The sequence below is a fragment of the Neorhizobium sp. T25_13 genome (genome assembly GCF_002968675.1).
Lineage (GTDB): Bacteria > Pseudomonadota > Alphaproteobacteria > Rhizobiales > Rhizobiaceae > Neorhizobium > Neorhizobium tomejilense.
Window position 1 is genome coordinate 54,235 of sequence record NZ_PVBI01000004.1, and the last position, 111,814, is coordinate 166,048.

Below are 111,814 nucleotides of genomic sequence, written 5' to 3' on the forward strand. Positions count from 1 at the left end.
GCGAATTGCCCGCTCAGCGAGCGAAAACTTCCTGCATGCGCTTCAGTGCCGAGATCTGCGCCATCGTCTCCGTATAGCCGCGGTCGATCGCTTCGCCGGCGCGGTGGAACTCCGACAGTCCGATATCGGCAAGACGCGGATGCAGCGCCAGATCCGGCGGATCGCCCGCAAGCCGCGCCCGCGAGATGCGTTCCTGGATGATGTTGAAAGCCTGCACCATGGTGCCGGTCAGACCGACGCGGACATCCTCGGGTTTCTTGCGGCCGTCATCGATCGGCTGGACGCTGGCATTGTGCTTGACGACAGCCGACCGGCCAAAAATCTCGTAGTTCAGGTTGACGGCGACCACGAGTGGCTGCTCATAGGCGCGGCATACGGAGGTCGGCACCGGATTGACGAGCGCGCCATCGACGAGCGTGCGGTTGTTGCATTTCACCGGTTCAAAAATGCCCGGCAGGGCGTAGGAAGCGCGAAGCCCGGTGATCAGCGAGCCGCTGGAGATCCACACTTCATGGCCGGTGTGAAGTTCGGTCGCAACCGAAACGAAGGGGCGGTCGAGTTCCTCGATCGACAGGCCTTCGAGATGTTCCTGCATCCGTTTGGTCAACCGCATGCCGCCGAGAAGGCCGCCGCCGCCGATCGTCAGATCGAGCAGGCCGGCGATGCGGCGCATGGTGAGCGAGCGGGCGAAAGTTTCGAGTTCGTCGAGTTTGCCGGCAAGATAACATCCGCCAACCAGAGCGCCGATCGAAGTACCGGCAATCATGCCGACCTCGATCCCGGCTTCGTCAAGCGCCCTGAGCACGCCGATATGCGCCCAGCCGCGCGCGGCACCGCCGCCGAGGGCGAGGGCAAGCTTTGCTTTTTTGGGGGATTCGATGATGGGAGGAGGGGTAGGTTCGAGGATGTTCGTTTCGCCGCCGTCGGCAGGTGCCGCTTGCGGATCGTGACGGTTCCAACTCCAGTTCAGCATCGACAAACGCCCTCCACAGCTGAACAACCCCGATCTGCCGATTAGCGCACCAACAGATTTCGAAATCGTTTATTCAGTCGAGACATGCCGAAAAACGAGGCAGATCCCTAAATGGTTCCTTGATCCGAATAGACCACACCCGGGTCAAAATGACGCTGATCGTCGGTGATTTCAAGAACCGCCCGGCCATCACTTTGGGTAACAGTCCGATAGAAACAGGAGCGGCGTCCCGTGTGGCATGTGGCGTCGTGCCCAGCGACCGAGACCTTGAGCCAGACAGCGTCCTGGTCGCAATCGGTGCGCAGTTCATGGACGGTCTGGAGATTGCCGGAGGATTCGCCCTTCTTCCAGATCTTGGCACGAGAGCGGCTGTAATAGTGGGCAATGCCGGTCTCAACCGTCAGCGCCAGCGCTTCGGCATCCATATGCGCGACCATCAGCAGTTCGCCGTCACGGATATCGGTGACGACGGCAGTGACGAGACCGTTCTGATCGAAGCGGGGCGTGAAGGCGCCAGCGCCTTCGAGTTCCGTCTTGTCGGCGGAAGGCTGGTCGAAAGAAAGCGGCATGGGGAAACTCCGCCCGGGCAACCGCGTCTCAGCGGTTGCGGGCCAGCGTGAAGAAACGGGCCTGTTCGGCGGCGTTCGCCTTGAACTCGCCGGTAAACGTCGTCGTCATCGTATGCGAGCCCTGCTTCTGCACGCCGCGCATTTCCATGCACAGGTGCTCGGCCTCGATCATTATGGCGACGCCGCGCGGCTTTAAAGTTTCCTGGATCGCATTGGCGATCTGCGCCGTCAGGTTTTCCTGGGTCTGCAGGCGGCGGCCGAAGATCTCCACGACGCGGGCGATCTTCGAGAGCCCGAGGACGCGGCCGTTCGGCAGGTAGGCGACATGCGCCTTGCCGATGATCGGCAGCATGTGGTGTTCGCAATGAGAGAAGAACGGGATGTCGCGCACCAGCACGATATCGTCATAACCCGAGACTTCCTCGAAAGTGCGGCCAAGCACGTCCTCCGGCGACTGTTCGTAACCGGCAAACAGTTCGCGGTAGGAGGCGGCGACGCGCTTCGGGGTCTCGAGCAGGCCTTCGCGAGCCGGATCGTCACCTGCCCAGCGCAGCAGAACGCGCACCGCTTCTTCGGCTTCCTGCTGCGAGGGCCGGACCTGCTTCTCTTTCGAAGCCGGGAAATTCTTTACAATGGCATCCATCTATCGTCTCCTGATGCGGTTCAAGGCCGCATCCGACTGGCGTTACTCACGGACTGATCAGCCGCTGGGCACCTGCGGCTGATTTTTGGGCAATCTGGGGTTATCTGACCTTCGGCGAACATTTTTACAAGATATCCTATTCCGTTTTCGGTAGGATTTCGTGAAAACATCCTTTCTTGATGATCTCGCCCGGACATCACATATAATGGCAGGAAGCCTTTTATGGTAGCCCGCCGGACGTGACGCAGTGTTCAACGAGCGACGGCGGTTTCAAAAGCGAGCCTTGATGGACGACATCTATAACAGCAAGATCCTCGAATTCGCCGGCAATATCACCCATGCGGGCGTGTTGCCCGATGCGGATGCGAGTTCCGAAAAACATTCGAAACTGTGCGGCTCGAAGGTGCGCGTGCATCTGAAGATGGACGGCGACCGGGTTACGGATTTCGCCCATGAGGTCCGCGCCTGCGCACTCGGCCAGGCCTCGTCCTCGATCATGGCGCGGCATGTGATCGGCGCAACGACGGCCGAGATTCGCAAGGCGCGCCACGACATGCTCGCCATGCTGAAGGAAGACGGCGAGGGGCCGGACGGCCGGTTCGAGGAGATGCGTTACCTGAAGCCGGTCAAGGACTACCGAGCCCGCCATCCCTCCACCATGCTGACATTCGAGGCGGTCGTCGATGCGATCGACCAGATCGAGGCGAGGGAACGGTCCGAAGCGGCCACCGTCTGATCCGATGTGCAATGCCCCCGACTGCCAGCATTCCAGATCCGAACCGAAGGCAGGCCGCTCACGCAACTGGACCGGCCCGTTTGCCAAGACGCCCGGCCGGCTATTCGGCATGGGGCTGATCCGCCTCTACCAGCTGACCCTGTCAGGCTTCATCGGCAATTCCTGCCGGCATATTCCGACCTGTTCGGAATATGGATATGAGGCGGTCGCACGGCATGGGCTGTGGCCGGGAGGATGGATGACGTTGTTTCGGGTGGGGCGCTGCGGGCCGGGCGGTACAAGCGGCCTCGACCCGGTGCCGGAAGCACTCGAAGGGCGGCAGCATTGGTGGACGCCATGGAGATACTGGCGCCGTCATGTCAAACCGGCATCGCCTCCATGAGGAACCGATGATCACCTATGTCGCGCTGCTTCACAGCATCGTTCTCGGCAGCGGCAAGCGGGTCGTGATGGCCGACCTGCGCGCCATGGCGGAGGATCTCGGCTATCGGAATTGCCGGACCCTGGTTTCGACGGGCAATCTCGTCTTCGAAACCGGCAGGTCATCGATCGGCGATCTCGAGCAGAGACTGGAGACCGCCTTCGAGAAGCAGTTCGGCAAACACGTCGATATCATCGCAAGGACCGGTGCCGATTGGCTGAGGCTCGCGGCCGGCAATCCCTTTCCGTCGGGAGAAGGTTCCGAGGTCGGCGTGCGGGTGATGCGACAACCGCTCGACGAAAGTGTCCTCAACCTGCTCGAGCGCCACCGCGGCGAGGAGAAGATTTCCATCGTCAACGGCGATCTCTGGGTGGATTTCGGCGGCAAGGCGAGCGAGACGCGGCTGCTGTCGGCGATGACCACCAAGAAGCTCGGCATCGGCACGATCCGCAATGCCAACACCGTCGCCGGGCTTGCCGAAATGATCGGCTGAGCGGCTGCTCGCCTTTACTAAAACGCCAAAAGCATCTATCAGCCACGCCGGCTGCGCCCCAAGGGCGAACCGCCATTTATTCCAACACCACCCGCATTCGTTGGCGGGACTGGACAGGAGAAAGACATGTCCCAATCCGTTTCCCTTACATTTCCCGATGGCTCCGTCCGCGTTTTCGACGCCGGCACGACCGGCCGTGACGTTGCCGAGAGCATTTCCAAGTCGCTCGTCAAGAAGGCTGTCGCCGTCACCATCAATGGCACCGTGCAGGACCTTGCCGAGCCGGTGACCGACGGAAAGATCGAGATCGTCACCCGCACCGACGCCCGCGCGCTGGAACTTATCCGCCACGACGCCGCCCACGTGATGGCGGAGGCCGTGCAGGAGCTTTGGCCCGGCACGCAAGTCACCATCGGCCCGGTGATCGAAAACGGATTCTATTACGATTTCGCCCGCAATGCGCCTTTCACGCCGGACGATCTGCCGAAGATCGAGGCGAAGATGAAGGAAATCATCGGTCGCAACAAACCGTTCACCAAGCAGGTCTGGTCTCGCGAGAAGGCCCGCGAAGTCTTCGCAGCCAAGGGTGAAGGCTACAAGGTCGAGCTGATCGATGCGATCCCGGAAGACCAGGACCTCAAGATCTATTATCAAGGCGACTGGTTCGACCTCTGCCGCGGTCCGCATATGGCCTCGACCGGCCAGATCGGGACGGCCTTCAAGCTGATGAAGGTTGCCGGCGCCTATTGGCGCGGCGACTCCAACAACGCCATGCTGACCCGCATCTACGGCACCGCCTGGGCGACGCAGGAAGAACTCGACCAGTACCTGCATGTGCTGGCCGAGGCAGAAAAGCGCGACCACCGCAAACTCGGCCGGGAAATGGACCTCTTCCATTTCCAGGAAGAAGGTCCGGGCGTGGTGTTCTGGCACGGCAAGGGCTGGCGCATGTTCCAGACGCTGACCGCCTATATGCGTCGCCGGCTTGCCGGCACCTATGAGGAAGTCAACGCGCCGCAGGTTCTCGATGCCTCGCTCTGGGAGACCTCGGGCCACTGGGGCTGGTACCAGGAGAACATGTTCGCGGTGAAGTCTGCCTATGCCTTCACGCATCCGGAAGACAAGGAAGCGGACAACCGCGTCTTTGCGCTGAAGCCGATGAACTGCCCGGGCCACGTGCAGATCTTCAAGCACGGCTTGAAGTCTTATCGCGAACTCCCTATCCGGCTTGCCGAATTCGGCCTTGTGCATCGCTATGAAGCTTCCGGCGCACTGCACGGGCTGATGCGCGTGCGCGGGTTCACCCAGGACGACGCGCATGTCTTCTGCACAGACGAGCAGATGGCCGCCGAATGCCTGCGGATCAACGATCTGATCCTGTCGGTCTACGAGGATTTCGGCTTCGAGGAAGTCGTGGTCAAGCTGTCGACGCGGCCGGACAAGCGTGTCGGCACCGACGCGCTTTGGGACCGTGCCGAATCCGTCATGCTTGATGTCCTGAAGACGATCGAGGCGCAGTCGGAAGGCCGCATCAAGACCGGCATCCTGCCGGGCGAGGGCGCGTTCTATGGTCCGAAGTTCGAATATACGCTGAAGGACGCGATCGGCCGCGAATGGCAGTGCGGGACGACGCAGGTGGACTTCAACCTGCCGGAACGGTTCGGCGCGTTCTACATCGACCAGAACTCGGAAAAGACCCAGCCGGTGATGATCCATCGCGCCATCTGCGGCTCGATGGAACGTTTCCTCGGCATCCTGATCGAGAATTTTGCGGGCCACATGCCGCTGTGGTTCGCGCCGATGCAGGTGGTGGTGGCGACGATCACCTCGGATGCCGACGATTACGGCCGCGAGGTGGCGGAAGCGCTTCGCGATGCGGGCATGGTCGTCGAGACCGATTTCCGCAACGAGAAGATCAACTACAAGATCCGCGAGCACTCGGTCACCAAGGTGCCGGTCATCATCGTCTGCGGCAAAAAGGAAGCCGAGGAGCGTTCGGTCAACATCCGCCGCCTCGGCTCGCAGGCCCAGACCTCGATGACGCTGGACGAGGCGATCGCCTCGCTCAGCCTCGAGGCAACTCCGCCGGACGTGCTGCGCCGCCTCGAAGCCAGGAAGGCGGCAAAGGCAGCGGCCTGACCCAACTCATGGCGGCGCCTGTGAATGCAGGCGCCGTCAAATGCGATAGGGCAACGATAAGATGAGATGGCTTCGTCAGGCTGGCTGAGGTTCGGCGACTTCTGCGGAAACGGGGCTAGTTCCTGTCGTTGGCGACAGCGCCCGCGATCTGGGGCGTTTCGCGCATCAGTACTTCGACCTCGGTATTGCGGCCGGCTTTGACGGTGAACGAGCGCTGATAGATTTTGGTCTTGTTGCGGGCGACAGCAAGATATTCGCCCTCCGACAGAACCATGGTCGAGAAAGCGCTGACGCTTTCGTTGACGATGTCCCCGGCGGCGGTCAGGACGGACCATGCCGTATCGGCAATCGCTTCGCCGCCTGGCTGGGAGACCAGCTTGAGAGTGATCTGCGCCGCACGATGCTGCAGCACGGCCTGGGTGAGCTTGCCGGCCTCCACCTGGATATCGGCCCGCACCACCGCGTTGACGTCGCCATATTCCGAGACGACATGATAGGTGCCGGCGTTCAGCCGCACGACCGTATTCGGCTTCACGTCCGACATCACCAGCGCCCGGTCGCCGTTGTCGCGCACATCGGCCGAATAGACCGAAAAGCTCAATTCCTTGGGCGGAATGCGCTGGTCGGTACCGGCAACCGCATTCAGGACGAAACCGCCGGCATCGAGCACCAGCGTCTGTTTCGGCACGTTTCCGCTTTCGGGGACTTTCAGTTTCTTGGTGACGCCGGCGCGGCCGAAGGCGCAATTGACGAAATAGTCGCCGGGGGGGAGCTGGAACGCCGCGGAGCCGCCTTCGGAACTGGCCACCAGCGGCAGTTTTCCGTCTTCGCCGGCGATCGGGCTGAAGACGCGCCAAGAGAGACCTTCCTGCATGGGCTGGCCGTCGGATGTCAGCTTGGCGTCGAACTGTACGTCTCTTGAGACGGCGCCGGGCGGACCGCCGGGCAGAGCCGAGAAGGCGTTGAGCTTGGGCATCTTCGCCGTGCTGTCCAGCGCGCGAAAATTCTTGAAGGCCTCTTCCTGGGCGAATGCGCTGAAAGCTGAGCCGAGAGCCATCGCTCCGGCGAGAAACCAGCGTGCCGCAAGGGAAGTGCCTGCCATCTGTTGTACCGGTTGACTCTTGTTTTCCGAGACGTCACTTGAAGACCAATGACAAGGCAATTTCAAGACCTTCCCGACCGCCAGCTCCAAATGAAAGCTTTGACCATGCAAAATGACGTTAAACTCATCGATTTTCTGCGCGACAGGCATTCCACGCCGGTAGCCCAGATGAAGGAGCCGGCCCCGTCGCAGGAAGAACTAGAGGCGATTCTCACCTTCGCAACCCGCATTCCGGATCACGGCAAGCTGGCCCCCTGGCGCGTCATCGTCTATCGCGGCGACGTGCGCAGGACGCTCGGCGAACAGTTTCTGGCCCTGTCGCTCCAAAAGACGCCCGACATGACTGATGCCGCCCGGCAGGCGGAACTGGCGCGCTTCACTCGTGCGCCGCTCGTCGTCGCGGTCGTCAGCACCGCGGCACCGCATCCGAAAATTCCCGAATGGGAACAGGTGCTTTCGGCCGGCGCCGTCTGCTTCAACATGCTGATGGCGGCAAGCGCGCATGGCTATGTCGCCAATTGGCGTACGGAATGGGTCGCCTATGACGACGAGGCGCTGGCGCTCCTCGGTGTGAAGCCTAGCGAAAAGGTCGCCGGTTTCATCCATATCGGTTCCAGCGATTTTGCGACGCCGGACCGCCCGCGGCCGGAATTGTCGCAGATCGTCACCTACGCCGGCGAATAGGGTTTTCGATGTTCTACACGACCGACACCAACCAGCATGGACTGAAGCACGATCCCTTCAAGGCGATCGTCGCGCCCCGTCCGATCGGCTGGATCGGCACGAAGGGCAGGGACGGGTCCATGAACCTGTCGCCCTATTCGTTCTTCAACGCCATTTCCGACAACCCGAAATTGGTGATGTTCTCTTCCAGCGGCCGAAAGCACAGCCTGAAGAACGCCGAGGAAACCGGCGTCTTCACCGCAAGTCTCGCAAGTCGTCACCTGGCCGAGCAGATGAACGCCTCGTCGGAGCCGGTGCCTTACGGCGTCAGCGAGTTCGAGGTGGCGGGGCTGACCGCCAAGATGGCGGGACTCATCGATGCGCCTTACGTCGCGGAAGCCTATACGGTGCTGGAATGCCGCGTCACGCAGGTGATCCAGCCGGTCGGGTTGGATGGCGAGCCGGCGGAGGCCTACATGGTTGTCGGCCAGGTAGTCGGCATCCATATCAGCGAAGAGATCCTGCGGGGCGGGCGGATCGACATGGGGCTTGCCCGGCCGATCGCGCGCATGGGTTATCGCGACTATGCCGACGGCGGCGCGGACGTGTTCGAAATGACCCGGCCGACCGGCGCCGAGCCTAAACGCTGAAAATCCGATTGACGATCACAACCTGATCGAGGCCGCGGCAGAGCTTGCCGGAGAAGCCGTTCGCTCTTGCTCTTTCGCAGTCAGCCAGGAAGGCAGCCGCGTCCATCTCGGGCGAGACGGCGTCGATGGCCGCTATGCCTGCTGCGGCGGCGGCGAGCGCGATGGTTCCAGTCGCAACACGCGCGGTATCGGAGGAGGGGCCATAGCCGCCTTCCCAGCCGAGGGCCGCCAGCCGATTGCTGCAGCGTTCGAAGCTGGAAGCGGCGAGGATGCCGGAGGCATTGGCAAGCGCGACGATCCGCGTCTTGCCCGGCGCCAGCCCCGCGCGAATTTCCGCGACGCGCAAAGCCATGTCGAGCCTCTGGACTTCGGCCCCGTTGCGGACGTCCGAAAGCACGACCGACGCGGCGCCATACCGGATGGCGAGATCGATGGCGGCCTCCGTCCGTGCCGACGAGAAAGCCGGGAGGAGGAACGAGAGGTTCGCGGCCGGCGCCAAGTCGGCCCATGCCCGGCAGAAATCCCCAACCGCATTCCGCGACTCAAGGGGGCCTGTGAAATCAAGCACGGTCACATCCGCGTCCGCCGAATGGACCGTTGCGGCCTCCGCAGAGGGGTTGACGATAAACCAGGACCGTATTTTCAAGGACTTCGCCATGGTTAAGGAACGTGGTGAACCAATCTTAAACTTTTTGGCATTAGCGTGACGGATCAAGCCAGCCGGATCCGACCTGGCATGTGTAGTCGAGGCCGAGTGTGATCGTACAGGCATTTCTTCGTTGGGCAGAAACGGCAAGAACGGCTGAGAGGGCGAAGGCGGCCAATGCTCTCGCCCGGGCCTATCTCCACTCGCCCATGGGCGGTGAGCAGCATCGCGCCGCGGCCCTTGCCATGACCTATCTCCTCGACGATCCATCGCCGCATGTGCGCCTCGCGCTCGCGGAGGCTCTGGCGGGCTCTCCCGATGCGCCGCGGGCCGTCATCGTGTGCCTTGCCGAGGACCAGCCGGAGATCGCCTGCACGGTCATCGCCTGTTCGCCCGTACTGACCGAAAACGACCTCGTCGATCTTGCCGGGCGCAGCGACAGCCTGACCCGTGGAATGATCGCCGCAAGGCCGAACCTTTCGCGCGGCGTCGCAGCCGCGATCGCCGAGATCGGCGACGAATGCGAAGTCACCCTTCTGCTGGAAAACGAGACCGCCGCGATCACCCGGGTTTCGCTCAGGCGGATCGCAGAGCGGTTCGGGCATTGCTGCGAAATCCGCAACCTGCTGCTGGAGCGCGATGCGCTGCCGGCGGATGCCCGCCACATGCTCGTCAACCACATTACCGCAGCCCTTGCGGGCTCGGGACTGGTGCGGTCCAGCATGGCGCCGGCGCGGATCGAGCACATGACCCGCGAGGCAGGCGAGGCTGCGGCCGTCGCGATTGCCGGCACCGTGCTGCAGGAGGAAATCCCTGGCCTGGTCGAACATTTGCGCATTGCCGGACGGCTGACGCCCGCCTTTCTCATCCATGCGCTCTGCAGCGGCAAGGTCGATTTCTTCGCAGGCGCGATGGTGTCGCTTTCCGGGCTCGACGACCGCCGCGTGCGGGCAATCCTTGCGACGGGCCGTATGCATGCGGTGCGGGCGCTCTTTGAAGCCTCGGGGCTCGGACGGGATATCGCTGCCGTCTTCGTCGAAGCGGTCTTCCTCTGGCGCAAGGCGGCGGCAACCGGCGCGCTCGACAATATCGCCGGCCTGCTGCTCGAAAAGTTCCAGCGGTCGGACATGCAGCTTTCGCCGGTCTCCGACCTCCTCGATATGATCGAGAAACTGCATCGGCTGGAAGTCCGGCTCAGCGCACGGTCCTACGCAAACGGAGTGTCGCTGGCGGCGTAACCGCCGGCTTAGCGCTCGAATCTCTTGGCGACCCAGGAATAGCCGTTCTCGACCAGCCGCACCGGACTGGTCATCAGCGTTTTCACCCCTTCGGTGGTCGGAAGCACCGTCTTGACCCGCTGGATGGCGCGGCCCGCAAGCGTTTCCTTCTCCTGCTGCGTCACCGGTTCCTGAGCAAGCGTCGCGGCCGGCTGTCCGGCTGGTGCGGGCGGCGGCGTCTCGGGTCGAGCCCGCGGCACCGGCGCATTGGCGATCTCGGCGGCTTCCGGCTTCTGGCAAACGGCGATAAGCATCGGATAGGGCTGGTTGGCATAACCGGACAGCTGCTGCTCCGACACGGAATTGCACAATTCGATGCTCGGCCAGCGATTTTCAGCAGTGGCAATATAGTGGCAGTCCGTTCCGGCGTCGTTGCAGCCGAGAATGGTCATGACAATCAGTGCGGAATTCATGTCGTCCCCTGGAATGTGGTGGATGACTTAGATCAAGCAATCTTGACCCGAACAAGGCAGGTTTCGCAGGCCGGCCGCATCCGCTAAGCCATGCTTTTAGCAAAGCTCCAGGAGACAGAAATGATCGTCACGATCGCGATTGAGCCGCCGCGCCAGGCGGGCGTGCTGAAGCTTCTTCAACTCTCCGACGCCTATGCGGCCTCGCTCTATCCCACCGAGAGCAATCACATGGTGGATGTCGCGACGCTCGAAGGTCCAGGCGTCTCCTTCTTCGTGGCGCGCGATGGAGACACGATCTTGGGCTGCGGCGCGCTGGTCGAGGCTGGTGACGGCACCGGGGAGATCAAACGGATGTTCGTCGATGAGGCCGCGCGAGGGCTGAAACTCGGCAGGCGGCTGATGGATGCGATCCTGGAACGCGGCCGCGAGCTTCGTCTCTCGGCGATCCGGCTGGAAACGGGCATCCATCAACCGCAGGCGATCGGGCTTTATCGCGCCTGCGGTTTTTCGGAGATCGGACCGTTCTCGAACTACCGGCCCGATCCGCTCAGCATCTTCATGGAGAAGAGACTTTCCTGACCACGGGAAGATCGGGCGGAAGGTCGGGGGACGTCGCTGGCCCTTTGGCCAGATCTGCCGATTCGACCTCGGTCACATCGGCCATTTTCACTTCCCGGATCCATTCGCGCCAGATCGAGACCAGCAGCGCCATCAGGACCGGGCCGATGAACAGGCCGAGGAAACCCATGGTGCTGACACCGCCGACGAGCCCGAAGAATGTCGGCAGGAAGGGAAGCTTGATCGGACCGCCGACCAGGCGCGGCCGCAGCGTCTTGTCGACGATGAAGAGTTCGACCGTGCCCCAGAGGAAAAGCGCACCGCCGGCGACATAGGCGCCGTTGGCAACCAGATAAAACGAGATCAGCGTGAAAGACAGCGGCGCGCCACCGGGGATCAGCGCCATCAGGCCGGTCAATACGCCAAGGGTGACGGGCGAGGGGACGCCGGCGATCCAGTAGGCAATGCCGAGCACTATGCCTTCGCCGATCGCAATCAGCGTCTGACCAGTCACCGTGGAGCTGATCGTCCTTGGAACGACGCGCGAGATGCGCTCCCACCGGGTCGGCAGGATGCGCTCGCCGAGAAGGTCGATCTGCTCGCTGAAGGAGCCGCCGTCGCGATAGACGAAGAACAGAGCGATCAGCATGAAGAGCAGCGTCAGCACCAGATGGAAGGCGCCGTCGCCTGCCGCCACGATGGCGCGGTAGATATTGCCGATATTGGCGCCCGAGACGATCTGGATCAGTTCGCCGACCGCACCGGGCGAGCCGACATGCTGGACCCACTGGATGCCCAGCCATTCGCCGACCCAGGGAAGGCCGGTGATCCAGGCGGGTGGCGGCGCGCCGAAACGGTTCACTTCGGCCGCCCAGATGATCCACTGGCGCACTTCGCCGATCGTATAGGAGATCGCGATGCCGATCGGCACGATCAGGAAGGTCAGGATGAAGATGATCGCAAGCGAGGCGCCGATGGTGGTGTTGCCGCCGGTCCGGCGCAGCAGCTCGCGATAAAGTGGCCAGCTGGCAAAGCCGATCACCAGGGCGGCGAGAACCGGAACCAGGAATCCGTGGAAGAAATAGATGCCGGCAGCGGCGACGAGCACGAGAAGCCAGCGAGCAGCGGAGATCGGCGGGATAAGCGCGACCCTGCTCGGTGCGACCGGCCCAAGCCAGCGCGGCTCTTTCGGGCCTCTGCGATCGTTATTTCCGCTCACCGAATTTCCTTTTTTCGTTTTCACCATCATATGGCTTATGAGGTCCGCCGGTACAAGACTAATGCGTCATCCATTAAAAGGAAGCTTACTCCTTGCCCTAGACGGCAGATGCGATAGAAATATGAAATCACCTTCCGGCGGAGCCGGAAATACGATGCAAACCTTCTTGATGACGTTTTCCTAACCTTAAGGATGCCGAAGCGTCTGCTGTCCCCATTGTATTGGCCGGACTGTCTTCAGGGACTTGTAACATGCCTCACAGGGATGCGGTCGACCTTAGCAATTGCGACCGAGAGCCGATCCATATCCCCGGCAGCATTCAACCTCATGGATGCCTTATCGCTTGCGACGCTGCCGGCGCGGAGATCGTGCAACACTCCGCCAATGTGGCGGACATGCTTTCGATCACGGGAGACATCAACGGCCGGCGGCTGGAGGAGATTGTCGGCGGGGAGGCGGCTCACACATTGCGCAATGCGCTCGCCACCTCCGACAACCCGGCGAGGCCCGCGCTTCGGCATGGCCTCAGGTTTGCCTCAGGGGCCGCGTTCGACGTCGCGATCCATCGTTTTGAATCGAAGGTGATCCTGGAGTTCGAGCCGGCCTCGACCGATTCCGACCAGCCGCTCGAAGTGGCGCGCATGCTGATCAGCCGCATCCGCAACGTCGCGAGCCTCGACCGGTTGATCGAAAGCTCGGTGCGGCTGATCTATGCCATGCTCGGCTACGACCGGGTGATGATCTATCGCTTCGAGGAGGACGGCGCCGGAAAAGTCGTCAGCGAATACAAGAGGCGCGACCTCGAAAGCTTCAAGGGCCAGTATTTCCCGGCAGGCGACATCCCGAAACAGGCCCGCGCGCTTTACGTCAAGAACACGGTGCGGGTGATTTCCGACGCCAGCAACCCGCGCATCCCGATCGTGCCGGAAACCGACGAGACAGGCGAGGCGCTCGATCTGTCCTTCGCGCACCTGCGCAGCGTTTCGCCCGTCCATTGCGAATATCTGCGCAACATGGGCGTCGCCGCTTCGATGTCGATTTCGGTCGTAGTGGAAGACGAGCTCTGGGGCCTGATCGCCTGCCACCATTATTCTCCGAAAGTGCTCTCGATGCCGCAGCGGGTGGCGGCGGAAACCTTCGGTGAGTTCTTCTCGCTGCATCTGAGCGCATTGAGACAGCAGCAGCTCATGGAGACCGCGGGTCAGGCGCGACGGTCGCTCGACCGCTTCCTGCAGGCCGCCTCCCACCACGCGGACATCACCGGCCTGCTGCGCAGTTCGCTTGGAGAATTCAGCCGGATGCTGACCTGCGACGGCGTCGGCCTGTTGCTCGACGGCGTTTGGACCGGCGATGGGGCCGTGCCGCCGCAGAACCTGATAGCAGAGCTCGCCGAACTTGTCGGCGGTGCCTCGGGCGGCAGGATCTGGTCCAGCTTCCAGCTCTCGTTGGATCTGCCGGGGCTGCCCATTTCTCCGGACACGATCTGCGGCCTGCTGGCCATCCCGCTTTCGCAGAGGCCGCGCGACTACTTGTTCTTCTTCCGCCGCGAAAAGGTGCAGACGCTCGACTGGGCGGGCAATCCTGAAAAATCCTACGAAACCGGGCCACTCGGCGACCGACTGACGCCCCGCAAGAGTTTCGCCATCTGGAAGGAGATGGTGCATCAGCAGGCCCAGCCCTGGACTGACGCCGACCGTGAGATCGCCGACGCGATCCGTGCCGTGCTTGTCGAGGTGGTCCTCCGTCACAACGAGTTGCTGGCCGACGAACGCGGCAAGGCGGACGTTCGCCAGCGGATGCTGAACGAGGAGCTCAACCACCGGGTCAAGAATATCCTTGCGGTGATCAAGGCGCTGGTCGGGCACTCGGTCGACGCCGACGTCAGCCTCAAGGATTATGTCGGCTCGCTCAAGGGGCGCATCCAGGCGCTTGCCTTCGCCCATGACCAGGTGGTGCGCGGCGGCGACGGCGGCGTGCTGTCCGATCTTCTGGAAGCGGAGCTGAAGCCTTACAGGGAGGGAACGCGCAACGTCACGCTCAGGGGTCCGCGCATATGGCTCGACAGCCGCGCCTTTTCGGTGATGGCGCTGGTCTTGCACGAGATGTCGACCAATGCGGCAAAATATGGCTCGCTCTCCGTCAATGGCGGACGGCTGGATGTCGAGTGGCGACGGCTTGCCAACCACGACTGCGAACTCGTGTGGACCGAGAACGACGGGCCACCGGTAAACCTCCCGTCACGCGTCGGTTTTGGCAGCGTCCTCATCACCCGCAGCGTGCCTTACGAGCTGGAGGGCGAGGCAAAGATCGAATATCCGCCCGAAGGGGTGAGGGCGCGCTTCGTGGTGCCGTCGAAACACATCCACGGCGATGAGGAGCTCGCGGAAGTCGAAATCGAGGAGAGCAGCAGCGCCGTCAGCGATGACACGGCTACGCCGCGGCTTCAGGATCTCGAATTCCTGCTGGTCGAGGACCAGATGCTGATCGCCGCGGACGTGGAAGCGATGCTTGCCGAGCATGGCATCGACAAGGTGACGACGACGCCCTCTGTCGCCGACGCGTTCCGCAAGCTCAAGGAGTTCAGGTTCGACGTCGCGATCCTTGACGTCAATCTCGGCTCCGGCACATCGCTGCCGATCGCCGAGGAGCTGATCCGCCGCGGCATTCCGTTCATTTTCGCGACCGGCTATAGCGACAAGTCGATCATCCCGGCAAGCTTTTCGGCACCTGTCGTCCTCAAGCCTTATGAGGCGGCCGCGTTGATCGGGGCGGTTACCAAGGTGCTCGGGGAACGGAGCTGACTTCCATGACCACACCGGAATTCCTGATGGTCTTCGGACGCGTGCTCATCGGGGGCCTTTTCGTGGTGGCCGGTGTCCGGCATTTCTTCATCCTTCCCGCGGTGACCGCGCCGATGGCGGCGCGGGGCATACCGCATCCGGGGCTAGTTCTGATCACCGGCAGTATCTTCGAGGCGTTTGCCGGCTTGATGGTGATCTTCGGTTTTTACACCGGCTGGGCGGCACTTGGACTTGTCGCCTTCACGCTCGTCGCCTCGTGGACAATGCTCGACTTCTGGAACAAGGACGGCGTTCCGCGCGACGGCGCGATCAATGGCTGGATCGCCAATATCGGCGTGATCGGCGGCCTGCTGATCGTGGCCGCCCAAAATCTTTGAAAATATGAGCCCCTGAGAATATCCGAGCCGGAAACCCGGCTCAGATATCGAGGTTTTCGGCAAACGCGGCACGCTCCTGGATGAAGCGGAAGCGGGCATCCGCCTTGGTGCCCATCAGGTTGTCGACGGCCTCGCGGGTGCCTTCGAAATCCACGTCGTCGATCGAGATGCGCAACAGCGTACGATGGGCAGGATCCATCGTGGTTTCCTTCAGCTGCGCCGCCATCATCTCGCCAAGACCTTTGAAGCGGCCGATCTCGACCTTCTTGCCCTTGAACACCGTTTCCATCAGTTCCGCCCGGTGGGCGTCGTCGCGGGCATAGACGGTCTTGCCGCCCTGGCGCAGGACGTAAAGCGGCGGCACCGCCAGATAGAGATGGTTGCCACGGATGAGTTCGGGCATTTCCTGGTAGAAGAAGGTGATCAGCAGCGAGGCGATATGGGCGCCATCGACGTCCGCATCGGTCATGATGATGATGCGCTCGTAACGCAGGTCTTCCTCGCGGTATTTGGTGCGCGTGCCGCAGCCGAGCGCCTGGATGAGATCGGCGATCTGCTGGTTGGCGGACAGCTTTTCGCGGCTGGCGCTGCCGACGTTGAGGATCTTTCCGCGCAGGGGCAAAATGGCCTGGTTGGCACGGTTGCGGCCCTGCTTGGCGGAGCCACCTGCCGAGTCCCCTTCGACGATGAAGAGTTCGGCACCCTCGGCGGTGTTCTGCGAGCAGTCGGCAAGCTTGCCGGGCAGGCGCAGCTTGCGCACCGCCGTCTTGCGGTTGACTTCCTTTTCCTTGCGGCGGCGCAGCCGCTCTTCAGCGCGTTCGATCACCCATTCGAGCAGCTTTGCGGCCTCGGCAGGGTTGCCGGCAAGATAGTGGTCGAAGGGGTCACGCAGGATGTTCTCGACGATGCGCTGGGCTTCGACGGTCGCGAGCTTGTCCTTGGTCTGGCCGACGAATTCCGGCTCGCGGATGAAGACCGAGAGCATGCCTACCGCCGAGATCATCACGTCATCGGTGGTGATGTCCTTCGCACGCTTGTTCTGGGTCAGGTCCGCATAGTTCTTGAGGCCCTTGGTGAGCGCGATGCGCAGACCCGCCTCATGCGTGCCGCCCTCGGGCGTCGGGATGGTGTTGCAATAGGAATGCAGTTCCGGATCGCCGCCATACCAGGTGATCGCCCATTCCATGGCGCCGTGGCCGCCCGTCTTTTCGGTGCGACCGGCGAAGATCTCGCGCGTCACCGTGAAGTCCTTGCCGAGCGTGGCGGAAAGATAATCCTTCAGGCCGCCGGGGAAGTGGAAGACCGCCTTTTCCGGAATGTCGCCGCCGGCGGCAACCATGCCCGGATCGCAGCTCCAGCGGATTTCGACGCCGCCGAACAGATAGGCCTTGGAGCGTGCCATGCGGAAGATGCGGCCGGCATCGAATTTAGCATGGTCGCCGAAGATCTGCGGGTCGGGATGGAAGCGCACCCTGGTGCCGCGACGGTTATGGACGTCGCCGAGTTCCTCCAGGCCGCCCTGCGGCATGCCGCGCGAAAAACGCTGGCGATAGAGTTTTCGATTGCGGGCGACTTCCACCTCGAGAAGATCGGAGAGCGCATTGACGACGGAAACGCCGACGCCGTGTAGACCACCGGATGTCTCATAGGCCTTGCCGTCGAACTTACCGCCCGCATGCAGCTTGGTCATGATCACTTCGAGCGTCGATTTGCCCGGAACCTGGGGGTGATTCTCGACGGGGATGCCGCGGCCGTTGTCGGTGACCGTCAGGAAGCCCTCGGCATCGAGATGTACGTCGATGAAGTCCGCATGGCCTGCAACCGCTTCGTCCATCGAATTGTCGATGACCTCGGCGAAGAGGTGGTGCATCGCCTTTTCGTCGGTGCCGCCGATATACATGCCGGGACGCATGCGGACCGGCTCGAGGCCCTCGAGCACACGGATCGAGGAGGCGCCGTAGTCGTCGCCGGACAATGTCGTCGGCGCCGGACGCGGTGTCGAGGGCTCTGCCTTGAGGGCGGGCGCGGGTTCGGCGGCGACCGCCTTGGCTGTCACCGGCAAATCGGCAAAAAGGTCGTTATTGTCATCCATTGGCTGCGTCGGTACTACCTGTCGGGGTGCGGAAGAGGAAGCCATACCCATCTCGTGCTGTTTCGAATCACTCGCGATTCTGCCAGAAACCCGGCTTTTTCGCGATGCCGCATGGAAACGGTCGTTTTTCACCAATGCTGCGCCGATCGGGCCATGGCAAGCTTGCGAGGCTGAAGGAACCGGATGAAACAAAGCATGTCCACAGTTCATTTCATTTTCGGCACGTTTCTTGCTGTCATGGCAACCTTCGGCGCCGCGGCGGCATCGGCGCAGGAGGGGCCGATAAAGCCTTTCAAGGATGAGCTTTTTTCCCAGATGACGGTGCTGAAATCCTTGGACGGCGGCGCCTATGAGGTGATCGACTACCAGGAAATGCGCGACATCAACGGCCGCGACCGCGAGCCGGAACGGCGCGTCAAGGACGAGTATGTTTCCCTGGGCGTCAGGCGCTATCAGCAGAACGAGACGCTGAATCTGGCCGAGCGCCGGCTCGATGTCACCAGGGTGGGACAGGTGGACGGCGCCGCTTTCACGGTGATCTTCATCCACGGCCGCGGCGGTGACCGTCGGCTCGGCGTCAACGACTATACGTTCGGCGGCAATTTCAACCGCCTGAAGAACCTCGCTACCGGCAATGGCGGCACCTATTATTCACCGAGCGTCACCTCGTTCGACGACCAAGGCGTTGCCGATATCGCGGCGCTGATCCGCTACGCGTTCGACCGGTCGTCCGGACGGCCGGTGATCCTCGCCTGCGCGTCGATGGGCGGGTTCATATGCCAGGGCATCAGCCGCGACGAGCAGGCCGTCCGGTATCTGAAGGGCATGGCCCAGCTCGGCGGTCCGCCGGACCCGGAATTGCCGAAATCGCTTTTGGCAAAGCGCAAGCTTCCCATTTATTTCGCGCATGGCGGCAGCGACAGCGTCTACAAGTCGCAGGATCAGGAAGCGGTCTATCGCAAGCTGAAGGCCGCACGCTACCCGACCCGGTTCACGCTGTTTGCGACGGGCAGCCACGGCACGCCGATCCGGATGGTTGATTGGCGGAAGGTCCTGAATTTTCTCCTGACCGGCCACTGAAATGCCGGCCGTTAACTAAGGTCCTGAACCAAAACCTGTCTTTTGCATACCAATTCACGCAGGATATGTCTAAAAACAGTTTCCCGAATAGACGGAGGCCTCGGTTTTGCTGGTCGGAACCGAACGGAGAGGAAATATTTGCCTATGACGCCTGATGTGCGCCCGCTCGTTGCCGGAAACTGGAAGATGAACGGCACCCGCGAGTTCCTGACCGAAATCAAGACGATTGCCGATGGCGTGATCGGACCGTTGTCAGAGAAGGTCGATACGCTGATCTGCCCGCCGGCGACGCTGCTCTATGTCGCAACCGCCCTGGCGACCGACAGTCCGCTCGAAATCGGCGGCCAGGATTGCCACCAGAACCTCAGCGGCGCCCATACCGGCGACATTTCTGCGGAGATGATCGCCGACTGCTTCGGCACTTACGTGATCGTCGGACATTCCGAGCGCCGTGCTGACCATGCGGAGACCGATCATCTGGTCCGCGCCAAGGCGGAGGCGGCCTATGCCGCCGACCTGACCGCGATCGTCTGCATCGGCGAAACCGGCGACGAACGCGACGCTTACCAGACCCTCGACATCCTGAAACGTCAGATTTTCGGCTCGCTGCCCCTCTCGGCAAACGCTGCCAACACCGTCGTCGCCTATGAACCGATCTGGGCGATCGGCACCGGATTGACGCCGACCGTCAAGGATATCGAAATCGCCCATGCCTTCATGCGGGCAGAACTCGTCCAGCGGTTCGGCGATGAAGGCAGACAGATGCGCATCCTCTATGGCGGTTCGGTCAAGCCCGGCAATGCCCGGGAGTTGATGGGCGTCGAGAATGTCGACGGCGCACTGATTGGCGGCGCGAGCTTGAAAGCCGAGGACTTTCTCGCCATCTATCGGGTCTATGAGGGACTGACGGCCTAAAGCTTTTTGATAAGGGCTTGGAATGCACGCGAGCCTCATGTAAAGAGCCGCCAATCTTCTTCTATTGCCTCGTCGAGGGGCAGGGATCTTTAATTCATGCAGACCGTTCTGATCGTTATTCATCTCATGATCGTGCTGGCGCTTGTCGGCGTCGTGCTGATCCAGCGCTCCGAAGGCGGCGGGCTCGGCATCGGCGGCGGCTCCGGCTTCATGTCGGCACGCGGCACCGCCAATGCGCTGACCCGCACGACCGCCATCCTCGCGACGCTGTTCTTCATCACTTCGCTGGCGCTCGGCATCCTCGCGCGGTACGAATCCCGTCCGAGCGACATCCTGAACCGCATCCCGCAGAGCCAGCAGGGCACCGGCGGCGGCATTCTCGACCAGCTCGGCCCGGCACCGGCACCCGCTCCGGCAGGCAACGGCGTTCCGTCCGGTTCCGGCGCATCCGCTCCGGCAGCCCCGGCGACCGGTGCTGCCCCTGCAACGCCCGCTCCTGCGGCCCCCGCGACCGGTTCGGCGCCTGCCGCTCCGGCTGCGCCGACAGGTGTTCCGACCGGTCAATAAGGCTCGGTCAACGTTTCAAGCTCCGGCAGGCCAAAAGCCTGCCGGTTTTATTTTGTGAAGATTCCACAGCCGTTTTTATAAAGCAGACGATTTGGGCTGGCGGAATCACCAATGAAAAGGTATCCGGTGAATCCCATGGCGCGATATGTATTCATAACTGGCGGCGTGGTTTCTTCCCTCGGAAAAGGAATTGCGGCCGCGGCACTCGGAGCTTTGTTACAAGCACGAGGTTACCGGGTTCGGCTGAGAAAGCTCGATCCTTATCTCAACGTCGACCCGGGCACGATGAGCCCGACGCAGCACGGCGAGGTTTTTGTCACCGACGACGGGGCGGAAACCGACCTCGACCTCGGTCACTACGAACGCTTCACGGGGCGTTCGGCGACGAAGACCGACAACATCACCACGGGCCGCATCTACAAGAACATCATCGACAAGGAACGCCGTGGCGACTATCTCGGCGCGACCGTCCAGGTGATCCCGCACGTTACCAACGAGATCAAGGATTTCGTCACCGAAGGCAATGACGACTATGATTTCGTCATCTGCGAGATCGGCGGCACGGTCGGCGACATCGAGGCGATGCCGTTCATGGAAGCGATCCGCCAGCTCGGTAACGACCTGCCGCGCGGCACCGCGATCTATCTCCACCTGACCCTGATGCCGTTCATTCCGGCGGCCGGCGAATTGAAGACCAAGCCGACCCAGCATTCCGTCAAGGAGCTGCAGGCGATGGGGATCGCCCCCGACATCCTGCTGGTGCGCGCCGACCGGGAAATCCCGGAGCCCGAACGCCGCAAGCTGTCGCTGTTCTGCAACGTCCGCCCGTCCGCGGTCATCCAGGCGCTCGACGTCGCCAATATCTACGACGTGCCGATGGCCTACCACAAGGAAGGCCTCGACAGTGAGGTGCTCGCCGCCTTTGGCATCGAACCGGCTCCCAAGCCGCGCCTCGACGCCTGGGAGGAGGTCTGCAACCGCATCCGCACCCCGGAAGGCGAAGTGACGATCGCGATCGTCGGCAAGTACACGGGCCTCAAGGATGCCTACAAGTCGCTGATCGAGGCGCTGCATCACGGCGGCATCGCCAACCACGTCAAGGTCAACCTCGAGTGGATCGAGTCGGAGATCTTCGAGAAGGAAGATCCGGCACCCTGGCTCGAAAAGGTTCACGGTATCCTGGTACCGGGCGGATTCGGCGAGCGCGGCTCGCAGGGCAAGATCAATGCGGCCCGTTTCGCGCGCGAACGCAAGGTGCCGTATTTCGGCATCTGCTTCGGCATGCAGATGGCCGTCATCGAGGCCGCCCGCAATCTCGCCGGCATCGAGAAGGCATCCTCGACGGAATTCGGCCCTTCCAAGGAGCCGGTAGTCGGCCTGATGACCGAATGGGTGAAGGGCAACGAGCTCGAAATCCGCTCGGCCGCCGGTGACCTCGGCGGCACGATGCGCCTCGGCGCCTACAAGGCGGCGCTCAAGAAGGAAACCAAGATCGCGGAAATCTACGGCTCGACCGATATTTCCGAGCGTCACCGCCACCGTTACGAGGTGAATGTCGACTACAAGGACCGGCTGGAAAACTGCGGCCTGGTCTTCTCGGGCATGTCGCCGGACGGCGTGCTGCCGGAGACGATCGAATATCCGGACCATCCGTGGTTCATCGGCGTGCAGTACCATCCGGAACTGAAGAGCCGGCCACTCGATCCGCATCCGCTGTTTGCGAGCTTCATCGAAGCGGCCCTGGAACAGAGCCGCCTCGTCTGAGCAAATTCAAAAAAGGCAGGGTCCCGCATCCTGCCTTTTTGCCGTCAGGCGGAGACCTTCTGTTTTCGCACTGGCGGGAATGCTTCAACATCCCTTATGCTTCGCCGAATTGCTCTTTTCATTTCAGCGGTGCGATATGACCATTTTCGACAGATTTTCCCTCATCGGGCGCGTGGCGCTGGTGACCGGCAGCGGCCGAGGGCTCGGCCTGCAGATGGCGAAGGCTCTGGCGGAGGCCGGCACGCATGTCGTGCTCAGCGGCCGCTCCGGCGACATGCTCGAACAGGCAGTGGCTTCCATTAAGGGTGCGGGCGGCAAGGCGAGCGCTGCCGCCTTCGACGTTGCAGATCTCGATGCCGGACGCGAGGCGATCGCAAAGCTCCACGCAGATCATGGCCGGCTGGATATTCTCATCAACAATGTCGGTGCCCGCGACCGGCGCTCGTTTGCAGCATTCAGCGATGCCGAAATCCTCAACCTGATCCAGACTGACCTGCTCTCGGCAATCGCACTGTCCCGCAAGGCCGCTGATATCATGAAGGCTCAGGGCCATGGACGTCTCATCTCGGTCACGTCGATCATCGGCAACATGGCCCGTTCGGGCGATGCCATCTATCCCGTCGCCAAACAGGGCCTGACCGGTCTGGTGCGAAGCCTGGCAGTCGAATACGGCCCATTCGGCGTCACTAGCAACGCGATTGCGCCCGGCATGTTCGCCACCGAGACCAATGCGGCGATTTCCGCGGAACCCGACATGATCGCTTTCATGCGCCAGCGCGTGCCGCTGCAGCGCTGGGGCCGGCCCGAAGAGATCGCCGGCGCCGCGCTGTTCCTGGCAAGCGACGCCGGCTCCTTCGTCAACGGCCATGTGCTGACCGTCGACGGCGGCATGTCCATCCAGATGTGATCGCCCGTCATGCCGCCTGGGGCAGGGGACCGACATAGACCGAGCGGGGCCGGATCAGCCGGCCTTCCAGCGCCTGTTCGCGGGCATGGGCGATCCAGCCGACCGTGCGGCCGATCGCAAAGACGCCGGTGAAGGCAGCCCGCGGAAATTTCAGCGCATCGAGCAGCAGGGCAGTATAGAACTCGACATTGACGTCGAGCGGCCGGTCAGGCTTGCGCTCCCTGAGGATGGCGAGTGCCGCCTGCTCGACGGCTTCGGCAAGCCGGACGCGGTCCGGGTCCACCTGTCCGGTCATGACCAAGGGCCCCAATGCGCCTTTCAGCGCGTCGGCGCGCGGATCGCGGACGCGGTAGATGCGGTGCCCGAACCCCATCAGCCGCTCGCCACGATCAAGCGCCTGGCCGAGCCAGGCCTTGGCGTTGTCGTCGCTGCCGATCGCATCCAGCATGTCGAGCACCGGTCCCGGCGCCCCTCCATGCAACGGCCCCTTGAGCGCGCTGATGGCAGCCAGCACCGATGACGTGAGACCGGCGCCGGTCGAGGCGACGACGCGCGAGGCGAAGGTCGAGGCGTTGAGACCGTGATCCGCGATCGTCACCAGATAGGCGTCCAGCGCTGCGGCCTGTTCACGCGTCGGCAGGCTGGCGTTCAGCATGGCGAGGATATCGGCGGACTGGGAAAGCGACGCGGTGGGCGCCACCGGCGTCTCTCCCTTCTGGAGCCTCAGCACGGCCGGCAGGAAGACGGCGGGGGCGGCCAGCAGCCGAAGCGTCGTTTCGAAATCCTCGCCGTCCGGCAATCGCGCGATCAGGGCGCGCATGGCATCGACGGGCGGCAGGTTCAGAAGCGCAGCATCTGCGGCGCGCACATGCGCAAAAACTTCGGCGCGGGCCTGGCCGAGGCGGGCCTTGAGATCGGCCGCGGTGACGGGATGTTCCAGAAAGCCATCCAGGAGCAGCGCTGCGGCGTCTTCATAGGTCGCGCGCTCGACAAGCAGGTCGAGAGATACGCCGCGAATGACGAGGCGGCCCGCTTCTCCGTCCACGTCCGAAAGCCGAGTCTCGGCGGCAATGACATCTTCAAGTCCGTTGTTTTTCATGAGCGTTTCTCCTTTACGAGCTTGATGATCCGACCTAGTCTTATTGACGTCAATCTTGATGTAATCGATCAATATGAACATGCTCTGGATCACCGCCGAAGAAGCTCTCTCCCGCCTCGGGACCAAACCGCAGACGCTTTATGCCAATGTCAGCCGCGGCCGCATCCGCGCGAAGGCGGATCCTGCCGATCCGCGCCGCAGCCTCTATCAAGCCGACGACGTCAAGCGCCTTTCGGAACGGCATGCCGGGCGGCGACAATCGGCGGCGGTGGCGGCGGACGCGATCCGCTGGGGCGATCCGGTCCTGCCGACGACAATCTCGACGATTTCCAGCGAGCGGCTTTTCTATCGCGGCCGCGATGCCGCCGAACTGTGCGAACATGCCACGCTGGAAGAGGTCGCAGCACTTCTCTGGAATACGGAAAGCGTGCGCGTCACCGCAGGCAGGGCAGGGCAGAGCGGCTCCACCCGCATGGCCGCGGCCTTTGCCGGGCTTGCCGCCCGGGTGATGAACGACCTGCCGGCGCTGCGGCGGAAACCCTTCATCCTGCGCGCCGAAGCAGCCGACGTGCTATCGACCGTCGCCATTGCGCTTGCGCCGTGGCCGCAACCGCTGCCCCTGCATGAGCGGCTGGCGCTCGGCTGGCAGCGTCCCGATGCGGCCGAACCGATCCGCAGGGCACTGGTGCTGGCGGCCGAACACGAACTCAACGTTTCCGCCTTTGCGGCGCGCGTGACGGCGTCGTCGGGGGCCGCACTCTCCGCTGCCACGCTTTCCGGCCTTGCGACGCTGACAGGCCCGCGGCATGGCGGCGCCTGGACCAGCGTCGCGGTGCTCGCGGAAAAGGCGGCGTCGGTCGGTGTGCGCGAGGCGATCCGCAGCATGCTGTCCTCTGAAGGCGTCGTCAGGCCCTTCGGTCACCGGCTCTATCCGCATGGCGATCCACGGGCACGGGCACTGATGGCGAGCTTCGAAACGCCGCCACTCTACGCCTCGCTTGCCGAAGCGGGGGAGGAACTGCTCGGCGAACCGATCAATATCGATTTTGCACTGGCATCGCTTGCCGCAACTTTTTCGCTCCCGGAAGACACACCTCTCGTCATCTTTGCGCTTTCGCGCACTACCGGCTGGCTGGCGCATGCCATGGAGCAGGTCGAGAGCGGACATCTGATCCGTCCACGGGCGCGTTATACCGGTCCCGGCGGCGAATCCGGTGCATAGCGTCCGTTAAAGGCCGGAGGCCTCCACGGCTGACATGACACCACCACAATAACTCCTTTATCCTGCCGGGGAATCACGGGTGAGCATGGACGATGTTGGGTAGTAATTTCAGCTTGAGTTTGAGCCTGTTCGTGGCACAGGGACGCGAGCGCGACACGGCCGAATTCTACAAGAACGTCTTCGGCGCCACGGAAACGAATTCCTATGAAATGCTGCGCCTGACGATGATCGAGCTGCAGCTCGGACCGATCGGCATCGTCGTCTGCGGATCCGATCCGGAAAGGGAGTCAGCACCTTCCTATCAGGGGCCTTACCATCCGAAAAACGACGGCGCCGTCAGCACGATCTTCCAGTTGACGGTGCCGGATGTCGAAAGCGTCGTCGATGCGGCGTTCCAATTCGGCGGCATGACGCGTGACAGGATCCAGACGGACATGAACGGTCGCCAGGTGGCCTCGATCTTCGATCCGGCCGGTCATGTCTGGGTGCTGACCGAGCGCGAGCGGGAGCAGGACGAGGAATAGTCTCGTCGCGGCTGTTCGGGTCGCGGATAGAGACCGGGCCGCGGGCGGTTCGGATCACCTCAAGGGCGGATAAGCAGGATCGGGCATGGGGCGCCGGCCGGCAGTTCCGGCGCGTGCGCCGGGCGGATGATGAGGCCGTCGGAATGGGCAAAAACCTTCATCATCGACGAATCCTGCTTCACGAAGGCCTCCGCGACGAGATTGCCGTCGCGGTCCCTCGTCAGCCTGGCGCGGAGATAATCCTGCCGCTGGTCGTTGGCGGGAAGTTTGCTTGCCGCGACGCCCTGCACCTCCCTGCGCTTCTCCGGCAGGCGCGCGAGCTTGCGGATCAGCGGTTCGAGGAAGAGCAGGCTGGTGACCAGGCTCGCCACCGGATTGCCGGGCAGGCCGAGAACCTGCATTTCGCCCAGCGCGCCGACCATCAGCGGCTTGCCCGGCCGCATGGCGATGCGCCAGAAATCCAGCTCCATGCCGGCCGCTTTCAGCGTCGATTGCACCAGGTCATGATCACCAACCGAGGCGCCGCCGAGGGTCACCAGCACGTCGGCCCTGGCCGCACGGGCCTTGTCGATAGCCGCGGTGATATCCTCCGGCCGGTCGCGGACGATGCCGAGATCGAGGACCTCGCCGCCATTGTCGCGCACCAGGGCGGAGACGCCGAAGGTGTTGGAGGCGATGATCTGCGCGTTCCCGGGCGTGGCGCCGGGCGGGACGAGCTCATCTCCCGTCGCCAAGACTGCGACGCGAGGGCGGCGATAGACGGACAGCTCCGGGTGGTTCATGGCCGCAGCGACCGTCAGATGCGAGAAGTCGAGCATCGTACCGGCCGGGAGCACGGTTTCGCCCTCGGCGAAATCCTGGCCGCGGGGGCGCACATGCCGGCCCCTGATGACTTCGAACCTGGTGCGGATGCGGTCGCCTTCGAGCTTTTCGGCATCCTCCTGGATGAGGATGGAATCGGCACCTTCCGGTAGGGGCGCACCGGTGAAGATGCGCACAGTCTCGCCCCTGCCAACCGTGCCTTCGAAGGCGTGGCCGGCGGCGGCGGTACCGATCACGGTCAGTTCGGCCCCGATCGCCGGTGCGTCGGAAGCCTTGAGCGCATAGCCATCCATGGCAGATGCTTCGAAGGGAGGCTGGGTGAGGCGGGCAACGAGGTCCGTCGCAAGGACGCGGCCGTTCGCTTCGCCAAGCGCGACCGTCTCCACCGTGCCGATCGGATTGGCCTTGCCGAGCAGGCGGTTCTTCGCTTCGGAAACGGGCAGTAACGCCATTTCTCAGTCCTCTGCGCGATAGGTTCCGGATTTGCCGCCGGTCTTTTCGAGAAGGCGGATGCCACCGATCTCCATGGCCCGGTCGACGGCCTTGGCCATGTCGTAGATCGTCAGGCAGGCGACCGAGGCGGCCGTCAGCGCTTCCATCTCGACGCCGGTCTTGCCGGTGAGTTTGGCAGTTGCGGTCACCCGGAGGCCCGGAAGCTGCGCGTCCTCGGTGATATCCACGACCACCTTGGTCAGCATCAACGGGTGGCAGAGCGGGATGAGATCCGAGGTCTTCTTGGCGGCCATGATGCCGGCAAGCCGCGCCGTGCCGATCACGTCGCCCTTCTTGGCATTGCCCTCGCGGATCGTTGCCAGCGTTTCCGGCAGCATGCGGACATAACCTTCGGCGGTCGCCGAGCGGCTGGTCTCGGCCTTGTCGCCGACATCGACCATATGCGCCTCGCCGGAAGCGCCGATATGGGTGAGGCCAGCCATTATTCCGCCGCCTGGGCCGCAGCCTCGCCGGTCAAAAGAAGGCGTGTGGCGGCGGCCACGTCGTCCTTGCGCATCAGGCTCTCGCCGACGAGGAAGGTGTTGATGCCGACCTTTTTCAGGCGCTGGCAGTCCTCGTGGGTGAAGATGCCGCTTTCGCCGACGAGCAGCCTGTCGGCCGGCACCATCGGCGCCAGCCGCTCGCTCGTTTCGAGGTTAAGCTCGAAGGTGCGCAAATTGCGGTTGTTGATGCCGATCAGCGGCGAGGGGAGTTTCAGCGCCCGCTCAGTCTCCTCTTCGTCATGCACCTCGATCAGCGCGTCCATGCCGAGTTCGGCGGTAACGTCGTAAAGCTCGCGCGCCTCGTCGTCGGAAAGCGAGGCCATGATCAGCAGGATGCAGTCGGCGCCCCAGGCGCGCGCCTCGTGAATCTGGTAGGTCGCGAACATGAAATCCTTGCGCAGCGCCGGCAGCGAGCAGGCGTTGCGGGCGGCGCTCAGGAATTCCGGCGCGCCCTGGAAGCTCGGTGCATCGGTGAGGACGGAGAGGCAGGTGGCGCCACCGGCTTCGTAGGCTGCTGCAAGCGAAGGCGGATCGAAATCCGGGCGGATAAGGCCCTTGGACGGACTTGCCTTCTTGATCTCGGCGATCAGCCCGAAGGCACCGCTATCCTGCCTCGCCTTCAGTGCGCGATGAAAGCCGCGCGGGGAGGGCTGGTCCGCAGCGCGGGCCTTCAGCTCCGCAAGCGGTACGCTCGCCTTGGCAGCGGCGATTTCCTCGCGCTTGTAGGCTTCGATCCTCTTGAGGATATCCGTCATGACCTCAATCCTTTTCGTTCGAGACAGCAACCAGACGGTCGAGCGCGGCAGCTGCCTGGCCGCCATCCAGCGAACGGGTGGCAAGCCTCATGCCGTCGGCGATCGTTTCCGCCTTGCCGGCGACGACGAGCGAGGCAGCCGCATTGCAGAGCGAAATATCGCGATAGGCATTCTTGGCACCACCGAGCACGGCGCGCAATGCGGCGGCGTTGTGCACGCCGTCGCCGCCCTTGAGTTCGTCCAGTGTTGCGGGCTGAACGCCGAAATCCATCGGCGTCAGTTCGAAAGAACGGATCTTGCCGTCTTCCAGCGCCGTCACCTGGGTAATGCCCGTGGTGGTGATCTCATCCATGCCGTCGCCGTGGACGATCCAGACCGTCTCCGAACCGAGATCGCGCAGGACTTCGGCGATAGGCCCCAGCCATTTCGGCGCGAACACGCCGAGGAGCTGGCGCTTGGCGCCGGCAGGGTTTGAAAGCGGGCCAAGCAGGTTGAAGATCGTGCGGGTACCGAGCTCGACGCGGCTCGGGCCCACATGGCGCATCGCCGCGTGATGCATCGAGGCGAACATGAAGCCGATGCTGGCTTGCGTGATGCAGCGGGAGATCTGGTCGGGACCGATCTCCAGATTGACGCCCAGAACGCCGAGCGTATCGGCCGTGCCGGATTTGGAACTCAGCGCACGGTTGCCGTGCTTGGCGACCGGGACGCCGCAGCCGGCGACGATCAGGGAGGCAAGCGTGGAGATGTTGTAGGTACCGAGGCCGTCGCCGCCGGTGCCGACGATGTCGATGGCGTCGGCAGGGCCGGAGACGGGCAGCATCTTCGATCGCATGGTTTCGACCGCACCGGTGATCTCGGCAACCGTCTCGCCGCGCACGCGCAGCGCCATCAGGAAGCCGCCGATCTGAGACGGCGTCGCCTCGCCGGACATCAAGATGTCGAAAGCGCCTCGCGCCTCTTCGTGACTGAGGCTCTCGCCATTGGCAACCTTGGCAAGCAGGGGTTTCAGCTCAGGCATGGTCGGCCGTCCCTCTGGTTTACTGCAGCATGGCCTGATCGACGACGGTCTGGTTGACGGACACGCCGTAGCTTGTCTTCAGACTGTTGACCATCTGATCGAGCATGTCGTCACCGGCAGCGTTCGCCATCTGCTGCAGCTGCTGGTCGCCGGAAACCGCATCCGTCGTTGCCTGGTCCACGGCGGCCACCTTCATCAGAAGGCGGCTTTCACCGTCGGAACCGATCACGGTCGCAGTCTTGTTGACCGGGCCGGAAAAGGCCGCCGAAATCGCCTCGTTGCCGAAGATCGCGTCCTCGGCGCCACGGCGCAGGCCCTGCTTGTTTTCGACCGCTACGCCAAGTTCGGTGGCGATGGCTGCAAGCGTCTCGCCCTTGTCGAGGCGGCTCTTGAGCTCGGTCGCGCGGGCGGTGAGCGCCTGGCGCTGCTGTTCGGCGGTCCAGTCGGCAACGGCCTTTTCGCGCACATCGGCGAGCGGGCGGTCGCGCTCGGGCACGATGTTGCGCACCTCGAACCACACATAACCGTCATTGCCGAGGTTGACCGGAATGGTGTCGGCGCCCGGTTCGGTCCGGAATACATCGCCGAGCAGCGCGGTGGAAGCCGGCAGTTCGGTGACGCGCTGCTCCTTTTCGTCGCGGCCGGAGGCATCTGATGTCACGGTGACGGCCTTGAGGTTGAGCGCCTTGGCAGTCTCCTCGAGCGGGGTGCCGCCGCTGCGCATGTCCTCGAAACGGTCGTGAACGCTCAACACTTCCTGGGACGCGGAAGAGACGGCAAGCCGCTTGCGGATGTCTTCCTTGACCTCGTCGAACGAACGCGTCGTCTCCGGGCGGATATTGGTGACGCGCAGGATGACCGGGCCGAACGTGCCGTCGATGACCTGCGTCGTTCCGCCGCTGGCAGCAACCTTGAAGGCCGGATCGGCAAAGGCCGGATCAGGCACGTTCTCCCTGGTGAAATCGCCGAGCAGAACGTCCGTCGCCGTCTTGCCCTGATCCTTGATGATCTGGTCGAAAGTGGCGGTACCGTCCTTCAGCTGCGTCACGGCCGCCTGCGCCATTTCCTTGTTGGGGAAGGGGAGCTGCTCGATCGTGCGGGTTTCGTGCGTCTTGAAGCTGTCCTTGCGCTTGTCATATTCGGCGCGCGCTGCTTCGTCGGTGATCGAAGATGCATCTGCGATGTCGCCCGGCTGCAGCTTCACATAAGCGAAAGTGCGGTATTCGGGTGCGCGGTAACGGGTCTTCACGCCCTCGAACCAGGCAGCGAGCACATCGTTTGCCGGCGCCTTCACCGGATCGATATTGGCGTTGGAGAGCAGGATGTAGTCGATCGTGCGGGTTTCGTCGCGATAGCTCTTCAAGGCATCGACCAGCACTTTCGGCGGCTGGAAGCCATCCGAAACCGCCTCGACGATCTGGCTGCGGACCGCGACCTTGCTGCGTTCCTTGATGTAATCATCCTCCCGAATACCGGCGTTGCGCAGGCGAGAGGTAAAGAGGTTGCGGTCGAACTGGCCGTTGACGCCCTTGAAGGCCGGGTCCTCGGCGATCAGGTTGGCGAGGCGGTCTTCCGAAAGGCCGATGTTCATGTCGTCGGAAAGCTGATCGAGCGCGGCGCCGGCTGCGAGCTGCGTGAACACCTCGTTCTGGATGCCGAAGGCGCGGGCCTGCTCGGCAGTCAACTGCGTCCCGAACTGGCGGCTGAGATTGGCGATCTGCCGCTGGTAGGCGAGGCGGAATTCCTCGCTCGAAATCTGCTGGTCCCCGACGGTCATCACCGTGTTGCCGCCGGTCGTCACCAACGACTGAGAAGCACCCCAGACGGCAAACGAGGCAACCAGAAGCAGGAGAAGCGACTTGGCAACCCAGGAGCGGGCGGCGTTTCTGAGGGAATCAAGCATCGATCAACATACCTTGCGAACAGTCTTACCGCCCGGAAAAGGCGGATTGAAGGACTGTCTCTAAATCAAACCGAGATAGAAATGAAGGCATGCCGATGGAAAAGCGAAAACCTCTCGTTCAGGCGCGTCTGGCGGTCTTCGCAATCGACGAAATCGGCCCCGCATCAAGCCGGTCGGCGAGGGCCTGCGCATCTCGCGGCGCGCGCACTTTCACGTCGTTGTCGAAGTAGACATAGACATCCAGACCATGCGCCCGCGGCGGGGAAGGTGGCCCCATGCGTTCCGCGTCTTTCGGATCGCGGCCCTTCATCCATTGGCGGATGAGCTGCGCCCAGCGGTCGAGCGCCTCGTCATCATATCCGCTGACATAAAGCTGTTCTGAGCCGTGCAGGCGGCAATAGACGAAATCGGCGGTGAGATCCATCAGCAGAGGCCACTCGACCGTGTCTGCGACAACCAGGCCGACCCTGTAGTGGCGCAGCAGGTCGATGAAATCCTGCGAGCGGAAGCTGTCGTGGCGAATCTCCAATGCATGGCGGATCGGCCGATCCGCATCCGTCTTCACATAGTCGCGCCCGTCGAGGCGCGAGTCGTGCCGCCCCGCGAGGTCGACGGCATCTCCCGTGGTCTTCGGCAGCAGCTTCAGAAACGGCTCGAAACGTTCCGCCGAAAATTTCATCCGCGGGGGAAACTGCCAGAGAACTGGCCCCAGCTTCTTGCCGAGGCGCAGGACGCCGGATGCCAGGAAATTGGCGAGCGGCGTTTCGATATCGGTGAGGCGGCGCATATGGGTAATGTAACGCGACCCCTTGATCGCGAAGACGAAGTCGTCGGGTGTCGCGTTATACCAGGCGGCAAAGCTCTCCGGCCGTTGAAGTCCGTAGAAGGTGCCGTTGATCTCGATCGAGCGGAAATGCTCCGCGGCGTAGGTCAGCTCCTGCTTCTGCGGCAGACCCTCGGGATAGAACACGCCGCGCCAGGGCTTGTAGGTCCAGCCCGAAATGCCGATGCGAATATCGCCCGATCTCTTCTTCATCGCACCACCTGACGTCATGGTGGCCCGAACACATCTATGGCGCGCCGGTTCCCGGCATCCGCTCTATTTCGTGAAGATGAAGAAGGCTCCGAGCGCGATGAAACCGAAGCCGACGATCTGCTTCCAGTGAATTGGCTCGCCAAGATAAAGCACGGAGAAAATGACGAAGACCGAGAGCGTGATGATCTCCTGAATGGTCTTCAGCTGGGCTGCATTGAAGTAACCGTAGCCGATGCGGTTTGCCGGCACTTGGGCCCAGTATTCGAAGAAGGCGATGCCCCAGCTCACCATGATGACGAGATAGAGCGGCTTGCTCTCGAATTTCAGGTGCCCGTACCAGGCGAAGGTCATGAAGACGTTCGACAGAATCAGAAGGCCGATGGTGACGAAGGGCGTGGCGCTTGCAAACATGGTGGGAGAATCCGTGAGGGCTGCTAATGCCGTACGGCAATCATGTTCGCACGCGAAAGACAAGCATGTTCGAGCACTCGAGCAGCACGGACGTTTTAGTGAAACGTTTCGGGACGAACTTCGTCCTCGAGAATGCGGAAGGCTTCGTAGAGCGCCTCGACCAGGATGTCGGTCAGCTTGTCGGCGTCGTTGTCCTGAAGAAACAGCGCGAGCGACTGTTCGGACGGCTGATGGGTAGTTTCGTTCGACATATCATTGTCCTCAATCTGAGCCGGAATCATTCCGGGTGAGGCCGACGTTAGGGACGCTTGCTTGCGCCGAGCTTGACGAAGAGGCCAACGGTCTGTCTGGGAAGCCTCAGTGGGAGGGAACGGGTGTTCGTCGGTAGCGTTCCCGATGCGATACAAATATCGCATAAGATAGATTATGGAACTAGGCTATATGCACCCAGGCCTGGAAAACCTGGGTTTGCGGCTGCTCCACTCTGCCAGAGATCAGAGATCGAGCGCAACCTCGAACGCGAGACCGTCATAGGCTGGTTCGACATGCTGCGGCGTCTGCGCCATCACCGTGTCGTAGTCGAGCGGAAGATGCATATGCGTCAGGATCGCGTGTTTCGGCGAAAATTTCGCGATCCATTCGAGCGCCTGCTCGAGCGACAGATGGCTCGGATGATATCTGTACTGCAACGTGTCGATGATCAGCACGTCGAGCCCGCCGAGCCTCGCCACGCTTTCATGTGGAAAGTCGCTGACATCGCTGCAATAGGCCACGTCGCCGATCCTGAAACCCAGCGAATGGATGTCGCCGTGCACCTGCAGATGCGGCAGGAAACGGATCGGTCCGCCCGGCCCGTCCACGACGATCGGCTCGTCCATGGTGTCGATCAGGAACGGCCGGACGATCGGCGGATAATTGCCGCCCGGCGGCGTTTCCAGGCAATAACCGAACCCCTGGCGGATCCGGTCCATGGTAACCGGATCGGCGTAGATCGGGATGCGATGGTGCTGCAGGATGAAATAGCCGCGCAGGTCGTCGATGCCGTGCAGATGATCCGCATGGGCGTGGGTGTAGAGAACCGCATCGACCCGCTGCACATTCGCGGAGATCATCTGTTCGCGAAAGTCAGGACCGGTGTCGATGACCACCACGGTGCTGCCGCCATCGGGCGCGATCTGCTCAACCATGAAGGCGGCACGCGTGCGGCGGTTCCTCGGGTTGTTGGGATCGCAGGCGCCCCAGTCGCCATTCAGCCGCGGCACGCCCGGTGACGACGAGCAGCCAAGAATGGTGAAGCGCCGCAGATAGCTCGCCACAGGTCAGAGCCTCGGCATCTTGGAGAAGATGCGGAACGCGTTCTCCGTGGTAACCTTGGCTATTTCCTCGTAGCTGACGCCCATGCATTCGGCGAGCACCTCGGCCGTATTCACCACATAGGAAGGCTCGTTGCGCTTGCCGCGCCAGCGCTTCGGCGCCAGATAAGGCGCATCAGTCTCGACCAGCAACCGATCGAGCGGCACGGTTCTGGCGATCGTGCGCAGGTCTTCCGATTTCGGGAATGTCAGGATTCCTGAGAAAGAGACATATCCGCCGAGTTCCACGCCGATGCGGGCAAGGTCTACGCCCGACGAGAAGCAATGCAGGATGAAAGGAAAGGCCCCCTTCCCGCTTTCGGTCGTCAGGATCTCGCCCATGTCCTCGTCGGCGCTGCGGCTGTGGATGACCAGCGGCAGACCGGTTTCCCGGGCGGCCGCGATATGGCGGATCAGCCCGGTCTTCTGGTCGGCCGGCGTCTGCGTGTCGTAGAAATAGTCGAGCCCGGCCTCGCCGATCGCGACGATCTTCTCATGCGCATTGGCGAGCCGCACCAGGTCTTCGGTCTCAATGTCCAGTTCCTCGCCGGCATTATTCGGATGCGTGCCGACCGAGCAGAAGACCGACGGATACCGCTCGGTCAGTGCCAGCAGTCCGTCCAGTTTTCGAACCCGCGTCGAGATCGTCACCATCTGGTCGACGCCGGCCTCGTGGGCGCGCGACACGATCGCGTCGCGCTCCTCGGCAAAATCGGCAAAATCCAGGTGGCAATGGGTATCGATCAGCATGGATAGGGCCTTATGCGCTCGCTTCCGGCGCCACATAACGCGGGAAGACCGGCGTCGGGGCTTCGAGCGGCGTGCCGGGCTTCAGGCGGCCGGCTTCGCCGAGCGCCGCGAAATCACGGCTGTCGGCCGGAGAAGCCACGAGATCGAGCAGCTTGGCCGACGATTCCGGCATGAACGGCTGCAGCAGAATGGCGATCTGGCGCACGACCTCCGCCGTCACGTAGAGCACCGTGCCCATGCGGGCCGTATCTGTCTTTTTCAGCACCCACGGCGCCTGCGCCGCAAAATAACGGTCGGTCTCGGAAACGATACCGATGATCGCCGCAAGAGCGCGGTTGATCAGCTGCTTGTCCATTTCCTCGCGGCAGATGGCGATCAGGCCGTCGGCCGCGGCAAGCAGTTCCCTGTCGGCGTCGGTGAGCTCGCCCGGCTCCGGAACATGGCCGTCGCAATTCTTGACGATCATCGACAGCGAGCGGCTGGCGAGGTTGCCGATGCCGTTGGCCAGATCCGCATTGACGCGGGTGGCGATCAGCTGGTCGTTGCAATTGCCGTCCTGGCCAAAGGAAATCTCGCGGCAGAGATAATAGCGCACGTAGTCGAGCCCGAACTTCTCCAGAAGCTCGAACGGATCGACGACATTGCCGACCGACTTCGACATTTTCTCACCGGCATTCAGCACGAAGCCGTGGGCGAAGACGCGCTTCGGCAGTGGCAGCTTGGCGGACATCAGGAAGGCCGGCCAGTAGACCGCATGGAAGCGGATGATGTCCTTGCCGATGACATGCACGTCCGCCGGCCAATATTTGGCGCGCGGGCCGTTCCGGTCTTCCATATAGCCGGTTGCGGTGATGTAGTTGGTCAGCGCATCGACCCAGACATACATGACATGCGCCGGATCGTTCGGTACTTTGATACCCCAATCGAAGGTGGTGCGCGATACCGACAGGTCCCGCAGGCCGGATTTCACGAAGGAGATCACCTCGTTGCGGCGCTCGTTGGGGCCGATGAAATCCGGGTTTTCCTCGTAGTGCTTCAGCAGCTTGTCGCCGTATTCGGAGAGTTTGAAGAAGTAGCTGGACTCCTCAACCCACTCCACCGGCGTTCCCTGCGGCCCGTAGCGGACGCCGTCGCGCACCGACGTTTCGTCCTCGGCATAAAACGCCTCGTCGCGCACCGAATACCAGCCGGCATAGGTATCCTTGTAGATATCGCCGTTGTCGGCCATCCGGTTCCAGATATCCTTGGAGGCCTCGTGGTGGCGCTGCTCGGTGGTGCGGATGAAATCGTCGTTGGACGCGTTGAGCAGCTTGCCCATCGCCCGGAACTCACTCGAGTTGCGCTCGGCAAGCGCTTCCGGTGCAATGCCTTCGGCGCGCGCCGTCTGCTGCATCTTCTGGCCATGTTCGTCCGTGCCGGTCAGGAAGAAAACATCCTTGCCGTCCAGGCGCTGGAACCGCGCCATGGCATCCGTCGCGATCAGCTCATAGGCATGGCCGATATGCGGCTTGCCGTTCGGGTAGGAAATCGCAGTGGTGATGTAATAGGGCGTCTTGTCGGACATCAGGGGCACTCGGGCACTTGGATTTGGATCATGCCGCTCTTAGCGCATGTTTCGCTGATGCGAAACACAAAGTTCCTTATGCGGTTCCCGCCCCTGCCCTCGGATCAGCGCCGCGCGGCATCGAGGATCGACAGGATCGTCTGCTTGCGGTCCAGATTGTAGGCCTGCGCGATGGTGATCTTCTCGGTCATGTCGCTGACCAGTTTCGCCTGCCGGTCGGCAGTCGGAAGATCGCCGGCAAGGGCCGCGTTGCGCGCCTTGGCGATCAGGTGATCGCTCAGGTGCTCCAGGAAAAAGCCGAAGATCACTTCGCTGTCCTTGCCGGACAGCACATCCGCCAGCCGGTGCATCGCCTTTCGGGCTGTCGGACCATCGGCCGCGACCACCTCCTCGAAGGCGGAGATGATCTCGGTGCCGCCATAGTTCAGGAGTTTCAGCGCCTGGGAAACGCTGCCCTTGGACTTGGCCAGCACCATCTCCTGGGTCTTGCCACCGTCGAGCGGCGTACCCAGGCCTGCGAGCGCCTTCGCAAGATCCCGGTCACCGAGCGGCGACAGCCTCAGCGACTGGCATCGCGAGCGGATCGTCGGCAGCAGTTTTCCGGGTGCATGCGAGAGGACCAGGAACAGCGCACGGCGCGGCGGTTCCTCGAGGATCTTCAGGATGGCGTTCGCCGCATTGCGGTTGAGATCGTCGGCCGGATCGATGATGACGATCCTCCAATTGCCGGTGCCTGACGTCTGGGAGAAGAAATGCCCGGCCCGGCGCACCTCATCGACAGTGATCGCAGTTTTCGTCTTGCCGGTCTTCTCGTCCACCGGCCGGGTGAGATGCAGGAGGTTGTGCGAGGCGCCGGACGCGATCTGCCGACTGACGGACGAATTGAGATCGGGATCGGCGAGACGATCGGGCGCAGTCGCGGGATCGGGATGCGAAAGCACGTGGTTGGCAAAACGGAAAGCGAGCGTCGCCTTGCCGATCCCCTCCGGCCCCTCGATCAGGATCGCGTGGTGCCCCTTCCCCGAGCGGTAGCTGCGCGCCAGAAATTCCTCGGCGGCCTGATGCCCATAGAGATGCGGATTGCGCGCCGGCGGCACGGCGCCTTCCAGAATGCCGGCGGTTTCCTCGCTCATCCGACCGATTCCGCGCTGCTCTTCTGGGTAAAGCTCAGTTCCCGCACCAGCGGCTCGACGATCGCGAAAATCTCGTCGGCAATCTCGTCTTCGGAGCGCTCGGCGTCGACCACATAGCAGCGTTCCGGTTCCGCCTCGGCGATTTCGAGATAAGCCTCGCGGCGTTTTTCGTGGGTTTCGATCTCCTCCCGCTCAAAACGATCGGGCGCGCTGTCGGCGCCGCGCTTGCGGGCGCGTTTCAGCCCGACCTCAGCCGGCAGATCGAGGATCAGCGTGCAATCCGGCACCACACCGTTGATCGCCACCCGCTGCAGCGCCTCGATGTAATCGGGCTCCAGATTGCCGGTGACACCCTGGTAGACGCGTGAGGAATCGATGAACCTGTCGCAGAGCACGACGGCGCCGCTTTCGAGCGCCGGCCGGATGACTTCCTCGACATGGTCGTTGCGGGCGGCGGCAAACAGGATCGCCTCCATCCGCACGCCGAACTCTTCCGCAGCCCCCGAGAGCAGAACGTGGCGCACGGCTTCCGCCCCCGGCGAGCCGCCGGGCTCGCGGGTCATCAGCACATCATGGCCACGGCGGCGCAGCTGATCTGCGAGCCGGCGAATCTGGGTGGATTTGCCAGCCCCCTCGCCGCCTTCGAAAGTTACGAACAATCCGGAATGTTCTGCCACGCGTCTTTCCGCACTCAATTTTATGCTTCAGCTTATAACGCATATGGGTGCGCTGCGAAACATCGTGTTGTCAAAGCCAGAAGAACATCAGTTCGAGCAGCGCGTCCGTTGCCTGGCTGACGAGGCTGCCGGTTTCGATCGGCTTGGCCGTTACCAGCGGCACTTCCCGCACCACCCGGTCGCCCGAAGAAATCCTCAGCACGCCGACATCCTGGCCTTCGGTCACCGGGGCCCTCAACGGCCAGCGATAGACGATTCGCCCGGAAAGGCGGTCGGGATTATTGGCCGGCAGGTAGATATCGACCGGTTCTTTGGCGATGAGATCGACATGGCTCGACGTGCCGCCGTAGATACTCGCCTGGCCGATCACCTCGCCCTGCTTGAACAGGACCTTGGTCTCGAACGAGGAAAGCCCCCATTCGAGCACCCTTCTCGCTTCCTCCAGCCGCTCCTTGTCGCTGGCAAGCCCACCCATAGCAAGGAAGAGCCGCGTGCCGTTGCGTGCCACCGACGCCACCAGCGCATAACCCGAACCTTCGGCAAAACCGGCGCCAAGGCCGTCGACGCCGATATTGAGCGAAAAAAGCGGGTTCTTGTTGCGCTGGAAGATCTTGTTCCAGGTAAAATCCGGCTGGGCGTAGATCGGATAGAATTCCGGATATTCGCGAAAGATATGACGAGAGAGCTCGACGAGGTCGCGGGCAGTCGTGCGGCTCTCCGTATCCGGCAGGCCGGTGGAATTGCCGAAGACGGAACGACCGAGCCCGAGATCCTTGGCGCGCGCCGTCATCCGGGATGCAAATTCGGCTTCTGAACGGGAAATACCTTCCGCCAGCACGATGCAAGCATCGTTGCCGTTCTGGACGACGACGCCCCTGATGAGGTCTTCGACACGGATCTGGGATTTCAGCGCCGCGAACATGGTCGTGGTGCCCGAGGGCGCCCCGCCGGTGCGCCAGGCAAATTCGGAAACCGGGAAGACGGTCTCACGGCTGATCTCGCCCCGCTTCAGCGCACTGAAAACCACTTCCATGGTCATCAGCTTGGCGAGCGAGGCCGGCGGGAAGCCCTGGTTTTCGTTGGAGGCGAGCAGCACCGTGCCGGTCTTCGCCTCGACCATATAGATCTGCTTCGCCTTGGTCACGAAGGCGGGCGGCGGTTCCTGCGCGTTGACGGCTCCCGAAGGCGCGCCGGTTTGCAGGAATACTTGCAGCAATACTAGGCAAAGCAGAATCAGCAGGCGCCGCATGATCACCCCACGAACCGTCCTTCCCCATGCCTAGCAGTGGCGATTGCACCCTGCAATCGCCCATGAACTAGCGCACGGGCTTTTGAGCGGCCTTGGGACCTTCCAGCACCATGTTGCCGAACACGACCTGCGGAGTTTTTGCCTGAGGAGCGGATGAATAGGCGGTTTCCAGGTTCCGGCCCTGCGACGACCGCGCCTGAGCTTCTACGGGGGAGGAAGAGGCGACCTGCCGGTTCTGCGCGGGAGCAACCCCGGCAACCGGCCGTTCGATCGGGTGCGGGCCGACCTGCGGCAATGCCGAGAAATTCTCGAAAGCCTGGGGTGCGGAAGCTGCCGGCGCCAGGCCGCTCGGCGTGCGGCCTGCCAGCGCCATCGGACGCGGCATGGCCGAGCCGTAGCTCTGGAGCTGGTCGCCCAGCGTCTGGTTCGACGCGACCATGACGCCGGTTGCGATCTGGCCTTCCGGTCGGATCGACGGCAGGCGATCGCCCTTGCGGATGTAGGAGGCCATCAGGAACGGCATGTCCTTGCCGTCCATGCGGGCGCGGCCGACATACTGCACGTTGACCTTGGCAGTGCCGATCCGCTTCATATCCAGCATTTCGGCGGTCTTGTCGGAAACGTCGATGATGCGGCCCGGATGATAAGGGCCGCGGTCGTTGACCCGGACGATGACCGAGGTGCCGTTGTCGATATTGGTCACCCGGGCATAACTCGGCAGCGGAAACGTCGGATGCGCGGCCGAGAGGTGGTCGCTGTCATAGACTTCGCCATTGGCGGTCAGACGGCCGTGGAAGGCGGACCCATACCAGGAGGCAAGACCGCTCCGGTTATAGTTCGGATCTTCCTTCGGAACGTAAGTCTGGCCCTTCACTTCATAAGGCTGGCCGACCATGAACCGGCCGCCGCCCTTCGGCACCGGCCGGCCGTCGCCGACCACGCGCGGGCTCGCCTTGACGCCATATTCCTTTTCGGAAAAATACTCTTTGCTGCGGGGTTTCGACTTCGGTGCCTCTGTCGTAGCGCAGGATGCCATCCCCGCGCAGACCATCGTTATCCCGAGCCATTTCGCACCCAGCGAAAGCTTGCCGCCACTCACACCCAAACTCATCCGTCCCATGCCGCCTTCACTGCATCAGGCTGCGAACGATCCTCGCGATCGCACCGCCTTACACAGCCATTGAACCGGTCCGGGACATACCCCTATGCCGACGGACACAATGGAGGCGAACTTTTGCTAGCATCGCGGCAAAAATGCGAACGAAAATAGGGGAAAAGATAAAATTCTATTTGATATGGTTAATAATACACTAACGACGATTACTCGCAGCCAAGATTAACTTCGCAGGAATCCAGGTATTGCACAGTCATAGTTCCGGATCATCATGCCATTGTGTCTGGAACGACAGCTGGCCGGTAAATACCGACTGCCCAGACTCGTTTCGCACCTCGATGGAGATCGAGCCCTTCCCCCGCTCGGGAAATTCCTCGCGGGCGATGTCGGCCAATATCCGGCTCACCTCCCGGCTGATCTCCTCGCGGGTCGATATTTCCTGACCCTCATTGTCACGCACAGGCCCGTCGCCATTGATCAAATCGAAGAAATATCGCGCCATTCCATGCTCGCTGCCTTGAGTATCTATCGACCGAATTTCCTTCGCGGGCATTTGTTCCCGCCCAGTGGTCAGTGTTTCCGAGGGATCTATATGGCCTCCTCATCCGTTCTTTCGCTGGATATTGACACCCACCGAGGACAACCGTGATCGACTCCTTACTTCTCAACCTGGAACAGCATGACCTTCTCACCGATGAAGAGCGCGACATCCTCAGGCGTATCGTCGGCCGTGAAAGGCGCTTTCTGGCAGGAGAAGACCTGGTGGTCGAGGGATCGAGACCCTGCTACAGCAGCCTGCTCGTCGATGGGTTCGCTGCCCGATACAAACTGACGGCGGAAGGCTCGCGGCAGATCACGGCGCTCCACGTCGCCGGCGATTTCGTGGATTTGCATGCCTTCCTGCTGAAGACCATGGATCATGGCGTCATCGCGCTTTCTCCATGCCATGTCAGCTTTTCCGACCATGCCGACCTGAAGCAGGTGACGGAACAGCATCCCCACCTGACCCGGATGTTGTGGCTCGATACGCTGGTCCACGGCTCTATCCACCGCGCCTGGATCGTCGCGATGGGGCGGCGCTCCAAAGTCTCGCACCTCGCCCACATTCTTTGCGAACTCTATGTCCGGCTGGACGTGGTCCGCCGCACCAACGGCTGGAGCTTTTACCTCCCGCTCTCGCAGGGCGAGATGGCCGACGTGCTGGGATTGTCGCTCGTCCACATGAACCGCGTCATCCAGACCCTCAGGCGCGAACGCCTGATCTCCTGGTCCAACCAGACGATTACCATTCTCGACTGGGAACGACTGAAGGACGTGGCAGAATTCGATCCGACCTACCTCAGTCTGTCCGTGGAGCCGCGGTGAGAGGCGTGGGGGAAAATTACGGCGCGGTATCATGATACGCCAATATTGGCGGAAGAGGTGGGATTCGAACCCACGGTACGGTTTCCCGCACGCCGGTTTTCAAGACCGGTTCCTTAAACCACTCGGACACTCTTCCATCCGGCTGATAAGGTTGAGAAATTAGCCATTTGCTGATTTCGCCAAAGCGGCAATTGCTACCGATTTGCTACCCAATCATTCGATGGCTGGCTTTTTAGCAGCTTTGATCGCAGCGTCAACTTGCTCGGCAGCATTCGCCTGCATGCTCGGCATCACGTCGGAGTAGAGGTCAGCATAACCCCGGTTGTCGAGTGAACTCTTCTTCGAGATCAGCAGCGCCAAGCTGGGCGGGCTCCCTCGCCTCGTATTGCTCCTTACGAGCATTCGACAGGCTTTTGCGCAGAGATACAACAGGGAGTTGACTTCCAGTAAAGTGGCTTGCAAGCATTGCTCCGAATTACAGGGGGTTGTTATGCGTGCATTTTGGGTTGCTATAGGCTTGGTTGCGGTCTCGGCGAGCGTCGTAGACGCCGGCTTTCAGGCTTGGACTGTCGATACAGAAGACGATCCTTTTTCCAAGGGTACACGCGTGACGGTAGATTTCATGTCGTCACTTCGTTCTGGGGTGTTGTTCATCTGCGATAGCGCGGAATCCGGCCTATTGATCCGAGCTATTCCAGGATTTGCTCACGAACCAATCCTCAAGGGTATTGTCCCAAAGATCGAAATCGCAATAGACGGCAAGCTGCTATTTGGTCAGGATGGGGAAACTGGTGCGGTCGGGGACAATTTGGCTATTTCTCAAACGATGCTTTCGCCGGACAACGCAAAAAACTTTGCCACAGCATTCTCCGCAGCTGCCAAACAGATCGCAATCAAGGATGGCATTTCAGATCGACCGCACCTGCTGACTGCGCGTGGTTCGACGAAAGCTGGAAAAGCCCTCGTTGCGTGCATGGATCGTCAAAAACCATAGTGGCGATATGCGTGCTTCCAAAGACCGAACCGAGCAGGTCCCGTCTTCCCAACTCCAAGGCGGCTCGCAATCGCTTACTAACGGTCACGCGTCCAGCGTCAACCTCGCCTACCCCATCAGCCCTCGGCAAAGCTCTTCAGCGTCTCACCTGAAAGCCGATAGCGGATCCACTCGTTCATCGGCTCTGCGCCGATCGCCTCGTAGACCCGGATCGCCGGTTCGTTCCAGTCGAGCACGCTCCATTCGAACCGGCCACAACCGTTCTCGACGGCGATCTGCGCCAGCCGCTTCAGCATCGCCTTACCGGCGCCGAGGCCGCGCGCTGCCGGCGTCACATACAGGTCTTCGAGATAAAGCCCGTTTCTCGCCTGCCAGGTCGAATAGCTGAAGAACCAGATCGCCATGCCGACAGGCACGCCGTCCTGCTCGCAGACCAGCGCCCTGGTCACCGACGTCTCGCCGAAAATGGAGCTTTCGATCGTCTCGACGGTGGCCGCGACCTCGTGCTCGGCCTTTTCATAGATCGCCAGCTCGCGGATGAAACCGAGCAGCGCCGCGGCATCCCCGCGGACACCCTCCCGTATGGTCAATGCCATCGAAAACCCTTTGAATTGAATGGGCTGAAGCTATGTCTTGAAGCTGACTTCGGTGTCAAGAGACGTGCCGCGGCCCTCACTCGGCGGCGGTCTTGATCTCGATCACTTCGACCTCGTAGGAATACCCGTCCAGCATGCCGTAGGCCTGCTCGATATTCTCGATCTCGGTCTCGGCCCTGCCGATCGCGTCGTTGATCGCTTCACATCGGGATTTCAGCATGCGGCCCAGCACGTCCGTCTCGGGCTTGCGGCCGATACGGTCGATGTGGTTGCGGATGCGGGCGCGGTGGCGCTCCATCTCCAGGATATGGAAGCGGGCATTGACGATCTTGTCGGTCAGCTTGCGCCGTATGGCGGCGACCGGATCGAAACTTCCCGGCTCGCGCTCGTCGAGGATGATCTCGTTGACCAGCGTTTCGAGAATCACCAGCCCCTGGAGATCCTTGGTGTCGGCGAGTTCCGGGTCGTAACCCGTATCGTCGTAGACTTTTCGGCGTACCGGATCGGAGAGCAGTTCATAGGACACGGTCAGTTTTCCGAATGCATCGACGTCGCCGCCGGCATCCGGGTGAACCGTTTTCGCGCGTTTGCGATAGGCGGACTTGATGGCTACGCCATCCGCCTCGCGCGAAACACCAAGCATCTCATAAGGGTCGATCACAGTGTCACCTGTTTTCGGCAAATCCGGTTTCATTGTCTAACGGCTAAGGCCAGCGGTCTCAACCCCTCACCGACTCTTGTGGCCAATTATGGGCAGGCCATATCCTTGCCGGATTTTCCCACAGGGCAATCAAGCCGGCTAGCGGCGCCGGAGCGGCCATGACGGGCCGCGGCCCTCGGCGACGGGCGCCATCAGGAAGCTGACCAGGACGCAAGGCAGCAGCACCAGGAAGGTCGCGACGAGATCGACATGTTCGGCAATGAAGCCGAGCAGCGGCGGCACGCCGATCGTCGACAACATCAGCGTCAGGCCCAGCGCCGCGAGGTTTTCCGACGGCTGACCCTTGCCAAGCTCGATCGTCGTCGAGACCGCCAGCGGGTAAGCGAGCGCCACGCCGCAGCCGATCAGGAAAAGCGCCAGGCCGGAAAGCGTCAGGCTCGGCGTCGCGACGAGAAGGACAATCCCAAGAGCGACTGAAACGGCCGAGGCACGCACCAGCACCATGGATCCGAAACTGTCCCGCAGCATGTCGCCGGAAAGTCGCGTCAGCCCCATGCCGACGGTGAAGGCGGCATAAAGCACGCCGGCAATCGCCGGATCGGCCTTCAACTGTTCGCGCAGAAAAAAGATGCCCCAGTCGTAGACCGCGCCCTCGACGATGCAGAGGCCGAAAACCATGACGCAGATCAGCACGATCATCCTGTCCGGAAGCACATATGCCCCGCGCTTGTGATCGGGCCGCGTTTGCGGAGACGCCTCCCTGGGGGTGATCCAGAACACCAGCAGGCACGCAGCGACGACGAAACCAGCGGCCATGATCTGCTGCACGAAGGGCGTCACCGCCTTTTCCGCCAGGAAGCCGGAACAGAGGGAGCCGGCCAGCAGGCCGACCGACCAGAAACCGTGGCTGCGGGACAGCACCTTCCGGCCGGTCCGCTGTTCTATGCCGGCGGAAATCATGTTGGCAGCCACGTCGAAAATCGTGCGGAAGAAACCGAAGAGAAAGAAACAGATTACAAATCCCACGACCGGAAAGACGGTCAGCGCGGGCGTGAGCATGGCGCAGATCGGCAGAGTGACGAGTGCCGTCAGCCGCGGGGTAAAGCGGTCGTTGATACGTCCTGCGAGCGGCAATGCGAGAAAGGTACCGACAGGAGCGCTCAGCAGCGCCAGACCGAGGCCAGCCTTGTCGATTCCGAGCGACGCCTGGATAGCCGGCAATCGCGTGAACAGCGAAATGAACAGGATGGCGTTGCTGAAATAAAGCAGGGCCGGCGGTAAAAGGTTTTTCATCGAAATTGCATGTCCGGGCGAATCAATATTCCCGCCGCATTCCTGACAGTGTCGGCCGATACCGACAAGCCGCGATAACGGGACCCCGCCCTGCGCCTCCGATGGCCGGAATATCACGAAAATGTGCGGATAACGGCAGTGGTTGCTTCAAGGCGTCATCATTCTGTAATCATTCGGATTCGTTTGCCTTCAAGAAAGGCGTTGCGCAAAAAACTCGCAGGCGCCATCTTCTCCTTGCGCCCAAAGGCGCTAGCCTTCTGGTGCTCGCCGTTGGAGAAAGCCCGATGCTGGTTCGATATCTTGCAGTCGTTCTGTGTTTCGCTCTCTGTTCCTTCACCGCCGTCAAAGCCGAGGATCCCGTCGCCAATGCCCAGGCGGTGATTTCCGGCCAGATCGCTGCGCTCATGCAGGATGACGCGGAAAAGGCCTATTCCTTCGCCTCGCCCGGGATCCGCAGCCTCTATCCCAACAAGGACCGGTTCCTGGATATGGTGCGGAAAACCTACGAGCCGGTCTATCACGCCGGCAACTACGCCTTCGGCCGCTCGAAGATGATCGGCGGCGGGGAAGTGGTGCTGCAGGAAGTGATGATCAGCGCCAGGGAAGGCAAGGACTGGACGGCCATCTACGAGATGCGGTTGATGGACGACGGGTCCTACAAGGTCAACGGGGTGCGGATGATCCGCAACACCGCCAGCCAGGGTATCTGACAGCGTCGATCAGACCGGATCGATATCGCCCTTCGCCCACATTTCCTGGGTTTCGGCGTAGAAATCGGCGAACCGACCCTCGGCGATCGCCTGGCGGATGCCCTTCATCAGATCCTGATAGTAGTTCAGGTTGTTCCAGGAGAGCAGCATGCCGCCAAGCGCCTCGTCGGCGCGCACCAGATGGTGCAGATAGGCGCGGGAATAATCGCGGGCGGCCGGGCAGTTCGATTCCTCGTCCAGGGGGCGCATGTCCTCCGCATGGCGGGCGTTGCGGATATTGACCTTGCCGCGGCGGGTGAAGGCAAGCCCATGGCGGCCCGAACGGGTCGGCATCACGCAATCGAACATGTCGATGCCGCGCGCTACCGATTTCAGCATGTCGTCCGGCGTGCCGACGCCCATCAGGTAACGCGGCTTTTCGAACGGCAGAACGGGAAGCGTCGTTTCGAGCATTTTCAGCATGACGTCCTGCGGCTCGCCGACGGCAAGCCCACCGACCGCATAACCCTTCAGATCGAGCTGTTTCAGGCCTTCGGCTGAGCGGATGCGAAGTTCGGGCTGGTCGCCGCCCTGGACGATGCCGAACATCGCCTTGCCCGGCTGGTCGCCGAAAGCGACGCGGCAGCGTTCGGCCCAGCGCAGCGACAGCTCCATCGCTCGCTCGATTTCCTTCGGCTCGGCAGGCAGCGCCACGCATTCGTCGAGCTGCATCTGGATGTCGGAGCCGAGCAGGCCCTGGATTTCGATCGAGCGCTCCGGCGACATGTGGTGCAGGCTGCCGTCGACATGGCTCTTGAACGTCACGCCCTTCTCGTCGAGCTTCCGAAGGCCCGACAGCGACATGACCTGGAACCCGCCGCTATCGGTGAGGATCGGATGTTTCCAGCGGATCAGCTCATGCAGGCCGCCAAGCCGGGCGACGCGCTCCGCGCCCGGGCGCAGCATCAGGTGATAGGTATTGCCGAGAATGATATCGGCGCCGGTATCGCGCACCTGGTCGAGATACATGGCCTTGACCGTGCCGACCGTGCCGACCGGCATGAAGGCCGGGGTGCGGATCGTGCCCCGCGGCATGGTGATTTCGCCAAGCCGCGCGCCGCCATCGGTGGCCTTGAGATTGAACTGGAAAGTCTCGGTCATCGGTTGTCCCGGAAAAGAAGGCTGGAATCGCCATAGGAGTAAAAGCGGTAGCCGGTTTCGATCGCGTGCAAATAGGCCGCACGCATCGTCTCCAGCCCGCAGAATGCTGAGACGAGCATGAACAGCGTCGATCGCGGCAGGTGAAAATTGGTCATCAGCATATCGACCGCCTTGAAGCGGTAGCCCGGCGTGATGAATATGCCGGTCGCGCCGCTCCAGGGTTTTACCGTGCCGTCATCGGCAGCCGCGCTCTCGATCAGGCGCAGCGAAGTGGTGCCGACACAGACGATGCGCCCACCGGCGCGTTTCACCGCATTCAGCCGGGCGGCGGTCTCGGCGCTGACATGGCCGATCTCCTGGTGCATCTTGTGCTCGGCCGTGTCGTCCGCCTTGACCGGCAGGAAGGTCCCTGCCCCGACATGCAGCGTCACGAAATGCCGTTCGATGCCGGCAGCATCGAGGTTCGAGAAAAGCTCCGGCGTGAAATGCAGGCCCGCCGTCGGCGCCGCGACGGCACCCTCCTCGCGGGCGTAGATGGTCTGGTAGTCCTTTTGGTCCTGTGCGTCTTCCGGACGCTTGGCGGCGATATAGGGCGGCAGCGGAATGTGCCCGACCGCCATGATCGCCTCGTCGAGCGCCGGACCGGAAAGATCGAAGCGCAGGGTGACTTCGCCGCCCTCGCCCTTGGCTTCCACGGTTGCGGCAAGCGAACCGATCAGGCAGGCATTGCCACCATGGCCGAATTCGATCCGGTCGCCGATCTTGATGCGCTTGCCCGGTTTGGCGAAGGCCTTCCAGCGATCGGGGGCGACGCGCATATGCAGCGTCGCGGAGACCTGCTGGCCACCCGCTCCTTCGCGGTGGCGGATGCCCTCGAGCTGCGCCGGTATGACCTTGGTGTCGTTGAAGACCAGCGCGTCGCCCGGTTTCAGGAAACCCGGCAGATCGGACACGCGGTGATCGGCAAGCACCGGCTCGCCTTCCGGCCGCACGACGAGCAGCCGGGCGCTGTCACGCGGGCTGGCGGGCCTCAGCGCTATATTTTTTTCCGGGAGATCGAAGTCGAAGAGATCGACGCGCATGGATTTTCCAAAAAAGCGAAGCCCGCCCCGCCGACAGACGGAGCGGGCCATTCGTTCCGTCGAGATCAGACGTCGGCGGCGACGCGCACCGAAACGATCGAGTCCGGATCCTTGACCGGCTCGCCCTTCTTGATCTGGTCGATGAAGTCCATGCCTTCGATGACCTGGCCCCACACGGTGTACTGCTTGTTCAGCCACGGGGCGTCGGTGAAGCAGATGAAGAACTGCGAGTTGGCCGAGTTCGGGCTCTGCGAACGGGCCATGGAGCAGGTGCCGCGGACATGCGGGACGGCGGAGAATTCAGCCTTGAGGTCCGGCTTTTCCGAGCCGCCCATGCCGGCGCGGGCCGGGTTGAAGCTCTCGGAACCCTGCTTGCCGAATTTCACGTCGCCTGTCTGCGCCATGAAATCGGGAATGACGCGATGGAAAACCACGCCGTCATAGGCATTCTCGCGGGCAAGCTCCTTGACGCGGGCGACGTGACCCGGCGCCAGGTCGGGCAGAAGCGAGATGACGACCTTGCCCTTGGTGGTTTCCATGATGAGGGTGTTTTCCGGATCTTTGATCTCGGCCATATGCTTTCTCCTTAATTCGGCACCCGATTATCGTCTGCGACAGGGGCGCCCTTCGTTTAATTCCTGCGGCCTACTTCTTACCGACGGTGACCTTGATCATCTTGTCGGGATTGGTGACCTCGCCATTGCTGCCCTGGCCGCGCTTGATCTTGTCGACCAGTTCCATGCCGGACACGACCTTGCCGACGGCGGTATATTGGCCGTCCAGGCTCGGATATTTGGTGAACATGATGAAGAATTGCGAGTTCGCGGAATTCGGATCCTGCGACCGCGCCATGCCGACGACACCGCGCTCGAACGGCACTTTCGAGAATTCGGCCGGGATATCCGGCATTTCCGAGCCGCCCATGCCGGCGCGAGCCGGGTTGAAGCTCTTGCCCCCCTGCTTGCCGAACTCCACGTCGCCCGTCTGCGCCATGAAGCCGTTGATGACCCGATGGAAGACGACATTGTCGTATTCGCCCTTGGCGGCGAGCGCCTTGATCTGCGCCACATGTTTCGGCGCAACTTCCGGCATCAACTGGATCACCACCGGGCCATCCTTCAGCTCTATGGTCAGGAAATCATCCGGCGCGGCAACAGCCGGCAGGACCATGGAAGCGAGGGCGAAAGCGCCGGCGACGGCAAGACGAAGCAGTTTCATGGAAAGATCTCCGGGGTTCGGAAACGATCAGCGTTTCAGCTTGTTGTTCAGGGCCTTCAGGACCGCGGCAGGCACGAAGGCGCTGACGTCGCCGCCCATCGCCGCGATCTGCCGGACCAATGTGGCCGTAATGGGCCGCGAGGCGGTGCCTGCGGGCAGGAAGACGGTCTGGATATCCGGCGCCATCTGCCGGTTCATGCCTGCCATCTGCATTTCGTAGTCGAGATCGGTGCCGTCGCGCAGGCCGCGGATCAACAGGCCTGCGCCGTTGGCGCGGGCAGCATCGACCACCAGCTTGTCGAAAGAAACAACCGATACATGGTTGGCTTTGCCCGGCAACGCTTCGGCAAGCGAGGCGCTGATGAGTTCGGCCCGCTCCTCGAAGGTGAACATCGGCACCTTTCCCGGATGAATGCCGATCGCGACGATCACCTTGTCCGCGACATTCAGCGCCTGGACGAGCACGTCCAGATGTCCGTGGGTCATCGGATCGAAAGAACCGGGATAAAAAGCGGTGGTCATGCCGAGGTCCGGAACTGTTTCAGCGAAATTTCACGCGCCTTTTGTCACGGAAGCCGCCCAACCGCAAGCATCTCCCAATTCTGAACGAAAGATGAATGGCCCGTTCAAGGGCGTTTCAGCGGCGCCATGGTCTTATGACGATCGTGGCGGGCGAAAGACCCGTGCGTATCTCGGGAGAAACGACGACAAATGCTGGCTTTGATGGTGATGGGAGCCGTGGTTCTCGCTTTTGCATTGGAGGCTTTCGTAGTCGCCTTCGGACCGGAAGAAGCCTGAAAAAGACTTCGAATTCTGAACGCCAGATGAACAGAGCATTCAAGGTCGCTTCAGAGCCACACGGTTAAGTATCTCTCAAAATGCGGTGGAACCTGTTTGCGCGATGCGCGTTCAGGCTAACAAGAAGGACAGATGGCGATGATCGCGAGAAGGAAAACGATCATGCTGGACAAGATCACCATGATTAACCTGGTCTGGACGGCCATGATTGCGGTGATGCTGACGGCTACGGTAACCCTTTATCAAGATAAATCCCAATTGGCAGATCTGAATTATCCGCAAGTAACGGGCCGTTATAGCGATCTCTCGTACTACTGAGGCGGATACACGGACGAGAAAGGAACCCCATGTTCGTGACGTTGACAGTACTTGCAGGTTTGATCAGCATCATGTTCGTGGCTTCCGTGGCCTCAACGATTTCCGAGCTCAGGCGCGAACGTGCCGACATGAAGGATTTCAGGGATTTCTCGCGCCGCCACAGCGTGTTCTGACGGATTGACCGATTTGGCGATTTGACAGTAGCGAACCGCGTTCACGCGGACTTTCCCGTCGCAAGCGGTTCAAACAAAAGCCGGAGGATTTTCATCCTCCGGCTTTTTATTTTGGCCGTTTTTTGATTGAGGTGCGGCTTATTCCGCCGCACCCTCATCCGTCGGACCCGCTTCCGGGGCGGCAGCGCCGAGATCACCGGTTTCGCTGTCGATTTCCTCCGGCAGGCCATTGCCGTTTTCCTCGTCGCCTTCCGGCTCGCTGATACGCTCGACCGAGACAACCTTCTCATCCTTGGCGGTCGAGAAGATCGTGACGCCCTTCGTGGCGCGGCTGGCGATGCGGATACCGTTGACCGGCACCCGGATCAGCACGCCGCCATCGGAGACGAGCATGATCTGGTCATTGTCCTCGATCGGGAAGGCGGCGACCAGTTCGCCAATCTCCGCTGTCTTGGACGTATCGGTGGCGCGGATGCCCTTGCCGCCGCGGCCCGAGGTGCGGAAGTCGTAGGAAGACGACCGCTTGCCAAAGCCCTTTTCGGAAACCGTCAGCACGAATTGCTCGCGGGCCTTCAGTTCCTCGTAACGCTCGTCGGAAAGCTGTCCCTCCTCGGTGACTTCCTCACCCACGAGAGCGATATCCTCCTCGTCAACGCCTGCGGCGCGACGTTCCGTCGCCGAACGCTTGAGATAGGCCGCGCGCTCCCAGGGCTCCGCGTCCACATGACCGACAATGGTCATGGAGATGATGCGGTCGCTTTCGCCGAGCGTGATGCCGCGTACGCCGATCGAATTGCGGCCGGCAAAGACGCGCACGTCACCAACGGGGAAGCGAATGCACTGGCCGAGGGCGGTGGTCAGCAGCACGTCGTCCTGATCGGTGCAGGTCTCGACGGAGAGGATTTCGTCACCCTCTTCCTCGAGCTTCATGGCAATCTTGCCGTTGCGGTTGACCTGCACGAAGTCCGATAGCTTGTTGCGGCGAACGGTGCCGCGGGTTGTCGAGAACATCACGTCCAGGTTCTCCCAGGTCGTTTCGTCCTCGGGCAGCGGCATGATCGTGGTGATGCGTTCGCCCGGCTCCAGCGGCAGCATGTTGATCAGCGCCTTGCCGCGGGACTGCGGCGTGCCGATCGGCAGGCGCCAGACCTTTTCCTTGTAGACGATGCCGCGCGAGGAGAAGAACAGAACCGGCGTGTGGGTATTGGCCACGAACAGGCGCGTGACGAAATCCGCGTCGCGCGTCGCCATGCCGGAACGGCCCTTGCCGCCGCGACGCTGGGCGCGATAGGTGCCGAGCGTGACGCGCTTGATATAACCGAGATGCGAAACGGTGACGACCATGTCCTCGCGGGCGATGAGATCCTCATCGTCCATTTCGAGACCGCCTTCGAGGATCTGCGTGCGGCGCGGCGTGCCGAATTCATCGCGCACGGCAGCGAGCTCTTCCTTGACGATCGTCTGGATGCGCAGGCGCGACGAGAGGATGTCGAGGTAATCGCTGATCTCGGCGCCGATCTTGTTGAGTTCGTCGCCGATTTCATCACGGCCGAGAGCCGTCAGGCGGGCGAGACGGAGTTCGAGGATGGCGCGCGCCTGTTCCTCAGACAGATTGTAGGTGCCGTCCTCGTTAATCTTGTGGCGCGGATCGTCGATAAGGCGGATCAGCGCATCGACGTCCTGAGCCGGCCAGCGACGGGTCATCAACTGCTCGCGCGCCGTCTGCGGATCGGGCGCGCGACGGATCAGGAGAATGATCTCGTCGATATTGGCGACCGCGATCGCCAGGCCCACCAGGACGTGGGCGCGTTCGCGAGCTTTGCGCAGCAGGTATTTTGTGCGCCGGCTCACCACTTCCTCACGGAAGGACACGAAGGCGCGCAGCATGTCGAGCAGCGCGAGCTGTTCCGGCTTGCCGCCATTCAGCGCCACCATGTTGCAGCCGAACGAGGTCTGCAGCGGCGTGTAGCGATAGAGCTGGTTGAGGATCACGTCGGCATTGGCATCGCGCTTCAGCTCGACGACGACCCGGTAGCCCTGACGGTCGGATTCGTCGCGCAGGTCGGAAATGCCCTCGATGCGCTTTTCGCGCACCAGCTCGCCGATCTTCTCGACCATCGTCGCCTTGTTCACCTGGTAGGGAACTTCGGTGATGATGATCTGCTCGCGATCGCCGCGCATCGGTTCGATTGCGGCAACGCCGCGCATGATCACCGAGCCGCGGCCGGTTTCATAGGCGGAACGGATGCCGGCCCGCCCGAGGATCAGGGCGCCTGTCGGAAAGTCCGGACCGGGAATGATCTCCATCATTTCCGGCAGCTCGATCGCCGGGTTGTCGATCAGGGCGATACAGCCGTTGATCACTTCCACCAGATTGTGCGGCGGGATGTTGGTCGCCATGCCGACGGCGATGCCGCCTGCGCCGTTGACCAGAAGGTTCGGAAATTTCGCCGGCACCACGACGGGCTCGGAGAGCGTGCCGTCATAGTTGTCGCGGAAATCGACGGTTTCCTTGTCGAGATCGTCGAGCAGCGCGTGGGCCGCTTTCTCAAGGCGGCATTCGGTGTAACGTTCGGCCGCCGGCGGATCGCCGTCGATCGAGCCGAAATTGCCCTGACCGTCGATCAGCGGCAGGCGGAGCGACCAGTCCTGCGCCATACGCGCCAGCGCGTCATAGATCGCCGAGTTGCCGTGCGGATGGAATTTACCCATCACGTCCCCGGTCACGCGGGCGCATTTGACGTATTTCTTGTTCCAGTCGATGCCGAGTTCCGACATGCCGTAGAGGATGCGCCGGTGGACCGGCTTCAGTCCGTCGCGGACGTCAGGAAGGGCGCGGCTGACGATGACGCTCATGGCGTAATCGAGGTAGGACCGCTGCATCTCTTCCATGATGGAAATGGGTTCGATGCCTGGAGGCAGCTTTCCGCCGCCGGGTGTGCTTTGCTCAGTCAAATCGGATCACGATCTCTGTTCGGAATCAGTTTCTTTTTTATAGCGGAAAGCGGTTCCGAGCGCCAATTTCCACAATGGTTTTGAACAGCTTTTGCGGCTTTAACACGGCTTTTGAACAAGGTCGAAACATGCCGTGACGCTGACGGGGTGGGCTTTCTTTCGCTGCCGGCCTGTCCTAACAATCTTCGCATGCGACTGCAAGGATTGCAGCCTGACAGGGAGAGGATATGGCGACCCCCGATATGCTGGTCAATGCCCTGACCACGATGCTCGTGACACTCGACCCGCCCGGTCTGGCGCCGGTTTTTCTGGGCTTGACCGTCGGCATGACCGCCCTCCAGCGCCGCCAGGTCGCCTTCCGAGGATCGCTGATCGCCTTCGGTATCCTCGCCGTCTTCGCGCTGTTCGGTTCGAGCGTGCTCGGGTTGCTTGGCATATCGATCGGTGCCTTCCGCATTGCCGGCGGCCTGCTGCTCTTCTGGATCTCCTTCGAAATGGTGTTCGAGAAACGCCAGGAGCGAAAGGAGAAGACATCCCAGGCGGCGATCACCATCGACCACATCCACAACATCGCGGTGTTTCCGCTGGCGCTGCCGCTGATTGCCGGACCGGGCGCGATATCGGCTACCGTCCTGCTTTCCGGCACCCTGCCCGGCGTTCTCGATCGGGCGCTTTTCATCGGCGTCATCGCGCTGATCATGCTGCTCGTCTACGCAACGCTTCTGGTCGCCGAACGGCTCGACCGTTTCCTCGGGGTCACCGGAAGGGCGATCCTCACCCGTCTGCTCGGCGTGATCCTCGCGGCGCTCTCCGTTCAGTTCGTCGTCGACGGGGTGCGGTCGGCCCTCAATCTTTAGGCCCGCACTCTTCGCGTGGGACCCAGCGTTAGGTAAGACCTGGGCGACAGAGCGGAATTTTCTGCTAAAACGCGATTCATCTCACCTCACTCGAAGGTCTCCATGATGCGCCGCATGTTGCGCCGGCTCCTGCCGGAAGCCACCCCCGTCAGCCCCAAGGAAAGATTGCGTGCCGCACTTGGCGCGCTCGTGGGCATTCTGGTGACGGGACTGCTGGGAAGCCTGGCTTTGAAGGCAGATGCAACGCTTCCGGCACTGGTCGCCCCCATGGGGGCTTCGGCCGTGCTGTTGTTTGCGGTGCCTTCCAGCCCGCTCGCACAGCCGTGGTCGATCCTTGGCGGCAATATCGTCGCCGCTCTTGTCGGCGTGACCGCCGCGCTTTTGATACCCGACCCCTTCCTGGCCTCGGCGGTGGCAATCGCCGTTGCCATCGCCGCGATGATGACGCTTCGCTGCCTGCATCCCCCAAGCGGGGCGATCGCGCTGACCGCGGTGCTGGGTGGGCCGGCCATCCACGAACTCGGATATGGTTTCGTGATCTGGCCCGTCGCCGGCAATTCGCTGGCCCTGCTGCTGCTCGCGCTGGCCTTCAACAATCTGACGGGACGTCGGTACCCGCACGCGGCCAAGCCGGCAGCCGATCACGGCACGACCGATCCCGCCTCGATCCAGCGCATCGGCTTTACCTCCGCCGACCTCGACGATGTCCTGAAAGAATACGACGAGTTCCTGGATATCGATCGCGACGACCTCGAAACGATCCTGCGACGGACGGAATTGCGCTCCTATCGCCGGCGCGCCGGCCATCTCGATTGCGCCAGCATTATGTCGCGCGATGTGGTGGCGGTCGCACCCGACAATACCCTGAAGGAGGCGCACGACCTGATGCGCGCCCACCATTTCAAGGCCCTGCCGGTTACCAACGACAGGGCGGAAGTGGTGGGGATCGTCACCCAGACAGATTTTCTCGACAAGGCGAACTGGACGAGAGGCCGGCCGAAAATCGGTTTTGCCCAACGTGTGCGCCTCGTCCTGTCGGGCGCCAGCGCACCGAACGACACGGTCAAGGATATCATGACAGCGCCTGTCAGGACGGTTGGCCCGGCCACACCGATCGCGGACGCAATCGTCATCTTCGCCGAGGAGGGGCTGCACTACCTGCCGGTAACCCGCGAAAACAACAAATTGGTCGGCATTCTCTCGCAATCGGACGTCCTGGTCGCGATGCTCGCCGACAAGGCAGCCGCCTGATCGATAATTCAGGCAGCTGCCGTTTCATAAATCGATGCCGACCGATCGATCAGAACGGGATGTCGTCGTCGAGATCGCGCGAGAAATTGCCGCCGGCCGGTTGACCACCGGAGGACGGAGCGCCGCGGCTCGCGCCGCCCGCAGCGGGCCGGCGCTCGTAATCGTCGCCGCCGCCAAAATCGTTGCCGCCGAAATCGCTGCCGACACGATTGCCGCCGCCACCGCCACCGCCGAAACCAGCACGGTCACCGCCGCCCTCGCCGCGGCCATCCAGCATGGTCAGCGTCGAGTTGAAGCCCTGAAGCACGATTTCCGTCGAATAGCGGTCGTTGCCGGTCTGGTCCTGCCACTTGCGGGTCTGCAGCGCGCCTTCGATATAGAGCTTGGCGCCCTTCTTCACGTATTGCTCTACGACCTTGCAGAGACCTTCGTTGAAGACGACGACAGTATGCCATTCGGTCTTCTCGCGGCGTTCGCCATTGTTGCGATCGCGCCAGGTTTCGGACGTGGCGATGCGAAGATTGGCGATCGGCCGGCCGTCCTGCGTCCGGCGGATTTCAGGATCAGCCCCCACATTCCCCACCAGGATTACCTTGTTCACACTACCAGCCATATTCATCACCTCATCTGCCGCCCGGTAACGGCACCAAAAATCAATCGCGGCACTCTAGCCCATCGGGCCCAGCCATTGGGTTTTTGCGATCTTTAATCCACAGGCAAATTTGTTCTTTATTTGTTCTATTTTATTCCTATAGTGCTGTCAACCGACTCGGGAACGGCGTTGCATGGCAGCAGTTTCGTCTCGACAGTCGTGGATCAATCACTACATAAGGGCCTTCGATCCTCCCGAGAGCATGAAGATGAGCGAACTGAAGAGCATTTCCATACGTGGTGCGCGCGAGCATAATTTGAAGGGCATCGATCTCGATTTGCCCCGCAATTCGCTGATCGTCATGACCGGCCTGTCCGGTTCGGGCAAGTCGTCGCTCGCCTTCGACACGATCTATGCGGAGGGCCAGCGGCGTTACGTCGAAAGCCTTTCGGCCTATGCGCGCCAGTTCCTGGAAATGATGCAGAAGCCGGATGTCGACCAGATCGACGGGCTTTCGCCGGCGATCTCGATCGAGCAGAAGACGACGTCGCGCAATCCGCGCTCGACGGTCGGCACGGTCACCGAAATCTACGATTATATGCGCCTGCTTTTTGCGCGCGTCGGGGTGCCCTATTCGCCGGCGACCGGCCTGCCGATCGAAAGCCAGACGGTCAGCCAGATGGTCGACCGCATCCTAGCCTTCGAGGAAGGCACGCGTCTTTATATTCTGGCACCAATGATCCGCGGGCGCAAAGGCGAGTATAAAAAAGAACTCGCCGACCTGATGAAGAAGGGGTTCCAGCGCGTCAAGGTCGACGGCCAGTTCTACGAGATCGCCGATGTTCCGGCGCTCGACAAGAAATACAAGCACGATATCGATATCGTCGTGGACCGGCTCGTGGTCCGCTCCGATATTGCCGCGCGCCTGGCGGACAGCCTTGAAACCTCGCTGAAACTGGCAGACGGGCTGGCGGTCGCCGAATTCGCCGACAAGCCGCTGCCGCCGGAAGAGACTTCGGCCGGCGGATCCGCCAACAAATCCCTCAACGAAACGCACGAACGGGTGCTGTTTTCTGAAAAATTCGCCTGCCCCGTTTCCGGATTCACCATTTCGGAAATCGAGCCGCGGCTGTTTTCGTTCAACAATCCCTTTGGCGCCTGCCCGACCTGCGACGGTCTCGGCTCACAGCAGAAGGTGGATGAAGCGCTGATCGTGCCGGAACCTGCCCGGACGCTGCGCGACGGCGCGATTGCGCCATGGGCGAAATCCACTTCGCCCTATTACAATCAGACGCTCGAAGCACTGGGCAAGGTTTTCGATTTCAAGCTGTCCAGCCGCTGGAACGAGCTTTCTGCGGAGGCGCAGAAAGCCATCCTCGAGGGCACCGAGGAAAAGATCGAATTCCACTATGCCGACGGCGCCCGCTCCTACAAGACGGTCAAGAATTTCGAAGGCATCGTGCCGAACCTCGAGCGCCGCTGGAAGGAAACCGACAGCGCCTGGGCGCGCGAGGAGATCGAACGGTACATGTCGGCAGCCCCCTGCCCGGCCTGCAACGGCTATCGCCTGAAGCCGGAGGCACTCGCCGTAAAGATCAACAAGCTGCATATCGGCCAGGTCACCGAGATGTCGATCCGGATCGCCCGCGACTGGTTCGAGGTGCTGCCGGAACAGTTGAACGCCAAGCAGAACGAGATCGCGGTCCGCATTCTGAAAGAGATCCGCGAGCGCCTGCGGTTCCTGAACGATGTCGGCCTCGATTATCTCAGCCTCTCGCGCAATTCCGGCACGCTCTCCGGCGGCGAAAGCCAGCGCATCCGGCTCGCCTCGCAGATCGGCTCCGGCCTGACCGGCGTGCTCTACGTGCTCGATGAGCCGTCGATCGGCCTGCACCAGCGCGACAATGCCCGCCTGCTCGACACGCTGAAACACCTGCGCGACATCGGCAATACGGTGATTGTTGTCGAGCATGACGAAGACGCGATCATGAGTGCCGACTACGTCGTCGATATCGGCCCGGCAGCCGGCATCCATGGCGGACAGGTGGTGGCCGAAGGCACGCCCAACGAGGTGATGGCCAATCCGAAATCGCTGACCGGCAAATATCTGTCGGGCGAGCTCGGCGTGCCGGTACCGGCCGAGCGCCGCAAGCCGAAAAAGGGCAAGGAAATCAAGGTTTTTGGCGCCCGCGGCAACAACCTCAAGAATGTCACGGCAGCCATTCCGCTCGGCGTGTTCACCGCTGTGACAGGCGTGTCCGGCGGCGGCAAGTCGACCTTCCTGATCGAGACGCTTTACAAATCCGCCGCGCGCCGCGTCATGGGCGCCCGCGAAATCCCGGCAGAGCACGACAGGATCGACGGTTTTGAACATATCGACAAGGTGATCGATATCGACCAGTCCCCGATCGGCCGGACGCCGCGTTCAAACCCCGCCACCTATACCGGCGCCTTCACGCCGATCCGCGACTGGTTTGCCGGCCTGCCGGAGGCAAAAGCCCGCGGATACCAGCCGGGCCGCTTCTCGTTCAACGTCAAGGGCGGCCGCTGTGAGGCCTGCCAGGGCGACGGCGTCATCAAGATCGAGATGCACTTCCTGCCGGACGTCTACGTCACCTGCGACGTCTGCCACGGCAAGCGCTACAATCGCGAGACGCTCGACGTCACCTTCAAGGGCAAATCGATCGCCGACGTGCTCGACATGACGGTCGAGGAAGGCGTCGAATTCTTCTCGGCGGTGCCGGCGGTTCGCGACAAGCTGCAATCGCTTTTCGATGTCGGCCTCGGCTACATCAAGGTCGGCCAGCAGGCCAATACGCTTTCGGGTGGCGAGGCGCAGCGCGTCAAGCTAGCCAAGGAATTGTCGAAACGTTCGACGGGGCGCACGCTTTATATCCTCGACGAGCCGACGACCGGCCTGCATTTCCACGACGTCGCCAAGCTTCTGGAAATGCTGCAGGAACTGGTGAACCAAGGCAATTCGGTGGTGGTCATCGAGCACAATCTCGAGGTCATTAAGACGGCCGACTGGATCATCGATATCGGCCCGGAAGGCGGCACCGGCGGCGGCGAAGTGATCGCGGCCGGCACGCCCGAGCAGATCGTCAAGGAAAAGCGGTCCTATACCGGCCATTTCCTGAAGGAACTGCTGGAGCGGCGGCCGATGAAGAAGGTGGAAGCGGCGGAGTGAACCTCCGCACAAGGGAGGCAATTCATGACCAAAGCCGGCACAATACGCACGGGCATCGGCGGCTGGACCTTCGAGCCGTGGGAAGGCACATTCTATCCTGAAAAACTGGCGAAAAAGAAACAGCTCGAATACGCCGCCAGCAAGCTGAAGGTCATCGAGGTTAACGGCACCTATTACGGGTCGCAAAAGCCCGAGACCTTCGCCAAATGGGCATCGGAAGTGCCGGACGGATTCATCTTTTCGCTGAAGGCGAGCCGCTTCACCACCAACCGCAAGGTCCTGGCCGAAGCGGGAGACTCGATTGAGAAATTCCTGACTCAGGGCCTGACCGAGCTTGGCGACCATCTCGGGCCGTTGCTCTGGCAGTTCGCACCGACCAAGAAGTTCGAAGCGGATGATTTCGAGGCCTTCCTGAAACTGCTGCCGAACAAGCTGGACGGGCTGAAGCTGACCCATGTGGTCGAGGTCCGCAACGACACGTTCAAGGTGCCGGAATTCATCGCGCTGCTTACGAAATACAACATCGCGCCCGTCTGTGCAGACCATTTCGACTATCCGATGATCGCGGATGTCACGGCGGATTTCGTCTACGCGCGCCTGCAGAAGGGGTCGGACGATATCAAGACCTGTTATGCGGAAGAGGATATGAAAGCCTGGGCGAAAAGGCTGGAAACCTGGGCAGAAGGCAGCGTGCCGGACGACCTGCCGCTGGTCGATGACAAACACAAGCCGAAGAAGGAGCCGCGCGACGTTTTCGCCTTCTTCATCCACGAGGGCAAGGTGAACGCGCCCTATGGCGCGATGGCGATGCGCGAACTCCTGGAAAGCAGAAGCTAGGGATCCAGGCCGATGCCGGCATGGACGGCGAGATCTTCGGCCGTCATGCCCCTGCCCGCCCGCTTGCCGGCTTCGCCATGCAGATAGACGCCTGCCGCGGCTGCCTCGAAGGCGGGCATGCCTTGGGCGAGCAATGCGCCGATCATGCCGGCCAGAACGTCGCCGGAACCGGCAGTCGCGAGCCACGGCGGTCCGTTGGTATTGATATAGGCGCGTCCATCGGGGCTGGCGATCACCGTATCGGCGCCCTTGTAGACAATGGCGGCATGGGCGCGGGCGGAAGCCGCCACCGCCTTTTCCATCTTGCTCAGGTTGTCATCCGCGACGATGTCAGGAAATAGGCGGGCGAATTCGCCCTCGTGCGGGGTCAGCACCAGATGGGGCTCCCCGCCGGCAAAGGCATCGAACAGGTCCGAGGGCTTTTCCTTAAAGGAGGTGATCCCGTCGGCATCGAGCACCAGCGGGCGATCTTTCAGCGCCAGCGCGAATTGTCTTGTTTTCTTGCCGATGCCGAAGCCCGGCCCGAGCACGAAAGCCGCGAGTTTTGCCGAACCAAGCCAGTTTTCCAGATCTTTCACCGTATCGACCGGATGCAGCATGATCGCAGTCAGCGAGGCTGCATTGACCGGCATGGCAGCGCTCGGCGAACCGACGGTCACCAGCCCTGCCCCTGCCTTCAGGCCCGCCGTCGCCGAAAGCCGAGCCGCTCCGGTCTTGCCGGCCTCCCCGGAAAACACGGCCAGATGTCCGCGGCGGTATTTATGGGTCTCGCTCCCCGGTTCAGCCAGGAGTTCGCGCCAAAGCGAGGGTCCGTTTTCCCGCGTCTCGCCGGCAACCTCACGGATGATGCGGGCCGGAATGCCGATATCGAAAACCTCGACATCACCGCAGAGCGACCTTCCCGGCAGCAGAAGGTGGCCCGGCTTTCGGGTCATGAAGGTGACCGAATGGGCGGCTTGGAAGGCGGCGCCGAGCGGTACGCCACGCCTTCCGCAGAGACCGGAAGGCAGGTCGACGGCGATAACCGGTATCCGCGCCTCGCCAACCCAGCGGATCACATCCGCGACGATGTCGGGCACGTCGCGCGTCAGACCGGCGCCGAACAGCGCATCGACCACCACGTCGCCCGCCATCGGCCGGTAGGCCTGGAGCGGTTCAGACGGCAGGTCGCAGAGCTCGCGCGCCTGCCTGGCATCGCCCTTCAGCTTCTGGGGGTCGCCGAGATGGTGGACGCGAACAGGCGCGCCGGCTTGGCCAAGTGCGCGGGCCGCTACATATCCGTCGCCGCCATTGTTTCCGGGGCCGCAGAGCACGACAAAACGCAAGGCGCCGGGAAATTGCCGGAGTGCGGCCGCCGCAACCGCCTGCCCTGCCCGCTCCATCAGAGCGAACGACGGAATGCCGGATCGGGCAGAGGCGGCGTCCGCCGCTGCCATCTCGTCGGGTGTCAAAAGCAATGAGACAAGCGAAGCATCCATAGGCGCAATTGAACGGAAAGATGATCAGAAAACAAGCGCCGTCTGGCCCGTCAAATAGGCAAAAAATTGTGCAAATGCCTAAATTTACATCCTCACCCGCAGTATATTCGACAATGCTTAACTAGAGGAAAAACTTCAAAAAACTCCGATTCTTGTGCCGCAACGCACCAATTGTGAGAAAAACGGAAGCAATTTTGTCACTGAAGCTGCTGTTTTGTAGGGAATTAGGGCAAAACCGCATTATTTTTTTGAAAGTGTCGTCCGAGTTTGGCACGATAACTGCATTGGCATGTGCGAGCGGGTAACGGCCTGCTTCAAGAGAGAAGCGGAGATATAGTTTCTCATGAAAAAGATCGAAGCGATCATCAAGCCTTTCAAGCTCGACGAAGTGAAGGAAGCCCTTCAGGAAGTCGGTTTGCAGGGGATCACAGTGACCGAAGCCAAGGGCTTTGGCCGCCAGAAGGGCCATACCGAGCTCTATCGCGGCGCGGAGTACGTCGTCGATTTTCTGCCGAAGGTCAAAGTTGAGGTCGTCCTGGCGGACGAGAACGCGGATGCCGTCATTGAAGCCATCCGCAATGCGGCACAGACTGGACGGATTGGAGACGGCAAGATATTCGTTTCCAATGTGGAGGAAGTCATCCGCATCCGCACCGGTGAAACGGGCGTGGACGCCATCTAAACGCCCCCAATAAACGCCCTAGGGCCAAAGGCCGGGGTTTCATCGTCATCGTACATCGAGGAGGCCATATGACGAGCGCAAGCGAAATCATGAAACAAATCAAGGAAAACGACGTCAAGTTCGTGGACCTGCGCTTTACCGACCCCAAGGGCAAGCTGCAGCATGTGACCATGGACGTCGTCTGCGTCGATGAGGACATGTTCGCCGATGGCGTCATGTTCGACGGTTCCTCGATCGGCGGCTGGAAGGCCATCAATGAGTCGGACATGGTGCTGATGCCCGACCCGGCGACGGTCCACATGGATCCGTTCTTTGCCCAGTCGACCATGGTCATCTTCTGCGACATCCTCGATCCGATTTCGGGCGAAGCCTACAACCGCGATCCGCGCGGCACCGCCAAGAAGGCCGAAGCCTATCTGAAGGCATCGGGCATCGGCGATACCGTGTTTGTCGGCCCGGAGCCGGAATTCTTCGTGTTCGACGACGTCAAGTACAAGGCCGATCCTTACAATACCGGCTTCAAGCTCGATTCGTCCGAACTGCCGTCCAACGACGACACGGACTACGAGACCGGCAATCTCGGCCACCGTCCGCGCGTCAAGGGCGGCTACTTCCCGGTTCCGCCGGTCGACAGCCTGCAGGACATGCGCTCCGAAATGCTGACCGTGCTCGCCGAAATGGGCGTGGTCGTCGAAAAGCATCACCACGAAGTGGCTTCCGCCCAGCACGAGCTCGGCGTCAAGTTCGACACCCTGGTGCGCAACGCCGACAAGATCCAGATCTACAAGTATGTCGTGCACCAGGTCGCCAATGCCTATGGCAAGACCGCGACCTTCATGCCGAAGCCGATCTTCGGCGACAACGGCTCGGGCATGCACGTGCACCAGTCGATCTGGAAGGACGGCAAGCCGACCTTCGCCGGCGACGAATATGCCGGCCTTTCCGAGAGCTGCCTCTTCTATATCGGCGGCATCATCAAGCATGCCAAGGCGATCAACGCCTTCACCAACCCGACGACGAATTCCTACAAGCGTCTCGTCCCGGGTTATGAAGCGCCGGTTCTGCTCGCTTACTCGGCTCGCAACCGCTCGGCCTCCTGCCGCATTCCCTTCGGCACAGGACCGAAGTCGAAGCGCGTCGAAGTCCGCTTCCCGGATCCGCTGGCAAACCCCTATCTTGCCTTTGCCGCCATGCTGATGGCCGGCCTCGACGGCATCAAGAACAAGATCCATCCCGGCAAGGCTATGGACAAGGATCTCTACGACCTGCCGCCGAAGGAACTGAAGAAGATCCCGACCGTCTGCGGTTCCTTGCGCGAAGCGCTCGAAAACCTCGATCGCGACCGCAAGTTCCTAACCGCCGGCGGCGTCTTCGACGACGACCAGATCGACGCCTATATCGAGCTCAAGATGGTGGAAGTCATGCGCTTCGAAATGACGCCGCATCCGGTCGAGTTCGACATGTACTATTCGGCCTGATCCGCCTGGGCGCGATTTCCGCGCTTGGCTGCGTTAAGAACGGCGGGCCGCAAGCCCGCCGTTTTCCATTTCGCCGAGCCTTGTGGCTTGCGCCTCCATTGCCGGTGTGCCGATGACCTCCCCCAACTCTCCACAACCGCGCCCGATCGACTGGGTGATCTTCGCGCTCGTGCCCGTGTTCTTTTCCAGCAACCTGGTCTTCGGGCGCGGCGTGATCGGCGAGATCGGGCCGTTCATCACCGCCTTCATCCGCTGGGCCGGAGCAACGCTGATCATCGTGCCGCTGCTGTATCTCGACTGGGCGGCTGCCTGGACCTTTGTGCGCCGGCATACCTGGCTCTGGCTGTGGCTGGGTTTCCTGAGCATCGGCATCAGCGGCGGCTTCGTTTATTGGGCGCTGACGCTGACGACGGCATCGAATGCGACGCTGATCTACACGACCTCATCGCTGTTCATCATCCTTTTCGAATGGCAGTTTTCCGGCCGCCGGATCGGCGGCCGCGAGCTTCTGGGCATGGCGGTCGCATTCGCCGGCGTGGCGGCGATCGTGCTGCGGGGCGATCTCGGCGCCCTGGCGCACATGAATTTCAATGTCGGCGACCTCGGCATGCTCGTGGCGGCGATCGCCTTTGCGATCTATTCGCTCCTGCTGCGCCGCCCGGCGGCCCAGGCGATCCGGCCATTCACCCTGTTCGCGCTGATCGGCTTTTCCGGGTCGCTCCTCCTGCTGCCCCCGGCGCTCTGGGAACTCTTCCATGGCGGACTGCTGCCGACGACGTTTTCAGCCTGGTCGAAGATTGCCGGCATCATCCTGTTTGCCTCGCTCGCAGCGTTCTACTGCTTTCAGCATACGGTGAGGATATTTGGCCCGGCGACGGCGGGAGTGACGCTCTACATGATGCCGCCGGTCTCTATCGTCATGGCGGTGATATTCCTCGGCGAGACTTTTGAAAGATATCACGCGGTCGGCATCGTTCTGGTGCTCGGCGGCATAGTTCTGGCGACGACCCGGCCGCGGAGGCTGACTAAGTCTTAAGTCTATCCCGTGGAACGAAGCGGGCCGGTCTGCATTAATCTCTTGATGTCGGAGAATTTTATTCCCACATTAGGATGCGAAAGGACATCGCACCATGAAACAACGCCACGCTAAATTTACCATCGGAGAAGTGGTCCGCCACAAGGTCTTTCCGTTCCGGGGCGTCGTGTTCGATGTGGATCCGGAATTCGCAAATACGGAAGAATGGTGGAATTCCATTCCCGCGGAAATCCGGCCGAACAAGGACCAGCCCTTCTATCATCTCCTCGCGGAGAATGACGAGACGGAGTATGTCGCCTATGTCTCGGAGCAGAACCTGGAACATGACGAAAACGATGCCCCGCTGCGCAATCCGCAGGTCTACCAGATCTTCGATCGCGGCCCATCCGGTCAGTTGAAGCCCAAGATCATACTGGCCCACTAACCCGAATTCGCAAGACCCGGAAAGGCGTCGGCATTCTGCCGGCGCTTTTTTATGTCCGGAATCAGAAAGCCCGGCGCATGGCCGGGCTTTAAGCTGTTTGGTTCCGACTGGAACTTACTGACCCTGCTTTGCAGAGTTCTGGGCGTCTTCCAGCTTCTTGCGGGTCTCTTCCGCCTTGCGCTGCATGCCTTCTTCGAGGCTGCGCTGGCTTTGAGCGATCTGTTCCTGCGGCATGGCCGGACCGTCGAATACGCCGGTGAAGCCGGTGAGCGGAACCTTGATCGGGTTCGGAGCGCGGCGGAAGTTGATCGACGTGAAGACCACCTCGCCGCCCTTCTTGAGGCTGGCGATCATGGCGTCGGTCAGCGGCACTTCGGCGGTGCACTTGTCCGGAAGGCAAACGATGTAATCGAGCTTCTGGCCCTTGCCGCCGTCGATCTGCATGACGATGCCGGGCGGCACGAGGCGCGCGGTCGGTACCGAAACCTGCATGATCTTGCGGTTGACCTTGCCTTCGACCGTGATCAGGCCGACGGCGGTGATGAGCTGACCGTTCTGGGCGGCAATGATGTTCTGCACGACGCAGAGATCGCTGTCGTCCTGCTTGGTGCAGGTCTTGAACCAGCCGAGCGGCGGTGCACCAGGAGCGGCCGCGGCCGGAGCATCCTGTGCAAGGGCTGCGACCGGCAGCGCTGCTGCGCCGGCCGAAAGAGCGAGAACGGACATCGCCGTCCGCAGAACTTGGGTTGCCTTAAGCATCATAACGAGATCCGTCTCCTGAAATCCGCTGGGTACGGCAGACGCCGTCAACTCCCTCGGGGTGTCCTACTGCCTGTGACCTGTCGGTCAAATGAGGCAATTGAATGACCCGCCCGTGTGGCCAACCTGTTACATCGGGCGGACATCGATATCCAGTCCCTCTTTCGTATTTTTTGACAAGGAGTTAACGTCGACGATCACTCTTTTGCACATCGCGGCGGTTGGTTGGCCTCATGGCATGCGCTATTTTGCAGGCGAATCAGCGAGGATTTCACCGCCATGGGTCCCATGCGACGCTTTCTTCCCCTCATCGCCGCGCTTCTTATCGGCACTCCGGTCCTTGCCGAACCGGTCCACGGGATAGCCATGCACGGCAGTCCGGCGCTTAGGCCCGACTACAAACATTTCCCTTACGTGAACCCGGACGTGAAGAAGGGCGGGCGTATAACCTATGGCGTCGTCGGCACATTCGACAGCCTCAATCCGTTCATCCTGAAAAGCATGCGCACCTCGGCGCGCGGCATCTGGGACCCGGCTTTCGGCAATCTGATCTTCGAATCGCTGATGACACGTTCCAGCGACGAGCCGTTCACGCTCTACGGGCTGCTAGCCGAGAGTGTCGAATGGAATGACGACCGGACCTTCATCCAGTTCAATCTCAATCCGAAGGCGAAATGGTCGGATGGCCAACCGGTCACTCCGGATGATGTGATCTTTTCGTTCGAACTGTTGCGCGACAAGGCCCGCATTCCATTCTCGTCCCGATTGGCGCCCGTCGCGAAAATGGAGAAGATCGGCGAGCACAGCGTCCGTCTGACCTTCAACGAAAAGGCCGACCGGGAATTTCCGTTGATCCTCGCCACCGGCACCCCGATCCTGCCGAAACACGCAACCGATCCGGCCACCTTCGATCAGTCGACGCTGAAGCCGCCGGTCGGCTCCGGCCCTTACCGGATCAAATCCATTTCGCCCGGAGAACGCATCGTTTATGAACGGGATCCGGGCTACTGGGGCAAGGATATTCCGGCCAAGGTGGGTTTCGACAATTACGATCAGATCAGCGTCGAATATTTCCTGCAGGACAACACGTTGTTCGAGGCCTTCAAGAAGGGCGCGATCGACATCTATCCCGATGGCAGCCCGACACATTGGGCGCGGGCCTATGATTTCCCGGCGGTCCAGAACGGCGACGTGATCAAGGATGCGTTCAAGCCGCAGCTGCCGACCGGCATGCTCGGTTTCGTGTTCAATACGAGAAGAGCGCTCTTCGCCGACGTGAACGTGCGCGCCGGCCTGTCGCTCGCCTTCGATTTCGAATGGGCCAACAAGAACCTCTTCGAGGGCGCCTATACCCGCACGGAAAGCTTCTGGCAGAACTCGCCCCTCTCCTCGCTCGGGAAGCCGGCGGACGAGCGGGAGCTCAAGATCCTCGGGGCCATCAAGCAGAGAATCGAGCCGGCGGTGCTCGACGGCAGTTATCATCTGCCGAAGACCGACGCTTCCGGCGCGGACCGCAAAGTATTGCGCGATGCAGTCGACCTCCTCAGGAAGGGCGGTTATGCGATCAAGAACGGCAGGATGACGGACGCTTCGGGCAGGCCGTTGACCTTCGAGGTCATGACCCAGACCCAGGACCAGGAAAAGCTCGCGATCGCCTATCAGCGGACGCTGAAGATGATCGGCGTCGACATGTCGATCCGCACCGTCGACGATGCCCAGTATCAGGCCCGCTCCGGCAATTTCGACTATGACATGATCGTCAAATCCTATCCCGCGTCACTGTCGCCGGGCATCGAACAGGCCGGGCGCTGGGGATCGGATTCCCGCAATCGCGACGGCAGTTTCAATTTTGCCGGCACTGCGGATCCCGATCTCGACAAGCTGATCGAGACCATGCTGACCGTTCGCAGCAAGGAGGATTTCGAGGCTGCCGTACGGGCTTACGACCGGATGCTGATTTCCGGTCACTATCTCGTTCCGCTCTATCATATCCCCGATCAGTGGGTGGCGCGTCGCAAGCATATCGGTTATCCGGAAAAGCTCCCGCTCTATGGCTACCAGCTCAACACTTGGTGGGATAAGCGGGCGCAATAATCCGGTCTCTTCCGGTTACCGAAGAAAGGACGCCGCCATGGAGCGCGTAACCATCGACATCGTTTCGGATATCGTCTGCCCTTGGTGTTACCTCGGCAAGGCGCGGATGGAACTGGCGGTTGCCGAAGTGCAGGACGAGATCGGCGTTGATATCAACTGGCGCCCTTATCGGCTGAACCCGGACCATCCGCCCGAGGGCGTCGACCATCAGGCCGACCTTGCCGCCAAGCTCGGCGGCAAAGATGCCGTCGAACGCGCCCACGACATGCTGAAGAAACTCGGCGAAGAAGTCGGCATCAACTATAACTTCGAGGCGATCAAGATCGGCCCCAACACGCTCGATGCCCATCGCCTGCTGCATTGGGCAATCGTCGAGGATCGTCAAATTCAGGACAAGGTCGCGACCGCCCTGTTCAAGGCGAATTTCGAGGAAGGCCGCAATGTCGGCGACCACGCAGTGCTCGCCGATATCGCCGAACAATCGGGCCTGGACCGCAAGGTCATCGAGAACCTTCTGGCAAGCGACGCCGACAAGGACACCGTCCTTGGGGAGATCGAGGCCGCCCAGAAGATGGGCGTGACTGGCGTGCCGTTCTTCATCATCGACGGGCAGTATGCGGTGAGCGGTGCCCAGACGCCGGATGTGCTTGCCAATGCGCTGCGAGAAATCGCCAAGCTGAAGGCGGAAGCCCGCAAGGGCATGATCTGAGAACGGACCGACCGCGTGCGTACCGACCAGACCCTGAGGGGCGTTCTTCTCGCCTTCGCCTCCTTTGCCGCCTATTCCTGGAGCGATGCCAGCGTCAAGATGATCGAGGGCGCACTGACACCCTATGAAATGGGCTTTTTCGGCGCCGTCTTCATGCTCGCCGGTTTTCCCTATCTCATGAAACCAGGCGACAGCTGGCTCGACGTGGTGCGAAGCACCAACCGGCCGTTATGGGTCCTGCGCTTCTTCTCCGCGGCCGTGGGGACGATCGGCAGTGTCGCTGCCTTCACCTACCTGTCGATGGCGGAAGCCTTTGCGCTGATCTTCCTGCTGCCTTCCTTCGTGACGATCATGTCGGTGCTGTTCCTCAAGGAGACGGTCGGAATCCGGCGCTGGAGCGCCGTGATCATCGGCTTCGTCGGCGTTCTGGTCATTTTGCGCCCCGGTTTCCGCGAACTTTCGATCGGGCATGTCGGCGCGGTTTTTGCCGGATTTTCCGGGGCGATCTCGATCATCGTCTATCGCGCAGTCGGGCCGTCCGAAAAGCACATCTCGCTTTACGGCGCCGGCGTCCTTGGCGTTCTCGTCATCCTCGGCATCCTGATGATCCCGGACTTCCACTGGCCGACCCTTCCGCAATGGGCCATGCTTGCCGGATACGGCCTGCTGGCGGCACTGGCCACCGTCTGGCTGATGTATGCCGCCAACTACGCGCCCGCCGCGGTGATCGGGCCGACCCAATACAGCCAGATGCTCTGGGCCATCCTGTTCGGCTATCTCGTCTTCGGCGACAGGGTCGACCTGCCGATGTTGATCGGCATCGTGCTGATCATCGGTTCCGGCCTCCTGACGCTCGCCCGCGAGCGGGCACGCGACGTGCGCCTGCCCGCGTCCGTCGCGACGGATCAGCAAGCCGCCGTAGTCACCGTCCCCGACAATAAATCCGACACATAATCACGATTTAGCCAGTTCCGCGAACTGGGTCATCACCTGGGCTGCGGCCGTCAGCCGCTTTTCGGGGGACGGCAGGTCGCGGGTAAGGAAGACGCTGTGGTCAGGGCGGATCTTTGCGAGCGTCCCCTGCTTGGCGATATAACCGACAAGATTGGCCGGGTTCGGGAACTGCTTGTCGCGGAAGGTGACGACGATACCCTTGGGGCCGGCATCGAGCTTCTCGACATTGGCCTTGCGGCAGAGCGACTTGATGTAGACCACCTTCAGCAGGTTCTGCACCTCGACCGGCATCGGGCCGAAACGATCGACCATTTCCGCGCCGAAACCATCGATCTCGGACAGGTCCGTGACTTCGCCGAGACGGCGGTAGAGGCCCATGCGCAGATGCAGGTCGGGCACGTAGCTTTCCGGGATCATCACCGTGATGCCGACGGAAATCTGCGGCGACCAGCCGGTGTCGGTGATCTCGTCGTCGCCCTTCACCTCCGCCACGGCTTCCTCCAGCATCTGCTGGTAGAGCTCGAAGCCGACTTCCTTGATATGGCCTGACTGCTCTTCGCCGAGCAGATTGCCGGCGCCGCGGATGTCGAGGTCGTGGCTGGCGAGCTGGAAACCGGCGCCGAGCGTGTCGAGCGACTGCAGCACCTTCAGGCGGCGCTCGGCGGTGGTCGTCAGTTGCTTGTTGACCGGTAGCGTGAAGAGCGCGAAGGCGCGCACCTTGGAACGGCCGACACGGCCTCGGAGCTGATAAAGCTGCGCCAGGCCGAACATGTCGGCGCGGTGGACGATCAGCGTATTGGCGGTCGGCACGTCGAGGCCGGATTCGACGATCGTGGTCGACAGAAGCACATCGTATTTGCCGTCGTAGAAGGCATTCATGATGTCTTCGAGCTCGCCTGCCGCCATCTGGCCATGGGCAACCGCGACCTTCAGTTCCGGCACGTCCGACTGTAGGAAAGCCTGGATTTCCGGCAGGTCTGCAAGCCGCGGGCAGACGTAGAAACTCTGGCCGCCGCGATAATGTTCGCGCATCAGCGTCTCGCGGATGACCAGCGGATCGAAGGGCGAGATGAAGGTGCGGACCGCCATGCGGTCGACCGGCGGCGTGGTGATCAGCGACAGTTCGCGAACGCCCGTCATGGCGAGCTGCAGCGTGCGCGGGATCGGCGTTGCCGAAAGCGTCAGGACATGCACGTCGCTCTTCAGCTCCTTCAGCCGTTCCTTGTGCTTGACGCCGAAATGCTGTTCCTCGTCGATGATCAGCAGGCCGAGATTGGCGAACTGGATGCCGGCGCCGAGCAGCGCATGGGTGCCGACGACGATATCGACCTTGCCGTCGGAAATGTCCTTCTTGGTCTGGGTCAGTTCCTTGGCGGGTACCAGCCGCGACGCCTGCTCGACCTTGATCGGCAGCCCGCGAAAACGCTCGCGAAACGTCTTAAAGTGCTGGCGGGAGAGAAGCGTGGTCGGCACGACGACCGCGACCTGCGCGCCGTTCATCGCCGCGAAGAAGGCGGCGCGCAGCGCCACTTCCGTCTTGCCGAAACCGACGTCGCCGCAGACGAGGCGGTCCATCGGCCGGCCGGCGCCGAGGTCGTCGCGCACGGAATCGATCGCCGTCGCCTGGTCCTCGGTCTCGTCATAGGGGAAGCGGGCGGCGAATTCGTCGTAGAGCCCTTCCGGCGTGGTCAGAACCGGGGCGCGGCGGGTGATGCGGGTGGCCGCGATGCGGATCAGCGCGTCCGCCATATCGAGCAGGCGTTTCTTGAGCTTCGCCTTGCGGGCCTGCCAGGCGCCGCCGCCAAGCCTGTCGAGCTGGGCTTCCGCCGCATCCGAGCCGTAGCGCGACAGGAGATCGATATTCTCGACCGGCAGGAAGAGTTTTGCCTGGTCGGCATAGTGGAGTTCCAGGCAGGCGCGCGGGGCGCCGGCGGCCTCGATCGTCACCAGGCCGACGAATTTGCCGATGCCATGCTCCGCATGGACGACCAGAGAACCTTCGTCGAGGCCGGCGACTTCGGTCAGGAAATTGGCGCCGCGCTTGCGGCGCTTGCCGCGGCGGACCATGCGGTCGCCGAGAATGTCCTGCTCGCCGATGACGACGATATTGCCCGTCTCGAAACCGGCCTCCAGGCTGAGGACCGCGGAAGCCGCCTCGCCTTTTTCCAGCTTGTCGAGATCGGCAAGCTTGTCGATCTGGTTGATGCGCTTCAGCCCGCGCTCGTCGAGCACCTGCAGCAGCCGGTCGAGCGAGCCGGCGGACCAGCCGGTGACAAGAACCTTGGCGCCCTCGGCGCGCTTGTCGGCGATATGCTTGACGACGAGGTCGAAGACGTTGACCCGTTCGTCGCGGTCCTTTTCCTCCGTCTGGTTTTTCGCCCAGCGCGGACCGGCATGCGCATCCAAGGTCACCACCCGGCGACCTTCCGCATCCATCTCGTTGAACGGCGTCAGGCGCACCGCGTTGACGGCGTCGAGCGCCGCGGCAAAGGCTTTGCTTTCGAGGTAGAGCTGACCCGGTGAAACCGGCTTGTAGGGCGCCGCCTGGGCGGCCGCACCCTTGCCCTGGGTGCCGCTGTCGCGCCGTGCCTCGTAATAGTCCAGCACCAGTTTCGAACGCTCGCCGGCCGCTTCGCGCGCCGTGTGGTCGGTGACGATCCGGAAACCCTTGAAGTAATCGAAGGCGGTTTCGAGACCGTCGTAGAACAGCGGCAGCCAGTGTTCCATACCGGGGTAGCGCCGGCCTTCGGAGACTGCCTGATAGAGAGCGTCGTCACGGGTCGCAGCGCCGAAGAGGGAGAGGTAGTTCTTGCGGAAGCGGCTGATCGTGTCCGGCGTCAGCGTCACCTCGCTCATCGGATTGAGGTCGAGGGCACGCGCCTGGCCGGTGGTGCGCTGGCTGGCGGGATCGAACGAGCGGATCGATTCCAGCGTATCCCCGAAGAAATCGAGGCGTACCGGCTCCTCCGTGCCCGGCACGAAGACGTCGAGAATGCCGCCGCGCACGGCGAATTCGCCGACTTCGCGAACCGTCGCGACGCGCTCGAACCCATTGCGCTCCAGCCGCGCCGCGATATCGTCCATGCGGATCTGGTTGCCGGGCTTGGCGGAAAAGGCGAGGCTTTCGATGATCTCGGCAGGAGCGATCTTCTGCAGCATGGCATTGACTGTGACGAGCACGATCGCCGCATGCGGCTTCCTGGCATGCGAGATGAGGCCCGACAGCGCAGCCAGTCTGCGGGCGGAGACATCGGCGCTCGGGGAAACGCGGTCATAGGGAAGACAGTCCCAGGCAGGCAGTGTCAGGACCGGGATTTCCGGCGCCACGAAGGACAGCATCTGTTCCAGATCGAACATGCGCTGGCCGTCCGACATGACATAGGCGACCGCCTGGCCGGCGCGGGCGAGCTCGGCAAGGATCAGCGGCTCCATGCCCGGCGGCACGTTGCCTATGGTCAGCGGGGTTTGCGCCGCGGCGATCTTCTTCGCGTCGAATCCGGGAATCATCGGGCCAGAATTCATATCTTGTGCCCGAGCCTTGCTTCCAGGGAAGCCTTGGTGACAGGATCGAAATCCGGGTTATAGGCAGCGACACGCGCAAAAAGCGGCGTCTTCCTGTGCTCGGGTAAAGCTTGAGCACCGGTGATCCAGGCATGCAGGTCGTGATCGTCCTCGCCCATGATCGCTTCGAATTCGTCGAGTTCGGCTTCCCTGAGCCTGCCGATCTCGGCTTCCGCAAAACTCCCGAGAACCAGGTCCATTTCCCGGATGCCGCGATGCCAGCAGCGATAGAGGATGCGCCTGCGGCGCGGGTCGAGATCCGCGCTGGTGCGGGATAGTCCTGTCATGGCCGTGTCCTTGTTTTGCCGTTCATATAGGACGCTTTTCCGCCCTCGTCACCTTGCCAAATGGGCAAAATCCATCGCATTTTGCGCGCCATGCGTCCCGCCATACTCGATCCGCTGTTCTCGCCCGTCGCCTCGCTTGCCGGTGTCGGGCCGAAGCTTGCCGAACTGATCGCCCGCGTCACCGGCCGCGAGGACCCGGACGATTGTCGTGTCGTGGACCTGCTCTTCCATGCTCCCTCCTCTCTGATCGACCGGCGCAACCGGCCGGGCATCGCGCTTTCGCCACAGGGCGCCATTGTCACCATCGAAGGCCGGGTCGACCGCCATCAGCCGCCACCGCCCGGCAAGTCCAATATGCCCTATCGCGTCTTCCTGCACGACGATACGGGCGAGCTGGCGCTCACCTTCTTCCGGGCAAAAGGCAATTGGCTGGAAAAGTCGCTGCCGATCGACGAGATGGTGATGGTGAGCGGCAAGGTTGACTGGTTCAACGGCCGCCCCTCGATGGTGCACCCGGATTTCATCGTCAAATCCTCCGAGGCTGAAAACCTGCCGCTGGTGGAACCGGTATACCCGATGACGGCCGGCCTGACGCCGAAAGTGCTGCGCAAGACGATCGACGGTGCCGTCGCCCGCATGCCGGAACTGCCGGAATGGGCGGATGCGGCGCTGACCGTGCGCCAGGGTTTTCCGTCGGTGGCGGAGGCCTTTCGCGGGCTGCACGATCCGCGCGACGCGGCGGATATCGATCCGCAGGCCCCTGCCCGTCGGCGGCTCGCCTATGACGAGTTTCTCGCCGGCCAGGTGTCCCTGTCGCTGGTGCGCCAGAGGGTGCGCAAGGTCCCGGGCCAGCCGATCCGCGTCAAGGGCGATCTCGCCGCAAAGATCATCGCCAACCTCCCTTTCTCGCTGACGCCCAGCCAAAAGGCGGCTGTCGAGGACGTCATCAAGGACATGGCCGGCGAAGACCGCATGCTGCGGCTGCTGCAGGGCGATGTCGGGGCCGGCAAGACGCTGGTGGCGCTGCTCGCCATGTCCGCGGCCGTGGAGGCCGGTGGCCAGGCGGTGCTGATGGCGCCGACCGAAATCCTCGCCCGCCAGCATTATTCGACGATCTCCAAGCTCGCAGGTGCTGCAGGCGTAGCGGTCGAGGTACTGACCGGCCGCACCAAGGGGCGAGAGCGCGACCAGATCATCGAGCGGATTGCGTCTGGCGAAGCGCAGATCATCGTCGGCACCCACGCGCTCTTTCAAGACGCGATCAACTATCACAATCTGATGCTCGCCGTGGTGGACGAGCAGCATCGGTTCGGCGTGCATCAGCGCCTTCGGCTGACCGCCAAGGGCATTTCCCCGCATATGCTTGTCATGACCGCGACGCCCATTCCCCGCACTCTGGTGCTCGCCGCCTTCGGAGATATGGACGTCTCGAAGCTCACCGAAAAACCTGCCGGCCGCAAGCCGATCCAGACCGTCACCATCCCCACCGAACGGATCGGCGACATCGTCGCCCGGCTGCGCGGCGCGATCGGCGAAGGAAAAAAAGCCTATTGGATCTGCCCGCTTGTCGAGGAATCCGATGTCTCCGACCTGATGTCGGCGGAGGAGCGTTATGCGGTTCTCGCCAGGGAGCTCGGCCGTGATGTCGGGTTGATCCACGGGCGGATGAGCGGGCCTGAGAAGGACGCGGTGATGAGCGCCTTCAAGACTGGCGAAATCCGGTTGCTGGTCGCGACCACCGTGGTCGAAGTCGGCGTCGACGTGCCGGATGCGACGATCATGGTCATCGAACATGCCGAGCGGTTCGGGCTTGCCCAGCTGCACCAGTTGCGCGGCCGTGTGGGGCGCGGCGACGAGGCTTCGACCTGTATCCTGCTCTACAAGGGGCCGCTCAGCGAAACCGGCCGGGCGCGGCTTTCGATCCTGCGCGACAGCGAGGACGGTTTTCTGATCGCCGAAGAGGATCTGAAACTGCGCGGCGAAGGCGAGCTGCTCGGCACCCGCCAGTCCGGCACGCCCGGCTTCCGGATCGCCAGCCTGGAAGCGCACGCGGACCTGCTGGAAATTGCCCGGAAGGATGCGGCCTATCTGCTGGAGCGGGATCCGGAACTCACCAGCGAGCGCGGCCAGAACATGCGCGTGCTGCTTTACCTGCACCGCCGCGACGAGGCGATCCGGTTCCTGAGAGCCGGTTAGGCCTGCATTTTCGGGGCCGGCAGGACGGCGGTCGGGGCGCCGGGGACGGGCTTGTAGTCCGGCGCGATGAGGCCACCCGATATCAGCAGCTTGGCGCCTTCTTCCGGCGTCATGTCGAGCATGATGATCTTGCTCTTCGGCACGAACATCAGGAAACCGGCGGTCGGGACCGGGGTCGGGGGCAGGAAGACGCCGACCATTTCCTCACCGTCCGCATTGAGCTTTGCCGCGATCTCTCCCTGCGCGTCGCCGGAAATGAAGACCAGCGCCCACATGCCCGGGCTCGGAAACTCGATCAGCCCGCATCTCTTGAAGGAGGTCGACTGTTCCTTCAGCACCGTCTCGAAGATCTGTTTGATGCTCTTATAAATGCTGCGGATCAGCGGCATCCGGTGCAGGATCGATTCGCCGAACTTGACGATCGAGCGGCCGATCAGGTTCTTGCCGAGAAAGCCGATGATGGTGATGAGCACCACCGCAATCAGCAGGCCGGTGCCGGGAATGGTGATGTTGAAGTAATATTGGGGGTCGTAGCGCTGCGGAATATAGGGCGTGACCCAGCTATCCGCCCAGTCGATGAAGGTGAAGGTGAGCCAGATGGTGATGGCGAGCGGCGCGCAGATGATCAGGCCGGTTAGGAAGTTGTTCCTGAGACGGCCGGCCAGCGATATTCGCTCTGGACTGTCGCTCATTCTGTTTCCCTGCATACCCTAAGCATTGCCGCAATCATTGATGCGACAATGCCGGATGCAATGTTGCGATGCAAGGAAAAGCCGGAGGATATCACTCCACCGTGACGGATTTTGCCAGATTGCGCGGCTGATCGACATCGGTCCCCATGAACACCGCCGTATGATAGGCAAGCAGCTGGATCGGCAGCGAGAAGATCATCGGCGCGATGATCTCGTCGACATTCGGCAATGCGATCGTCGCCATGGTGGGAAGCTTGGAGGCCGCAGCACCCTTCTCGTCGGTGATGAAGATGATCTTGCCGCCGCGCGCCGCCACTTCCTGCATGTTGGAAACGGTCTTTTCGAAGAAGCGGTCATGCGGCGCGATGACGATCACCGGCATGTGCTCGTCGATCAGCGCGATGGGCCCGTGCTTCAGTTCGCCTGCGGCATAACCTTCCGCATGGATGTAGGAGATCTCCTTGAGCTTCAGCGCGCCTTCCATGGCAAGCGGAAAACTGGTGCCTCGGCCGAGATACAGCACGTCCTTGAAGCGCGACAGCTCGCGCGACAGCGACTCGATCTGCGGCTGGATGTCGTTCAGCACCCGGCTCATGATCCGCGGCATTTCGGCGAGGTGCTTCACCATCGCCTTCTCGTCGCCCGCCGTCACCGTGCCGCGGGCGCGGCCTGCACCGATCGCGAGCGCGGCGAGGACCGCAAGCTGGCAGGTAAAGGCCTTGGTGGAGGCAACGCCGATTTCCGGGCCGGCGAGGATCGGGAAGATCGCGTCCGATTCGCGGGCGATGGTCGATTCCCTGACATTGACCACCGCGCCGATCTTGAGGCCGTTGTCCTTGCAGTAGCGCAGCGACGCGAGCGTATCGGCGGTTTCGCCCGACTGCGAGATGAACAGCGCCGCCTGGGACGGCGACAGCGGCAGTTCGCGGTAGCGGAATTCGGAGGCGACGTCGATTTCGACCGGCAGGCGCGCATAACGCTCGAACCAGTATTTGCCGATCAGGCCGGACAGATAGGCCGTGCCACAGGCAGCGATCGCCAGGCCCGAGACCTTGCCGAAGTCGATCGCCGTGTCGTTCGCCTTCACCGTATGGGCGCCGAAATCGATATAGTGGCTGAGCGCATGGGAGATGATCTCCGGCTGCTCATAGATTTCCTTCTCCATGAAATGGCGGTGGTTGCCCTTGTCGACCATGAAGGCCGATGCCTGGGAAATTTGGCTCTGCCGCGTCACCGGCTTGCCGTCGTAGTCGATGATCTCGGCGCCCTTGTGGGTCATGACGGCGCAGTCGCCGTCAACCAAATAGGTGATTTCATTGGTGAACGGCGACAGCGCGATCGCGTCCGACCCCAGGAACATTTCGCCGCGGCCGTGGCCGATCGCGAGCGGCGGTCCGAAACGGGCGGCCATGATCGTGCCCGGGTCGTCCTCGAACATCACCACCAGCGCATAGGCGCCGGCAACGCGGTTCAGCGTCGCCAGCATGGCGGCGCGATGGTCGAGGCCCTGGCGGGTGTATTTGGCGAGCAGGTGTGCCACGACTTCCGTGTCGGTCTGGCTTTCGAAGACCGCCCCTTCGGCCAGCAGCTCGTCCTTCAGCTCGGAGAAGTTCTCGATGATGCCGTTGTGGACGACGGCGACCCCATCGACGAAATGCGGATGGGCATTGGTCTCGTTCGGAACGCCGTGGGTCGCCCAGCGGGTGTGGGCGATGCCGATCGTGCCGGGCAGCGGCTCGGCGTCGAGCCGCTTTTCGAGATTGAAGAGTTTTCCTTCGGCGCGGCGGCGATCCATGCGGCCCTCGTGGATGGTCGCCACGCCGGCGGAATCATAACCGCGGTATTCGAGCCTTCGCAACGCATCGACCAGACGCGCCGCCACCGGCGAATTTCCGACGATCCCGACAATTCCGCACATGAACGACCCTCTCCGCTTCGTGGAACCCGCGCGAACTCCTAGCCGATTGCTGGTTTTGCGCAATCGGCCCGCCGGTCACTTTCGATGTCGGAAAGTAACGCGCAAATGTTAATAGCCGCGCTACTTTTGCGCCTTGCGGGCGGCCTTCAGGGCGAGCGCCCGCTCCCGGAGGATTTTCGCGCGCTCCGGCTTCACCTCCTGGCGGGCACGGCCAAGCGCCAGCGCATCGGCCGGGACATTCTCGGTGATGACACTTCCCGAGGCGACATAGGCACCGTCGCCGATCGAGACGGGTGCAACGAGCGACGAGTTCGAACCGACAAAGGCATTGGCGCCGATGCGGGTCTCGTGCTTGTTGACGCCGTCATAGTTGCAGGTGATCGTGCCGGCGCCGATATTGGAATGGGCGCCGACGAATGCGTCGCCGATATAGGTCAGGTGGTTGACCTTGGCCCCCTCGTCGATCCTGGCATTCTTGACCTCGCAGAAATTGCCGACCTTGGAGCCTATGGCGAGATCAGCCCCAGGGCGGAGCCGCGCGAAAGGTCCGACCGTTGCGCCGCCGCTCACATGCGCACCCTCGATATGGGAAAAGGCGTGGATCACCGCGCCGCTGTCGATCCTGACGCCTGGGCCGAAAACGACGTTCGGCTCGATCAGCGCATCCTGGCCGATCTGCGTATCATAGGACAGGAAGACGGTTTCCGGCGCGATCATGCTGACGCCCGAGATCATCAACTCATGGCGCCGGCGTTCCTGCCAGTGCTTTTCGAGCATGGCCAGTTCGGCCCGGTTGTTGCAGCCGGCAACCTCCGTTTCCGGCGCATCGACCGCCACGACCTTGCCGCCGGCCGCGCGGGCGATCTCGACGAGATCGGTCAGGTAATATTCGCCCTTCGCGTTTTGATTGGTGATGCCCTCCAGAAGCGACAGTGCCTTGCGGCCGTTGATCGCCATCAGCCCGCTATTGCACCAAGTGACCTTGCGCTCGTCCTCCGTCGCATCCTTCTCCTCGCGGATGGCGATCAGCTCGCCGTTTTCCACCAGCAGCCGGCCATAGCCGGTCGGCTTGTCGGTGTGAAAACCGATCACCACGACATCGGCTCCGGCAGCCAGCTTTTCCCGCGCCTCGGCAAAGGGAGCCGAGGTGACCAGCGGGACGTCGCCATAGGCGACCAGGATGTCGTCGTAACCGCGGGCAATGGCTTGTTTCGCCGCCAGGACCGCATGGCCTGTGCCGCGGCGCTCGGTCTGCAGGAAGGCCTCGACCGTAGCACCATGGACCGCGCCGGCCTTGGCAACCCCGTCCGCATCGCGGCCGACCACCAGAGCCGCCTCGGTCACGCCGCTCGATGCCACCGCCGCCATGACATGAGCAATCATCGGCCGGCCGGCGATCGGATGCAGCACTTTCGACATCGACGATTTCATGCGCGTGCTGTCGCCGGCGGCGAGGATGACGGCAAGGCAGGAACGGCTCATAGGGGTTTCTCCTTCTCAGGCATTTTGCCGCTTCATAACAGCAAGATGATTGAAGTGCGATAAACGCCTTATGTCTGGCCGCAACAAAAAGGTGGCTCGACCGCCTGCGCTGGAATTTGACCGAGGTCAGGTCTAGTTGTTGCCGGGCCGTATTGGGGAATGTCGGGCTGCCATACCGGAACCCTTTTCACATCAAGCCAGTTCGCTCTCGTCGTATTTCACGCGCGCAGCCTTGACTGACGGATGATTGGCCTCCGCCCATAGCAGCACCTTGGAAAGCGGCTCGAAGAGCGAACGGCCGAGATCGGTCATCCGGTATTCGACGCTCGGCGGCTTGGTCGGAAACACTTCGCGTTCGATATAACCGTCGCGCTGCAGGTCGCGCAGCGTCTGGGTCAGCATCCGCTGCGAAATATCCGGCACCAGCCGGCGAAGCTCGCCGAAGCGGTAAGGCTGGCGCGCCAAGGCCCCGAGAAGCAGCGTCGACCATTTGCCGGCGATCCGGTCAAGGACGTCCCGGACCGGGCAGTTACCCATGTCCCAGCCGGACATATCGCATTCCTTGCCGTCCAGGACCGGCCTGCGGCTTGCATTGAGGGCCATGGAGTTGGTTCCCTTGAAGTAACGATCTCCCTCGAAACTGCCTCCTTTACAGATCGAAGTCAATTCTTATTCTAGTGCTAGTCTCTTTTTGAGACCAACGTTCTTCGCCGCGCCTGCAGGCCGGCCATTGCCAGGAAAGAAACCGCATGACCAAACTTCTCGTCACCGGCGCCGCCGGCCATCTGGGCCGCGCAGTCCTGCGTCACCTCATGGAGACCTCCAAGGTCGCTGCCGCCGACATCGTCGCTGCCAGCCGTGATCCGAACAAGCTCGCCGACCTTGCCGCCAGCGGCCTGGAAACCCGCGCAGCCGATTTCGACGACGAAGCCGGGCTCGTGAAGGCATTCACCGGCGTCGACCGCGTGTTGATCATCTCCACCGACGAGCTGGCGACGCCCGGCAAGCGCATCACGCAGCACAGGAACGCCGTTTCCGCCGCCAAGAAGGCCGGCGTGAAGCACGTCGTCTATACGTCCATGCCCAACCCGGACAAGTCGCTGGTCACGTTCGCGCCGGATCATCTCGGCACCGAAGAGGCCATCAAGGCGAGCGGCGTCGCCTACACGATCCTGCGCAATTCCTGGTACCACGACAATTATCTGATGAGCATGCCGCACAATCTTCAGGTCGGCAAATGGTACACGTCCGTGGGTGCGGGCAAGATCACCACGATCAGCCGCGACGACTGCGCCCGTGCTGCAGCCGGAGCCCTTGCCAATCCGCCGGCCGGCAGCCGCACGCTGACGCTCACCGGCGCGGAATCCCTGACGGCCGTGGAAATCGCCACCCGCGCATCAACCGCCACCGGCAAGCCGCTGGATGTCGTTGATGTCACCGACGAGCAGCTGACCCAGGGTCTTGCCGGCGCCGGCCTGCCCGCCTTCGTCGCAACTATGCTGGTCTCGGCGGATGCCAATATCCGCGCCGGCAATTTCGAACAGGTGACCAGCGATTATGAGACGCTGACCGGTCAGAAGCCGCAGACGCTCGCCGCCTATTTCGAGACCCAGAAGGCCGCCCTCGCCGCTTAGCATCTCGCCGGATTGCGGCTCTCCGAATTTCGCGATAATGAGATGGAGTTACCAAATTCCATTTCATTTGGAGAAAAAATGCGCAAGATCGGCCTGATTGGCGGGATGAGTTTCGAAAGCACGGCTGTGTATTATCGGCTGATCAACGAAATGGTGCGCGAACGCCTCGGTGGTTTTGCGTCGGCCGATCTCCTGCTCCATTCCGTCAATTTTGCCGAAATCGTCGACATGCAAAAGGCCGGCCGCTGGGATCTGGCGGCCGAGCACCTCGCCAGGAGCGCCCGCGGGCTGAAGGCGGCCGGCGCCGAATGCGTGCTGATCTGCACCAACACCATGCACATCGTCGCGCCGGACGTGCAGGCCGCGGTCGACGTGCCGCTCATCCATGTCATCGATGAGACCGCCAGGGCATTGACGTCGAAAGGGCTGAACCGCCCGCTCCTGCTTGCGACCCGCTACACGATGGAGCACGGTTTCTACACCGAGCGGATGAAGATGCTCGGCGTCGATGTCATGGTGCCGGACGCCGACGATCGCACCGATATCCATGACATCATCTTCAACGAACTCTGTGCCGGCACGGTTCTCGACACCTCCCGCACGCGGGCCATCGCCATGATCGAAAAGGCGAAGGCAGAAGGTGCCGACAGCATCATCCTCGGCTGCACGGAAATCTGCCTCCTGCTCGACCCCTCCAGCCTGCCGCTCCCTGGCGTTGATTCCACCGCCATCCACGCCACGGCTGCCGTCGATTTCGCACTCGGCCAGTCGTCGGCAAAACAGGCAGCGGCATAAGTTTACTTGACTCAGTCAAGCAAATATTGGACAGAATCTTCGAAGAGGAGATCCTGCCGATGACCGATCCTGCTGTTCTCGACGCCGTCCGCGCCTTCAACCGTTTCTACACAAACAAGCTCGGCGTTCTCGCCAAGGGCTATCTCGATACAGATTACACGCTGACCGAGGCGCGCATCCTGTACGAGATGGGCGCCCGCAAACGGGTTTCGGCAACCGAACTCAACCGCGATCTCGGCCTCGATCCCGCCTATCTCAGCCGGCTGCTGAAGAAATTCCGCGAGGCGGGCTTCATCGACAGCGAACCGGATCCCGAGGACAAACGTAGCCAGATCCTCGTTGTCACCGACAAGGGACAAGCCGAATACGAGACGCTCGGCGAACGCTCCCGCCAGCAGATCGCCAAGGATCTGAGGGACGTGAACGAGATGGGCCATGAGAAGCTGATCGGCTCCATGCAGGCGATCCGCACCATTCTCGATCCGCAATCGGCCGCCCCCTCCCCACCGGTCGTCATCCGTCCGCACCGGATCGGCGACATGGGCTGGCTCATCGAAGCTCAGGCGGTCGCTTATGCGCGGGAATACGGGTGGAACGACAAGTTCGAAGGGCTGGTCGCCGAGGTCGCCGGCAAGTTCATCGCCAATTTCAACCCCGAGCGCGAACGCTGCTGGATCGCCGAACGCGACGGCAAGCGTGTCGGTTCGGTGGTCCTGGCCGATGGCGGCGGCGATACCGCCAAGCTGCGCCTCCTCTATCTCGACCCGGCCGCCCGTGGCCTCGGTCTCGGCCGGACGCTGGTCGAGCAATGCATCAAGTTCTCGACGCTCGCCGGTTATAAGACGCTGTCGCTCTGGACCAACGATTGCCTGACGGCCGCGATCCGCATCTACGAGACCACGGGCTTCAAGCTCGTCGCGGAGGAAAAGCACAACCTGTTCGGGCCGGAATGCAACGGCCAGACCTGGGTGCTGGACCTCTGCGAAGCGAAGCTTTCGTCGTCGAACTAGACAGCCTGGCCGCAGGCGCGGCGAAAGCGGCGCACGGTTTCCGCCATGCCGTATTCGAGCGCATCCGCCGTCAGCCCATGCCCGATCGACACCTCGGCGAGCTTGGGGATGCGCTTCACCAATGCCGGCAGGTTGGCGACGGTCAGGTCGTGGCCGCCATTGACGCCGAGCCCTTCGGCAAGCGCCGCATCCGCCGTCAGCCCGAGTTTTTCAAGGATTTCAGCGCCGCGCTCCGGATTTTCGAAACAGCCGCCATAAGGACCGGTATAGAGCTCGATGCGGTCGGCGCCCGTCGCCCTTGCAAGCTTTACCGCCTCGACATCGCCGTCGCCATCGGCAAACAGCGACACCCGCATGCCGCCCTTCTTGAGCCGCGCCACGATCGGCTTCAGCATCTCACCCGTGGCACGGAAATCGAACCCATGGTCGGAGGTCGCCTGGGTCGGATCGTCCGGCACCAGCGTCACCTGCTCCGGTTGGGTCGCTTCGCAGAGCGCCAGGAAATCTTCGCTCGGATATCCCTCGATATTGAATTCGGCCGCTGGAAACTCGTCGTCGATCAGCGCCCGAAGAACCGGCAGGTCCGAAAAGCGGATATGGCGCTGGTCGGGGCGCGGATGCACCGTCAGGCCGGCTGCACCCGCTTGGAGCGCAATGCGCCCCAGCCCCTCGACGCTCGGCCAGGGAAGATCGCGGCGGTTGCGCAGCATGGCGACGGCATTGAGGTTCACGGAAAGCTTGGTCGGCATGGCAATACCCGGTTTTGAAAGGTTGATCCGCTTTTAGGCCATGCGCCTTCGCAATGCCACCAGGTTTGGGAAAATGCACCTATAAAGAGTTTTGATGGACGAGAATTCACGAGGCAACCGGGGCTACCATTTCCTAAAATTTTAAGTAACGTATATCTAACAGAGTTCGCTGAGCAGGCCAAAAGGCGGCGGAATACGGTTTGAACAGCGAATTCTGCCATCCATTTTAATCGGGTCCGCATTTTCAGTACCGAGGTTCCATCCAGAAGGTTCGGCGCAAAGTCGCAACCTGTAGATGCATATCTGACCACGACGCCTAACTCAGGCGCAAGGGAACTCGATGCAGAGCGATATCATGCAAGCCAGGACCGACAGCGCGCCCCTTGCGGGAGCAGCACGCAATTTCCCTTATCTTCCCCAGGTCTCACTCCCTTTTGAAATGCCCACCCAGCCCGTGGCGATCGCCGAAATGGCGGACCTCTTCGGCGTCACCCATCGCACTCTTCACTTCTACGAGGAAAAGGGCCTTATCACCGCCCGCCGCTCCGGCAGCATGCGGGTCTATGACAGGGTTCAGATCCACCGCATGGCGGTCGTCAATGCCTGCCGCGAGATCGGTATTCCGGTTGCGGTCATCCAGGAACTGATGGAAGAGCTTGCCGGCGCGACCTCGGAGGCGGAAGCGGACGAGATGTTCCACGACATGCTGGCGCGCCGCAAACGGGAGCTCACGTCCGACATTTCCAATATCCGCCGGCAGATGCAGCAGATCGAAAGCCTGCTGGTGGCCGAGGAGGAAGACCAGGCGCTTGCCACCCCAAAACCCATGTCCCTGGTTCTCAGTGACATCGAGAAACGGTGCCTGGGGCTGATGGCAGAGGGTTATTCGGCGCCACGGCTTGCCCGCGCGCTCAACCTCGAATTCGAGGACCTGCGCCGGATGGAAGATGACATCATCCAGAAATTCCAGGCCACCAACCGCTTTCAGGCCGTCGCCAAGGCGATGCTGCTCGGTTTCGTGCCGAACTGATCGGCTTCTTTAGCGGACAATCGTCAGAGTCTCGGCCGCGCGCGTGATGGCGGTATAAAGCCAGCGCTCCCGGCTGTCGCGAAACGCCCAGCTCTCATCGAACAGAACGACGTTGTTCCACTGCGACCCCTGCGCCTTGTGAACGGTCAGCGCGTAGCCGTAATCGAACTCGTCGTAACGCTTGCGGGTCGTCCAGGGGATTTCCCCTTCCTGCTCTTCGAACGCCTGTTTCAGAAGCTTGATCTTGGCCGCACCGCGATCCATGTCGTCGTCTTCCGGCCGGATCATCAGGTTGATGCCGGGTTTCACCGTTTCGCGCGACGAACTCATCACCTGCCAGAGCGAGCCGTTGAGCAGCCCCTTGGCCGGGTCGTTGCGCAGGCAGACCAGCTTGTCGCCGGATTGCGGATAGTCGGCGGTAAACCCTTTCAGTTCCCGAAGCCGCTGATTGTAGCGCTTGCGGGTCTTGTTGGTGCCGACCAGAACCTGGTCCGCCTCCATCACCAGCGGCTGCGTCACCTCGTTGCGTGAAATCACTTTCGCCGTGCCATAGTCGCCATACATGATCTCCTTGCCCTCGCGCACGTTCATCGCCAGCTGGATGATCGGGTTGTCGCGCGCCTGGCGGTGGATATCCGTCAGCAGGTAATCCGGCTCCTGTTCGGTGAAGAAACCGCCGCCGGTCACCGGCGGTAGCTGGCCGGGATCGCCGAGCACCAGGATCGGCGTACCGAAGCTCATCAGGTCCTTGCCGAGCGCCTCGTCCACCATCGAGCATTCGTCGATGATGATCAGCGCCGCCTTGGCGACCGGGCTCTGGCGGTTGATCGAGAACATCGGCGCGATCGAGGTCTTGCCGGCATCGTCCTCGACCGCTTCCTCGCCGCGCGGCCTGTAGATCAGCGAGTGGATGGTTTTCGCGTTGCGCGCCCCGCGGGAGCGAAGAACCTGCGCCGCCTTGCCGGTGAAGGCCGCAAATAGCACCTCGCCATCGACATTTTCGGCGAAATGTTTGGCAAGCGTAGTCTTGCCGGTGCCCGCATAACCGAACAGCCGGAAGACCTGGCCGCGGCCCTCTTTCAGCCATTGTGAAACGGCCTTGAGGGCCTCGTCCTGTTGCGGTGCAAATTGCATGACGGGACTTGGCAGGATTCTGCAGCCAAGCGCAACCGAAAAAGAACGAAAGATGAATCAAAGACCGGGATGAGCGCCGTCGCCGGTCTTCCAGAGGCGGGCGACAACCTTCCTCCGTCTGCCCGCCGGGGTGAATTGCCGCTGTTCAGTTCTCATCATCGCCCCCTATGATCACGGCATGAAGATCCTGATTCTCGGCGCAACCGGCTTTATCGGCTCGGCGATCCTGCAAAGGCTTGCCGCCGAGGGCCATCGGATAACCGGGCTCGGGCGAGACCCGGACAAAGCCCGCCTGAAATGGCCCGCAGCCGAGTGGATAGAGGCCGATCTCGCGCAACTGTCTGTCGCCGCCTGGGGTCCGCTGATCGAGGACCAGGATGTCGTCGTCAATTGTGCCGGCGCGCTACAGGACGGTCTTTCGGATGATCTTGCGGCCACCCAGGAAAAGGCGATGCTGTCGCTCTACGAAGCGGCACGGGCGCTCGGCGGCAGACGTATCGTGCAGATCTCCGCCCGCACGGATGGCGCAGCCGCCGACCTGCCCTTCCTCGCCACTAAACGCCATGCAGACGAGGCGCTTGCGGCAAGCAGCCTCCCGTTCGTCATCCTGCGGCCGGCGCTCGTCATCGGCCGCAATGCCCATGGCGGCACGGCGCTTCTCCGATCGCTCGCGAGCCTTCCCGGCCTGCTGCCGCTCATCCATGCGGAAAGTCCGATCGAAACCGTCTCGCTCGACGACGTCGCCGCCGCCGTTTCCCTTGCGGTCGACGGCACTATCCCGGCCGGCAGCGATCTCGATCTCGCCGCCGACAGGACCCTGACCTTGTCTGACCTCGTGAAGCTTCACCGCACCTGGCTTGGCCTGCCCGCGGCGGCCGCCATTGCATTGCCAGCAGCGCTTGCGAAACCCGTCACCTGGGCCGCTGACATCGCCGGACGACTCGGCTGGCGTTCTCCGCTTCGCTCGACGGCGATGACGGTGATGTCGGAAGGCGTCAGGAGCCTGAGGCCGAAACCGGTCGGCCTCGTCCTGGCAGACGCGGCAGAGACCCTCGCCGCCCATCCGAGCGGCGTCCAGGATCTCTGGTTCGCGCGGCTCTATCTCCTGAAACCTGCAATCATTCTGACGCTGTCGCTGTTCTGGCTGTTGTCCGGCCTGATCCCGCTGCTCGACCTGAGCGCCGCGGCAGCCCAATTTCCGCCCGTCGTGCCGGGTTTCTTTGCCATGGCGACAACGGTCGCGACATGTCTCCTCGATATCCTGCTCGGGTCCGCCGTCCTCGTCCGCCCCCATGCCCGCAAGGCGATCTTCGGGATGATCCTCACCAGCCTCGCCTATCTGGCCGGCGGCACACTCCTCGCGCCGCAGCTCTGGCTCGATCCGCTGGGGGTCCTCGTGAAAGTCCTGCCGTCGATCGCACTCACTCTCGTCTCCCTCGCCATTCTGGACGAACGCTGATGGACGCCGAAAGCCTGTTGAGGCTCCTGCATGTGATTGGCGCAACGGTACTGCTCGGAACCGGCGCCGGCATCGCCTTTTTCATGGTCATCGCCCGGCGGACGGAAGATTCGAAACTGATCGCCCACACCGCCGGCACGGTCGTGCTGGCCGATACCGTCTTCACGGCCACCGCCGTCGTCCTGCAGCCGGTCACCGGCTACCTGCTGGCAAGGAGCATCGGCTGGTCGCTGACGGATGGCTGGGTCGCCTTGTCGCTTATTCTCTACGTGGTGACGGGATTGTTCTGGCTGCCGGTGGTCTGGATCCAGATCAGGATGCGCGATATCGCCCGCATCGCCTGCGAAGACTCCGCGCCGCTGCCGCCAGAATGGTACCGGCTCTACCGGATCTGGTTTGCCTGCGGCTTCCCGGCCTTCTTCGCGGTCATCGCCATCTTCTGGCTGATGCTGACCAAGCCGGATATCCCGCTGTTCTGAACCCTCAGTGCTGCCGCTCGACCAGCTTCGCCAGCTGCTCGATCACCGTGCCCCAACCGTCGAAAAAGCCCAGCTCGTCATGCATCTTGCGGTCCTCCGGGCTCTTGTGCATGACATGCGCCAGATATTCTGTGCCCTGCGGATGATCCTTGAAGGTGATGATCGCGGTCATGAACGGCTGTTCGGCCGGCCGCCAGCCGCCGGTCAGCGCATTGGTGAAGACGATCCTCTCCTGGTCGTCGGCGGCCAGAAAACAGGCGCTGAGATGCGGACCGAAATCGCCGCCGTTCTCGCTCATCTGCGTCTCGAAAGCGCCGCCCGGGCAAATGTCCATCGCCGCGACCCTGCAGAGCGCCGGCGCCGGGATCCACCACTGCTCGAAACTCGCCTTGTCTGTCCAGGCATTCCACACAGCCGAGCGCGGCGCCTTGATCAACCGCGAAATGGTGAGGTCGAGATCCGGATTGAACGTCTGCGTCATCTGCCTGTCTCCCGTTTCTGTTCGTGCCGAAGGAATTCCTGTTTCGCCAGAACCAATTGCTCCAGCCTGTCGGTACGGGCTTCCCAGATCGCCCGCTGTTCGGAAAGCCAGTTCTCCAGCATCGCGAACCGTGCCCGCTCCAGCGTGCATGTCCGCACCCGGCCCTGTTTCTGCGTGCGGATCAGGCCGCTCTCCTCCAGGAAACGCACATGTTTCATGAACGAGGGCAGCGCCATGTCAAACGGTTCCGCGAGATCGCTGATGCTGGCCGATCCGTCACCGAGCCGCAACAGAACCGCCCGGCGGGTCGGATCTGCAAGCGCCTGGAACAGGCCGTCGAGTTCGCTTGAATAGTTTTCCATCAGGCTAAGTATCAAATTAAAATACTTAGCTCAATAGCTAAGCGTAATTTTCTCGGAAAAATCTTTGGCACCGACGGAATAAATCCGCCACGCCCGGTGTCTTGACTTCGGTGGCCGACGTGAGGCCGCCATCAACCAGGGAGACGATCCATGAAAACCTTCATTCTCGTGCCTTTCGCGCTCGCAGCACTGACCTCGGTGGCCTTTGCCGCCGGCCCGTTCAAGACCGTCAAGACCTCGACCAAGGGCGAAGTCCTCGTCGGCGAAAAGGGCATGACGCTCTACACCTTCAAGAACGACAAGCCAGGTACTTCCAACTGCTACGACAAGTGCGCCACCAACTGGCCGCCGGTCATGGCCGCTTCCGATGCGAAGGCCGATGGTGCATACTCCATCGTGACCCGCAAGGACGGGGCCAAGCAGTGGGCGAAGGATGGCATGCCGCTCTATTACTGGGTCAAGGACACCAAGGAAGGCGACACCACCGGTGACGGCGTGAACGGCGTTTGGGATGTCGCAAAGCCCTGATCAATCCACTTCCGGAACGGCGCGTGAGGCACAGGCTCCCGCGCCGCTTTCCTTCGAGGCGCAGATCCTTGCCCTCCTGCCCTCGCTCAGGCGCTATTCGCGCAGCCTGACGCGCTCGGACACAGAGAGCGAGGACCTGTTGCAGGATTGCGTCGAAAAGGCGCTGGTCAGCCGCGGCCAATGGCGCGGCGCGAATTTCAAGTCCTGGGCCTACAGGATCATGACCAATCTTCACCTCAACGCGCGGCGGTCGATCGCGCGGCGCCCGTCCGTCGGCATAGAGGAGGCCGAGAGCCTGGTTGCAAGTACGGGTGCCGACGATCCTCTGGAAAAGAACCGGCTCGTGCAGGCGCTGGAGACGCTGCCGAAGGAGGCGCGCGCGGTGCTGATGCTGGTCGTCGTCGAAGGTTACGCCTATCAGGAAGTCGCCGAGATGCTGGAGATTCCAGTCGGCACGGTGATGTCGCGCCTGTCTCGGGCGCGCCAGGCCTTGCGGGAAAAAATGCGGGAGGAAAACGTCATACCATTGCGGAGACCACGATGACCGAAGCCAGATCCGTAACCGAAGCGGAACTGCACGCCTATGCCGACGGCTTCCTGGACGAGGCCGACCGCGCTCGCGTGCAGGATTTTCTGGCCGAAAACCCAGACGCCGCACAGATGGTGGCCGACTGGCAGGAGCAGAACGACGAGTTGCGCGCCGCCTTCGCCGGTCATGAAAGATCGAAACCCACCGATATCCAGCTTCTCACGGGCGGTCTGGCGCGCACCAGCACCCGGCCGTCCCGCCGCTTCGCGCTGGCAGCCGCCGCGGTCGTGATCTTCGCGGCCGGCGCGCTCGGAGGCCATTATGGCGCGCTGCTGTTGGAACGCGCGGATATCCAGCTTGCCGCTACCGAAGTCCTGCCGCGCGAGGCTCGCAACGCCTTTCTCGTTTATGCAAGCGAGGTGCGCCATCCGGTCGAAGTCTTCGCCAACGAGGAGACGCATCTCGCCAACTGGCTTGGCAAGCGGCTGTCGATCGCCAATCTCAAGGTGCCGAACCTGCAGGGACAAGGTTTTAAGCTGGTCGGCGGCCGCCTCCTGCCGGTCGGCGGCAAGCCCGGCGCGCTGTTCATGTACGAGGACCAGACGGGCCAGCGCCTGACCGTGCTCGTCGGCCGCAACAAGGAAAACCGCACGACCAGTTTTCGGTTCGCCTCCGCCAGCACCGTCGAGACCTTCTACTGGATCGACGGCGAACTCGGATATGCCGTCACCGGCGAAATCTCCCGCGACATGCTGCGCCGGGTCGCCGAGGAATGTTACCGCCAATTTCCGAGCTGATCTTCAGCGCAGCGGATCGTTGGCCAACTCGATCGGCCGGCCATGCGGCGTCGCCTCCGCTGCCCGCTGCCAGCTCTGTTGAAGCTTGAGGATCGTCTCGCCGTCGGCAATACCCTTGCCGACCAGCAGGCCGGAGAGAGCCGCCACCCAGCAGTCGAAATAATCGCTGCCGTCATCGGCCCGGCCAGGCGTGTGGACCTCGCCTGAAAGCGCTTCGGCCCATTCGCCCCAGCTGAACAGGCCGCGCTCGTGCAGATGCACGGTCATCGCGAAGGCTTCCGCCGCCCAGGGCTCCGGAAACACCGGATCACCCTCCGGTGACTTCGGCAATCCGGGTGACTGCACCAATGCCGAGGGGACCTCACATGCGCTCAAGATAACTCTCCCAGGCATCGATCGAGACCGTCAGCGTCGGGTCGGCGCCCTCGCCCCAGATTTCTGGCCCGTCGAACACGATCGTATAGACCCATTGCGGGTTCTCGCCCTTGCCATGCGCATTGTCGTCGGGAAACACAAAGGAGCCCTGCACGGCCTCGACGACACCGGTCTTGGCGCGGGCATAACGCGGCAGCCGCGTATGTGTCTCCGGATTGAAATTGCGGGTCCGCACCCGGTCGCCCGGTTGGAACTGCGGTTCCGTCTCGACGGGCCGGTCGCACGGTCCGCCCTTGGCAAGCACGCCCGCCACCATCTCCGCCTTCAGGATGCGTTTTGGCGTCGCCGGCTCCATCTGCTTGCGACCCGCATCGATTTCCGCCCGCGCCGCAAAACCATGGCGTTCGAGCAGCACTTCCAGCGCCCGTATCCAGATCTCGTAATAACTCGCGCCCAGATACGCCGCCGGCGGAATATTTTCGCGCGCATGCCGGCTTTCGTCGATCGTCCAGCCACCGAGAGCGCCGCCGGACAGCGTCAGTCCCAGCGCTCGCTTTTCCCACTCGGCATGGAAATACGGCTCGTCCTTTTCCGGCGCCACCGGCCCGAAACCCATCTGCCCGCCGAGATCATGTGGCCCGTTCATGGCCGCGGCCCCGCAATCGCCGTGCCGATCATCGCGTCGCGGCTGACGAGGTCGGCAAGCGCCTCCTCGCCGAGACCTTCTGTGCCTTCGGGCCTTTCGGGGATCACCAGATAGCGCAGTTCGGCGGTCGAATCCCAGACGCGGATTTTCTTGGCCTCCGGCAGGACCAGGCCGAACTCGGCAAGCACGCCGCGCGGGTCGATGACGGCGCGCGAGCGATAGGCTGGCGCCTTGTACCAGACCGGCGGCAGCCCGAGTACCGCCCACGGGTAACAGGAGCAGAGCGTGCAGACGACGAGGTTATGGGTGTCCGGCGTGTTGAAAACCGCCCGCATATGCTCACCCTGCCGGCCGGTAAACCCAAGGCTTGCGATCGCCGCGGTCGCATCGGTTCTCAGCCATTCGGCAAAATCGGCGTCGCTCCAGGCCTTGGCGACCACCCGGGCGCCGTTGCGCGGGCCGATCTTCGTCTCATAGGTCTCGACGATCGCATCGATCGCCTTCGGATCGATCAGCCCCTTGTCGGTCAGCACCGTTTCGAGCGCTTTTACGCGCGCCTGCATGTCGCTGTAGCGGTTGTCGTGATCGTGGTCGTGGTCGTGATGGTGATCGTGGTGATGATCTGTAGACATGCTTGTCTCCCTCATTTCAACATCGGCCAGAGGCTTGCGACAAGCAAGAGCGCCATGGTGATGTTGAACCATTTCAGCCGCGCCGGCACCGACAGCCATTCGCGCAGCGCCGAACCGAAGCCGGCCCAGGTCGAAACGCTCGGCACGTTGACCGCGGCGAACGCCAGCCCCACGAGCATCACGGTCGGTAGATAATACTCCGGGTTCGTATAGGTCGCCATGGCGGTGACCGCCATGACCCAAGCCTTCGGATTGACCCATTGGAAGGCCGCCGCGCCGATAAACGTCATCGGCTGCGCACCGGTCTTGCCGTCCGACAGGCTGCGCGACGTGCCGATCTTCCAGGCGACCCAGAGCAGATAGGCGCCGCCGGCGAATTTCAGGGCCGTATAGACGACCGGCACCGAATGCAGCAGTGCGCCGAGGCCGAGACCGACCGCGATCAGCAGCGACAGAAAGCCGGCACCGATGCCGAGCATATGGGGAATTGTCCGCGCAAAGCCGAAGTTCACGCCCGACGCGAACAGCATCATGTTGTTCGGCCCCGGCGTGATCGAGGTGGTGAAGGCGAACAGGACGAGGGCCAGAAAGGTTTCCAGCGACATATTTTCTCCTAACGCCAATCCGCCCCGGTTGTCTCGACCATCTCGTTTCGCGGATGGCCCGCCTCCCGGTGATAGGATCGTTGGAGAAGATCTTCAAGCGGAACTTGGCAGCTTCAATCGAAGCCATATCTGAGTAGGATATACGTCTCCAGAAGCGACAGACCGAGGTCCCAGATGCCCGACATTCCGACAGTCACCTTGCCCTCCGGCATTTCGGTTCCGGCTCTCGGCCTCGGCACCTGGCAGATGGGCGAGGACAGCCGCAAGGCCGCGCTGGAGATCGAGAGCCTGAAGCGCGGCCTGGATCTCGGCCTGACGCTGATCGACACGGCGGAAATGTATGGCGAGGGCGGGGCCGAAAAAATCACCGCCCATGCGATCGCCGGCCGCCGAGAGCAGGTGTTTCTGGTCAGCAAGGTCTATCCCTGGAATGCCAGCCGAAAGGGTGTCGTAGAGGCCTGCGAACGCAGCCTGGACCGGCTGAAGACCGACCGCCTCGACCTCTATCTCCTGCATTGGCGCGGCGAACATCCGCTGACCGAAACCGTCGCCGGCTTCGAGGAACTGCGCCGGGCCGGCAAGATCGGCGCCTGGGGCGTCTCCAATTTCGATCTCGACGACATGCAGGAACTGATGGAGGTGCCGGATGGCGGAAACTGCGCCGCCAACCAGGTCCTCTACAATCTCTCCCGCCGCGGCATCGAATACGATCTTCTGCCCTGGTGCCAGCAGCGCGGCATCCCGGTCATGGCCTATTCACCGATCGAACAGGGCCGGCTTGCCAGAAGCGGCGAACTGATCCGCATTGCCAAGGCCTATCAGGCGACGCCGGCGCAGGTGGCGCTCGCCTTCCTGCTGGAACGCGATGGCGTCATCGCCATCCCGAAATCCGCCAATCCGGACCGCGTCGCGGAAAATGCCGAGGCGGTCGATCTGGATCTCAGCGAGGCGGACTGGACAGCCCTCGACGCCGCCTTCCCGCCACCATCGCGCAAGGCGCCATTGGAGATGATCTAGCGGAAATCGAGCGTGCGACGCTTCGCCATCAGCGCGTCGAACGCCCGCCAAACATCGATCTCCGCCCGACCCGTTACATCCCCTGCGGGCCGCGGTTCATCGCCGCGATCCCGGTGCGGCAGACCTCCACCAGGCCGAGCGGCTTCATGATCGCCACAAACTGATCGATCTTCGAGGATTTCCCGGTGATCTCCAGGATGAAATGCTCGACCGTCGCATCGACGACCTTGGCATGGAAGGCATCCGCGAGCCGCAGCGTCTCGGCGCGGCGGTCACCTTGGCCGACGACCTTGACCAGCGCCACCTCGCGCTCGATCGGCCGTTCCTGGCCGAGTGCGTGGGCGCGAACAGTCAGGTCGACAACCCGGTGCACCGGGACGATGCGTTCGAGCTGCGCCTTGATCTGTTCGAGCACCGTCGGCGTGCCGCGCGTCACGATGGTAATGCGGGATAGGTGAGCTTCGTGTTCCGTTTCCGAAACCGTCAGGCTCTCGATATTGTAGCCGCGGCCGGAAAACAGGCCGATCACCCGTGCGAGCACGCCGGGTTCGTTGGCGACGAGAACCGAAAGCGTGTGGCTTTCGGCTTTCGCCGTCTCAGGTGCGATGAAATAGGCGGATCCGGTCGGTTGCTGATGCGCATTCATGGTCTTGGGTCCATTTCCTCAGAATTTTGTTGAAGGATGTGCCGCCCGTCTCAGACGAGCTGGCGACCCTTGGCATCGATGGCATTGGCAACCGCTTCGTCGGTGGCTTCGTCCGGCAGCAGCATCTCGTTGTGCGCCTTGCCCGAGGGGATCATCGGGAAGCAGTTGGCGAGATTGGCGACGCGGCAATCGAAGATCACCGGCTTCTTGACCGCGATCATCTCCTCGATCTTGTCGTCGAGTTCCTTCGGATCGTCGCAGTAGATGCCGACGGCGCCATAGGCTTCCGCAAGCTTGACGAAGTCCGGCATCGCTTCCGTATAGGAATTCGACAGACGGTTGCCGTGCAGCAGCTGCTGCCACTGGCGGACCATGCCCATATACTGGTTGTTCAGGATGAAGATCTTGACCGGCAGGTTATGCTGGATGGCGCAGGACATTTCCTGGATGCACATCTGGATCGAGGCGTCACCGGCGACGTCGATGACGAGGGCGTCCGGATGCGCCACCTGAACGCCGATCGCCGCCGGCAGGCCGTAGCCCATGGTGCCGAGGCCACCCGAGGTCATCCAGCGGTTCGGCTCCTCAAATTCGAGGAACTGCGCCGCCCACATCTGGTGCTGGCCGACTTCCGTCGTGATATAGGTGTCATGCCCCCTGGTCGCCTCGAAAAGGCGCTGCAGCGCATATTGCGGCATGATGACATCGTTGGAATGCTTGTAGGAAAAACTCTTGCGAGCCCGCCAGCGGTTGATCTGGCTCCACCATTCCTCGGTCTGCGCCTTGGCCGGTTTTTTCGGCAGCGCACGCCACAGGCGGACCATGTCTTCGAGAACGCTGCCGACGTCACCGAGGATCGGGATGTCGACATGCACGTTCTTGTTGATCGAGGATGGGTCGATATCGATATGGACCTTGCGCGAATTCGGTGAGAACGCGTTGAGGCGGCCGGTAATGCGGTCGTCGAAACGGGCGCCGATGCAGACCATGACGTCGCAGTCGTGCATCGCCATGTTCGCCTCGTAGGAACCGTGCATGCCGAGCATGCCGAGCCAGTTCTTGCCCGAGGCCGGATAGGTGCCGAGGCCCATCAGCGTCGAAGTGATCGGGAAATCGCTGAGCTCGACCAGCTCGCGCAGCAGGCGCGAGGCGTGCGGGCCAGAATTGACGACGCCGCCGCCGGTGTAGAGGATCGGCTGGCGCGCCGAGGCCATCAGCTCGATAGCCGCCTGAATGGCGTTGATGTCGCCCTGGGTGCGCGGCTGATAGCTGGTGTTCTGGGCGATCTCCGGCTTCGGCGTATAGGTGCCGGTCGCGAACTGGATGTCCTTCGGGATGTCGACGACAACCGGACCCGGCCGCCCCGTCTGGGCGATGCGGAAGGCCTCGTGGATGATGCCGGCCAGTTCGTTGACGTCCTTGACCAGCCAGTTGTGCTTGGTGCAGGGCCGGGTGATGCCGACGGTGTCGCACTCCTGGAAGGCGTCCGAGCCGATCAGCGTCGTCGGGACCTGGCCCGACAGGCAGACCAGCGGCACCGAATCCATCAGCGCATCCTGGAGCGGGGTGACGGCATTGGTGGCGCCTGGACCGGACGTCACCAGCATGACCCCGGCCTTGCCGGTGGAGCGGGCATAACCTTCGGCCGCATGGCCGGCGCCCTGCTCGTGGCGCACCAGAATGTGCTGAATGTCGTCCTGCTGGAAGATCTCGTCATAGATCGGCAGGACGGCGCCGCCCGGATATCCGAAGATATGCTCGACGCCATTGTCCTTCAGAGCCTTCAGGACGATCTCCGCACCCGTCATCCGGTTATCTGGCATCTGAATATCTGGCATCTGGTTGCCCGACCCCTGGTTGTTCGTATCCGTCATTGTCTTGGTCCATTCGCTGCTGGATTTTTACCGGCGGCTCCTCCGAGCCGGATTGAAGGCATAAAAAAAGGCCCCTTGGAGGAGCCTGTCTTTCCGCGCATGGGTGGCTGTCGCCGGACGGTTACACCGTCCTGCCCATGCGCGTTCCCACCACAATAAGAGCGATCGAGATCTTCATGGCGCGAAGTGTTAGCCAGATAAATGTCGTTCGTCAACGTGGGCCTGCACCAAAAATCCTCATCGGCCTGATTTTGCTGCTCCGTTTCCACGCATTCGGCCGCGCGCTTTCCTACACGAGTTGTTAAGGCCGGCACAATATAGTCCCCCTGTTTGGAGGGTAGCGACCCGACGGACGAACCGTGACCCGTTCCGCCACCCCCAATGATAGGGGCCAGAGTTTGTTGAACAACGATCTGCAACGTTCCGCATCTGTAGGGGAGCAGGATCGTCGCGACATCCAGAAGCCGGGCAACCGCATGCTTGGCCGCGTCGTCGCCTGCACAGGCTCGCACGCCACCATTTCCGCCGTTGCCGAACACGGCGAGACCGATCTTACCGAACTGTGGTCTGTCGGCCGGCTGATCTCCATCAGCGTCGGCGAGAACCGTGTCGTGGCGCTTGCCTATGCAATGCAGACCGGTGGCAGGGAATGGAGCGAAAACGGCAACACCGGCTTTCACATCGAGGCCGAACTGCTCGGCGAGGTGCGCAAGGGGCTCAATGGCCGCGACGAATTCACCGGCGGCATTTCCTGTTATCCCTATCTCGGCGCCGTCGCGCACCGGATTCGTGCCGCCGACCTTTCCCGCATTTATGATACCGGCAAGAACGAAACCTGCGTGGTCGGCAAGCTGACACAGGACGACACGATCGACGCGACGATCCATATCCCGTCGATGCTGTCGAAACATTTCGCCATCGTCGGCTCGACTGGCGTCGGCAAATCGACCGCCGTCTCCCTGCTCCTCCACAAAGCGATCGAGACCGACCCGAAGCTGCGCGTCCTCATTCTCGATCCGCACAACGAATTTGCCGCAGCCTTCCCCGAGCACGCGGTCGTCATCGATACCGAGACGCTCGACCTGCCCTTCTGGCTGATGCGGCTCGAAGAGTTTTCAGAAGTGGTTTTCCGCGGCCGCCCGGCCGTGGCGGAAGAACTCGACATCCTGCGCGACCTGATCCCGGAGGCGAAACGCGCCTTCCGCGGCAACGAAACCTCGCTGATGCGCCGTTCGACGGAAAAAAGCTCGGTCACCGCCGATACGCCGGTCCCCTACCGCATGGCGGACCTGCTGGCGCTGATCGACGAACGTATCGGCCGCCTGGAAGGCCGCGGCGAAAAGCCCTTCCTGCGGTCGCTCAAGATGCGCATCCTGTCGGCGATCAACGACCCGCGCTACCATTTCATGTTCTCCAACAATACGATCAACGACACGATCATGGAGACGATCGCCTATATCTTCCGCATTCCCGGCGACGACCGGCCGATCTCGACCTTCCAGCTCGCCGGCATTCCCTCTGAAGTCGTCAATTCCATCGCCTCGGTCCTCTGCCGCATGGCGTTTGAACTGGCGCTCTGGAGCAATGGCGCCATCCACATGCTCGTCGTCTGCGAGGAAGCACACCGTTACGTGCCGGCCGACCGCGAGCTCGGTTTCTTCCCGACAAGGCAGGCCATCTCGCGGATCGCCAAGGAGGGCCGCAAATACGGCGTCTCGCTCGGGGTCATCACTCAGCGCCCCGGCGAACTCGACCAGACCATCCTGTCGCAGTGTTCGACGGTGTTCGCGATGCGGCTGTCAAACGACCGCGACCAGGAAATCATCAAGTCGGCAATCCCGAATTCGTCGATCTCGACGACCAGCTTTCTGTCGTCGATCGGCAATGGCGAGGCGATCGCCTTCGGCGAGGCGATTTCCGTGCCGATGCGCATGCGTTTTGCCCGCGTCGAGGAAAAATACCTGCCCAAGGCCAATGGCGTCGCCGACAAAGGCACGGAGGATACGCCGGATACGGTCGATCTGCGCACCGTGATCGCCCGTATGCGCGCCGTCAGCGGCCCCGATATTTCCGCCTTCCAGCAAAGCTACTCGACGGCGACGGCGCCTTTCGCGGAAGGCGCTTCCGGGGCCGAGGAGGACACGGACGATGATTTCCCGCCGGCAGGTGATGCCGAACTCGATCGCTGGAACCGGGAGATCCGCTCGACCGGCCATGTGACGATCAACCCGACACCGCCCATGGCTGGCAACCCGCTGTTGGAACCCTATCGGCCGGAAATGCTGCCGCGCGCGGTGGTACCTGAACAACCCTCGGCACCTCGCCCCGACCGTTTCGCAGAACTGCGCCGCGACCGTCCGCCTGAGCCGGCGCCCCACCAGCCCGCGCCTCCGACATTCCAGCGTCCGCCGGCGCCCGAAGGCGCCCCACGCCCGAACCCGCTGCTCCGGCGCGAAGGATCGCTGCGCGAAAGCCTGCTGAAGAAACCACTGAGCAGCCTCTACGACAAGGATTGAGCCGGCCTCAGGCCAGACGCTCCCAACTCTCGTCCATCTGGTTGCGAAACCAGGTCATCTGGCGCTTGGCATATTGGCGGGTCAATGCCGAGCCGCGTTCGATAACCTCTTCCCGGCTCATGCGGCCTTCCAGCATCTCGGCGACCTGGACAACGCCGATCGCCTTCATGACAGGCAGGTCGGGTGCAGGATCGAGCGCCAGCAGCGCCCTCACCTCATCCACGGCCCCGGTCTCCAGCATCGTCGCGAAACGGCGGTCGATCCGTTCGTGCAGGAGCTTTCTGTCCGGCAGGACGACAAGCTTCTTCGCCCTCGACGGATCGATCACCACCGGCCCCTGCCTGCCCTGAAACTCGGCGATAGAGCGGCCGGTCTCGGCCAGAACCTCCAGCGCTCTGACGATCCGCTGCCCGTCCTTCGGCTCGAGGCTCGCCGCTACCGTCGCATCGCGTGCCGAAAGCTCCGCATGCAGCGCTTCCGGTCCTTCCTCCTTGAGACGCAGGCGCACCTCACAGCGAGTATCCTGCGAGATTTCCGGCATATCGGAGAGGCCACCGGTCAGCGCCTTGAAATAAAGCCCCGTGCCGCCGACGAAGACCGGCAGCCGGCCCTCGCGCGCCAGCTCCGGCAGAAGCGCCGTCACGTCGCGCAGCCACTCGCCGGTGGAATAAGCTCTCGTTGCCGGCACATGCCCGTAGAGAAGGTGCGGTACTCCCTCCATCTCGTCCTCGGCCGGTCGCGCCGTCAGGACCCGCAGCGTGTCGTAGACCTGCATGCTGTCGGCGTTTATGACAACGCCGTTTTTCTCGCGCGCCAGGCGCAATGCAAGCGCCGACTTGCCGCTGGCCGTCGGCCCGGTTATCAGGATCGCATCAAAATTGTCGATAAGGTCGCTCATATGGCTTTCGTTGCCACGCTCATTGCCCATCCGTCAAACCCCGTTCTCACGCAACAGCTCGGAGAACAAGCGGCGGAGGCGGTGAAAGCCTCCGGCCTCTACTGGCTGGCGGATGGGATCGCCTGCGATATCGCGCTGCGCGACGGCTGCGATATCGGGGCAGCCGAGGCCGATCTGAGGGTTGTTATCAGCAGCGTCCCGATCGATCTCGTCATCCAGGACGCGGATACGCGGCGCAAGAAATTCCTGATCGCCGACATGGATTCGACCATGATCGGCCAGGAATGCATCGACGAGCTCGCTGATGTCGTGGGACTGAAGGACAAGGTCGCGACGATCACGGCCCGCGCCATGAACGGCGAGATCGCCTTCGAACCCGCGCTTCGCGAACGTGTCGCGCTTCTGAAAGGCCTGCCGATCACGGTCGTCGACGACGTCATCGCCAAGCGCATTACGCTGACCTCAGGTGGGCCGGAATTGATCGCCACCATGAAGGCCAAAGGTCATTACGCCGCGCTCGTGTCGGGCGGCTTTACCGTCTTCACCAGCCGCATCGCCGCGACCCTCGGCTTCGACGAAAACCGCGCCAACATCCTCCTCGAAAACGATGGCATCCTCACCGGCGAGGTCGTCGAACCCATCCTCGGCAAACAGGCCAAGGTGGACGCGCTGCTTGCCATCGCGGAAAAGCTCGGCATCTCCCCGGAAGACACGATCGCCGTCGGCGACGGCGCTAACGATCTCGGCATGCTCGACATCGCCGGCTCCGGCGTCGCGCTGCACGCCAAGCCCACCGTTGCCGCCCAGGCCAGGATGCGCATCGACCACGGCGATCTGACCGCCCTCCTCTATATCCAGGGTTATCGCAAGACGGATTTCGTGACGGCCTGATTGCAACCCTTGCGATTGACTGATTGAAATATACATCGCATTATTTGCATTGAAGATCATTGCAAAAATGGTATATTTTATGCCTTGGACGATTGAGTTTCTCGATGCTGAAGTAAGGGAAAAGCTCTATTCCCTTCCCTTGGACATGCGTGCGGTCTTCGAGCGCATCTCTCACCTGATCGAAGACCATGGCCTTGCCGGGATGCGCGCGCCATATGTGAAGCATCTCGAAGGCCCCGTTTGGGAAATGCGCCTAACGGGGCGCGATGGCATTGCCCGTGCCGCCTATATTACGGTGAAAGAAAGACGCGTCGTTGTCGTGCACGTTTTTCGAAAGAAAACTCAGAAAACGCCGCGTCGCGACATCGAATTCGCGCTGAAGAAAGCGAAGGAGGTCAAATGACGAAACGAAATAGCCTGCTTGCCCGAGATGCCTTTGAAGAGTGGCGCAAGGACCCCGAATTCGTCGCGGCCTATGATGCCCTCGAAGAGGAGTTTGCCCTCGCGGAGGCCCTGATCAAGGCACGCGCCCAGGCCTCCATGACGCAGGAAGACGTCGCCAAGGCCATGGGCACGACTCAGGCCGCCATCGCCCGGCTGGAGAGTGGTCGTTCCATGCCCTCGACCCGCACCCTGCAAAGATTCGCCGATGCGACCGGCACGAAACTCCGCATCAGCTTCCAGAAGCCGAAATCCTCTTCCAGAGCATCATAGAGCAGGCTGACCGTGCATCGTCCCATGATCATCCTCGAAACCGAACGCCTGCGCCTCAGAAGCTGGATCGACAGCGACCGCGACCTCTTTCGCGAGATCAATTCCGATCCGAAGGTGATGGAATTTTTCCCGTTCCGGCGCACCCACGAGGAGGCCGACACCTTTCTTGCAAAGCTCAACGATGCGATCACCGAAACCGGGCTCGGCTTTTACGCGCTGGAACTGAAGGAAACGCAGGAGCCCATAGGTTTCTGCGGCCTGTCGCTCGCCAACATGCCGGATATATTTCCGGTCGAGACGGTGGAGATCGGCTGGCGGCTGGCGACCCGATTCTGGGGCAACGGTTATGTCACGGAGGCAGCCCGCGCGCTGCTCGACTTCGCCTTCGGCGAAAAGCACCTCGATGCAGTCGTCTCCTTCGCAGTCGGCGAAAACAGGCGATCGACCGCCGTCATGAAGCGGCTCGGCCTGCACCGCATCACCGGCATGGATTTCGACCATCCGCGGGTGCCGGATACGCATCCGCATCTGAAACCGCATGTGGTCTATGCGATCACCCGCGATGAGTGGCAGCGCCAGAGGGCGGCCGCGGGGCGCACCCACTGACCGCCTCGCCCTGGGCTTATTCCAGCGGCAGCGCCACGAAGCGCAGGTTTCCGGAAGGATCCGAGACCATCACATGCGCGTTGCGCCGGCCCTCGGACTTCAGGACCGAGATCCGCTTGACGACGTCGGCCGGGCTTTCGACGAAATCCTGCGCCACCTCGACCACGACCTCGCCGACCTTCAACCCCTTCTGGGCTGCCGGCGAATTCGGCGCAACGGCGGTGATCAGCACCCCTTCGACGCTTTCGACAATGCTGAAACTCTTGCGGCGTTCCTCGTCGAGCACGGCGAGCGTCATGCCGAAGGCTGCCGCCGGGTCCTGGCTGAGTTCGCCCTTCTGGTCTCCGGGCGTTTTGTTGTCCGGCGTCTTGTTCTCGCCCTGGCCTTCCGGCAGGGCCGGCTGGTCGTCTTCCTCCTCCGGATCGGCGCTATCCTCCAGGCGGCCGAGCGTCACCTTGACGGTCTGCTGCTTGCCGTCGCGCAGGATCACCACGTCGACTTCCTTGTTGACCGGGCTTTCCGCAACGATGCGCGGCAGGTCGCGCATCTCGTTGACGGACTGGCCGTCGAAGGTGAGGACCACGTCGCCGGCCTTGATCTCGCCATTCTTGATCGGCCCGCCATTGACCACGCCGGATACCAGCGCGCCGCGCGCCCGGTCGAGGCCGAGGCTTGCCGCCACGTCGTCGGTAACCGGCTGAATGCGCACACCGAGCCAGCCGCGGCGCGTCTCGCCGAATTCGGTCAGCTGGTGCACGACATTTTCGGCGAGTTCCGTCGGCACGGCGAAACCGATGCCGATCGAACCGCCGGACGGTGAAATGATCGCGGTATTGATGCCGATCACCTCGCCGCGCATGTTGAACAGCGGCCCGCCGGAATTGCCCTTGTTGATCGCCGCATCCGTCTGGATGAAGTTGTCGTAGGGACCGGCATTGATGTTGCGGCCGCGGGCCGAAATGATGCCCAGTGTCACGGATCCGCCGAGGCCGAAGGGATTGCCGATCGCCATCACCCAGTCGCCGATCCGCATGCGGCGGGAATCACCGAAGCGCACGGCCTTAAGCGGCGCCTTGGGCTCGACCTTCAGGACCGACAGGTCGGTCTTGGTGTCGGTGCCGACCAGCTTGGCCTTGAGCTTCGAGCCGTTCGGGAAAATCACCTCGATGTCGTCGGCGCCTTCGATGACGTGGTTGTTGGTGACGACGTAGCCGGAGGGATCGATCACGAAGCCGGAGCCGAGCGAAGAAACCTTCTGATTTCCGTTCTGGCTGCCCTGGCCATCGAAGAAGTCCTCGAAAAACTCCTGGAATGGCGAGCCTTCCTGGATCTGAGGCTGCGGGCCGGCTCCCTGGTCCTTGACGCTCTGGGAGGTGGAGATGTTGACGACGGCATCGAGCAGGCCCTCGGCAAGATCGGCGATCGAACCTGGGCCGCCGCCTGCCATCGGCCCCGGAGCCGGGGGCGGATTGATGGTCGGAGACGGGGTCGGCGGAGCCGGCAGCATGACGCCCGGAGAACCGGCCGGCGGATTGGCGTTCTGCCCCGGGGCGGCAGGGACCGGTGTCTGGGCAATCGCCTGCAAGGGTGCCGCCAGCAGGGCAAAAGTTGCCGCAAGCGTGACGGTGCGCTTGAAGGTCGATCGAACCGAATGGGCCATCTGGCGTCCTCGCTGTTGGGTTGTCCGCATCACCCCGGAAGAGCGGTCTCCACCCGGGCAGGCTATAGGAACCTTTGAATCGGGCGGAGTTTCGGCAGAGCATAAGGCGGAATGACGACTGTGGAAATTACCTTTTCGTGAGGACTGCGCCCTCTACCCGTCACGCCTGTGGATGGTCTTGTCATGAAAGGGGCGGCTTTGCGCCGCCCCAAACTTGCCAGATCAGTTCGCCGGCGCTGCGGGCGCGGCAGGCGGTGCCGGTCGAGCCGGAGGCTGGATCGGCGCAAGTGCCTGACCTGCGGACGAGTTGAAGAACCGGAAAAACTCCGAATCCGGCGACAGCACCAAGGTCGTGCCGTTGTCGGCAAGTGCAGCCACATAGGCCCGCATGGTGCGGTAGAACTCGAAGAAGGCCGGATCGCGCTGGAAGGCCTCGCCGAAGATCTTGTTGCGTTCGGCATCGCCCTGACCGCGCATGATTTCCGAATCCCTCTGTGCTTCGGAGACGAATTCGACAACCTGGCGGTCGGCGATCGCCCGCCGGCGCTGGCCCTGCTCATTACCACGAGCGCGGATCAGTTCAGCTTCTGCAAGACGTTCCGCCTTCATGCGCTGGAAGGTCTGCTGCGACACTTCCTGGGTGAGGTCGGTGCGGCGGATACGAACGTCGCGGATCGCGAGCCCGAGGGTTTCCGCCGCAGCACTCAGGTCGGCGCGAACCTCCTGCATCATCGAAGAACGCTCATTGGAAAGCGCCGCGTCGAAATTGCGCAGACCGTAGACCCGGCGCAAGGCCGCATCGAGGCGGGTGCGAAGGCGCGATTCGGCCGATTCGCGGTCGCCCGACACCGTTTCCCGGAAAAGGCGCGGGCCGGTGATCGAGTAGACGACAAAAGCGTCGACTTCATAGAAGGCACCGCCGCGCACCTGGACGCGGATATTGTCGAGATCGAAGCGCAATGCCCGGTCCTCGACATACTGGACGCGATCGGCGTCCATGAATGCGAAGGGCAGCTTGAAGTAGATGCCCGGCTCGCGCTTGACGTCCTGGATTTCGCCGAAGCGGACGACGATCGCCTGTTCGCGTTCGTTGACCACGAAGACCGACGAATAGATGAGCATGAGAAGGACCGCGAGGCCGATCAGGATTGCGGGGAGTCGATTGGAGTTCATCGGGTGCCTCCCTGCGTCGGCTGCTTCATCATCTCGTTGAGCGGCAGATAGGGAACCACGCCGTCCTTGCTGTCCAGAATGATCTTGCGGGAGTTCTTCAGCACCGTTTCCATGGTTTCGAGGAAGATGCGCCGGCGCGTCACTTCAGGCGCGTTGGCATATTCGTTGTAGATCGAGACGAAGCGCTGCGCCTCGCCCTGCGCCTCGTTGACGACCTTGTCCTTGTAGGCGGATGCCTCTTCGCGGACCTGGGCTGCCTGACCGCGGGCCTGACCGAGCTTCTGGTTGGCGTACTGGTTCGCCTCTTCGACGAAACGATCCTCGTCCTGTTCGGCACGCTGCACTTCTTCGAAGGCGTCGGCCACTTCACGCGGCGGCGCCGCATCCTCGATCGGTACGGCGTTGATGGAAAGGCCGGAGGCGTAGGTATCCATCGTGCCTTGGATGATGTTGCGCACTTCGGTCGAGATGCCTTCACGGTTGTCGCGGAAAATGTCCTGCGCCGGGCGGCGGCCGACGACCTCGCGCATGGCGCTTTCGGAAACCTGCTGCAACGTCGAGGCCGGGCCTTCGAGGTTGAACAGATAGGCCTTCGGATCGGTGACGGTGAACAGGACCGAGAACTGCACGTTGACGATGTTCTGGTCGCCGGTCAGCATCCAGCCGGCATTGGAGCTCGATCCCCGAGCCGCGCCGATATTCTGCTGCTGTTCGGTGACCTTGACGATCTCGACGGATTCGAATGGCCAGAAATGGAAATGCAGGCCCGGCATGGAGATTTCGTCCTTCGGGCGGCCGAAACGCAGTTCGACCCCGCGCTCGTCCGGCTGGACCGTGTAGACGGACTGGAAGGCGAGGAAAGCAATGAGCACGATGAGAACGATCGCGAAGGCGCCGCCGTTGAAACCGCCGGGCATTACGCTGCGCAGCCGATCCTGACTGCGCCTTATGATGTCTTCGAGGTCGGGCGGACCACCGCTGCCCCCGCCGCCGCGTGGGCGGTTCGGTCCCTGTCCCCAGGGCCCTTGATTATTACCGCCGCCGCCGCCCCAAGGACCGCCGCCGCCACCATTCTGATTGCTCCAGGGCATCAAAACCTCTTTGTTCGTATTCGCTCCCAAACCGCGACCCTGCCGTGCGGCAGCCGTCTGGCTATTGCCCCGTTATAGGGATGCGCCGACCTGCTTTCAACGCAGGTTCAATAACTTCCCGTTCAACGGTAACGAAATGTTTCAGTTTGCCGCGGTTCGGCGGGCATAAGTGGCGAAACGGGTCGGATAACTGTCCTTCTCGCCCACCGGAATCGCTATCTCCTCGATCGTCTCGAACACCGCCGGATCGATGGCCGGAAAGAACGTATCGCCGTCCGAAATGTCGGTTTCGACATGAGTAACGCACAGCATGTCTGCGATCTTGATCGCCTGGGCATAAATCTCGCCGCCGCCGAGCACGTAAATCTCGTCGGCTCCGGCCTCCTCGGCCCTGCGGCCGGCAATCTTCAGTGCCTCGTCGAGGGATGCGGCCACATCGACGCCCTCGTAGTGGAAGTCCGGATTGCGCGTGACGACCACATGCGGCCGGCCAGGGAGAGGCCTGCCGCCGAAACTGTCGAAGGTCTTGCGCCCGACGATAACCGGCTTGCCCAAAGTCAGCGCCTTGAAGCGCTTCAGATCGGTCGAAAGTCTCCAGGGCATGTCGCCATCGCGGCCGATGACGCCGTTCCGCGAGACGGCGGCGATGATGACGAGACGGGGCTTGCTCACACCGCCACCGCCGCCTTGATATGCGGATCGGCTTCATATCCTTCGAGCGCAAAATCCTCGAAGCGGAAGGAGAAAATGTCCTTTACCGCAGGATTGATGCGCATGGTGGGCAGCACCTTCGGAGTACGGGTCAGCTGCAGCTTCGCCTGCTCGAAGTGATCCGAGTAGATATGCGTATCGCCAAGTGTGTGGACGAAGTCGCCGGGCTTCAGGCCGGTCACCTGGGCGACCATCATTGTCAGCAGGGCGTAGGATGCGATGTTGAACGGCACGCCGAGAAAGACGTCGGCGGAGCGCTGGTAGAGCTGGCAGGAGAGCTTGCCGTCGGCGACGTAGAACTGGAACAGGCAATGGCAGGCCGGCAGCGCCATCTCGTCGAGTTGGCCGACGTTCCAGGCCGACACGATATGCCGGCGCGAATTGGGGTTGACCTTGAGGCCCTCGATCAATTGCGAAATCTGGTCGATATGGCGGCCGTCGGGGGCGGGCCAGGAGCGCCACTGGTGGCCGTAAACGGGCCCAAGCTCGCCCTTCTCGTCGGCCCATTCATCCCAGATGGAGACGCCGTTCTCCTTCAGATAGGCGACGTTCGTATCGCCTTTCAGGAACCACAGGAGCTCGTGGATGATCGACCTCAGATGCAGCTTCTTGGTGGTCAGGACCGGAAAACCCTCCGCGAGGTCGAAGCGCATCTGATAGCCGAAAACCGAGCGGGTACCCTTGCCGGTGCGGTCGCCCCGGTCGGTACCGGTTTCCATCACATGCCGAAGAAGATCGAGATATTGTTTCATGGGTCAGGCCGCCGATTCCATCGTCAAGGAATGATATAATAGCATAAGGCCGCCCGACCAATCTCCTCTGGCGGCTTTCCCCGCTATTTTGGCAAGCCCGGTTCTTAGCATCACCTGGTGACGTATTTACGCCAATCGTGGCTCTCGGCGAAACCCAGAACCTCCCTGATCTTGCGGTTGCTGATCGGAGCCTCGAATTCGCCGATCTCGCCGACGATGGGCGTGCCGGGCGCCCAACGCTCGAGGAACGGCCGGGTCGGCTCAAGCGCCGTAATCGTGTCGTTGACCGCGTTGAAGACCTGGAAGCCGAGGCCGTCTTTTTCGATGCAGAGATGCACGATCTGGCCGAGATCGCGGGCATCGATATAGCTCCAGGCATTGCGCTTGCGCGATGGCGGGTCGGCGAGGAAGACGGGGAAGCGGCTGTAGTCCTCCGGCGAGATCACGTTGCCGATCCGAAGCGCATAGATGTCCGCCCCGAAACGCATGGCAAAGGCCCGCGCCGTCTTCTCGTTGACGACCTTGGAGAGACCGTAGCTGTCCATCGGATCGACATCGTAATCTTCGGTGAGCGGAAACGAATGATAGTCCTTGTTGCCCTCGGCAAAGCAGACCCCATAGGTCGTCTCGCTGGATGCGATGATCACCTTGGGGATGCCGAGCTTCATCGCCGCCTCGATGACGTTGTAGGTGGAGATCGTGTTGGCCGAAAACGTCGCGTTGTCCGGGCGCATCAGGATGCGCGGCACGGCGGCGAAATGCACCACCGCATCGACGGGCGCCGGCCCCTTGCCGCTCTCCAGCCCCTGGAAGCCGAAATGCATGGAGAGCGCGTTGAAGGTCTCGCCGCCGTCCCTCAGATCGGTGATCAGCGTGTTGACGCCGGGGCAATCGAGCGGCACTAGGTCGAGGTTGAGGACCTCATGCCCTTCCCCTACGAGATACGGCACGACATGCCGTCCGGCCTTGCCGCTGCCGCCGGTGAATACGATCCGCTTGCCCATGACTGTGCCTCCTCAAATCCCATCCTGGCCCTGCCGCGACTGTCGATATCGTCCGCCCGCCTTCTGCGAGCCCGGCATCGCCGGCCGAAAACGACCTGTCTGGCTCGATGATGAAGCATGGCACCACCAGCCCGTCAACGTTGACAGTGCCCACCGGCCACCGCCTGCGCTTCACAACAATGTGCAGTCACCCGCCTCCCTGGGCGTTGCACGACGGGCAGACGCGCCTATCGAGTTTCACAAATCGACGAACTGGAAACCGGCGCTCCCATCCCCCGGCTCTCTGCGAATTCGGTCCCTCCAACCCCTGTTCGGTGAACTGCGAATCGGGCAAAAAAGGCCGTCCCTCAGCCCATTGCGCAGCCTGGAGCCTCGACCATGCGTATCCGCCACGCCCTTGCCGTCCTCGCCCCTTTCATGATTGCGGGGCCTGCTTTTGCGCAGGACCACCCTTCGGCCTACGTCGGTTCGTGGGAGGTGGAAACCGGCAGCGCGATCGGCAAATGCAGCGTCGAACTCAAGGGCACGGCTTTCGCAGGAAAGCTCTCCGCCCGCAGCATCATGTGTCTCGGCCCCCTGGGCTTCCTGAACGGATGGACGCCCAGCCGCGACGGCGTCACGCTGCTTGATCTCAGCGGCAGGGAGATCGGCAGCTTTGGACCGTCCCGCGGCAATCTCGTCGGACGTCTGAGCGACGGCAGCATCGTCACCATGAGACCGACGAGCGGCCAGCGTTTCGGCGGCAGGCGCAACGATGATCGCCGGCGTTCGGACCGGGACGGAAACGATCGCGCGGATTGCTACATGCGCGAAGACACGGGCCGATGCGCCGATCCTTCAGACATTCCGCCGCCGCGGGAACGCCGGCTGGTCCGCTCGATCGGCCCGCTCAACGTTCGCAGCCAGGAAGACATGAGCAGCCCGGTCGTGACCCAGACCGAAGCCGGCGAGTGTTTCACCGTCCATGGCTGCCGCGATACCAAGTGGGGGCCTCGTTGCGAAGTCCGGTGGGGCAAGAACCAGACCGGCTACACCATCAAGTATTTCGAGAGGAACGGTAAAAACTATATCGGCTTTCTCAACCGCTGCTGAAAACCCGGCTGCTTTTCCACGTCACAGTCCGTTTAACGTCCGGCCTTCGTGCCGGCGCCTGAAAACGTCGCGCGAAGCGCTTGACCTTCCAATGCTGGAAACTTGTAGCGTCCGCTCCATCTCGTGACTTAGCGATGTGGAGGAAGCCGTGTTCATCCAGCCAATCGACTATCTTCTCTTCGTCTGGTTCATCCTGGCCGGGCTCAGCACGCTTTATGTCGCCTCGGACCAGTTCAGGAACAATCCCGAGCCGGCCGTGATGAAATGGGGCTTCATCCTCGTCACGCTCTACCTCGGGCCGATCGGCCTGCTCCTCTACATCCTGGCCGACAAGGAACCTGTGCCCGGAACGCATGAAGAGTTCATCAAGCCGCTGTGGAAGCAGGGGATCGGCTCCACCATCCATTGCGTTGCCGGTGATGCGACGGGCATCATCATCGCCGCCGCGATCACCGCCCTTCTCGGGCTGCCGATGTGGATCGATATCATCATCGAATACATCGCCGGCTTCACGCTCGGCCTGTTCATCTTCCAGGCTCTGTTCATGAAGAACATGATGGGCGGCACTTACTGGCAGAATGTCCGAAACTCCTTCATGCCGGAATTCATCAGCATGAACGCGATGATGGCCGGTATGGCTCCGGTCATGGCCATCCTGATGATGGGCCGCGACATGAGGGCCATGTGGCCGGGAGAAATGCTCTTCTGGGGCGTGATGGCCCTCGGCATTGGGGTCGGTTTTCTGATCGCCTACCCGTTCAACGTCTGGCTGGTCGCCAAGGGCCTGAAGCACGGGCTGATGACGGAGCGAGGCCAAACTGCCGGCGACATCCACGGGCAACACCAGCAGGAGGGGGCACATGCCCACGGAGAGGAGCACCGCCAAGAGCGGCCCGGCAACCGTCAGCATCACGGGTCGGGGCGGGATCGCCCAAGCCGCGCATTCGCCCCTACCCGTCTCCAGATCGCCACGATGGCCGCCTTCACCTCGATCATGCTGATCGCCGGTTTTGCCTACCCGTTCACCAGGGTGAACATGCAACTGAGCGCCCACGACGTCGGTGGTGCGATCATGGCCCCCGGGATGATCATGACGTTCGATACGCCCGGCGACGCCATGCGCGACATGGCGGCGGTCGATCCTCGCCTCGCCGGTTTTCGGGCGCGGGAGACGGCGACGGGCGGCGAAGTCCTTCCGCCGCGCATCGAAGGGGACGTCAAGGTCTTCGACCTGACCGCCTCGGTGATCCGATGGTCGATATTGCCCGGCGAAACGGTGGAGGCCTACGCCTACAACAATCAGGTTCCGGGGCCGACCTTGCGGGTCGCGCAAGGCGACAAGGTCCGGATCAACGTCACGAACCGGCTGCCCGAAAGCACGACCGTTCATTGGCATGGCCTGATCCTGCCAAACGAGATGGACGGGCCGGCCCACATCACCCAGAAGCCGATAGAGCCGGGCCAGACATTCACCTACGAATATACCGTCGGGCAGTCCGGCACCTATTTCTA

General features: G+C 62.2%; 112 protein-coding genes and 1 tRNA gene (1 of these 113 cut by a window edge). 51 read left to right on the plus strand and 62 right to left on the minus strand.

Going from position 1 to position 111,814, the window contains the following annotated elements; genetic code table 11:
- Nucleotides 1–13 precede the first annotated feature (13 nt).
- The 3 genes from C5J22_RS10455 to folE form a co-directional block, all read right to left on the minus strand.
- The gene (locus C5J22_RS10455) at nt 14–973 is read right to left on the minus strand and encodes a patatin-like phospholipase family protein (protein WP_105404866.1); all 960 of its coding nucleotides are present in this window, start codon (nt 971–973) and stop codon (nt 14–16) included.
- A 107-nt stretch (nt 974–1,080) separates the two neighbouring features.
- Nucleotides 1,081–1,542 (minus strand): phosphoribosyl-AMP cyclohydrolase, encoded by a 462-nt coding sequence (gene hisI, locus C5J22_RS10460; protein WP_105415861.1) that lies wholly within the window; start codon nt 1,540–1,542, stop codon nt 1,081–1,083.
- 28 nt (nt 1,543–1,570) lie between these two features.
- Nucleotides 1,571–2,185: a GTP cyclohydrolase I FolE gene (gene folE / locus C5J22_RS10465; protein WP_105415859.1), complete on the minus strand. Its 615-nt coding sequence runs from the start codon at nt 2,183–2,185 to the stop codon at nt 1,571–1,573.
- Nucleotides 2,186–2,471: 286 nt separating this feature from the next.
- Here folE and C5J22_RS10470 point away from each other — a divergent pair, with 286 nt between their 5' ends.
- The 4 genes from C5J22_RS10470 (at nt 2,472) to thrS (ending at nt 5,974) form a co-directional block, all read left to right on the plus strand.
- A complete protein-coding gene (locus C5J22_RS10470; RefSeq protein ID WP_172746591.1) occupies nt 2,472–2,921 on the plus strand; it encodes an iron-sulfur cluster assembly scaffold protein in 450 nt (149 codons plus the stop codon).
- 4 nt (nt 2,922–2,925) lie between these two features.
- The gene (gene yidD / locus C5J22_RS10475; protein WP_105404862.1) at nt 2,926–3,303 is read left to right on the plus strand and encodes a membrane protein insertion efficiency factor YidD; all 378 of its coding nucleotides are present in this window, start codon (nt 2,926–2,928) and stop codon (nt 3,301–3,303) included.
- A gap of 7 nt (nt 3,304–3,310) precedes the next feature.
- Entirely contained in the window at nt 3,311–3,835 is a 525-nt protein-coding gene (locus tag C5J22_RS10480) for a DUF1697 domain-containing protein (RefSeq protein ID WP_105438190.1), read from the plus strand.
- A 126-nt stretch (nt 3,836–3,961) separates the two neighbouring features.
- Nucleotides 3,962–5,974, plus strand: a complete 2,013-nt coding sequence (gene thrS, locus C5J22_RS10485; protein ID WP_105438191.1) for a threonine--tRNA ligase — start codon at nt 3,962–3,964, stop codon at nt 5,972–5,974.
- 115 nt (nt 5,975–6,089) lie between these two features.
- Here thrS and C5J22_RS10490 read toward each other — a convergent pair whose 3' ends face one another.
- A complete protein-coding gene (locus C5J22_RS10490; RefSeq protein WP_105438192.1) occupies nt 6,090–7,076 on the minus strand; it encodes a hypothetical protein in 987 nt (328 codons plus the stop codon).
- A gap of 105 nt (nt 7,077–7,181) precedes the next feature.
- Here C5J22_RS10490 and C5J22_RS10495 point away from each other — a divergent pair, with 105 nt between their 5' ends.
- On the plus strand, nt 7,182–7,760 hold the full coding sequence (locus C5J22_RS10495) for a nitroreductase (protein WP_105438496.1): 579 nt from the start codon (nt 7,182–7,184) through the stop codon (nt 7,758–7,760).
- 8 nt (nt 7,761–7,768) lie between these two features.
- Nucleotides 7,769–8,389 carry a flavin reductase family protein gene (locus C5J22_RS10500; protein ID WP_105438193.1) on the plus strand — a complete coding sequence of 207 codons (621 nt, stop codon included), beginning with the start codon at nt 7,769–7,771 and terminating at the stop codon, nt 8,387–8,389.
- Here C5J22_RS10500 and C5J22_RS10505 read toward each other — a convergent pair.
- Nucleotides 8,379–8,957, minus strand: a complete 579-nt coding sequence (locus C5J22_RS10505; RefSeq protein WP_172746592.1) for an aldolase/citrate lyase family protein — start codon at nt 8,955–8,957, stop codon at nt 8,379–8,381. The genes C5J22_RS10500 and C5J22_RS10505 overlap by 11 nt on opposite strands.
- Nucleotides 8,958–9,145: 188 nt before the next feature.
- On the opposite strand from C5J22_RS10505, the gene C5J22_RS10510 reads away from it, so the two are divergent.
- Complete coding sequence (locus C5J22_RS10510) at nt 9,146–10,273, plus strand: DUF2336 domain-containing protein (protein WP_105438195.1); 1,128 nt, start codon at nt 9,146–9,148, stop codon at nt 10,271–10,273.
- An 8-nt stretch (nt 10,274–10,281) separates the two neighbouring features.
- On the opposite strand, the gene C5J22_RS10515 is transcribed toward C5J22_RS10510, so the two are convergent.
- On the minus strand, nt 10,282–10,725 hold the full coding sequence (locus C5J22_RS10515; RefSeq protein ID WP_046626496.1) for a hypothetical protein: 444 nt from the start codon (nt 10,723–10,725) through the stop codon (nt 10,282–10,284).
- Nucleotides 10,726–10,845: 120 nt separating this feature from the next.
- Here C5J22_RS10515 and C5J22_RS10520 point away from each other — a divergent pair, with 120 nt between their 5' ends.
- Nucleotides 10,846–11,304 (plus strand): GNAT family N-acetyltransferase, encoded by a 459-nt coding sequence (locus C5J22_RS10520; RefSeq protein WP_105438196.1) that lies wholly within the window; start codon nt 10,846–10,848, stop codon nt 11,302–11,304.
- Here C5J22_RS10520 and C5J22_RS10525 read toward each other — a convergent pair.
- Nucleotides 11,282–12,502, minus strand: a complete 1,221-nt coding sequence (locus C5J22_RS10525; protein ID WP_105438497.1) for an AI-2E family transporter — start codon at nt 12,500–12,502, stop codon at nt 11,282–11,284. The genes C5J22_RS10520 and C5J22_RS10525 overlap by 23 nt on opposite strands.
- A gap of 251 nt (nt 12,503–12,753) precedes the next feature.
- Here C5J22_RS10525 and C5J22_RS10530 point away from each other — a divergent pair, with 251 nt between their 5' ends.
- Together C5J22_RS10530 and C5J22_RS10535 are read left to right on the plus strand one after the other, a co-directional pair.
- Entirely contained in the window at nt 12,754–15,303 is a 2,550-nt protein-coding gene (locus C5J22_RS10530) for an HWE histidine kinase domain-containing protein (protein ID WP_105438197.1), read from the plus strand.
- 5 nt (nt 15,304–15,308) lie between these two features.
- Entirely contained in the window at nt 15,309–15,680 is a 372-nt protein-coding gene (locus C5J22_RS10535) for a DoxX family protein (protein ID WP_105438198.1), read from the plus strand.
- A gap of 40 nt (nt 15,681–15,720) precedes the next feature.
- On the opposite strand, the gene parE is transcribed toward C5J22_RS10535, so the two are convergent.
- Nucleotides 15,721–17,772 (minus strand): DNA topoisomerase IV subunit B, encoded by a 2,052-nt coding sequence (gene parE, locus C5J22_RS10540; protein WP_105415836.1) that lies wholly within the window; start codon nt 17,770–17,772, stop codon nt 15,721–15,723.
- A 195-nt stretch (nt 17,773–17,967) separates the two neighbouring features.
- On the opposite strand from parE, the gene C5J22_RS10545 reads away from it, so the two are divergent.
- The 5 genes from C5J22_RS10545 (at nt 17,968) to C5J22_RS10565 (ending at nt 23,005) form a co-directional block, all read left to right on the plus strand.
- The gene (locus C5J22_RS10545; RefSeq protein ID WP_371412594.1) at nt 17,968–18,852 is read left to right on the plus strand and encodes an alpha/beta hydrolase; all 885 of its coding nucleotides are present in this window, start codon (nt 17,968–17,970) and stop codon (nt 18,850–18,852) included.
- Between the two features lie 144 nt (nt 18,853–18,996).
- Nucleotides 18,997–19,767, plus strand: coding sequence for a triose-phosphate isomerase (gene tpiA, locus C5J22_RS10550; protein WP_105404850.1), 771 nt, complete (start codon nt 18,997–18,999; stop codon nt 19,765–19,767).
- A gap of 96 nt (nt 19,768–19,863) precedes the next feature.
- Nucleotides 19,864–20,334 carry a preprotein translocase subunit SecG gene (gene secG, locus C5J22_RS10555; RefSeq protein WP_038543050.1) on the plus strand — a complete coding sequence of 157 codons (471 nt, stop codon included), beginning with the start codon at nt 19,864–19,866 and terminating at the stop codon, nt 20,332–20,334.
- 135 nt (nt 20,335–20,469) lie between these two features.
- On the plus strand, nt 20,470–22,098 hold the full coding sequence (locus C5J22_RS10560) for a CTP synthase (protein ID WP_046666901.1): 1,629 nt from the start codon (nt 20,470–20,472) through the stop codon (nt 22,096–22,098).
- Between the two features lie 136 nt (nt 22,099–22,234).
- Nucleotides 22,235–23,005 (plus strand): SDR family oxidoreductase, encoded by a 771-nt coding sequence (locus C5J22_RS10565; RefSeq protein WP_105438498.1) that lies wholly within the window; start codon nt 22,235–22,237, stop codon nt 23,003–23,005.
- 7 nt (nt 23,006–23,012) lie between these two features.
- Here the strand turns inward: C5J22_RS10565 and C5J22_RS10570 are convergent, their stop codons facing one another.
- Nucleotides 23,013–24,104 carry a citrate synthase/methylcitrate synthase gene (locus C5J22_RS10570; protein ID WP_105438201.1) on the minus strand — a complete coding sequence of 364 codons (1,092 nt, stop codon included), beginning with the start codon at nt 24,102–24,104 and terminating at the stop codon, nt 23,013–23,015.
- A 79-nt stretch (nt 24,105–24,183) separates the two neighbouring features.
- Here C5J22_RS10570 and C5J22_RS10575 point away from each other — a divergent pair, with 79 nt between their 5' ends.
- Together C5J22_RS10575 and C5J22_RS10580 are read left to right on the plus strand one after the other, a co-directional pair.
- On the plus strand, nt 24,184–25,326 hold the full coding sequence (locus tag C5J22_RS10575) for a citrate synthase (RefSeq protein WP_105438499.1): 1,143 nt from the start codon (nt 24,184–24,186) through the stop codon (nt 25,324–25,326).
- Nucleotides 25,327–25,457: 131 nt separating this feature from the next.
- Nucleotides 25,458–25,850, plus strand: a complete 393-nt coding sequence (locus C5J22_RS10580; protein ID WP_245440341.1) for a VOC family protein — start codon at nt 25,458–25,460, stop codon at nt 25,848–25,850.
- Between the two features lie 59 nt (nt 25,851–25,909).
- On the opposite strand, the gene glp is transcribed toward C5J22_RS10580, so the two are convergent.
- From glp to C5J22_RS10655, 16 genes are all read right to left on the minus strand, one after another.
- On the minus strand, nt 25,910–27,124 hold the full coding sequence (gene glp, locus C5J22_RS10585; protein ID WP_105438203.1) for a gephyrin-like molybdotransferase Glp: 1,215 nt from the start codon (nt 27,122–27,124) through the stop codon (nt 25,910–25,912).
- Nucleotides 27,125–27,127: 3 nt separating this feature from the next.
- Nucleotides 27,128–27,607: a cyclic pyranopterin monophosphate synthase MoaC gene (gene moaC / locus C5J22_RS10590; RefSeq protein ID WP_105438204.1), complete on the minus strand. Its 480-nt coding sequence runs from the start codon at nt 27,605–27,607 to the stop codon at nt 27,128–27,130.
- Nucleotides 27,607–28,422 carry an indole-3-glycerol phosphate synthase TrpC gene (gene trpC, locus C5J22_RS10595; protein WP_105438205.1) on the minus strand — a complete coding sequence of 272 codons (816 nt, stop codon included), beginning with the start codon at nt 28,420–28,422 and terminating at the stop codon, nt 27,607–27,609. The genes moaC and trpC overlap by 1 nt, the downstream gene beginning before the upstream one ends.
- 4 nt (nt 28,423–28,426) lie before the next feature.
- A complete protein-coding gene (gene trpD, locus C5J22_RS10600; protein ID WP_105438206.1) occupies nt 28,427–29,443 on the minus strand; it encodes an anthranilate phosphoribosyltransferase in 1,017 nt (338 codons plus the stop codon).
- 19 nt (nt 29,444–29,462) lie between these two features.
- Nucleotides 29,463–31,346 (minus strand): peptidylprolyl isomerase, encoded by a 1,884-nt coding sequence (locus C5J22_RS10605; protein WP_105438207.1) that lies wholly within the window; start codon nt 31,344–31,346, stop codon nt 29,463–29,465.
- A 118-nt stretch (nt 31,347–31,464) separates the two neighbouring features.
- Entirely contained in the window at nt 31,465–32,382 is a 918-nt protein-coding gene (locus tag C5J22_RS10610) for a DUF72 domain-containing protein (RefSeq protein WP_105438208.1), read from the minus strand.
- Nucleotides 32,383–32,445: 63 nt separating this feature from the next.
- Nucleotides 32,446–32,793, minus strand: a complete 348-nt coding sequence (locus tag C5J22_RS10615; protein ID WP_105438209.1) for a DMT family protein — start codon at nt 32,791–32,793, stop codon at nt 32,446–32,448.
- 95 nt (nt 32,794–32,888) lie between these two features.
- Nucleotides 32,889–33,044, minus strand: a complete 156-nt coding sequence (locus C5J22_RS31120; RefSeq protein ID WP_172717047.1) for a hypothetical protein — start codon at nt 33,042–33,044, stop codon at nt 32,889–32,891.
- A 243-nt stretch (nt 33,045–33,287) separates the two neighbouring features.
- Nucleotides 33,288–34,109, minus strand: a complete 822-nt coding sequence (locus C5J22_RS10620; protein WP_105438210.1) for an MBL fold metallo-hydrolase — start codon at nt 34,107–34,109, stop codon at nt 33,288–33,290.
- Nucleotides 34,110–34,112: 3 nt separating this feature from the next.
- Entirely contained in the window at nt 34,113–34,895 is a 783-nt protein-coding gene (locus tag C5J22_RS10625) for a TatD family hydrolase (protein WP_105438211.1), read from the minus strand.
- Nucleotides 34,896–34,905: 10 nt separating this feature from the next.
- Nucleotides 34,906–36,459, minus strand: coding sequence for a methionine--tRNA ligase (gene metG, locus C5J22_RS10630; protein ID WP_105438212.1), 1,554 nt, complete (start codon nt 36,457–36,459; stop codon nt 34,906–34,908).
- Between the two features lie 104 nt (nt 36,460–36,563).
- Nucleotides 36,564–37,592 carry a DNA polymerase III subunit delta' gene (locus C5J22_RS10635; RefSeq protein WP_105438213.1) on the minus strand — a complete coding sequence of 343 codons (1,029 nt, stop codon included), beginning with the start codon at nt 37,590–37,592 and terminating at the stop codon, nt 36,564–36,566.
- Nucleotides 37,589–38,269, minus strand: a complete 681-nt coding sequence (gene tmk / locus C5J22_RS10640) for a dTMP kinase (RefSeq protein WP_105400862.1) — start codon at nt 38,267–38,269, stop codon at nt 37,589–37,591. The genes C5J22_RS10635 and tmk overlap by 4 nt, the downstream gene beginning before the upstream one ends.
- 70 nt (nt 38,270–38,339) lie before the next feature.
- The gene (locus C5J22_RS10645) at nt 38,340–39,518 is read right to left on the minus strand and encodes a D-alanyl-D-alanine carboxypeptidase family protein (protein ID WP_105438214.1); all 1,179 of its coding nucleotides are present in this window, start codon (nt 39,516–39,518) and stop codon (nt 38,340–38,342) included.
- Between the two features lie 67 nt (nt 39,519–39,585).
- A complete protein-coding gene (locus C5J22_RS10650; protein WP_105438500.1) occupies nt 39,586–40,629 on the minus strand; it encodes a septal ring lytic transglycosylase RlpA family protein in 1,044 nt (347 codons plus the stop codon).
- Between the two features lie 256 nt (nt 40,630–40,885).
- The gene (locus tag C5J22_RS10655) at nt 40,886–41,185 is read right to left on the minus strand and encodes a hypothetical protein (RefSeq protein WP_371412595.1); all 300 of its coding nucleotides are present in this window, start codon (nt 41,183–41,185) and stop codon (nt 40,886–40,888) included.
- 92 nt (nt 41,186–41,277) lie between these two features.
- On the opposite strand from C5J22_RS10655, the gene C5J22_RS10660 reads away from it, so the two are divergent.
- Nucleotides 41,278–41,997: a Crp/Fnr family transcriptional regulator gene (locus C5J22_RS10660; protein WP_105438215.1), complete on the plus strand. Its 720-nt coding sequence runs from the start codon at nt 41,278–41,280 to the stop codon at nt 41,995–41,997.
- 46 nt (nt 41,998–42,043) lie between these two features.
- Here the strand turns inward: C5J22_RS10660 and C5J22_RS10665 are convergent.
- Together C5J22_RS10665 and C5J22_RS31125 are read right to left on the minus strand one after the other, a co-directional pair.
- A tRNA-Ser gene (locus C5J22_RS10665) sits at nt 42,044–42,133 on the minus strand.
- A gap of 77 nt (nt 42,134–42,210) precedes the next feature.
- Nucleotides 42,211–42,357, minus strand: a complete 147-nt coding sequence (locus C5J22_RS31125; RefSeq protein WP_172746588.1) for a hypothetical protein — start codon at nt 42,355–42,357, stop codon at nt 42,211–42,213.
- A gap of 130 nt (nt 42,358–42,487) precedes the next feature.
- Here C5J22_RS31125 and C5J22_RS10670 point away from each other — a divergent pair, with 130 nt between their 5' ends.
- On the plus strand, nt 42,488–42,991 hold the full coding sequence (locus C5J22_RS10670) for a hypothetical protein (protein WP_105438216.1): 504 nt from the start codon (nt 42,488–42,490) through the stop codon (nt 42,989–42,991).
- A gap of 116 nt (nt 42,992–43,107) precedes the next feature.
- Here the strand turns inward: C5J22_RS10670 and C5J22_RS10675 are convergent, their stop codons facing one another.
- The 3 genes from C5J22_RS10675 to C5J22_RS10685 form a co-directional block, all read right to left on the minus strand.
- A complete protein-coding gene (locus tag C5J22_RS10675; RefSeq protein ID WP_105438217.1) occupies nt 43,108–43,587 on the minus strand; it encodes a GNAT family N-acetyltransferase in 480 nt (159 codons plus the stop codon).
- Nucleotides 43,588–43,663: 76 nt separating this feature from the next.
- A complete protein-coding gene (locus tag C5J22_RS10680; protein WP_046633704.1) occupies nt 43,664–44,248 on the minus strand; it encodes a J domain-containing protein in 585 nt (194 codons plus the stop codon).
- A 138-nt stretch (nt 44,249–44,386) separates the two neighbouring features.
- Entirely contained in the window at nt 44,387–45,541 is a 1,155-nt protein-coding gene (locus C5J22_RS10685) for an MFS transporter (RefSeq protein WP_105438218.1), read from the minus strand.
- 284 nt (nt 45,542–45,825) lie between these two features.
- Between C5J22_RS10685 and C5J22_RS10690 the strand changes: the two genes are divergently transcribed.
- Nucleotides 45,826–46,251 (plus strand): DUF4864 domain-containing protein, encoded by a 426-nt coding sequence (locus C5J22_RS10690; RefSeq protein WP_046606992.1) that lies wholly within the window; start codon nt 45,826–45,828, stop codon nt 46,249–46,251.
- Nucleotides 46,252–46,260: 9 nt separating this feature from the next.
- On the opposite strand, the gene tgt is transcribed toward C5J22_RS10690, so the two are convergent.
- The 5 genes from tgt to coaD form a co-directional block, all read right to left on the minus strand.
- Entirely contained in the window at nt 46,261–47,391 is a 1,131-nt protein-coding gene (tgt, locus tag C5J22_RS10695) for a tRNA guanosine(34) transglycosylase Tgt (protein WP_105438219.1), read from the minus strand.
- Complete coding sequence (gene queA / locus C5J22_RS10700; protein ID WP_105438220.1) at nt 47,388–48,473, minus strand: tRNA preQ1(34) S-adenosylmethionine ribosyltransferase-isomerase QueA; 1,086 nt, start codon at nt 48,471–48,473, stop codon at nt 47,388–47,390. Before queA ends, tgt begins: the two co-directional genes overlap by 4 nt.
- Nucleotides 48,474–48,538: 65 nt before the next feature.
- Nucleotides 48,539–49,048: a peptidylprolyl isomerase gene (locus tag C5J22_RS10705; RefSeq protein WP_046633694.1), complete on the minus strand. Its 510-nt coding sequence runs from the start codon at nt 49,046–49,048 to the stop codon at nt 48,539–48,541.
- A gap of 70 nt (nt 49,049–49,118) precedes the next feature.
- Nucleotides 49,119–49,691, minus strand: coding sequence for a peptidylprolyl isomerase (locus C5J22_RS10710; RefSeq protein WP_105438221.1), 573 nt, complete (start codon nt 49,689–49,691; stop codon nt 49,119–49,121).
- Nucleotides 49,692–49,718: 27 nt separating this feature from the next.
- The gene (coaD, locus tag C5J22_RS10715) at nt 49,719–50,213 is read right to left on the minus strand and encodes a pantetheine-phosphate adenylyltransferase (protein ID WP_105430391.1); all 495 of its coding nucleotides are present in this window, start codon (nt 50,211–50,213) and stop codon (nt 49,719–49,721) included.
- A gap of 438 nt (nt 50,214–50,651) precedes the next feature.
- Here coaD and C5J22_RS10720 point away from each other — a divergent pair, with 438 nt between their 5' ends.
- Together C5J22_RS10720 and C5J22_RS31130 are read left to right on the plus strand one after the other, a co-directional pair.
- Nucleotides 50,652–50,807: a hypothetical protein gene (locus tag C5J22_RS10720; protein WP_155414821.1), complete on the plus strand. Its 156-nt coding sequence runs from the start codon at nt 50,652–50,654 to the stop codon at nt 50,805–50,807.
- A 29-nt stretch (nt 50,808–50,836) separates the two neighbouring features.
- The gene (locus C5J22_RS31130) at nt 50,837–50,980 is read left to right on the plus strand and encodes a hypothetical protein (RefSeq protein WP_167336316.1); all 144 of its coding nucleotides are present in this window, start codon (nt 50,837–50,839) and stop codon (nt 50,978–50,980) included.
- A gap of 138 nt (nt 50,981–51,118) precedes the next feature.
- Here the strand turns inward: C5J22_RS31130 and gyrA are convergent, their stop codons facing one another.
- Nucleotides 51,119–53,935, minus strand: a complete 2,817-nt coding sequence (gene gyrA / locus C5J22_RS10725) for a DNA gyrase subunit A (protein ID WP_245440342.1) — start codon at nt 53,933–53,935, stop codon at nt 51,119–51,121.
- Nucleotides 53,936–54,162: 227 nt separating this feature from the next.
- Between gyrA and C5J22_RS10730 the strand changes: the two genes are divergently transcribed.
- Nucleotides 54,163–54,792: a MarC family protein gene (locus tag C5J22_RS10730; protein WP_105438223.1), complete on the plus strand. Its 630-nt coding sequence runs from the start codon at nt 54,163–54,165 to the stop codon at nt 54,790–54,792.
- Between the two features lie 105 nt (nt 54,793–54,897).
- The gene (locus tag C5J22_RS10735; protein WP_105438501.1) at nt 54,898–56,043 is read left to right on the plus strand and encodes an HPP family protein; all 1,146 of its coding nucleotides are present in this window, start codon (nt 54,898–54,900) and stop codon (nt 56,041–56,043) included.
- Nucleotides 56,044–56,092: 49 nt separating this feature from the next.
- On the opposite strand, the gene C5J22_RS10740 is transcribed toward C5J22_RS10735, so the two are convergent.
- Complete coding sequence (locus C5J22_RS10740; protein ID WP_105400989.1) at nt 56,093–56,656, minus strand: single-stranded DNA-binding protein; 564 nt, start codon at nt 56,654–56,656, stop codon at nt 56,093–56,095.
- Nucleotides 56,657–56,903: 247 nt separating this feature from the next.
- On the opposite strand from C5J22_RS10740, the gene uvrA reads away from it, so the two are divergent.
- Together uvrA and C5J22_RS10750 are read left to right on the plus strand one after the other, a co-directional pair.
- Entirely contained in the window at nt 56,904–59,825 is a 2,922-nt protein-coding gene (gene uvrA / locus C5J22_RS10745; protein ID WP_105415785.1) for an excinuclease ABC subunit UvrA, read from the plus strand.
- A gap of 24 nt (nt 59,826–59,849) precedes the next feature.
- Entirely contained in the window at nt 59,850–60,662 is an 813-nt protein-coding gene (locus C5J22_RS10750; protein ID WP_105438224.1) for a DUF72 domain-containing protein, read from the plus strand.
- Here the strand turns inward: C5J22_RS10750 and C5J22_RS10755 are convergent.
- Nucleotides 60,659–62,140 carry an NAD(P)H-hydrate dehydratase gene (locus tag C5J22_RS10755; RefSeq protein WP_105438225.1) on the minus strand — a complete coding sequence of 494 codons (1,482 nt, stop codon included), beginning with the start codon at nt 62,138–62,140 and terminating at the stop codon, nt 60,659–60,661. The genes C5J22_RS10750 and C5J22_RS10755 overlap by 4 nt on opposite strands.
- Nucleotides 62,141–62,483: 343 nt before the next feature.
- Here C5J22_RS10755 and C5J22_RS10760 point away from each other — a divergent pair, with 343 nt between their 5' ends.
- The 4 genes from C5J22_RS10760 (at nt 62,484) to hspQ (ending at nt 65,760) form a co-directional block, all read left to right on the plus strand.
- Nucleotides 62,484–62,822, plus strand: coding sequence for a P-II family nitrogen regulator (locus C5J22_RS10760; RefSeq protein ID WP_007753933.1), 339 nt, complete (start codon nt 62,484–62,486; stop codon nt 62,820–62,822).
- Between the two features lie 68 nt (nt 62,823–62,890).
- A complete protein-coding gene (gene glnA, locus C5J22_RS10765) occupies nt 62,891–64,300 on the plus strand; it encodes a type I glutamate--ammonia ligase (protein WP_037087011.1) in 1,410 nt (469 codons plus the stop codon).
- A gap of 112 nt (nt 64,301–64,412) precedes the next feature.
- Nucleotides 64,413–65,336, plus strand: a complete 924-nt coding sequence (locus C5J22_RS10770; protein WP_105438226.1) for a DMT family transporter — start codon at nt 64,413–64,415, stop codon at nt 65,334–65,336.
- A 94-nt stretch (nt 65,337–65,430) separates the two neighbouring features.
- A complete protein-coding gene (gene hspQ / locus C5J22_RS10775) occupies nt 65,431–65,760 on the plus strand; it encodes a heat shock protein HspQ (RefSeq protein WP_046667651.1) in 330 nt (109 codons plus the stop codon).
- Between the two features lie 114 nt (nt 65,761–65,874).
- Here the strand turns inward: hspQ and C5J22_RS10780 are convergent, their stop codons facing one another.
- The gene (locus C5J22_RS10780) at nt 65,875–66,522 is read right to left on the minus strand and encodes an invasion associated locus B family protein (protein WP_105438227.1); all 648 of its coding nucleotides are present in this window, start codon (nt 66,520–66,522) and stop codon (nt 65,875–65,877) included.
- Nucleotides 66,523–66,807: 285 nt separating this feature from the next.
- Here C5J22_RS10780 and C5J22_RS10785 point away from each other — a divergent pair, with 285 nt between their 5' ends.
- From C5J22_RS10785 to C5J22_RS10795, 3 genes are read left to right on the plus strand one after another with little or no spacing between them, the layout of a single operon-like run.
- A complete protein-coding gene (locus C5J22_RS10785; protein WP_105438502.1) occupies nt 66,808–68,613 on the plus strand; it encodes an extracellular solute-binding protein in 1,806 nt (601 codons plus the stop codon).
- Nucleotides 68,614–68,650: 37 nt separating this feature from the next.
- Nucleotides 68,651–69,322 (plus strand): DsbA family oxidoreductase, encoded by a 672-nt coding sequence (locus tag C5J22_RS10790; protein WP_105438228.1) that lies wholly within the window; start codon nt 68,651–68,653, stop codon nt 69,320–69,322.
- Between the two features lie 15 nt (nt 69,323–69,337).
- Nucleotides 69,338–70,276, plus strand: coding sequence for a DMT family transporter (locus C5J22_RS10795; protein ID WP_105438229.1), 939 nt, complete (start codon nt 69,338–69,340; stop codon nt 70,274–70,276).
- Here the strand turns inward: C5J22_RS10795 and mfd are convergent, their stop codons facing one another.
- Together mfd and C5J22_RS10805 are read right to left on the minus strand one after the other, a co-directional pair.
- Nucleotides 70,277–73,783, minus strand: coding sequence for a transcription-repair coupling factor (gene mfd / locus C5J22_RS10800; protein WP_105438503.1), 3,507 nt, complete (start codon nt 73,781–73,783; stop codon nt 70,277–70,279). It lies immediately after the preceding gene.
- An 11-nt stretch (nt 73,784–73,794) separates the two neighbouring features.
- Entirely contained in the window at nt 73,795–74,124 is a 330-nt protein-coding gene (locus C5J22_RS10805; RefSeq protein ID WP_105438230.1) for a succinate dehydrogenase assembly factor 2, read from the minus strand.
- A gap of 90 nt (nt 74,125–74,214) precedes the next feature.
- On the opposite strand from C5J22_RS10805, the gene recG reads away from it, so the two are divergent.
- Nucleotides 74,215–76,320, plus strand: a complete 2,106-nt coding sequence (recG, locus tag C5J22_RS10810; RefSeq protein ID WP_105438504.1) for an ATP-dependent DNA helicase RecG — start codon at nt 74,215–74,217, stop codon at nt 76,318–76,320.
- On the opposite strand, the gene C5J22_RS10815 is transcribed toward recG, so the two are convergent.
- From C5J22_RS10815 to C5J22_RS10830, 4 genes are all read right to left on the minus strand, one after another.
- Nucleotides 76,317–77,012, minus strand: a complete 696-nt coding sequence (locus tag C5J22_RS10815; RefSeq protein WP_046633667.1) for a DUF502 domain-containing protein — start codon at nt 77,010–77,012, stop codon at nt 76,317–76,319. The two genes, recG and C5J22_RS10815, sit on opposite strands and share 4 nt — an antisense overlap.
- Nucleotides 77,013–77,103: 91 nt before the next feature.
- Nucleotides 77,104–78,930 carry a glutamine--fructose-6-phosphate transaminase (isomerizing) gene (gene glmS / locus C5J22_RS10820; protein WP_105438231.1) on the minus strand — a complete coding sequence of 609 codons (1,827 nt, stop codon included), beginning with the start codon at nt 78,928–78,930 and terminating at the stop codon, nt 77,104–77,106.
- A gap of 120 nt (nt 78,931–79,050) precedes the next feature.
- Nucleotides 79,051–80,412 (minus strand): bifunctional UDP-N-acetylglucosamine diphosphorylase/glucosamine-1-phosphate N-acetyltransferase GlmU, encoded by a 1,362-nt coding sequence (glmU, locus tag C5J22_RS10825; RefSeq protein WP_105438232.1) that lies wholly within the window; start codon nt 80,410–80,412, stop codon nt 79,051–79,053.
- Nucleotides 80,413–80,604: 192 nt separating this feature from the next.
- Nucleotides 80,605–81,015, minus strand: a complete 411-nt coding sequence (locus C5J22_RS10830; protein ID WP_105438233.1) for a helix-turn-helix domain-containing protein — start codon at nt 81,013–81,015, stop codon at nt 80,605–80,607.
- A gap of 146 nt (nt 81,016–81,161) precedes the next feature.
- On the opposite strand from C5J22_RS10830, the gene C5J22_RS10835 reads away from it, so the two are divergent.
- From C5J22_RS10835 to C5J22_RS10845, 3 genes are all read left to right on the plus strand, one after another.
- Nucleotides 81,162–82,046, plus strand: a complete 885-nt coding sequence (locus tag C5J22_RS10835; protein WP_105438234.1) for an SDR family oxidoreductase — start codon at nt 81,162–81,164, stop codon at nt 82,044–82,046.
- A 78-nt stretch (nt 82,047–82,124) separates the two neighbouring features.
- Nucleotides 82,125–82,841, plus strand: coding sequence for an aspartate/glutamate racemase family protein (locus C5J22_RS10840; protein WP_105438235.1), 717 nt, complete (start codon nt 82,125–82,127; stop codon nt 82,839–82,841).
- 59 nt (nt 82,842–82,900) lie between these two features.
- Nucleotides 82,901–83,851, plus strand: coding sequence for a helix-turn-helix domain-containing GNAT family N-acetyltransferase (locus C5J22_RS10845; protein ID WP_105438505.1), 951 nt, complete (start codon nt 82,901–82,903; stop codon nt 83,849–83,851).
- Here C5J22_RS10845 and C5J22_RS10850 read toward each other — a convergent pair.
- On the minus strand, nt 83,848–84,600 hold the full coding sequence (locus tag C5J22_RS10850) for a pyridoxine 5'-phosphate synthase (protein WP_105438236.1): 753 nt from the start codon (nt 84,598–84,600) through the stop codon (nt 83,848–83,850). The two genes, C5J22_RS10845 and C5J22_RS10850, sit on opposite strands and share 4 nt — an antisense overlap.
- Nucleotides 84,601–84,940: 340 nt before the next feature.
- Between C5J22_RS10850 and C5J22_RS10855 the strand changes: the two genes are divergently transcribed.
- Nucleotides 84,941–85,630, plus strand: a complete 690-nt coding sequence (locus tag C5J22_RS10855) for a MerR family transcriptional regulator (protein WP_105438237.1) — start codon at nt 84,941–84,943, stop codon at nt 85,628–85,630.
- 9 nt (nt 85,631–85,639) lie between these two features.
- Here C5J22_RS10855 and C5J22_RS10860 read toward each other — a convergent pair whose 3' ends face one another.
- Nucleotides 85,640–86,764 (minus strand): ATP-dependent RecD-like DNA helicase, encoded by a 1,125-nt coding sequence (locus C5J22_RS10860; protein WP_046633654.1) that lies wholly within the window; start codon nt 86,762–86,764, stop codon nt 85,640–85,642.
- 178 nt (nt 86,765–86,942) lie between these two features.
- Between C5J22_RS10860 and C5J22_RS10865 the strand changes: the two genes are divergently transcribed.
- Nucleotides 86,943–88,223, plus strand: a complete 1,281-nt coding sequence (locus C5J22_RS10865; protein WP_105438238.1) for an SDR family oxidoreductase — start codon at nt 86,943–86,945, stop codon at nt 88,221–88,223.
- Complete coding sequence (locus tag C5J22_RS10870; RefSeq protein WP_105438239.1) at nt 88,223–88,702, plus strand: DUF2269 domain-containing protein; 480 nt, start codon at nt 88,223–88,225, stop codon at nt 88,700–88,702. Before C5J22_RS10865 ends, C5J22_RS10870 begins: the two co-directional genes overlap by 1 nt.
- A gap of 4 nt (nt 88,703–88,706) precedes the next feature.
- On the opposite strand, the gene C5J22_RS10875 is transcribed toward C5J22_RS10870, so the two are convergent.
- Nucleotides 88,707–89,183, minus strand: a complete 477-nt coding sequence (locus C5J22_RS10875) for an SRPBCC family protein (protein ID WP_105438240.1) — start codon at nt 89,181–89,183, stop codon at nt 88,707–88,709.
- Complete coding sequence (locus tag C5J22_RS10880; RefSeq protein WP_105438241.1) at nt 89,180–89,545, minus strand: helix-turn-helix transcriptional regulator; 366 nt, start codon at nt 89,543–89,545, stop codon at nt 89,180–89,182. Before C5J22_RS10880 ends, C5J22_RS10875 begins: the two co-directional genes overlap by 4 nt.
- A 150-nt stretch (nt 89,546–89,695) precedes the next feature.
- Here C5J22_RS10880 and C5J22_RS10885 point away from each other — a divergent pair, with 150 nt between their 5' ends.
- Genes C5J22_RS10885 through C5J22_RS10895 form a run of 3 tightly spaced genes read left to right on the plus strand, consistent with a single transcriptional unit; the run spans nt 89,696 to nt 91,399 of the window.
- Nucleotides 89,696–90,073 carry a hypothetical protein gene (locus C5J22_RS10885; RefSeq protein WP_105400834.1) on the plus strand — a complete coding sequence of 126 codons (378 nt, stop codon included), beginning with the start codon at nt 89,696–89,698 and terminating at the stop codon, nt 90,071–90,073.
- Nucleotides 90,057–90,617: an RNA polymerase sigma factor gene (locus C5J22_RS10890; protein WP_105438242.1), complete on the plus strand. Its 561-nt coding sequence runs from the start codon at nt 90,057–90,059 to the stop codon at nt 90,615–90,617. The genes C5J22_RS10885 and C5J22_RS10890 overlap by 17 nt, the downstream gene beginning before the upstream one ends.
- Nucleotides 90,614–91,399, plus strand: coding sequence for an anti-sigma factor (locus C5J22_RS10895; protein ID WP_105438243.1), 786 nt, complete (start codon nt 90,614–90,616; stop codon nt 91,397–91,399). The genes C5J22_RS10890 and C5J22_RS10895 overlap by 4 nt, the downstream gene beginning before the upstream one ends.
- Nucleotides 91,400–91,402: 3 nt before the next feature.
- Here the strand turns inward: C5J22_RS10895 and C5J22_RS10900 are convergent, their stop codons facing one another.
- From C5J22_RS10900 to C5J22_RS10915, 4 genes are read right to left on the minus strand one after another with little or no spacing between them, the layout of a single operon-like run.
- Nucleotides 91,403–91,774: a nitrile hydratase accessory protein gene (locus C5J22_RS10900; protein ID WP_105438244.1), complete on the minus strand. Its 372-nt coding sequence runs from the start codon at nt 91,772–91,774 to the stop codon at nt 91,403–91,405.
- Nucleotides 91,761–92,420, minus strand: coding sequence for a nitrile hydratase subunit beta (gene nthB / locus C5J22_RS10905; protein WP_105438245.1), 660 nt, complete (start codon nt 92,418–92,420; stop codon nt 91,761–91,763). The genes C5J22_RS10900 and nthB overlap by 14 nt, the downstream gene beginning before the upstream one ends.
- Nucleotides 92,417–93,052 carry a nitrile hydratase subunit alpha gene (gene nthA / locus C5J22_RS10910; RefSeq protein WP_105438246.1) on the minus strand — a complete coding sequence of 212 codons (636 nt, stop codon included), beginning with the start codon at nt 93,050–93,052 and terminating at the stop codon, nt 92,417–92,419. The genes nthB and nthA overlap by 4 nt, the downstream gene beginning before the upstream one ends.
- A gap of 11 nt (nt 93,053–93,063) precedes the next feature.
- Nucleotides 93,064–93,657 carry a LysE family translocator gene (locus C5J22_RS10915; protein ID WP_105415737.1) on the minus strand — a complete coding sequence of 198 codons (594 nt, stop codon included), beginning with the start codon at nt 93,655–93,657 and terminating at the stop codon, nt 93,064–93,066.
- 174 nt (nt 93,658–93,831) lie between these two features.
- Here C5J22_RS10915 and C5J22_RS10920 point away from each other — a divergent pair, with 174 nt between their 5' ends.
- Complete coding sequence (locus C5J22_RS10920; protein WP_105438247.1) at nt 93,832–94,674, plus strand: aldo/keto reductase; 843 nt, start codon at nt 93,832–93,834, stop codon at nt 94,672–94,674.
- Nucleotides 94,675–94,747: 73 nt separating this feature from the next.
- On the opposite strand, the gene ilvN is transcribed toward C5J22_RS10920, so the two are convergent.
- Nucleotides 94,748–95,320, minus strand: coding sequence for an acetolactate synthase small subunit (gene ilvN / locus C5J22_RS10925; protein WP_024164177.1), 573 nt, complete (start codon nt 95,318–95,320; stop codon nt 94,748–94,750).
- Nucleotides 95,321–95,370: 50 nt separating this feature from the next.
- A complete protein-coding gene (locus C5J22_RS10930; protein WP_205837176.1) occupies nt 95,371–97,128 on the minus strand; it encodes an acetolactate synthase 3 large subunit in 1,758 nt (585 codons plus the stop codon).
- A gap of 464 nt (nt 97,129–97,592) precedes the next feature.
- Here C5J22_RS10930 and C5J22_RS10935 point away from each other — a divergent pair, with 464 nt between their 5' ends.
- Nucleotides 97,593–99,710: an ATP-binding protein gene (locus tag C5J22_RS10935; protein WP_105438249.1), complete on the plus strand. Its 2,118-nt coding sequence runs from the start codon at nt 97,593–97,595 to the stop codon at nt 99,708–99,710.
- 7 nt (nt 99,711–99,717) lie between these two features.
- Here C5J22_RS10935 and miaA read toward each other — a convergent pair whose 3' ends face one another.
- A complete protein-coding gene (gene miaA, locus C5J22_RS10940) occupies nt 99,718–100,608 on the minus strand; it encodes a tRNA (adenosine(37)-N6)-dimethylallyltransferase MiaA (RefSeq protein ID WP_105438250.1) in 891 nt (296 codons plus the stop codon).
- Here miaA and serB point away from each other — a divergent pair, their 5' ends adjacent.
- The 4 genes from serB to C5J22_RS10960 are packed head-to-tail and all read left to right on the plus strand — an operon-like array spanning nt 100,609 to nt 102,819.
- Nucleotides 100,609–101,499, plus strand: a complete 891-nt coding sequence (serB, locus tag C5J22_RS10945) for a phosphoserine phosphatase SerB (protein ID WP_105438251.1) — start codon at nt 100,609–100,611, stop codon at nt 101,497–101,499.
- A 49-nt stretch (nt 101,500–101,548) separates the two neighbouring features.
- Nucleotides 101,549–101,902 (plus strand): type II toxin-antitoxin system RelE/ParE family toxin, encoded by a 354-nt coding sequence (locus C5J22_RS10950; protein ID WP_245440344.1) that lies wholly within the window; start codon nt 101,549–101,551, stop codon nt 101,900–101,902.
- On the plus strand, nt 101,899–102,213 hold the full coding sequence (locus C5J22_RS10955; protein ID WP_105438252.1) for a helix-turn-helix domain-containing protein: 315 nt from the start codon (nt 101,899–101,901) through the stop codon (nt 102,211–102,213). Before C5J22_RS10950 ends, C5J22_RS10955 begins: the two co-directional genes overlap by 4 nt.
- 24 nt (nt 102,214–102,237) lie before the next feature.
- Complete coding sequence (locus C5J22_RS10960; RefSeq protein ID WP_105438253.1) at nt 102,238–102,819, plus strand: GNAT family N-acetyltransferase; 582 nt, start codon at nt 102,238–102,240, stop codon at nt 102,817–102,819.
- A 16-nt stretch (nt 102,820–102,835) separates the two neighbouring features.
- On the opposite strand, the gene C5J22_RS10965 is transcribed toward C5J22_RS10960, so the two are convergent.
- The 6 genes from C5J22_RS10965 to C5J22_RS10990 all read right to left on the minus strand — a co-directional run bounded on the left by C5J22_RS10965 (nt 102,836) and on the right by C5J22_RS10990 (nt 109,210).
- Entirely contained in the window at nt 102,836–104,479 is a 1,644-nt protein-coding gene (locus C5J22_RS10965) for a Do family serine endopeptidase (protein ID WP_105438254.1), read from the minus strand.
- Between the two features lie 222 nt (nt 104,480–104,701).
- Nucleotides 104,702–105,652, minus strand: coding sequence for a protease modulator HflC (gene hflC / locus C5J22_RS10970; protein ID WP_105438255.1), 951 nt, complete (start codon nt 105,650–105,652; stop codon nt 104,702–104,704).
- A complete protein-coding gene (gene hflK / locus C5J22_RS10975) occupies nt 105,649–106,743 on the minus strand; it encodes an FtsH protease activity modulator HflK (protein WP_105438256.1) in 1,095 nt (364 codons plus the stop codon). The genes hflC and hflK overlap by 4 nt, the downstream gene beginning before the upstream one ends.
- Nucleotides 106,744–106,884: 141 nt before the next feature.
- Nucleotides 106,885–107,415 carry a dihydrofolate reductase gene (locus tag C5J22_RS10980; RefSeq protein WP_105438257.1) on the minus strand — a complete coding sequence of 177 codons (531 nt, stop codon included), beginning with the start codon at nt 107,413–107,415 and terminating at the stop codon, nt 106,885–106,887.
- Nucleotides 107,412–108,206, minus strand: a complete 795-nt coding sequence (locus C5J22_RS10985) for a thymidylate synthase (protein ID WP_105438258.1) — start codon at nt 108,204–108,206, stop codon at nt 107,412–107,414. Before C5J22_RS10985 ends, C5J22_RS10980 begins: the two co-directional genes overlap by 4 nt.
- A 110-nt stretch (nt 108,207–108,316) precedes the next feature.
- Entirely contained in the window at nt 108,317–109,210 is an 894-nt protein-coding gene (locus tag C5J22_RS10990; RefSeq protein WP_105438259.1) for an NAD(P)-dependent oxidoreductase, read from the minus strand.
- Between the two features lie 378 nt (nt 109,211–109,588).
- Here C5J22_RS10990 and C5J22_RS10995 point away from each other — a divergent pair, with 378 nt between their 5' ends.
- Both C5J22_RS10995 and C5J22_RS11000 read left to right on the plus strand, forming a co-directional pair.
- Nucleotides 109,589–110,302: an AprI/Inh family metalloprotease inhibitor gene (locus C5J22_RS10995; protein WP_105438260.1), complete on the plus strand. Its 714-nt coding sequence runs from the start codon at nt 109,589–109,591 to the stop codon at nt 110,300–110,302.
- A gap of 148 nt (nt 110,303–110,450) precedes the next feature.
- Nucleotides 110,451–111,814, plus strand: partial view of a DUF4396 domain-containing protein gene (locus C5J22_RS11000; RefSeq protein ID WP_105438507.1) — the 5' portion only. Its footprint extends 538 nt past the window's final position; only the first 1,364 of its 1,902 coding nucleotides appear in the window; its start codon is at nt 110,451–110,453; its stop codon lies off the right edge, out of view.

Bases quoted from the DNA above. Each gene is read 5' to 3' on its own strand.
- C5J22_RS10635 (WP_105438213.1), bottom strand. From the start codon at position 37,592: ATGAGCGAGGAAACCGCCGGCATTCTGGAAGGCGCCGTGCCGCCGGCG.
- C5J22_RS10535 (WP_105438198.1), top strand. From the start codon at position 15,309: ATGACCACACCGGAATTCCTGATGGTCTTCGGACGCGTGCTCATCGGG.
- queA (WP_105438220.1), bottom strand. From the start codon at position 48,473: ATGCGCGTCGATCTCTTCGACTTCGATCTCCCGGAAAAAAATATAGCG.
- trpD (WP_105438206.1), bottom strand. From the start codon at position 29,443: ATGCCTGAGCTGAAACCCCTGCTTGCCAAGGTTGCCAATGGCGAGAGC.
- C5J22_RS10565 (WP_105438498.1), top strand. From the start codon at position 22,235: ATGACCATTTTCGACAGATTTTCCCTCATCGGGCGCGTGGCGCTGGTG.
- C5J22_RS10615 (WP_105438209.1), bottom strand. From the start codon at position 32,793: ATGTTTGCAAGCGCCACGCCCTTCGTCACCATCGGCCTTCTGATTCTG.
- C5J22_RS10490 (WP_105438192.1), bottom strand. From the start codon at position 7,076: ATGGCAGGCACTTCCCTTGCGGCACGCTGGTTTCTCGCCGGAGCGATG.
- C5J22_RS10875 (WP_105438240.1), bottom strand. From the start codon at position 89,183: ATGACGCAGACGTTCAATCCGGATCTCGACCTCACCATTTCGCGGTTG.
- C5J22_RS10670 (WP_105438216.1), top strand. From the start codon at position 42,488: ATGCGTGCATTTTGGGTTGCTATAGGCTTGGTTGCGGTCTCGGCGAGC.
- nthB (WP_105438245.1), bottom strand. From the start codon at position 92,420: ATGAACGGGCCACATGATCTCGGCGGGCAGATGGGTTTCGGGCCGGTG.
- C5J22_RS10870 (WP_105438239.1), top strand. From the start codon at position 88,223: ATGGACGCCGAAAGCCTGTTGAGGCTCCTGCATGTGATTGGCGCAACG.
- C5J22_RS31130 (WP_167336316.1), top strand. From the start codon at position 50,837: ATGTTCGTGACGTTGACAGTACTTGCAGGTTTGATCAGCATCATGTTC.
- C5J22_RS10690 (WP_046606992.1), top strand. From the start codon at position 45,826: ATGCTGGTTCGATATCTTGCAGTCGTTCTGTGTTTCGCTCTCTGTTCC.
- thrS (WP_105438191.1), top strand. From the start codon at position 3,962: ATGTCCCAATCCGTTTCCCTTACATTTCCCGATGGCTCCGTCCGCGTT.
- C5J22_RS10965 (WP_105438254.1), bottom strand. From the start codon at position 104,479: ATGGCCCATTCGGTTCGATCGACCTTCAAGCGCACCGTCACGCTTGCG.
- uvrA (WP_105415785.1), top strand. From the start codon at position 56,904: ATGAGCGAACTGAAGAGCATTTCCATACGTGGTGCGCGCGAGCATAAT.
- C5J22_RS10685 (WP_105438218.1), bottom strand. From the start codon at position 45,541: ATGAAAAACCTTTTACCGCCGGCCCTGCTTTATTTCAGCAACGCCATC.
- C5J22_RS10930 (WP_205837176.1), bottom strand. From the start codon at position 97,128: ATGACGGGTGCGGAGATCGTCCTGAAGGCTCTGAAGGACAATGGCGTC.
- nthA (WP_105438246.1), bottom strand. From the start codon at position 93,052: ATGTCTACAGATCATCACCACGATCACCATCACGACCACGACCACGAT.
- C5J22_RS10865 (WP_105438238.1), top strand. From the start codon at position 86,943: ATGAAGATCCTGATTCTCGGCGCAACCGGCTTTATCGGCTCGGCGATC.
- C5J22_RS10985 (WP_105438258.1), bottom strand. From the start codon at position 108,206: ATGAAACAATATCTCGATCTTCTTCGGCATGTGATGGAAACCGGTACC.
- C5J22_RS10495 (WP_105438496.1), top strand. From the start codon at position 7,182: ATGCAAAATGACGTTAAACTCATCGATTTTCTGCGCGACAGGCATTCC.
- C5J22_RS10740 (WP_105400989.1), bottom strand. From the start codon at position 56,656: ATGGCTGGTAGTGTGAACAAGGTAATCCTGGTGGGGAATGTGGGGGCT.
- C5J22_RS10610 (WP_105438208.1), bottom strand. From the start codon at position 32,382: ATGAAGAAGAGATCGGGCGATATTCGCATCGGCATTTCGGGCTGGACC.
- C5J22_RS10645 (WP_105438214.1), bottom strand. From the start codon at position 39,518: ATGCGGCGCCTGCTGATTCTGCTTTGCCTAGTATTGCTGCAAGTATTC.
- C5J22_RS10530 (WP_105438197.1), top strand. From the start codon at position 12,754: ATGCCTCACAGGGATGCGGTCGACCTTAGCAATTGCGACCGAGAGCCG.
- C5J22_RS10755 (WP_105438225.1), bottom strand. From the start codon at position 62,140: ATGGATGCTTCGCTTGTCTCATTGCTTTTGACACCCGACGAGATGGCA.
- C5J22_RS10675 (WP_105438217.1), bottom strand. From the start codon at position 43,587: ATGGCATTGACCATACGGGAGGGTGTCCGCGGGGATGCCGCGGCGCTG.
- C5J22_RS10545 (WP_371412594.1), top strand. From the start codon at position 17,968: ATGTCCACAGTTCATTTCATTTTCGGCACGTTTCTTGCTGTCATGGCA.
- C5J22_RS10750 (WP_105438224.1), top strand. From the start codon at position 59,850: ATGACCAAAGCCGGCACAATACGCACGGGCATCGGCGGCTGGACCTTC.
- C5J22_RS10470 (WP_172746591.1), top strand. From the start codon at position 2,472: ATGGACGACATCTATAACAGCAAGATCCTCGAATTCGCCGGCAATATC.
- C5J22_RS10625 (WP_105438211.1), bottom strand. From the start codon at position 34,895: ATGCTGATCGATACCCATTGCCACCTGGATTTTGCCGATTTTGCCGAG.
- tpiA (WP_105404850.1), top strand. From the start codon at position 18,997: ATGACGCCTGATGTGCGCCCGCTCGTTGCCGGAAACTGGAAGATGAAC.
- metG (WP_105438212.1), bottom strand. From the start codon at position 36,459: ATGTCCGACAAGACGCCCTATTACATCACCACTGCGATTTCCTACCCG.
- C5J22_RS10710 (WP_105438221.1), bottom strand. From the start codon at position 49,691: ATGAAACTGCTTCGTCTTGCCGTCGCCGGCGCTTTCGCCCTCGCTTCC.
- hisI (WP_105415861.1), bottom strand. From the start codon at position 1,542: ATGCCGCTTTCTTTCGACCAGCCTTCCGCCGACAAGACGGAACTCGAA.
- C5J22_RS10770 (WP_105438226.1), top strand. From the start codon at position 64,413: ATGACCTCCCCCAACTCTCCACAACCGCGCCCGATCGACTGGGTGATC.
- C5J22_RS10840 (WP_105438235.1), top strand. From the start codon at position 82,125: ATGCGCAAGATCGGCCTGATTGGCGGGATGAGTTTCGAAAGCACGGCT.
- C5J22_RS10860 (WP_046633654.1), bottom strand. From the start codon at position 86,764: ATGCAATTTGCACCGCAACAGGACGAGGCCCTCAAGGCCGTTTCACAA.
- C5J22_RS10845 (WP_105438505.1), top strand. From the start codon at position 82,901: ATGACCGATCCTGCTGTTCTCGACGCCGTCCGCGCCTTCAACCGTTTC.
- C5J22_RS10895 (WP_105438243.1), top strand. From the start codon at position 90,614: ATGACCGAAGCCAGATCCGTAACCGAAGCGGAACTGCACGCCTATGCC.
- C5J22_RS10805 (WP_105438230.1), bottom strand. From the start codon at position 74,124: ATGACAGGACTATCCCGCACCAGCGCGGATCTCGACCCGCGCCGCAGG.
- C5J22_RS10650 (WP_105438500.1), bottom strand. From the start codon at position 40,629: ATGAGTTTGGGTGTGAGTGGCGGCAAGCTTTCGCTGGGTGCGAAATGG.
- glmS (WP_105438231.1), bottom strand. From the start codon at position 78,930: ATGTGCGGAATTGTCGGGATCGTCGGAAATTCGCCGGTGGCGGCGCGT.
- C5J22_RS10960 (WP_105438253.1), top strand. From the start codon at position 102,238: ATGATCATCCTCGAAACCGAACGCCTGCGCCTCAGAAGCTGGATCGAC.
- C5J22_RS10515 (WP_046626496.1), bottom strand. From the start codon at position 10,725: ATGAATTCCGCACTGATTGTCATGACCATTCTCGGCTGCAACGACGCC.
- C5J22_RS10995 (WP_105438260.1), top strand. From the start codon at position 109,589: ATGCGTATCCGCCACGCCCTTGCCGTCCTCGCCCCTTTCATGATTGCG.
- hflK (WP_105438256.1), bottom strand. From the start codon at position 106,743: ATGCCCTGGAGCAATCAGAATGGTGGCGGCGGCGGTCCTTGGGGCGGC.
- C5J22_RS10955 (WP_105438252.1), top strand. From the start codon at position 101,899: ATGACGAAACGAAATAGCCTGCTTGCCCGAGATGCCTTTGAAGAGTGG.
- moaC (WP_105438204.1), bottom strand. From the start codon at position 27,607: ATGGCTGGCCTCACCCATATCGGCGCTTCCGGCGAGGCGCATATGGTC.
- C5J22_RS10880 (WP_105438241.1), bottom strand. From the start codon at position 89,545: ATGGAAAACTATTCAAGCGAACTCGACGGCCTGTTCCAGGCGCTTGCA.
- C5J22_RS10520 (WP_105438196.1), top strand. From the start codon at position 10,846: ATGATCGTCACGATCGCGATTGAGCCGCCGCGCCAGGCGGGCGTGCTG.
- miaA (WP_105438250.1), bottom strand. From the start codon at position 100,608: ATGAGCGACCTTATCGACAATTTTGATGCGATCCTGATAACCGGGCCG.
- C5J22_RS10915 (WP_105415737.1), bottom strand. From the start codon at position 93,657: ATGTCGCTGGAAACCTTTCTGGCCCTCGTCCTGTTCGCCTTCACCACC.
- C5J22_RS10735 (WP_105438501.1), top strand. From the start codon at position 54,898: ATGCGCCGCATGTTGCGCCGGCTCCTGCCGGAAGCCACCCCCGTCAGC.
- hflC (WP_105438255.1), bottom strand. From the start codon at position 105,652: ATGAACTCCAATCGACTCCCCGCAATCCTGATCGGCCTCGCGGTCCTT.
- C5J22_RS10455 (WP_105404866.1), bottom strand. From the start codon at position 973: ATGCTGAACTGGAGTTGGAACCGTCACGATCCGCAAGCGGCACCTGCC.
- C5J22_RS10560 (WP_046666901.1), top strand. From the start codon at position 20,470: ATGGCGCGATATGTATTCATAACTGGCGGCGTGGTTTCTTCCCTCGGA.
- trpC (WP_105438205.1), bottom strand. From the start codon at position 28,422: ATGACGGATATCCTCAAGAGGATCGAAGCCTACAAGCGCGAGGAAATC.
- C5J22_RS10720 (WP_155414821.1), top strand. From the start codon at position 50,652: ATGCTGGACAAGATCACCATGATTAACCTGGTCTGGACGGCCATGATT.
- glnA (WP_037087011.1), top strand. From the start codon at position 62,891: ATGACGAGCGCAAGCGAAATCATGAAACAAATCAAGGAAAACGACGTC.
- mfd (WP_105438503.1), bottom strand. From the start codon at position 73,783: ATGATTCCCGGATTCGACGCGAAGAAGATCGCCGCGGCGCAAACCCCG.
- C5J22_RS31120 (WP_172717047.1), bottom strand. From the start codon at position 33,044: ATGTCGAACGAAACTACCCATCAGCCGTCCGAACAGTCGCTCGCGCTG.
- C5J22_RS10990 (WP_105438259.1), bottom strand. From the start codon at position 109,210: ATGGGCAAGCGGATCGTATTCACCGGCGGCAGCGGCAAGGCCGGACGG.
- parE (WP_105415836.1), bottom strand. From the start codon at position 17,772: ATGGATGACAATAACGACCTTTTTGCCGATTTGCCGGTGACAGCCAAG.
- C5J22_RS10705 (WP_046633694.1), bottom strand. From the start codon at position 49,048: ATGGCCGAGATCAAAGATCCGGAAAACACCCTCATCATGGAAACCACC.
- secG (WP_038543050.1), top strand. From the start codon at position 19,864: ATGCAGACCGTTCTGATCGTTATTCATCTCATGATCGTGCTGGCGCTT.
- C5J22_RS10835 (WP_105438234.1), top strand. From the start codon at position 81,162: ATGACCAAACTTCTCGTCACCGGCGCCGCCGGCCATCTGGGCCGCGCA.
- yidD (WP_105404862.1), top strand. From the start codon at position 2,926: ATGTGCAATGCCCCCGACTGCCAGCATTCCAGATCCGAACCGAAGGCA.
- C5J22_RS10920 (WP_105438247.1), top strand. From the start codon at position 93,832: ATGCCCGACATTCCGACAGTCACCTTGCCCTCCGGCATTTCGGTTCCG.
- C5J22_RS10655 (WP_371412595.1), bottom strand. From the start codon at position 41,185: ATGCCCGCGAAGGAAATTCGGTCGATAGATACTCAAGGCAGCGAGCAT.
- C5J22_RS10500 (WP_105438193.1), top strand. From the start codon at position 7,769: ATGTTCTACACGACCGACACCAACCAGCATGGACTGAAGCACGATCCC.
- C5J22_RS10890 (WP_105438242.1), top strand. From the start codon at position 90,057: ATGTCGCAAAGCCCTGATCAATCCACTTCCGGAACGGCGCGTGAGGCA.
- hspQ (WP_046667651.1), top strand. From the start codon at position 65,431: ATGAAACAACGCCACGCTAAATTTACCATCGGAGAAGTGGTCCGCCAC.
- C5J22_RS10575 (WP_105438499.1), top strand. From the start codon at position 24,184: ATGCTCTGGATCACCGCCGAAGAAGCTCTCTCCCGCCTCGGGACCAAA.
- C5J22_RS10480 (WP_105438190.1), top strand. From the start codon at position 3,311: ATGATCACCTATGTCGCGCTGCTTCACAGCATCGTTCTCGGCAGCGGC.
- glp (WP_105438203.1), bottom strand. From the start codon at position 27,124: ATGGCGTTACTGCCCGTTTCCGAAGCGAAGAACCGCCTGCTCGGCAAG.
- C5J22_RS10780 (WP_105438227.1), bottom strand. From the start codon at position 66,522: ATGATGCTTAAGGCAACCCAAGTTCTGCGGACGGCGATGTCCGTTCTC.
- C5J22_RS10855 (WP_105438237.1), top strand. From the start codon at position 84,941: ATGCAGAGCGATATCATGCAAGCCAGGACCGACAGCGCGCCCCTTGCG.
- C5J22_RS10785 (WP_105438502.1), top strand. From the start codon at position 66,808: ATGCGACGCTTTCTTCCCCTCATCGCCGCGCTTCTTATCGGCACTCCG.
- C5J22_RS10790 (WP_105438228.1), top strand. From the start codon at position 68,651: ATGGAGCGCGTAACCATCGACATCGTTTCGGATATCGTCTGCCCTTGG.
- glmU (WP_105438232.1), bottom strand. From the start codon at position 80,412: ATGAGCCGTTCCTGCCTTGCCGTCATCCTCGCCGCCGGCGACAGCACG.
- C5J22_RS10815 (WP_046633667.1), bottom strand. From the start codon at position 77,012: ATGAGCGACAGTCCAGAGCGAATATCGCTGGCCGGCCGTCTCAGGAAC.
- tgt (WP_105438219.1), bottom strand. From the start codon at position 47,391: ATGACCGAGACTTTCCAGTTCAATCTCAAGGCCACCGATGGCGGCGCG.
- C5J22_RS10570 (WP_105438201.1), bottom strand. From the start codon at position 24,104: ATGAAAAACAACGGACTTGAAGATGTCATTGCCGCCGAGACTCGGCTT.
- recG (WP_105438504.1), top strand. From the start codon at position 74,215: ATGCGTCCCGCCATACTCGATCCGCTGTTCTCGCCCGTCGCCTCGCTT.
- folE (WP_105415859.1), bottom strand. From the start codon at position 2,185: ATGGATGCCATTGTAAAGAATTTCCCGGCTTCGAAAGAGAAGCAGGTC.
- serB (WP_105438251.1), top strand. From the start codon at position 100,609: ATGGCTTTCGTTGCCACGCTCATTGCCCATCCGTCAAACCCCGTTCTC.
- C5J22_RS10730 (WP_105438223.1), top strand. From the start codon at position 54,163: ATGGCGACCCCCGATATGCTGGTCAATGCCCTGACCACGATGCTCGTG.
- coaD (WP_105430391.1), bottom strand. From the start codon at position 50,213: ATGACCACCGCTTTTTATCCCGGTTCTTTCGATCCGATGACCCACGGA.
- C5J22_RS10850 (WP_105438236.1), bottom strand. From the start codon at position 84,600: ATGCCGACCAAGCTTTCCGTGAACCTCAATGCCGTCGCCATGCTGCGC.
- C5J22_RS10760 (WP_007753933.1), top strand. From the start codon at position 62,484: ATGAAAAAGATCGAAGCGATCATCAAGCCTTTCAAGCTCGACGAAGTG.
- C5J22_RS10605 (WP_105438207.1), bottom strand. From the start codon at position 31,346: ATGCTTGATTCCCTCAGAAACGCCGCCCGCTCCTGGGTTGCCAAGTCG.
- ilvN (WP_024164177.1), bottom strand. From the start codon at position 95,320: ATGAATGCGCATCAGCAACCGACCGGATCCGCCTATTTCATCGCACCT.
- C5J22_RS10885 (WP_105400834.1), top strand. From the start codon at position 89,696: ATGAAAACCTTCATTCTCGTGCCTTTCGCGCTCGCAGCACTGACCTCG.
- C5J22_RS10830 (WP_105438233.1), bottom strand. From the start codon at position 81,015: ATGGCCCTCAATGCAAGCCGCAGGCCGGTCCTGGACGGCAAGGAATGC.